The following is a 112,497-nucleotide window of genomic DNA, read 5'->3' as shown; positions in this document are numbered from 1 at the left end:
GGCGACCTGCTCACCACCGCCGGCGTACCGCTGCTGTGGCCGCTGAAGTTCCGCTCCCCGTACTGGGTGCGGCGCTACCGCGTGCTGCCGTTCGACGACGTCTGGCGCGACGGCGGCAACCTCTCCCTGCCGATCCTGGGCGACGCCGGGTCGTGGCGGGAGTGGCTCGTCATGACGCCGGTCAGCCTCTACGCCGTCGTCGGCGTGGCCTGGGCGGCCCTGGCACAGATGGGCTTCGACACCCAGCCGGTGTGGGACCGGGCCACGGCCTGGGCGGGCTCGCTCGGCGCCTGATCCCCGGCGCCGCTCATCGCGCCAGGTCGGCGCGCAGCCGGCGGTCCGCCTCCGCCGCGGCGGGCAGCCCCAGCCGCGGGTCGTCGACGGTGCGCCCGGCCAGGACGGCCTCGAGGTATCGCCGGTCGGCGGCGAGGCGGGCCACGGCGTCGGTCGAGGGCGTGCCGTGCCCCGGCACGAGGACGGCGCACCGGGCCGCGTACGGCGCGAGGCGGTCCAACCCGGCGAGATAGTCCTCGACGTCGCTCACCGCACCCTGCCCGTCGGCGCGGCCACCCTCACGGCCCCCGGTGATCTCGTCGCGCGGCAGCGGGAGCTCGACGTCGCTCAGCACGTCGCCCGCCACCAGCACGCGGCTGCGCGGAAGCCAGACGGCGCCGTGCCCGGGGGCGTGGGCGTCGTGCGCCACCACCTCGGTGGGCGGCAGCACGCCGTCCGGGTCGGGGACGCCGCGCTCCCCCGCCGGGACGGCGGTGACGAGCCCGAGGAGTTCGAGCACCTCGGCCGTGTGCGCGGCGCCGCCGTAGCGCGCCGCGTCGGCACGGGCCTCCTCGAGCAGCCGCCCGCGACAACGGTGTGCGACCTCCGCCGCCCGCGCCGTCGCCCACCGCGGCACGTCGAGCCCGAGCCGCGGGTGCCACAGCAGGTGGTCGTGGTGGGCGTGCGTGGAGAACCCGGCGACGAGCCGTGCGCGTCGCGCACGCACCTCGTCCGCGACCGCCACCAGCTCGTCGGGCTCCCACGCCGGGTCCACCAGGAACGCCGCGCGGGCGGCGTCCGACCCCGGCGCGGCGAGGACCAGGGTGGACGTGGTGCGCAGCCGCCGGGCGGTGCGGACCAGGACCTCCTCGACGCCTCGCGACCCCGCCACCACCGGCACGAACCCCATGCCAGCACCCTACGGACGACGACGTCCGGACGCCGTCGTCCGAGAGAGACGTCGAGAGAGACGTCCGGAAAGACGTCCGAAAAAGACGTGGACCCCCGCCGCGTCCGCCTGCCATGCTCCCGGCAGGCGGCACGCGATCGGCGCGGGGCCCGCACGCGAAGGAGGGCAGATCGATGGACGACGTCGTCATGCACGCCCTCCCGGAGATCCTCCGGCGGGCGGTCACCACCCGATCCTGAGGGGCCGCACCCGAGCTCCTCGACCTGAGCAGGAGTCTCGCGTGCACCAGCACACCCCCTCGTCCTTCCCCTTCTCCCCCGCCTCCTTCGAGGCAGACCTCGGGGCCGAGCTCCCCGTGGAGCCCGGCCCCGACCAGCGGTGGACCACCTGGACCTCGGTCACCAAGGGCCAGCGCGGCCCCGAGCCCCGGCCTGACTGGGTCGTCACCGCGGACGCCGCGCTCGACACCGAGCTCGGCGTCCTCAAGACCGGCAAGGAGGCGGACGTCTTCCTCGTCGAGCGCGCCGTGCCCGACGACCCCACCCGTCGCAGCTTCCTGGCCGCCAAGCGCTACCGAGGCCGCGACCACCGCCAGTTCCACCGTGACGGCGAGTACACCGACGGGCGTCGCACCCGCCGCACCCGCGACCAGCGCGCTATCGAGGACCGCAAGTCGTCGTGGGGCAAGGCGATGGCCGCCACCCAGTGGGCCGACGCCGAGTTCCTCGCGCTCTCACGCCTGTGGGACGCGGGCGCCCCGGTGCCCTACCCCGTGCAGATCGACGGCACCGAGCTCCTGCTCGAGTTCGTGGGCGCCGAGTCCGCGGACGGCACGGTCGAAGCCGCGCCTCGACTTGCCCGCACCCGCCCCGACGCCGGGGTGCTCGCGGACTGGTTCGACCAGCTCCGCGACGCGATGGGCGTCATCGCCCGGCTCGGCTGGGCGCACGGCGACCTGTCGCCGTACAACATCCTCGTCGACGGCTGGGACGCCGCCGCCGAGGACCCGGGCGACGGCGGCCGCCTCGTGATCATCGACCTGCCGCAGGTCGTGGACCTCGTGGCGAACCCGTTCGGCGCGGACCTGCTGCACCGCGACTGCCGCAACGTGTGCGCCTGGTTCGCCGCTCGCGGGCTCGATGTGGATGCCGACGAGCTGTTCGCGGACGTCTTCGCCCAGGCCTGGTGACGACGCCGACGTCCCGGGCAGGGGCCGCGGGCGTCAGCCGCCCGCGCCCACGCCGTTGTCGGGGGCGCCGTCGCCGGGCGGCAGGTCGCCGCGCTCGACCGGCGGCTGGTCACCCGGGGCCGGCGGCGCCTCCGCGAGGAGGTCCGTCAGCTCGGCCGACGTCGGCACCCGGACGTTCCCGGCGGCCTCGCGGAGCGCGTCGTGGTCGGCCGCCAGCCCGGAGACCCGCACCAGTACGTCGTCGCGCACGACGACGTACTCCTCCGCCTCGCCGGAGGTCCGGCGCAGGAGCTCGCCGTCCTCGGCGCAGGTGACGGCACCTGCCACGGAGCCGCCGCTCGCGTCGGTGATCGGCTCGCCGGTGCAGTCGTCGGCCCGCATCGCCCCGCCGACCGCGGTGAGAAGGAAGGTGCCGCCCGTCGAGGCGTCGCTGAAGATCAGCGAGAACCCGTCCGTGCCGTAGGCGCCGGCCGCCATCGGCACGGGCTCGAACCCGTCCGCCGACGTGGTCAGCACGTACTGCGGCGCCGAGCCCCAGCGAGCGGCGGCGTCGGCGACGTCCTGCGACGCGGCGGGCTCCGCGGCAGCGCAGGCGCCGACGAGCAGGAGCGCGAGGACGGCGGGCGCGCTCCGTACGCTCCGAAGGCTCATGAGCGCTGATCATGCCACGGGTCTACCGTGGGCGGATGGGGACTCCGACGGGCTCGTACGACCGCGAGGCGCTGTCCTCCTTCCTCGCAGACCTGGGCCTGGTGCTCGGCTCGGAGGACCTCGAGGCGGTCACCGACCGCTACGACCTGCCCGCCCTCTTCGTGGGTCAGGAGGCCTCGACCGTCCTCACCTCCCCCGAGGAGGTGCTCGTCCTGTCGCGGCGCAGCTCGGTCGCCACGGGGGCGCGGGACGCCGTCGCCGTGCTGCCCGAGCTCGTCTCCGTCGAGGAGGTCGGCTGGGCGCTGCTCTGGATCGAGGTCCGCTGGTCCTACCGGGACGAGCTTGCGGCCGAGACCGCCGACGAACGGTGCCGCTACCTCCTGCGGCGCGGGCGCGGGACCTTCGAGGTCTGCGTCGTCGCCCCCGTGGACTGACCCCCTCCCACCCCTTCCCCGCGGCCGGCGTTCATGATTGTATATAAGTTCCAACTTATACATACCGGAGGCTGCCATGACCATCGCCATCGATCCGGTCGCCACCGCAGGGCTCGTGGCGCGGGAGATCCGCACCGGCGAGCGGGGCGGGACGCTGACGAAGATCGCCGTCGCGCGCCGCGCCTACGCCACCGACCGCGCCGACCTGTGGGACGCCGTCACCACCGCGGAGCGCATCGCCCGCTGGTTCCTGCCCGTCAGCGGGGACCTGACCGTCGGCGGGCGTTATCAGCTCGAGGGGAACGCCGGGGGCACCGTCGAGCGCTGCGACGCCCCCGGGGCTTTCGACGTCACCTGGGAGTTCGGCGGCTCCGTCTCGTGGCTGACCGTCTCCCTGGCGGAGTCGGGCGACGGCACCGTCCTCGAGCTCGTGCACGAGGCCGTCGTACCGCAGGAGTTCTGGGACCAGTACGGCCCGGGCGCCACGGGCGTCGGCTGGGACCTCGGCCTCATGGGCCTGGGGCTGCACGTCGCGGACCCGTCCACCCCGATCGACCCGAAGGCCGCGGAGGCCTGGTCCCTCTCCCCCGACGGCGTCGCCTTCGCCCGCCTCGCCGCCACGGGATGGGCCGACGCCGCGATCGCCGACGGCGACGACCCGGACGCCGCCCGCGCGGCATCCGAGCGCACGGTCGCCTTCTACACCACGGCACCGGAAGCCTGATGCCGCGCACCAGCGCGGCGGCAGGGGGAGCCGGCGGGTCCCGGGGCGAAGGCTCGCCCACTGCCCGGCGCGGCTCCTTCGAGGCCCTGGGCGATCCCGTCCGCCGGCGCCTGGTCGAGCTGCTCGCCGCCGGCGAGCAGCCCGCCGGGGCGCTCGTCGACGCGCTGCAGGCCGAGGCCGGCATCTCGCAGCCCGCCGTCTCGCAGCACCTGCGGGTGCTGCGCGACGCGCGCCTCGTGACCGTCCGCGCCGAGGGCACACGCCGCCTCTACGCCGTCGACGCCGCCGGGCTCGACGTCGTGCGCCTGTGGCTGGCACGCTTCGCCGACCCGTTCGCCCAGCCGCTCGACGCCCTCAAGACCGAGCTCGCCCGTGGCCGGCGGGCCCGACGACGCGGCACGAGCCCTCGCGAGGAGGACGCCGCGGATCGGGCAGGCTGAGCCGGGCCGCACCCACGACCCGGGTCGCTCAGGAGACCAGCTCCCGGCGCAGGACCCACCGCGGCAGGCGGCCGCTCGTCGCGGACGTGTCGCCGACGCGGTCGAAGCCCACGGACTCGAACAGGCCCACCGTGCCCACGAACGCCGCGCCGACCGGGACGCGGCGCCCCGGCTCCGGCTCCACCGGGAAACCCTGGACGGCGTGCGCGCCGTGGTCGCGGGCGTAGTCCACGGACGCGGCCAGGAGGGCACGGGCGATACCGCGGCGGCGGTACCCGGGCCGGACGACGAAGCACATCACGGCCCACGTCGTCGACCACTCGGCAGGGTCGACTCGGGGCAGCACCCGGCTGTGCTGGAGCGACGTCGACGCAGACACCGGCGCGAGGCCCACCCATCCGACGACCGCCTCGCCCTCGCCCCGCTCCGGGTCGGGGAGGAAGGCGAGGAGCCCGGGCGCCGGGGTACGGCCGGACAGGTCGCGCAGGTGGTCGCGACGTCCGTCGACGGACGACCCGCGCGGCTGGCGCCAGTGGAGGCACCAGCACGCCTGCGGCCGGCCGCGCGGGTTGAGCATCGTCACCACGTCGTCGAACCGGCCCACCCCCGCTGGTTCGATCCGGAGCCCGGTGGTCATGCCCGCCAGGCTAGGCAACGGCCCGGCGCGCCGCCCGCGGGCGGCGTCGTCACCGGAAGTCCCGCGACCGGGTGGCCACGGGCAGCCGCAGCGGCGCGAGGTGCTCCGCAAGCAGGTTGACCGCGCCGTCGGCGCTCTCGATCCGGCCCCGGACCACCATCGCGGGGGCGCTGCGCGCCACGGTGCGGAAGCGCCGCCACAGCCCCGCGGAGCAGATCACGTTGAGCAGCCCGGTCTCGTCCTCCAGCGACAGGAACGTCACGCCGCCGGCCGTGCCGGGGCGCTGCCGGTGCGTCACGACGCCGCCCACCGCCACCCGCCGGCCGGGCTCGGTGGCGCACGCACCGGCGACGGTCAGCACCCCCGCCCGCTCCAGCCCCTCGCGCACGTGCTCCAGCGGCGACGTCGAGCCCGGCGTGATGCCGGTGGCCCAGGCGTCCGCGACGTCCACCTCGACCGGCGTCATGCCCGGCAGCGTCGGCGCGTCCACCCCGACCGACACGCCCGGCAACGTGCCCGGGCCCTCCTGGCCGAGCGCCCCCGCGGCCCACAGCGCCTCCCGGCGACCGGCGCCGAGGCCCTCCGTCGCACCCGCGGTGGCGAGCGCCTCCAGCTGGGCGGTGCTGAGCCCGACCCGGCGGGCCAGGTCGCGCAGGTCGCGGAACGGGCCGTCCTCCTCCCGCTCGGCGACCATCTGCTCGGCGAGGTCGTCGCCGATTCCCCGGACGGCGGCCAGCCCGAGCCGCACCGCCAGCGTCAGGTCCGGCTCCGGCCCGAAGCCATCACAGTCGGGGGTCGGGTCCGGCGCCCTGTCGCGCGAGAGCCGAGGGAGCGAAGCGACCGAATCATTCGAGCGAGAGGGGGCGCCGGACCCGACCCCCGCGATCCGCTCCACGCCCGCGAGCGCCCGCGAGGCGTTGACGTCCGGACGCAGCACCTGGACCCCGTGCCGCCGCGCGTCCGCGGCCAGCGACTGCGGCGAGTAGAACCCCATGGGCTGCGCGGCCAGCAGGCCCGCGTAGAACGCGGCCGGATGGTGCACCTTGAGCCAGGAGCTCGCGTACACGAGGTAGGCGAACGAGTAGGCGTGCGACTCGGGGAAGCCGAAGTCGGCGAACGCCTTGAGCTTGTCGTAGATCTCCTCGCGCACGCCGGCGTCGTCGACCCCCTTCTTCCGCATCCCCTCCAGGAGCCGGCCGCGCAGCTCCTCCATCCGCTCGACCGACCGCTTGGAGCCCATCGCCCGGCGCAGCTGGTCGGACTCCTTGGGGGAGAAGCCCGCGACGTCGATCGCCATCTGCATGAGCTGCTCCTGGAACAGCGGCACGCCCTTGGTCTTGCCGAGAGAGCTCTTCAGCAGCGGGTGCAGGAAGGTCACCGGCTCGCGTCCCCGCGCCCGCTCGATGTACGGGTGCACGGAGCCGCCCTGGATGGGCCCGGGACGGATGAGCGCGACCTCGATGACGATGTCGTAGAACGTCCGCGGCCGCAGGCGCGGCAGCGTGGCCATCTGAGCACGCGACTCCACCTGGAACACCCCGACGGTGTCGGCGGCGCACAGCAGGTCGTACACCGCGGGGTCGTCGTCGGGCAGGCCGTGCAGCGTGAGCCGCTCCCCCGTGTGCGCCTCGATCGAGTCGAACGCGTACCGGATGGCGGTGAGCATGCCCAGGCCCAGCAGGTCGAACTTCACCAGCCCCGCGTCGGCACAGTCCTCCTTGTCCCACTGCAGCACCGTGCGCCCCTCCATCCGGGCCCACTCCACGGGGCAGACCTCGATCACCGGGCGGTCGCACATGACCATCCCGCCGGAGTGGATGCCCAGGTGGCGCGGCAGGCGCAGCATCCGCTCGGCCAGGTCGAGCACCGGGCCGGGGATCTGCCCCTCCTCCTCGGCCGACGCCGGCCGCTGCGCGGGCACGACGTCGTGGGCGTCGTCGGCGCGGCGGACCTCGCCCTCGTCCGTCGCCAGCGGGTCGACGACGCGCCGGTGGCCCAGGGACGGCGTCCAGTCCCGCCGCCGCCCGGTGGTCGAGCCCGTCGAGTCCCGGGACGACGTGGTCTCGACGGGCTCGACCACCGGCGGGCCCCACAGCGCGGCCACGCGTGCGTCCTTGGCGGCGGTCCGGTTCGGCGGCGCTTCCCGCCCTGCCGACGCGGCCGGGGCCCCCGACGCCGCCCGCGCGGCCCGCACCGCGGCGTCGGCCGCCGGGCTGGACGGGTCCGGCCCCCGCAGCGACCCCCAGCGCTCGATGGACTTGCTCCACGCGTCCTGCTGCCCGACGTCGTACCCGAGGGCGCGGGCGGCGTCGCGCACGGCCGAGCGCGGCCGGTAGGAGATGACGTTCGCGACCTGCGCCGCGTGCCGGCGGCCGAACTTGGCGTAGACGTGCTGGATGACCTCTTCGCGGCGCCCGGACTCGATGTCGATGTCGATGTCCGGCGGGCCGTCGCGCTCGGGCGCGAGGAAGCGCTCGAACAGCAGCCGGTGCTTCACCGCGTCGACGGCGGTGATGCCCAGGGCGTAGCAGACGGCCGAGTTGGCGGCGCTCCCCCGCCCCTGGCACAGGATGCCCTCCCGGCGGCAGAACTCCACGAGGTCGTAGACGACGAGGAAGTACCCGGGGAAGCCCAGGTCCTCGATCACCCGCAGCTCGTGGTCGATCTGCGCCCACGCGCGGGCGCGCTCCGACGTGCCCGCCGCGACGTCCTCCCCGTCCGCGGGGCCCTCCCCCGGCCGAGGGCCGTACCGGTCGGTGGCCCCGCGCCGCACCAGGTCGCGCAGCCAGGTGGCCTCGTCGTGCCCGTCCGGCACGGGATAGGGCGGCAGGTCCGGCGCCACCAGGCGCAGGTCGAAGGCGCACTCCGCCGCGAGCGCCGCCGCGGCGGCGACGGCCTGCGGGTGCCGAGCGTGCAGCGCCCGCATCTCGGCGGCCGAGCGCAGGTGCGCCGTCGGGGCGCCGGGCAGCCAGCCGTCCAGGCCGTCCAGCGAGGAGCGCGCGCGGACCGCGGCGAGCGCCCCCGCCAGGTCGGCGTCGCGCGGGCGGGCGTAGTGCGCGTTCGTCGTGGCGACGAGCGGCAGGCCCGCGTCGTCGGCCAGCCCCGCGAGCGCCGCGTGCAGGTCGGCGTCCCGCGGGTCGCCGGTCGCGGTGATCTCGACGGCCACGGCGGCGCGGCCGAAGACGTCGACCAGCCGGTCGAGCTCGCGCCGCGCCGCCCCGACGCCACCGCCCGAGGCGGTGAGCGCCTGCCGGACGGCACCCTTGCGGCACCCGGTGAGCACGAGCCACTCGCCGCCCGCCTCGGCGCCGAGCCGTTCGAGGTCGTACCGGGCCTTGCCCTTGACCCCGGCGTCCAGGTGAGCGGTCGCGATCGCGCGGGACAGGTTCCGGTAGCCCTGGTCGCCGCGGGCCAGCACCAGCAGGTGGGTGGCCCGCGGGTCGGGGACGCCGGTGGGCGGGTCGAGCACCGGCCGGCTCCCGGCCGTGCCCGGCGCAGCGCCGGGCTCCATCGGGGCGGGCAGGTGCAGCTCGGCACCGAAGACGGTGGGTAGCCCCACCTTCCGGGCCGACTCCGCGAAGCGCACCACCCCGTACAGCCCGTCGTGGTCGGTCAGCGCCAACGCGTCGAGCCCCAGCCGGGCGCCCTCGGCCGCCAGCTCCTCCGGGTGCGACGCGCCGTCGAGGAAGCTGAACGCCGAGTGGGCGTGCAGCTCGGCGTACCCGCTAGTCATGGAGCACCTCAGTCATAGAACGCCTCCACCTGCCACACGCCGCCGGACTGCGCCAGCAGCAGCGCCCGGCCGTCGTCGAGCACCGCCTGCAGGTAGACGCGGCGGGCGCCCCCGCCCGCGGACCACCAGCGCTCGGCGAGCGGCCACGGCCCGGCCCAGCCCGTCACCGCCGCCACGTCTTGCGCCCCGCCGCCGTTCCCCGCAGGCCCGCGGCCGTCGTCACGACCACCCCCGCACGCGACGACGGCGGGCTCGCCGCTCATCGCGAGCCGGGCGTCCACGACGACGTCGCGGCCAGCAGCGTCGAGCACCCGGGCGGGCACCGGCTCGTCCGGCAGCCCGGCGGGCGCAGGGCTGGGCAGGGCGCCCGGCCAGGGCAGGCCGGGGTCGCGGCCCGCGCCGCCCTCCGTGCCGAAGGGGACGAGCCGCACCCGGTCGCGGGGCCCGCGGCCGCCCTGCAGCTCCACGGTGAGCACGGCGTGCCCGCCGAGCAGGCCCTGGACCCGCCCGAGCGCGCGCCGTGCACGCTCGCCCTCGCCGGCGTCCGCGCCCCACAGGCCGGGCTGGTGCGTGGTCGCCGGGACGACGTCCTCCGCCGCCAGCGCCAGGTACGCGATCGGCGCGACGACGGGGTCGTCCTCGCCCCCGCGCCGGGCGGACGCCGCGGTCAGCCACCCCTCGAGCTGCCAGCGCACCCGGTCGGTGATCCGCGCCGCGCTCATCCCTCCGGCGGCGGCGTCGTCCGTGCGCCACACGCGCTCCAGCACGGTGCCGGCACCGCCCCCACCGACCGCGTCCCCGCCGACGTCGTCCCCGCCCAGGTCGACGCCCGCCGTGCGCGCGGTGATCCGCAGCCGACCGCAGGCCAGCCCCCGCACGGCGAGCAGGTCGTGCAGCGCGGTGGCCAGGCGGCGCGCGGCGAAGGTCGCGACGTCGACCCGCAGCGCGGGCGGGGCGAGCTCCTCCGCGACGGCCAGGTCCTCCTCGACGCGGCGCCGCGCCGGCGGGCGCAGGTCCTCGCCGCGAGCCAGCCGCTGGGCCCAGGAGCCGAGGTCGCCGAAGCGCGCCTGCACGCTCGCCGCGGGCAGGGCGGCCAGGTCGCCGAGGGTGCGCAGCCCGAGCCGCCACCACAGCCCCACCGCCTCGCGGACGGTCGCCACCCCGGTCGGGTCGCAGACGGCGTGCACCAGCTCCCCCACGGGGCGGCCGGCGAGGAACGCGGCCGACCCGCCCGGCGGCACGACGGCGTCCTCGCGCGCGGCGAGCACCGCCGCGAGCAGCCCGTCGGCCACGCCCACCTGGCTCTCGTGCCCGGTCCGCGCCGCGACCGCCCCCACCAGCGCCTGCGCCAGCGCCAGCTCGGAGCCGTGGTAGCGCGCGGCCCCGCCCGCCGGCAGCAGGAGCAGCCCGGGGCGCGCCACCTCGAGGCCCGCCACCACCGTCTCGGCGGCGAGCGCCACCGGCTCGAACTCCCGCGCGTCACGGGCGTCGTCGGCTGCCAGCAGCGCCACCTCGGGGCACCGCTCCTGCGCCTGACGGCGGCGCATCCCCCGCCGCACCCCCTGCGCGCGGGCGACGGCGGAGACCGCCACGACGGTGTGCCCGGCGCCCGCCCCGCCGCCCGAGCGGGCGCCGAGCACCGCGGCGGGGACGTGCGCGTCCAGGCCGGCGGCCGTCAGCGCCGCCACCACCGGCCAGTCCGGGACCCACAGCACGGCCGTCCGCGTCCCGTCGCCCGCTGTCCTGCCTCGCGGTACCCGCCCGGCCGGCACCGCCCCGTCAGCACCCGCGCCGGCCATCACGCCACCCGCAGCCGGGCGCGCCCGCCGCCGCCCGCCGCCGCGCTCTCCCCGGTGGTCGCGACGGCGCCCGCCGTGACGAGGTCGCCCCCGACGACGTGCTCGACCCGCAGCGGCACGTCCACCTCGACCTCGACCGGCCGGGCGGCGGCCCCGCGCCCCGTGCGCCGCACGCGCAGGGTGCGGCGACGCAGCCAGCCCGCCCCGTGGTCGACGCCGGACCAGGTGCCGCCCCGCGCGTCGAGGGTGACGTGCGCGCCGGGCCACGCCGACTGCGCCACCAGCACCGCGCCCCGCTCCCGGGAGCGCGCGGCCAGGCGCCGCCGGTCGGCGTCCAGCAGGGTGGCGCGCGGACCGACGACCACCACGTCCATCCCGTCGAGCAGCGCGGCCACCGCCGCGGGTGCGTCCGGGCCGGGATCGGGGACGAGCACGGTCCGCCCGAGCGCGATCCCGGCGTCCGCGGCGGCGAGCATGCCGACCGTCGGCGCCCCCACGAGAGCGACCCATGCGCCGGACCGGGACGCCTCGGCCAGCAGGGCGAGCAGGAGCGTCGTCGACCCGCGCACGGCGAGCACCGTGCCGGCGGCCAGGCCGCCGCCCGGCAGGAGCGCGGCCAGCTCGGGGTGCACCGGCAGCAGGCGGCCGTCCGGCTCCGCCGCACGGGCCCGCCCGGTGCGCTGCTCGGCCGCCCGGAGCGCCGCCCGGGCGGCGGCGGCCCGGTCCCGCACGGGGTCCGGCGCCAGGTCAGGCGCAGGGTCACGCACGGGGTCGAGCACGGGGTCGACGAGCGCAGGAGCCGCGGTACGCGGAGGGGTGACGACCGTCACGCGACCTCCTCCCGGGCTCGCGGCGGGGCAGCACCCCGGGCGTACCAGACCAGCACGACGTCGGACCGACGCCAGGTTCGAACATCTGTTCGAACTCTTTCAGTAGACGTCGCGGGCGGCACCCCTGTCAACCGCGCAGGTCTCCCGGCCGGAGCGCCCTCCGTGTAGGCTCCTCTCGAACATACCGCGCAGTCGGTATGCCAGCTGATCGGCCCCCCGGCATCAGACTGGGGACCGTCGAACGACGAGGAGGTCGGACGTGCAGATCATGGGCGCCGTGCTGGACCGCACGGGGGCACCCCCGCCGTACGCCGCTTCCGGGGCGTTGCGCACCGCCCCGCTCGACCTCGACCCGCCCGGACCCGGCGAGCTCGCCGTCCGCATCGAGGCCGCCGGGCTGTGCCACTCCGACCTGAGCGTCGTGGACGGCAGCCGGCAGCGGCCCCTGCCGATGCTCCTCGGCCACGAGGCGGCCGGGATCGTGGAGTCGGTCGGCCCCGGCGTGGACGACGTCGTCCCGGGCCGCCGCGTCGTCCTGACGTTCCTGCCGCGCTGCGGGAGCTGCGCGGCCTGCGCCACCGACGGGCGCCTGCCCTGCAGCGTCGGCAGCGCCGCCAACTCCGCCGGCACGCTCGTCGGCGGCGCGGTGCGCCTGCGCCAGGGCACCACCCCCGTCCACCACCACCTGGGCGTCAGCGCCTTCGCCACCCACGCCGTCGTGCACCGCACCTCCGTGGTCCCGGTGGACCACGACGTGCCCGCCGACGTCGCCGCCCTGCTCGGCTGCGCCGTCCTCACCGGCGGTGGCGCGGTGGTCAACGCCGGCCGCCCGGCTCCGGGCGACCGCGTGGCCGTGGTCGGGCTCGGCGGGGTCGGCATGGCCGCCCTGCTGGTCGCGGTCGCCCTGGGCCACGAGGTGCTCGGCGTCGACCCCGTCCCGGCCAAGCTCGAGCTGGCGCGCACCCTCGGTGCCCGGGCCGCCACCCCCGCCCAGGCGCTGGACGCCGGCGACCGTGCCCCCGTGGTCGTCGAGGCGGCCGGGTCGGCGCGCGCGTTCGAGACCGCGCTCGCGCTCACCGCGCCCGGCGGGACCACGGTGACGACCGGGCTCCCCGGCCCCGACGCCCGCGCGTCCGTCGCCCCCCTGACCCTCACGGCCGAGGCCCGCACGATCGTGGGCTCCTACCTCGGGTCGTCCGTGCCGAGCCGGGACATCCCGCGCTACGTCGACCTCTGGCGGGCCGGACGCCTGCCGCTCGAGCGACTCGTCTCGGCCCGCATCGGGCTCGAGGACCTGCCGGCCGCCCTGGACCGGCTCGCCGCCGGCGCAGAGCTGCGCCAGCTCATCACCTTCGACGAGAGGATCACCGCATGACCGCCACCCCCCGTGTCGCCGTCGTCACCGGAGCCGCCCGCGGCATCGGGGCCGCGACCGCCCGCCGCCTGGCCGCCGACGGCCATGCCGTCGCCGTCCTCGACCTCCTGGAGGAGCAGGCCTCCGAGACCGCCGCCGGCATCGTCGCCGACGGCGGGCGCGCGATCGGCCTCGGCGTGGACGTCGCCGACGCCGCCGCGGTCGAGGCCGCCGTCGCCCGCGTCACGGACGAGCTCGGCGCGCCGACGATCCTGGTGAACAACGCCGGGATCCTGCGCGACAACCTGCTGTTCAAGATGACCGAGGACGACTGGGACGCGGTGCTGCGCGTGCACCTGCGCGGCGCGTTCGTCACGACCCGGGCGGTGCAGGCGCACATGGTCGCCGCCGGCTGGGGTCGCGTGGTCAACCTGTCCAGCACCTCCGCGCTCGGCAACCGCGGCCAGGCGAACTACTCCGCCGCCAAGGCGGGCATGCAGGGGTTCACCAAGACCCTGGCGATCGAGCTCGGCAAGTTCGGCGTCACCGCGAACGCCGTGGCGCCGGGCGTCATCGCCACCGACATGATCGCGGCCACCGCCGAGCGCGTCGGGGTGTCCCTGGAGGACTTCCTCGCCGAGGCCGCGAAGGACGTGCCGGTCGGGCGTGCCGGGCGGCCCGAGGACATCGCCGCCGCCGTGGCCTTCTTCTGCTCCGAGGAGGCCTCGTTCGTCTCGGGCCAGGTGCTCTACGTGGCCGGCGGGCCGAAGGCGTGACCGCCACGTCCACGATCCGGATCGCCTCCCCCGCCGCGCTGGCGGACGCCGTCGGGCAGCGGGCGACGGGCGCGTGGTTCACGGTCGGGCAGGAGCGCATCGACGCGTTCGCCGACGCCACCGAGGACCACCAGTGGATCCACGTCGACCCGCAGCGCGCCGCGTCCGGCCCGTTCGGCACGACGATCGCGCACGGCTTCCTCACGCTGTCGCTGCTGCCCCGGCTCGCCTCGGCGCTGGTCGAGGTGGGAGACGTCGCGATGGCGATGAACTACGGGCTGGACCGGGTGCGGTTCCTCACGCCCGTGCCCGCCGGCTCCCGGGTGCGCGCGACGACCGAGCTCACCGGCGCCCAGACCGTCGCCCAGGGGGTGCGCCTGTCCTCGACCGTCACCGTCGAGATCGACGGGGTCGACAAGCCGGCGCTCGTCGCACAGACCCTCGCGCTCTACGTCCCTGCGGTCTGAGCGTCCCTGCAGCGTGAGCAGCTCTCCTGCCCGGCCGGTCCGCGGTCGGGCAGGATGGCGCCATGACGAACCCGCAGGTCGCCCTCGGTCCGCGCACCCGTGAGCAACGCCTCGCCGACACGCTGGCGATGCTCCGCACCCCCGCGCGCGACGCCTGGGTCGCCACCGCCTCGGTGGCCGCCGACGGCACCGCCGCCCCCTACCTCGTGCCGCTGTCGCTGGCGTGGATCGACGACCGGGTCGTCCTCGCGCTCGACGCGACGTCCCGCACGGGCCGCAGCCTCCTCGCCTCGGGCACCGCCCGCCTCTCGCTCGGGGGCACGCGCGACGTCGTCATGATCGACGCCGTCCTCGAGCGGTCGGTGCGGGTCGTCGAGGCTCCGGAGGAGCTCGCCGAGGGCTACGCCGCGCAGGCCGACTGGGACCCGCGTCCCGGCGGCGAGCACGACCTCTACCTCGTGCTGCGGCCACGGCGCGTCCAGGCGTGGCGGGAGGTGGACGAGCTGGCGGGTCGCGTGCTCATGCGCGACGGCGCCTGGCTCTGAGCAGCGGCGGGCTCAGAGCCGCTCCAGCACCATCGCCATCCCCTGCCCGCCGCCGACGCACATGGCCTCCAGGCCGTAGCGGCCGCCCGACGCCTCGAGTCCGTGGATCAGCGTCGACGTGATGCGGGCGCCGGTCATGCCGAACGGGTGGCCGACGGCGATGGCCCCGCCATGGACGTTGAGCCGGTCCTCCTCGATGCCGAGCTCGAGCGCCGAAGCGATCACCTGCGCGGCGAACGCCTCGTTGATCTCGACCAGGTCCATGTCGTCGATCCCCAGACCTGCACGGGCCAGCGCCTGCCGGCTCGCCCCGACCGGACCGAGGCCCATGACCTCCGGAGACAGGCCGGTGACGCCGGTCGACACGATGCGCGCCAGCGGCGTCAGGCCCAGCTCGTCGACGACGCGGTCGGAGACCACGACGACGGCGGCGGCGCCGTCGTTGAGCGGGCACGCGTTGCCGGCGGTGACGGTGCCGTCGGGCCGGAAGACGGGCTGCAGCGCCGCGAGCCCCTCGACCGTGGTGCCGGGACGCGGCCCGTCGTCCGCGGACACCACCGTCCCGTCGTCGAGCGTGACCGGGGTGATGTCCCGAGCCCAGAACCCGTCGGCGATCGCCGCCTCGGCACGCTGCTGGCTGCGCGCGGCGAACTCGTCCTGCTCGCGGCGGGTGATGCCGCGCAGGTCCGCGACGTTCTCGGCCGTCTGCCCCATGGCGATGTACGCGTCCGGCAACGCCCCGTCGGCGCGCGGGTCGGCCCACGCCCCGGCGCCCCCGACGGCGCGCTTCGCGGTGCGCTCCAGCGCGTCGGCGAAGCGAGGGTTGGTGAGGTCCGTGCCGAGGATCTCGTCGCTGGAGCCGACGGCCATGCCGCTCACCGACTCCACGCCCGCGGACACGAAGACGTCGCCCTCCCCCGCCTTGATGGCGTGGAACGCCATGCGGGTGGTCTGCAGGCTCGACGAGCAGTAGCGCGTGACCGTGGTGCCGGGCACGGTGTCCCACCCGTTCAGCACGGCCACGACCCGGGCCATGTTCATGCCCTGCCGGCCGCCGGGCAGGCCGCAGCCCAGCATCAGGTCGTCGATGCGCGCCGGGTCCAGCCCGGGCACCTGCACGACGGCCGCGGCGGCCATCCGCGCGGCCAGGTCGTCGGCGCGGACGTCCTTCAGCGAGCCCTTGTGCGCGCGGCCGATCGGCGAGCGCGCGGTGGCGACGACGTACGCCTCGGTCATGGTGTCTCCTTCGGGTGCGGTGGTCGGACGGGGCGGGAGCTCAGACGAACGCCGCGTGGCCGGTGATCTCGCGGCCGACGATGAGGTTGTTCATGTCGCGGGTGCCCTCGAACGTGTAGACGGCCTCGGCGTCGGCGAAGAACCGCGCGACGCCCGCGTCGAGCGTGATGCCGTTGCCGCCGCACGCCTCGCGGCACAGCGCGACGGTCTCGCGCATCCGGGTGGTGACGAACGACTTGGCCATCGCCGCGTGCGCGTCCCGCTGGGTGCCGGCGTCCTGCAGCTGGGACACGCGCACGCACACGGCGAGGCTCGCGGTCACGTTGGCGAGCGCCGTGGCGAGCTTGTCCTGAATCAGCTGGTAGCGGGCGATCGGGTGGCCGAACTGCTCGCGCTGCCGGGTGTAGGCGACGGCGGCCTCGTAGGCGCCGATCATCGTGCCGAGCGACTGCCACGACACGCCGTCGCGGGTCACGCGCAGCACCTTCGCGACGTCCTTGAAGCTGTCGATCCCCTGCAGCCGGTCGGCCTCGGCGACCTCGACCCCGTCGAGCACGATGTCCGCGTTCTGCACGATCCGCAGGGACTGCTTGCGCTCGATCTTGGTGGCGGTGAAGCCGGGCGTGCCGCGGCGGACGAGGAAGCCCTTCACCTGGTCGTCGGCGGTGTCCTTGGCCCAGACGACGACGACGTCGGCGAAGGTGGCGTTGCCGATCCAGCGCTTGGCGCCGTCCAGGACCCACGTGTCGCCGTGCCGGGTCGCGGTGGTGCGCAGCCCCTTGGCGGTGTCGGACCCTGCGAGCGGCTCGGTGAGCCCGAACGCCCCGATGACGTCGCCGGCCGCCATCGGCGGCAGCCACTGCTGGCGCTGCTCGGCCGAGCCCCCGAGGCCGATCGAGCTCATGGCCAGACCGCTGGACACGCCGATGAACGTGCAGAACGACGAGTCCACCCGCGCGAGCTCCATGCCGACCCAGCCGCGGAACACCGCCGAGTTCTCGAACCTCGCGGTCTCGGCCCAGGCGGCGCCCACGGAGCCGACCTGGGCGAACGGCTTGAACAGGTGCACCGGGCACTCGGCTCGCTCCCAGTAGTCGTCCGCGATGGGCCGCACCTCGCGCTCCATGAACTCGCGCACGGCGAGCGCCACCTCCTGCTCGCGCGGGGTGAGCACGTCCTGGAAGCCGTAGAAGTCGGCGTCCAGGTGTGCCGGGAGATGTCCGGAAGACCCGCTCGGGCTCGTGGTGGATGGGCCGGTCGTGGGCGCCGTCGGCGGCGCGGGCGTGGCCGGGGAGGTGAACGTCATCGTTGCTCCGATCGTCGTCGAACGGGTTCAGCGTGCCCCACGCTGCATCACTTTTCAAGATGTTGCACGGAAGGCATCTCGTCGCACTAGGCTGGCGGTCATGCCGGACACCGACACGATCGACGGCGCGGACGCCGTCGCGCAGGCCGAGCCCGCCCCGATCGCCGTCGTCGGGCTCGACGCCGCGCCCACCGCCCTGTCCGCCCGCCTCGCGTCCGGTGCGCACCCGGACGCGCACCGGGCTTTCGACCTCGCCCGCGAGACGTTCGTCGCCGGGAACCGGATCGACATGGGCCCCTTGGCGGCGAGCCTGGGAGTCGACCGGACCTCGGTGTTCCGCTGGGTCGGCAACCGGGACGCGCTGCTCGCCGAGGTGCTCTGGTCGCTCGCCGTCCCGACGCTCGTGCAGGCCGACCGCGCGACCGCCGCCAGCGCCGGGGCCGAGCGCGTGGCGGCGCTGCTCACCCACTTCGCCACCGACCTCATCGCCGCCGAGTACTTCCGCGACTTCCTGCGCCGCGAGCCGGGCCGGGCCCTGCGCCTGCTGACCACCAAGGCGAGCCCGATCCAGCGGCGCTACACGGCCACGGCCGAATGGCTCGTGCGCACGCACCTCGGCGACGACCCCTTCGACGGCGCCATCGACCCGCCCACCCTCGCCTACCTGCTGGTGCGCGTCTCGGAGTCCTTCACGTACGCCGACCTCATCGCCGGCGAGGAGCCCAGCCCCGACGGGGCACGCACCGCCTTCCGCCACCTGCTGCGCGTCGCCTGAGGAGACCCGATGACACGCCCCGCCGGACCGGTCCCCGTCCGGGCCCGCCACCCGTTCCCGCTGCGCTGGAACGACAACGACCAGTACGGCCACGTCAACAACACCGTCTACTACGAGGCGATGGACACGGCCGTCAACGCCTGGATGATCGCGCACGGCGGGCTGGACCCGCGCGGCGGCGTGATCGGGCTGTGCGTCGCGTCGTCCTGCGAGTTCCGCGCCTCGGCGTCGTACCCCGAGGAGCTCGAGGTGGGGATCGGCGTCGAACGACTGGGCCGCACCAGCCTCACCTGGGACCTGCACGTGCTGCGCGCGGGCGGCGACGACCCCATCGCCGTCGGCCGGTTCACGCACGTCTTCGTCGACGACGCCTCCCGGCGCCCGGTCCCCGTGCCCGACGGCGTGCGCCGGGCCGTCGCCGCCCTGCAGGACTGACCCGCGGCGCGACCGCGCCGAGCCTCCCCCATGGCAGCAGACCTGTTCGCACGACATACCGACTGCGCGGTATGCTCGCTCGAGCCCCGGAACGGTCCGGGTCGACGGAAGGTGGTCATCGATGACCGACGTGCCCGGAATGGACACCGCAGGGCTGCGGGCGTGGCTGGAGCGGGAGCACCCTGAGCTCGCCGGGGGCGGGCTCACCGCGAGCGTGATCGCCGGCGGCCGGAGCAACCTGACCTACCGGGTGGACGGCGCCCGACTGCCGCTCGTCGTGCGCCGCCCGCCCCTGGGTCACGTGCTGTCCACCGCGCACGACATGCGCCGCGAGCACCGCGTCATCGCCGCCCTCGGAGACGGGCCCGTCCCGGTCCCGCGCACCGTCGACGTGGTGGACGACACCGAGCGGCGGGAGGTCACCGGCACCGTCTTCTTCGTCATGGAGCACGTGGCCGGCACGGTGCTGTCGCGCCCCGGGCAGAACACCACGTTCGCGCCCGACGGGCTGCACGCGCTCGGCCTCGAGCTCGCCGAGGTGCTCGCCGACCTGCACGGCGTGGATCCGGCCGCCGTCGGGCTGGCCGACTTCGGCCGCCCCGACGGCTACCTCGACCGCCAGATGTCCACCTGGCGGCGGCAGTACGACGCGTCGCGCAACCGCCCGCAGCCCGCCCTCGACGCCCTGGCCGAACGGCTCGCCACGACCGTCCCCCCGGCGGGCGCGCGGTCGGGCATCGTGCACGGCGACTTCCGGCTCGACAACGCGATCGTCGCCGGGCCGCCGCACGCTCCGCGGGTGGCCGCCGTCCTCGACTGGGAGATGGCCACCCTCGGCCACCCGCTGGTCGACCTCGGGATGCTCGGCCTGTACTGGGACATCCGCACCCTGACCCGGCACGACGACAGGTCCGACGACGGCGCGCTGAGCGCCGTCGTCCCGGGCGCCGGCTACCCCGAGTTCGCCGAGCTCGTGGACGCCTACGCGGCACGGTCCGGGACCGCGCCGCCCGACCTGTCCTGGTACCGCGCGTTCGCCGCGTACAAGCTCGCCGTGATCCTCGAGGGGATCCACGTCCGCTACCGGGCGGGCGAGACCGTCGGCGAGGGCTTCGACCGCATCGGCGCCCTCGTGGCCCCGCTCGCCGAGGACGGGCTCTCCCACGCGCCGGCGACCCGACCGACCTCCACGCCACGGACCACGCCCCGACCCACCCCGCGACCGGCGGCCACGACACCGACGAGGAGGCCCTGACGTGGACTTCGCCCCCGACGCCCGCACCGCAGAGCTCACCGCGCAGGTCCGCGCGTTCGTCGACGAGCACGTGCTCCCTGCGGAACCGGTCCTCGACGCGCAGCTCGCCGCCACCCCGGACGACTGGTCGCCGCGGCCGGTCGTGCGCGAGCTGCAGGCCGCCGCGCGCACGCAGGGCCTGTGGAACCTGTTCCTCCCGGGCACAGGCCCCGCGGGAGAGCGTGGCGCGGGCCTCACGAACCTGCAGTACGCCCCCCTCGCCGAGCTCACCGGGCGGAGCCCCCGGCTCGCCCCCGCGGCGTTCAACTGCGCCGCCCCCGACACGGGCAACATGGAGCTGCTCGCCCACTTCGGCACGCCGGCGCAGCGGCGCGACTGGCTCGATCCGCTGCTCGACGCCCGCATCCGCTCCGCGTTCTGCATGACCGAGCCCGGAGTCGCCTCCAGCGACGCGTCGCAGATCGGCACGCGCATCCGGCGCGACGGCGACGCTCTGGTGATCACCGGGCGCAAGTGGTGGTCCACGGGCGCGATGAACCCCGGCGCGGCGCTGCTGGTCGTCATGGGCAAGACCGACCCCGACGCGCCGCGGCACCGGCAGCAGTCGATGGTGCTCGTGCCGCGCGACACGCCCGGCGTGACGGTGGTGCGCCCCCTGACCGTCTTCGGCTACGACGACCGCGACCACGGCGGCCACGCCGAGATCGCGTTCGACGACGTCCGGGTGCCCGCCGCGAACCTGCTCGGCGGCGAGGGCGACGGCTTCGCGGTCGCCCAGGCGCGCTTGGGCCCCGGCCGCATCCACCACTGCATGCGGGCCCTCGGCATGGCCGAGCGGGCGCTGGAGCTCGCCGCCGGACGGGCGCGGGAGCGCTCCACGTTCGGCCGCCCGCTCGCCGAGCAGGGCGTCGTGCGCGAGTGGGTCGCGACGTCCCGGGTCGAGGTCGAGGCACTGCGCCTGCTGGTGCTCAAGACGGCCTGGCTCATGGACACCGTCGGCAACCGGCAGGCGATGCGCGAGATCCAGGCGATCAAGATCGCGGTGCCGCGCGCCGTCCAGGCGATCCTCGACCGGGTCATGCAGCTCTTCGGCGCCGCCGGTCTGTCCGGCGACCAGCCGCTGGCCGAGATGTTCGCCGCAGCCCGCGCGACGCGGCTCGCCGACGGGCCCGACGAGGTCCACCTCAGCTCGCTCGGCAAGGCCGAGCTGCGCCCCTGACGCACCCCCCGTCCACGATCGACGACGACGAAAGGACCGGACATGACCCCCACGCCCGACGCCCCCACCCACGACGACGCCGTCGACGGCCCCGGCTTCGGCACGCTGTCGGCGGCGTCGCTGCTCGCGGAGACCGCCCGCCGCCACCCCGCCTACCCGGCGCTGCACTTCGCCGGCACCACGACCACCTACGGCGACCTGTGGGACCAGACCCGCGCCTGCTCCGGGGCCTTGGCCGCGCGCGGCATCGGGCGCGGCTCGCGGGTCGCGATGCTCGTGCCGAACGTGCCCGACTTCGCCCGCGTCTACTACGCCGCGCTCTCGCTGGGCGCCGTCGTCGTGCCGATCCATCTGCTGTTCAAGGCCGGGGAGATCGAGTTCGTGCTGCGCGACAGCGCGGCCGACGTCGTCGTGGTCGCCGCCCCGCTGCTCGCGGAGGCCGTGCCCGCTGCCGAGCGCGCCGGCGTCCCCGTGGTCACGGTGCTCGCCCCCGCCGCCGACCAGGGCGGGCCGGCGCTCCCCCGCCTCGAGGACGAGGCCGCCGCCGCGACGCCGATCGGGCTCCACACGCCCGTGCATCCCACGGACGCCGCGACGATCCTCTACACGAGCGGCACCACCGGGCTGCCCAAGGGCGCCGTCGGCTCCCACCTCGCAGCGGTCGAGCAGGTGCACTGCTCTCTCATCGACTCGTTCGACCTGCGGCACGACGACGTCGTCTTCGGCGGCCTGCCGCTCTTCCACGCCTTCGGTCAGATGGCCGTGATGAACTGCGCGTTCCGCGTGGGCGCGTCCGTGGTGCTGCTCCCCCGCTTCGACCCCGACCAGGCGCTCGAGCTGCTGGTCGCGCACAGGGCCACCGTCTTCACCGCCGTGCCGACCATGTTCGTGGGGATGCTGGAGGCCGCGCACCGCAGCGACGCGCGGCCCCCGCTGCGGTACGCCGTCTCCGGCGGCGCCGCGCTGCCGGTCACCGTGCTCGAGGCCTTCGCCGAGGCGTACGGGGCCGAGGTGCACGAGGGCTACGGGCTCACCGAGACCTCCCCGAGCGTGTCGTTCAACACGGTGCACGAGCCGATCCGCCCCGGCACCGTGGGCCGGCCGATGTGGGGCGTGGACGTGGCGGTCGCCGACGCCGTGATCGACCACGAGGTGCACCTGCTGGCCGAGCCCGGCACGCTCGGCGAGATCGTCGTGCGGGGCCACAACCTCATGAAGGGCTACCTCGGGCGACCCGACGCGTCGGCGGCCGCCGTCGTCGACGGCTGGTTCCGCACGGGCGACCTCGGCACCCTCGACGCCGACGGGATCGTCACCGTCGTGGACCGCAAGAAGGACATGATCATCCGCAACGGCTACAACGTGTATCCCACGGAGGTGGAGGCCGTCCTCGTGGGGCACCCCGACGTCGCGATGGCGGCCGTCTTCGGCGTCCAGGACCCGGTGCACGGGCAGGAGATCCACGCGGCCGTGGTGGGCAGGGACGGCCACGCGCCGGACGCCGGCGAGCTGGTGCCCTGGGTCCGCGAGCGCGTCGCGGCGTTCAAGTACCCGCGGGTGGTGCACGTGGTGGACGAGCTGCCGCTCGGCCCGAGCGGCAAGATCCTCAAGCGCGAGCTGCCGGGCCGCTTCGCCCCGGCGCCCACCACCCCGAGATAGAGCGCGCGCCGCGCCCAGATAGAGCGCGCCGCGCCCAGATAGAGCGCGCCGCGCCGAGATAGAGCGTGGATCTCTATCTCGGCGCGGCGCGCGCTCTATCTCGGCAGGGCTCAGGAGGTCGGGACGCCGTCGTTCTCCAGCGCCACGGGCTGCGGCTCCACGGCCGTCACGGACTCGCCGTCGAGCGCGTACGTGGCGCCCACGTAGTCCTGCACGCCGTCGGCCACGACGGTGATGCCGACCCCGTCGAACGCGGAGTGGTCGTCGGCGCCGAAGGACAGCGGCAGGATGCCGTTGCCCACGAGCTCGCCCGACTCGATCGCCTGGACGAGGCTCTCGCGCGTCGGGTTCTCGCCGGCCTGCGCCAGGGCCTCCGCGAACAGGTAGCCCACGCTCATGCCGTACACGGTGTTGCCGTCGAAGGGGGCGCCGTCGTTGTACTCGTCGTTGATCTGCCGGAACAGCTCCACCCACTCGCCGTCGGGGCCGAAGGGCAGGTAGTTCGCGCTGACGAAGCCCTCCAGCAGGGTGGGCGCCACGTCCTCGCCCAGCAGCTCGACGAGGGTCGGGTAGTCGCCGCCCGAGGACGACGCCATCCACCGCGGGCTCCAGCCCATCTTCGCGGCGGTCCCGACCGCGAGTGCCGTGAACCCGTTGACGGTGGCGAGCAGCACCGTCTCGCACCCGGCGGCCTGCAGCGCCCCGATCTGCGCAGTGACGTCCTGGTTCGACGTCGAGTAGCTCTCGTGCGCGGTCACGCCGTCCGCCCCGGTGACGCGCTCGACCCCCGCGAGGAACTCCTCGCCGAAGTCGTCGTCCTGCCCGAGCACGCACACCTTCTGGTCCGGGTGCTCGTCGGTGGCGTACTGCGCGAGGGCCGCGCCCTCCACCACGTAGTCGGCGTTGAAGCCGAAGGTGCCGGGGTGGCCCTCGGGGTCGTCCCACAGGGTGCTGCCCGACGCCACGAAGAGGTCGGGCACGTCGTGCTGGTCGAGGTAGTCGAGCACCGAGGAGTGCGTCGGGGTGCCCAGCCCGTTGAGCATCGCGAACACACCGTCGGACTGCACGAGCTCGCGCACCACGGTCTGGGTGGTGGCGGGGTTGTAGCCGTCGTCCTTCACGACGTACTCGATGGTGCGGTCGTGGATGCCGCCGGAGGCGTTGACGTGGTCGAAGTACGCCTTCGTGGCCGCGGAGATCGACGAGTAGCCGGCCGCGGCCGGGCCCGTCAGCGGCTGGTGCGTGCCGACCGTGACGACGTCGTCGCTGATGCCGGGGGTCGCGGCGGCGGGCGTGCTGCAGCCGGCGAGCGCGAGGCAGGCGACGGCGGTCGCCGCGACGGCGCCGGTCGCCCTGGCGTCGACACCGGTGGTGGCGGTGCGGGGGTTCCGCATGGGGATCACCTCTCTGTGGGCGCGGGCGCGTCGGTGCGCGCGCGGGTGGGGGGACGGGAGCTGGGGTCGGGGCCGGGCACCGGGGCGCGACGTCGGGCTGTGGCACGGGCGAGCCCACCCGGCCAGGCCAGGGTCACGACGATGAGCAGGGCGCCGAAGACGAGGACGGCGAGGTTGCCGGACAGTCGCTGCTCGAGGTCGGCCGGGACGCCGACGGCGCCGGTGACGGTGTCGACGAGCCACGGCAGCAGGACGACGAGCGCCGCGCCCGCGGCCGCGCCGCCGAGGCTGCCGAGCCCGCCGACGACCGCGGCCACGACGAGCAGCAGCGAGAAGGCGAGGTCGTAGCGGCCCGGCCCGACGGACTGGGTGACCAAGCACAGGACGGCGCCGCCGAGGCCGGCGGAGAGCGAGCTCGCGACGAACGCCCCGACCTTGACCCGGGCGGGCGACACCCCGGCGAGCCGCGCGGCGGTCTCGTCGCCGTGGACGGCGCGCATGCGCAGCCCGGCGCGGCCGGAGCGCAGCACCGCGAGGGGGGTGACGGCGAGCGCGGCCACCACGATCGCGAGCCAGGCGTGCCACTGCTCCACGACGACCAGCCGCGACAACGCCTCGGGCACGGCCTCGAACGGGACGGCGAGCCCCTGGTCGCCGCCGAGCGCGGGCACCTGCGTGGCGAGCGCGGGCAGGGCGACGACCATCGCGAGCGTCAGGCCCGCCAGGTACGGCCCGCGCAGTCGTGCGCCGGCCAGGCCGAGCAGCCCGCCGACCGCGCCCGAGGCGACGAGGGCCCCGACCAGCCCGACGACGACGCGCACGAGTGCCGCGACCCCGTCGCCGTCGAGCCCCGCGCCGGCGGCGGCGTTCACCGCGAGGGCGTAGCCGTAGCCGCCCGCCGCCATGAGCACGGCGTGCCCGAGGGAGAGCTGGCCGGTCAGCCCGACGAGGAGAGTCAGGCCCGACGTCGCGCAGAAGGTCGCGGCAACGACGGCGAGCTGGTAGTTGCGGTAGGGGTCGAGCAGGAACGTCGCGGCGATCGCCAGCAGCGTCAGCAGCGCCGCCCGCACCAGGATCCGCTGGGTGCGGGTCAGGCGGCCGGCGGGGCGGAGGGCGGGCCCCGCGGGTCTCGTGGTCGTCATGCGGTCCGCACCTCCGTGGTCGCGAAGATCCCGCCGGGGCGCACCAGCAGCACGAGCGTCAGCAGCGCCAGCACGGCGAGCGGCGCGACGCCCGCGCCGAGGTAGCCCGTGACGAGGCTGACGAGCACCCCGACGGCGACGCCGCCGACGAGCGCGCCGGTCGGCGAGTCGAGCCCCCCGAGCACCGCGACGGTGAACGCGTGCACGAAGAGCAGGTCGGCGGAGTGGGCGTTGAGGCCCAGCTCCGTCGGCACGAGGAGCAGGGCCGCGAGTGCCGCGACGGCGCCGGAGAGCGCCCACCCGAGGGTGACCATGCGCGGCACGCGCACGCCGAGCAGCCGGGACACCTCGGGGGCGGCGGCCGACGCCCGCAGCTGCAGGCCCAGCGAGGTGCCGTTGAAGAGCCACGCGAGGAGCCCGACCACCGCCAGCGCCACGACCAGCACGAACAGGTCGTACGGCGAGAGCAGGGGCACGCCACCCACGACGAGCGGGCGCTCGTCGAACGGCGCGACCATCGGCCGGTGCCGCGGGCCGAAGGCGATCCCCAGGGCCGACTGCAGCACCATGACCAGCCCGATGGCGACGATCATGCCGGGCAGCGGGGTGGCCTGCGGCACCCGCCGCATCAGGCCACGCTCGACGGCCGCGCTGAGCGCTGCGCCGGCGAGGAGGGCCGCGGCCAGGCCCGCCCAGAACGACCCGGTGGCGCCCGTGACCGCGAACGCGGCGAACACCGCGGCCGTGGCGGTCGCCGCCTGCGCGAAGTTCACGAGGCGCGCGGCCCGCCAGACGATGACGAGCGACAGGGCGAAGAGCGCGACGACGAGCCCCCGGGCGAGCCCGGTGGCGAGGAGGAAGACGAGCCGGTCCATCGGAACCTCTCGGAGAACGGGTCAGAAGCCCAGGTAGGCGTGGCGGAGGGTGGGGTCGCCCGCGAGCTCGGCGGCGGGCGCGTCGGCCACCACCGCGCCGAGGCTCAGCACGACGCCGCGGTCGGCGATCGACAGCGCGCTGGTGACGTTCTGCTCGGCGAGCAGCACGGTCAGGCCGGTCTCTCGGGCGGTGGTGCGCAGCACGCCCATCAGCTGCGCGACGACGCGCGGCGCGAGGCCGAGCGAGGGCTCGTCGAGCAGCAGCACGCGCGGGCGCGCGAGCAGCGCCCGGCCGAGGGCGAGCATCTGCCGCTCCCCGCCGGAGAGCTGGTGCCCGAGGCTGGTGCGCCGGCGGGCGAGCGGCTCGAACAGGTCGTAGGTGCGCGCGACGGCGGCGCGGCGCGCGGCGCGGCCCGGGTGGCACCACAGCGCGCCGAGGTGGAGGTTCTCGTCCACGGTCAGCTCGGTGACGACGCTGCGGCCCTCCGGCACCTGGGCCAGCCCGCGCCGCGCGCGGTCCTCGACGCTCAGCGCGGTGAGGTCGGCGCCGTCCAGCAGCACCCGGCCCGCCCGGGGCGGTGTCAGCCCGGAGGCCGCGCGAAGCAGGGTGGTCTTGCCGGCGCCGTTGGCGCCGAGAAGTGCCACGACCTCGCCGGGCGCGACCTCGAGGCGGAGGTCGTCGAGCACGGGCGCTCCCGCGTAGCCCACGGTGAGCCCGTCGACGGCGAGGGCCGGCGTCATGCGGCCACCAGCCCGAGGTAGGCCGCCTCGACGGCAGGGTCGGCGCGCACCTCGTCGGGCGTGCCGCTCGCGACCACGCGGCCGAAGTCGAGCACGACGACGCGGTCGGCGACGTCCATGACGAAGTCGACGTGGTGCTCCACGAGCAGCACGGCGCACCCGTCCGCGACGACGTCGCGCACCACCCCGGCGAGCGCGGCGATGTCCTCGCTCCCGAGCCCGCCCGCGGGCTCGTCGAGCAGCAGGAGGCGCGGACGCGCCACGAGCGCGCGGGCGAGCGCCACCCGCTTGCGCACGGGGTACGGCAGGGCGTCGACCGGCGTGGCAGCGTCACCCTGGAGGTCGAGCCGCGCGAGCGCGGCCGCGGCGGTCTCCGCCGCGCCGGCGGCGCCCGCGACCGGCACCAGAACGTTCTCGAGCACCGTCAGCCCCGTGAAGAGGCCGAGGCCCTGGAGCGTGCGGGCCAGGCCGCGGTCGAGCAGGCGGGTCGGGGACGTCGGCGCGGCGAGCCCGTCGAGGAGGACGCTGCCCGTCGAGGGCCGCACGAGACCGCACACGGCGTTGAAGACGGTGGTCTTGCCGGCGCCGTTGGGCCCGATGAGGGCGACGGTCTCGGCCTCGGCGGCGGCGCCGACGGTGAGGTCCACGCCGTCGAGGGCGGTCAGGCCGCCGAACGTGACGGTGAGGCCGGAGACCTCGAGCCGGGGAGGGAGCGTTGGGGCGGGGCTGGACATCGGCACCTCTTCGTGTCGGGTGCTGCCACGCTAGCGGATAAACCGACTGGCCGGTATGCCTCCCGCGACATTCTTCCGAACGTTGCGCTCCCGTGATGTCCGACGGTGCCGGCGGGCGCTCAGACGCCCGCGGTGAGCCCCCCGTCGACGACGAGCTCCGTGCCCGTGAGGTAGGCCGACGCGTCGCTCGCGAGGAACAGCACGGCGCCCGCGACATCCCCCGGCACCGCGGCGCGGCCGATCGGGATCGGCACCGCCTCGACGTCGATGCGCGTCGTCATCTCCGTCCGCACCAGGCCGGGGTGCACGGAGTTCACCCGGATGCCGCTGCGGCCGAGCTCCACCGCGAGCGACTTGGTGAGGCCGCGCACGCCGAACTTGGACGCCACGTACCCGTGCAGCCGCTCTCCGCCCCGCAGCCCCTCGACCGACGACACGTTGACGATCGACCCGCCACCGGCGGCCCGCATGACCGGCACCACCGTGCGGCAGCCCAGGAAGGTGCCGGTGAGGTTGACCGCGATCACCGCGTCCCACTTGGCCGTGGTGTAGTGCTCGATCGGCGCCGAGTTCGCGATCCCGGCGTTGTTCACCAGCACGTCCAGGCCTCCGAACGCCTCGACCGACGCCGCGACCGCCGTCTCCCAGCCCGCCTCGTCGGTCACGTCGAGATGCACGTACCGCGCCCGCGCGCCGAGGTCGGCCGCGAGCGCGGCGCCCTCGTCGTCGAGCAGGTCGGCCACCACGACGGCGGCGCCCGCGGTGTGCAGCGCACGGACGTACGCCTCGCCCAGGCCGCGCGCTCCGCCCGTGACGAGCGCGACGCGTCCCTCCAGCGGTCGGTCCGGGGCGGGCAGGGCACGGTGAGGGGTCATGGGAGTCCTCCGGTCGGGGTGCGGGCGTCACGCCTCCCGGCACGGCCGGCGCGGGGGTGACGAGGGTCGGGTCAGGCGGCGACGCGGACGACGAGGCGGCCGGTCGTCGTGCCGCCGGCGAGTCGCTGCACGGCGGCAGGCGCGTCCTCGAAGGGCACGGCACCGACGACGACGGGCCGCACGACGCCCTCGTCGGCGAGGCGCGTCAGCTCACGGTGCGCGGCGTCGACCAGGTCAGGACGGCACTGCTGGTAGAGCGCCCAGTGCAGGCCGAGCACGTCGTAGTTCTTCACGAGCAGGTGGTTCGCCCGCACCTCGGGCACGCGCCCGCCCGCGAAGCCGACCACCACGACACGGCCCTCGAAGGCCACGCAGCGCACGGAGCTCTCGAAGGACCCGCCGCCCACCGGGTCCAGGACGACGTCCGCCCCGGTGCCGCCGGTGAGCTCCTTGACCTGCGCGGCGAGGTCGTCGCCGCGCACGAGCACGTGGTGCGCGCCCGCCGCGGTCGCGACGTCGGCCTTCGCCGCGCTGCCCACCACGCCGATCACGCGGGCACCGGCCGCGACGCCCAGCTGCACCGCGGCCGTGCCGACGCCGCCTGCGGCGGCGTGCACGAGCAGGTGCTCGCCGGGCCGGACCCGCGCCTTGCGATGCAGCCCGAACCACGCCGTCTGGTAGGCGATGGTCAGCGCGGCGGCCTCGGCGTCGCCCAGCCCGCCCGGCGCGGGGTGCACCGCGGCGGCGGGCAGCACCGCCAGCTCCGACAGCACGCCGATCGCGGAGCCCACGACCCGCACGCCCGGCGCGAGACCCCGCTCCCCGGTGGGGACGCCCTCCCCCAGCGTCACGACGTCACCGCACAGCTCGATGCCGGGCACGAACGGCGGCTCGGGCCGCACCTGGTACTCACCGCGTGCGAGCAGCACGTCGGGGAAGTTCACCGCCACGGCGCGCACCCGCACGAGCACCTCGCCCGGCCCGGGCACGGGGGCGGGCACCTCGTCGAGGCGCAGCACGTCGGCCGGCTCCCCGGGGCCGGTCACGCGCCAGGCACGCATCGTCGGCGCGGCGGCCCCGTCGCCGGGGGTACGGGCGGGAGCGCGGGTCTCGGCGGGGCCCGGAGGGGCAGGGCGGGCAGGGCGGGCAGGGCTCGGGCCGGGCAGCGTCGTCATCGTCGCTCTCGTCTCGTCGGTCTCGCGTCGCCGGCTTCCCGTCGTCCGCGGGTGCCGGGTCGGCGGCGGTCAGGTCGTGGCGGTGCGGATACCGCGCAGGAACAGCTCCGTGAGCTGCTGGGCCACCTCGGTCTTGGTCTCGGGACCGTCCGGCGAGTACCAGTGCGACAGGTAGTGCACGTCGCTGAAGAAGTGCGCGACGAGCACGGACCGCGGCACGTCGGTGCGGAAGACGCCCTCGTCCTGCCCTCGCCGCAGCAGCGCCGCGAACTCGTCGTGGTACTCACGGCGCCGCTGCGTCACCTCCTTGAGCCGCGGCTCGGCGAGCATGTGCATGCTGCGGAAGAACACGGTGCCCTCCGGCAGGAAGTCGATCGACGTCTCGACGACGTCGACGCACACGTCCCGCACGACGTCCTCGACCGCCCCGCCCACGGCGACGATCTGGTCGAGGTGGGACTTCTGCAGCGCCAGCATCCGGTCGTAGATGGCGAACAGCAGGTCGTCCTTGGACTGGAAGTAGTGGTACATGGCGCCCTTGGTGACGCCCGCGGCCTCGACGATCTGCTGCACGCTGGTCGTGGCGTACCCCTGCGTGGCGAACAGGTCCAGGGCGGCCGCGGTGACCCGGTCGGCGACGTGGGTGCTCCTCATGGCTCCCATCCTTCACCCCACCGGCCCGATGCTCGCGCCACCGTCGATCCGGAGCGTCTGCCCCGTCACCCAGGCCGCGTCGTCGGACAGCAGGAACGCGATCGCGCCCGCGACGTCGTCGGGCTGCCCGAGGCGCCCGAGCGGGTACCGCGCGACCGCCTCGTCCTCGTGCCCCTCGTAGAGCGCGCGGGAGAAGCGCGTCTTCACGACGGCCGGAGCCACGGCGTTGACACGGAGGGCGGGCGCCAGCTCGTACGCGAGCTGTTGCGTGAGGTTGATCAGGGCCGCCTTGGAGGCGCCGTAGAAGGCGATGCTCGGGCTGGACGACGTCCCGGAGATCGACGCGACGTTCACGATCGACCGGTGCAGCCCACCGGCGACGGCGTCCCGCGTCCACTCGAGCGCGGCCACGACGTTGACCTCGAGGATCTTGCGGGCGACGCCGGGGTCGACCTCGAGCGCCGGGCCCCAGGCCGGGTTGATGCCGGCGTTGTTCACCAGGTGGTCGAGGCGGCCGTGCCGCTCGGCGACGTGGGCGAGGGTCGCGGCACGGTGCTCGGGGTCGTCGACCCGGCCCGCGACACCCGAGGCCCGGTCGGCGCCGAGGGCGGCGACGGCCTCGTCGAGGGCCTCCTGCCGGCGCCCGGTGAGCACGACCGCGGCGCCCTCGTCCACGAGCCGTCGCGCCACGGCCAGCCCGATCCCCCGGGTGCCGCCCGTCACGAGCGCCACCCTGTCCGCGAACCTGAGCACCATCGCCTCCTCGCACCGCCCCGGCGGGCGTACCGTCTGGTCGGTTTGTGCGAGCACGGTATCACGACGCGCCCGCGCCCCGTCCTGGCCAGCACCGTCGACGGTCGGGCACCATGACACGCATGACGACCGGCACCGACTTCGAGCGCCCGCTTCCCCCCGACCCGTACTCCCTGCTCCCCGTCCCCACCACGTTCGCACTGAAGAGCGCGGACGTCGCCGAGGGCGAGCCCCTCGCCGCCGACTTCAGCGTCGACGGCGCGGACGTGTCTCCCCACCTCCGGTGGTCCGGCGCACCGGAGGGCACCCGCTCCTACGCGGTCAGCTGCTTCGACCCCGACGCGCCGACGCCGTCCGGGTACTGGCACTGGACCGTCGTCGACCTGCCCGCCGAGGTGACGTCGCTGGAGCGCGACGCCGGGGCCGTCGGCGGATCGGGGCTGCCGGCCGGCGCGTTCCACGTCGCCAGCGACGGCGGGCGCCTCGGCTTCGAGGGCGCCGGCCCGCCGCCCGGTGACCGCCCGCACCGCTACGTCTTCGCGGTGCACGCGCTCGACGTCCCGACGCTGGGCCTGTCGGAGAGCAACAGCCCGGTGCACGTCGCCTTCAACGTCTACTTCCACGTCCTCGCGCGCGCCACGCTCACGGCGACGTACCGCCGATGAGCGGCGCGACCACCCCCGGCCTCCCGAGGCTCGGCGACCTGGCGTGGGCACCCGCCCTCGACCACCCGGAGCTGCTCGCCCCGACCGTGGCCGAGGCCCTGCGCGCGTGGGCCGGCCGGGACGACCGGGTCCGCGACCTCGTGGCCGTCACCGAGATCGACCCGGACCACGCCGACACGGCCACGCTGAACGACATGCACGGGCTGCCGCCCGAGGCGTCCGCCAACTGCGTGGTGGTCGCGGGGCGTCGGGGCGACGTCGAGCAGGTCGCCGCCTGCGTCGTCACGGCCGCCACGTTCGCCGACGTGAACACCCGGGTGCGCAAGCTGCTCGACGCCCGCAAGGCGTCGTTCCTGCCCATGGACCGCGCGACGGCGGAGTCCGGGATGGAGTACGGCGGCATCACCCCCGTAGGCCTGCCCGCAGGGTGGCGCGTGCTCGTGGACTCACGGTTCGCCGCGCCCGACGTGCTCGCGCTCATGGGCTCCGGCGTGCGGCGGTCCAAGCTGCTGATGCCCGGCGAGCTGCTCTGCGCCATGCCAGGGGTCGAGGTCGTCGAGGGCCTCGGCGTCGCGCGCTGACCCGCACGCACGACGCCCCGCCTCCCGGCCTCGGCGGTCGGGGGCGGGGCGTCGTCGGTCAGCCTCGAGGGGAGGTCAGCACTCCGCGCGGCCGCGGCGCCAGTAGCCCATGAAGGCGACGGCCTTGCGGTCCACGCCCTTCTCGGAGACGAGGTACCGGCGCAGCGTCTTGATCGAGCCGGCCTCGCCGGCGAACCAGGCGTACAGCACCGTGTCCTGCGCGAGCGGCTGGCCGGTCGCGTCGACGGGGACCTCCCAGAGGATCTCCGCGTCGATGTCGACGTCGGGCAGCTCGCCGTCCAGGTCGACGCCCGCGGCGGTCGGCACCGGGGCGTCCGCCTCGGCGGCGAGCAGCTCGGGCGCCGCCGGGGCGTCCGCCGACGGGCGCACGCCCATGGCGAGCAGCCGGTCCGCGGCCTCCTTCACGGCGGGCACCAGGACGTCGCCGTGCTCGCGGTCCTCGCGCGGCAGCCAGGAGATCCGCACGCCGGCGGGCGCGGCCAGCGTCCAGCGGTCCTCGCGGTGCGGCACCTCGAGGAAGACCTCGCCGACGGCGTCGTCGGGCAGGGACTCGCAGATCGCGGCGATCGCCGGGACGGCGGTCTCGTCGCCGGCGAGCAGCAGTGCGTGGCTGCGTGCGGGCGGGTTGAACTCGAGCCCGCCGTGCGGGCCGTCGGTGTACGCGGCGTTGGGCCCCATGATGACGAGCGGGGCGCCCGGCTTCGCGCCGTTGGCCCAGCGCGAGGCCGGGCCCGTGTCGCCGTGCAGCACGATGTCGACGTCCACCTCGCGCCGGTCCTGGCGGACGGCGCGCACGGTGTAGGTGCGCAGCGGGTTGCGACGCTCCTCGGGCAGCGCCCGCCAGGAGGTGAACCAGTCGGGGTTCTGCCGGTCGAGGTACTCCCAGCCGCCGCACGGCGCCGGGAGCAGGAACTTGATGCGCTGGTCACGACCGTTGTCGGCGAACTGGTCGAGGTCGTCGCCGGTGAACGTGATGCGGATGAACGACGGACAGAGCCGGGTGACCCGGGAGACGACGACGTCGAACATGCGGTACGGCTGCGCGGGGGCGGCGTCCGGTGCGGTGCGGTCGGCGCGCTCGGTCGCCTCGACGGTCTCGGTCACGGTGGTAAGCCTAACCTCACCTGGCCGGTCGTCCGCAAGGGCTGGTGACCGTCGTCACACGGTCAGCCCGGGTCGGCCATGCCGGGCGCCCGCACCACCACGACCGGGCAGACCGCCGTCCGCACCAGCGTGTGCGTCGCGGAGCCCAGCAGCAGGGACGCGAACCCGCCGCGCCCACGGGTGCCCAGCAGCAGCCGCTCGGCACCCTCCGCCTCGCGGTGCAGCACCCGCGCCACGTGGCCCTCCCGGGTCTCCCCGACCACCTCGAGCGCACCGTCGCTCGCACCACGCTCGCGCAGCCGGTCCTCCACCCGGGCCAGCCCCTTCTGCAGCACCGGGCCGGCGTCCGCCTCGGTGATGTCGTGCCCCTCGTGCTCGGTCGGGCCTCGCGAGGTGACCCATTCGGCGACCCCAGGACGCCACACCACGACGACGCGCAACGTGCGCCCGAGCTCCCAGGCCGTCGCGGTGGCGGCGTCGAGAGCGAGGCCGGAGGGCTCCGAGCCGTCGTAGCCGACGACCACGGGGGCATCGGGGGGCAGGTCGGCCCGTGCGGCGTCGGCGGGCACCACGACCACGGGACAGAGCGCGTGCGCGGTGACCTGCAGCACCACGCTGCCCCGGACGGCCTCGTACAGGCCGCCGTGCCCGGTCGCGCCCAGCACGAGGGCACCCGCGTCGTGGGACACGCCCACGAGCGCGGCCGCGGGCGACGCATACTCGACGTACGTCTCGGTCTCCACGCCCGGCGCGACGTCGCGGGCCCGGGCCGCCGCCTCCTCGACGACGGGCCAGGGGCCCTCGTGGCCGCGGTCGCCCAGGTCGTCGCCGTGGGGGCGGGCCGCGACGCCCGTGTCGTGGGCGTCGCGCACGTACACCACGCGCAGGACGGCGCCCCGCATGCGGGCCTCGCGCGCCGCCCAGGCGAGGGCGACGTCGGCGGGCTCCGACGCGTCGTACCCGACCACCACCGGGGCGGTCCTGTGCTCGCTCACCTCACCATCCTCCCTCGCCACGGCCGCGCTCGAAAGGCGACTCAGGCCGTCGCGCGCCCTCGCGAGCGCCACAGCAGGTAGACGAAGTACGGCGCCCCCAGCAGCGCGGTGCCGAGGCCCGCCGGGATCTGCCCCGGCGCGATGACGACCCGGCCGACGGTGTCGGCGGCGGAGACCAGGACGGCGCCGATCAGGACCGCCACCGGCAGCACGCGCGCGTGCTTGGCCCCCACGAGCGCGCGGGCGGCGTGCGGTGCGACGAGCCCCACGAACCCGATGACGCCGACCGCGCACACGGCTGCGGCCGTCGTCAGCGCCGCGGCGCCGAGCAGCAGCAGGCGCGAGCGGTCCACGGGCAGGCCGAGCACGCGCGGGGTGTCCTCGTCGAGCGACAGCACGTCGAGCTCACGGCGGTACATGGCGGCGAGCGGCACCACGACGAGCAGCGCCAGCGCGACCGGCAGCAGCTGCTCGAGCGTGCGCCCGTACGTCGAGCCGGACAGCCACGTGAGCGCCAGGTTGACGTCCCAGGGGGCGATGACCAGGACGACCAGCGTGATGAGCGCCGTCGTGCCCGCCTGCGCCCCGATGCCCACCAGCACCAGCCGCTCGGAGGCGAGGCCGCCGCGCGCGGACAGCAGGTAGACGAGGGCGAAGACGGCGAGCGCGCAGCCGCCGGCCGCGGCCGACATCGACCAGATCCCCACGCCGGGCACCAGCAGGATCATCAGCACCGCCCCGAGCCCGGCGCCCGACGTGACGCCGAGCAGGCTCGGTTCGGCGAGGGGGTTGCGGCACACGGCCTGCACGATGGTGCCCGCGAGGGCCAGCGCGGCGCCGGCGAGCACCGCGGCGAGCACGCGCGGCACGCGCTGGTCGAGCACGAAGCTCACCTGCCGCCCGGCCGCGCCCTGCACCCAGTGGGAGACGTCGCCCAGCAGCACGAGCCGGTCGCCGAGCAGCAGGCCCGCGACCACGGCCACGACGAGCGCGACGCCGAGCAGCACGAGGACCACCACGACCCGGGCGCGCGAGCGGGGACGGCCGAGCGCCCCGCGGGCACCCCGCGCGCCCGCGCCCGCGTCGCGCAGCCGGCGCGCCATCCACACGAGGATGCCCGCACCGAGCAAGGTCGTGACGACGCCGGTCGGCACCACGACCGACGCCTGGCCGGGCAGCAGGGCCCGCAGGAGCACGTCGGCCCCGAGCACGACGACGACGCCCACGAGGGCGGAGAAGGGCAGGAGCAGCACGTGCCTGCCCAGGCCCGGGACGTGCCGCCCGACGAGCCGTGCGATGACGGGCGCGGCGAGTCCGACGAAGCCGATGGGCCCGGCCACGGTGACGGCGATCGCGGCGAGCAGCACGGCGGCCAGGACCGACAGGACCCGGGTGCGCCGCACGTCGATGCCGAGCACTCGCGCGGCGTCGTCCCCGAGCCCGAGCAGGTCGAGCCGGCGGGCCAGCAGCAGGGCCCCGGCGACGCCGACCAGGACGACGGGGGCCGCCATGCTCACCGTGCGCGTGCCGGACTGCACGATGCTGCCGCTCCCCCAGGCGAAGAGCCCGGTGGTCTCCTGCTCGAAGAGGACGAGCAGCACCATCGTGAGCGAGTGCAGCGCGAGCATGATGGCCGAGCCGGCCAGCACCAGCCGGGTGGGCCCGTCCGCGCCGCCGCGGGCGAGCGCGAGCACGAGGGCGGCGGCGCCCAGCCCGCCGAGGAAAGCCATGCCGCCCTGCAGGTAGAACGGCACCGACAGGCCGAGCGCGGCGGCCGCGACGACCGTGACGTACGCGCCCGCGTTGACCGCCAGCGTGTCGGGCGACGCGAGCGGGTTGCGCGCCACCGACTGGAGGACGGCGCCGGCCACACCGAGCGCGACGCCCACGAGCAGCCCGGCCAGCAGGCGGGGCAGCCGCGACGACACGAGCACCGCGACGGTGCCGTCGGTGTCGGCCCCGACGGCCGCGCGCAGCACGTCGAGCGCCCCGACGTCGGCGGTGCCCTGCGTGAGGTGCACGGCGCCCAGCACGAGCACGGCGACGAGGGCGAGGGCGAACGCCGCGACGACGCGGACGGGCGCCGCCCGCCGCACCGGCGCGGTGGCAGGGGCGGCGGACGGCGAGGAGGCGGTCACGGACATGCGGAGGCGGACGGTCAGGCGAGCGCGTCGACGAGCGCGTCGATGTACGCCGCGCCCGACAGGGGCCCGCCGAACATCCAGATGCCGTCGGGGATGCGGTGCACGTCGCCCGCGGTGACGAACGGCAGCTGCTCCCAGACCTTGTTGCCCTTCAGGCCGTCGGCGAACGGGTCCGCCTCGGCGTCGTTGGCCGCGTACACGAACTGCACGTCCCCGAGCTTCGTCAGGCCCTCGACGTCGGTCTGCGCGAGGCCGTAGTCGGGGTCGCCGCCCTCGGTCCACGCGTCCTTGAGGCCGACGGCCTCGCCGAGCGCGCCGAAGAAGGACCCCGGCGTGTACATGCGCACGGAGACGGTCCCGTTGGCGATCCAGCCGTCCGCCATCGCGAACTCGGCGCCGCCGAGCCCGGCGTCCTCGAGCGCGGCCTTGCCCTCGTCGACCTTGGCGTCGAAGTCCGCCAGCGCCTGGGTGGCCTCGTCCTGCGTGCCGGTGACCTCGCCGAGGGTCGTCACCGTCTCCTTCATGTACCCGAGCGGGTCGGTGCCGTCGGAGCCGCGCAGCGTCAGGACGGGCGCGACCTCCTCGATCTGCGCGATGACGTTCTCGGGCAGGTCGGTGGTGGTGACCACGAGGTCCGGCTCGAGCGCGGAGATCGCGTCGAGGCTGGGCTCCCCGCGCGTGCCGACGTCGGGCGTGCCCTCGTCGATCGGCGCCACGGTGTCCCAGGTGTTGTAGCCGGCCACGTCGGCCTGGCCGGCGGGCTCGACGCCGAGCGCCACGAGGTTCTCGGTGAGGCCCCACTCGAGCGAGACGACCTCGGTCGCGGGGGCGTCGAGGGTGTGCTCGCCGCGCTCGTCGGTGTAAGTGACCGGGCCGGTCGCGGCCGACGGCTCCGCGACCGCCTCCGCCGCGGGGTCCTCGGTGGTGCCGCACGCGGCGAGGGCGAGCGCGGCCACGGCGGCGGTGGCGCCGGCGAGCAGCGGGCGGGTGGGGATGCGCATGGGTGTCTCGGTGTCCTTCGAGTCGGTGCGCCGCGGGTGCGGGCGCGACGGTGCCGGGCGACGGGCGCCGGCGTGAGGTCGGTGGGGGTCGGGGAGGGGGCCGGTGGGCCGTCAGGCGCGGGCGTCGTGACGGCCGACGGCCTCGCAGCGCGTCCGGCCGGTGTCCGGGTGGGTGGTCACGTCGACGCGGATGCCGTAGACGTCGGTGAGCAGCTCGCTGGTGAGCACCCGGGCGGCGGGGCCGGACGCCCGCACCTCTCCCCGGTCCAGCACCACGACGTGGTCCGCGACGGCGGCGGCCTGGTTGAGGTCGTGCAGCACCACGCCGACGGCGACGCCGTGCTCGGTGGCGAGGTCGCGGACCAGGTCGAGCAGCTCGACCTGGTAGCGCAGGTCGAGGTAGGTCGTGGGCTCGTCGAGCAGCAGCACGCCCGTGTCCTGCGCGAGGCAGGTCGCGAGCCAGACGCGCTGCAGCTCGCCGCCGGAGAGCTCGTCGACGCCGCGCTCGGCCATCTCGGCGACGCCGGTGACGTCCATGGCGTGCGCGACGGCGCGGGGTCCGTCGGCGTCGGCGGAGCGGAACCGCCCGCGGTAGGGGTGGCGGCCGTAGGCGACGACGTCGCGGACGGTCACGCCGCTGGGCGTGGGGTGGCTCTGCGACAGCAGCGTGACGCGGCGGGCGAAGTCCTTCGGGTGCAGCGCGAGCGCGTCGGTGGCGGCATCACCGTCCGCGGCGCCGCCGTCGGCGATCGAGACGGTGCCGGCGTCGGGCCGGTGCAGCCGTGCGAGCGAGCGCAGCAGCGTCGACTTGCCGGAGCCGTTGGGCCCGAGCAGCGCCGTGACCGCGCCGGGCCGCAGCTCGATCTCCGCGCCGTGCACGACGGTGCGCTTGTCGTACGACAGCCGCAGGCCTCGCCCGGCCATCGCGACGGCGGGACGGGACTCGACCACGGGGGGCGCCGAGGGCGCCAGGGTCTGGCTCACGTAGGTGAGGCTAACCTTCACCAACGGGTTACGTCATCCCCCTGTTGCGTAATTCCCTGTGACGCGGGTCACCGCCGACGGTCTCCCATGGCGCCCGCGGCCCCGGTTGACAGGAGCACCGACCTTCGTCAGGGTAGTCGAACTGGTCTAGACCAATGGAGGTTCTCATGACCACTGTTCGACGACGGCTCGCCGCCGGGACGCTCACCGTCGCGACGCTCCTGGCCACGGGCGCGACCGGCGCCACCGCCGCGAGCGCCTCGCCCGCCCACGACGACCTTCCCACCGTCAGCCCCGCTCCGCAGGAGATGCGTCGCACGGGCCACGACCTCCGTCTTTCCCGGACCGTGGAGGTCGTCGTCGACGACGACACCGACGCCGCGGCCCAGGACGCGCTCACCGAGACGCTGCGCGAGCACGGGGTCCGCGCGGTCGCCCGTGACGCGGACGACCGAGCCCGGGCAGGCGGGCAGGTCCGGGTCCTGCTCGGCGACGGCGCCCGGTCCGACATCCGCGCCGCCCTCGGCCGCGTCGCGGTGCCCGACCACGACGAGGCCTACGCGCTGCGGGTCGACACGGAGCGCGGCCGCGGCACGGTGACGCTCGCGGGCCACGACACGGCCGGGCAGTTCTACGCGGTCCAGACGCTCGAGCAGCTGCTGGTCGACGGGCGGGGCGGAACCGGCGTCGCGGGCGCCACGGTGCAGGACTTCCCGGCGATGCCCCTGCGGGGCACGATCGAGGGGTTCTACGGGGAGCCCTGGACGCACGACGAGCGCCTCGACCAGCTGGCCTTCTACGGCGACGTCAAGGCGAACACGTACGTGTACGCGCCCAAGGACGACCCGTACCACCGCGAGAAGTGGCGCGAGGACTACCCGGCGGACAAGCTCGCCGAGCTCGCGGAGCTGGTCGAGGCCGCCACGGCCAACCACGTGCGCTTCACCTTCGCGCTCTCGCCGGGCAACAGCATCTGCTACTCGAGCGAGGACGACATGGCGGCCCTGGAGCGGAAGTTCCAGGCGCTGTACGACGTCGGTGTGCGCGCCTTCAGCGTCCCCCTGGACGACATCGACTACTCACGCTGGGCGTGCGAGTCCGACCGGGCGGCCTACGGCGACCCCTCGCCGGGCAGCGCGGGCAAGGCGCAGGCGGACTTCCTCACCCGCGTGCAGCAGGGCTGGATCGAGGAGCACGACGGCGCCCGGCCGCTGCAGATGGTGCCGACCGAGTACTACAACACCACCGAGTCGCCCTACAAGGCCGCGCTGCGCGAGATGGACGACGACGTCGTGGTCATGTGGACGGGCAACGACGTCGTGCCCCAGTCGATCTCCGTGGACCAGGCGATCGAGGCCGACACCGTCTTCGGCGGGCCGACGTTCCTGTGGGACAACTACCCCGTCAACGACTACGGGCAGACGAGCGGGCGGCTGCTGCTCGCCCCCTACGACAAGCGCGAGCCGGGGCTGTCCGACCACCTGGCCGGCATCGTGTCGAACCCGATGAACCAGGCCGCGGCGAGCAAGGTCGCCGTCTTCGGGATCGCCGACTTCGCGTGGAACGACCGCGGCTACGACCGGGACCGGAGCTGGGTCGAGGCGATGCGCTACCTGGCCGGCGACGACCGGGCCGCGACCCGGGCGCTCCTCGCGTTCGGGGACCTCAACCACCTGGCGCCGAGCTTCGGCGACCCGTGGCAGCCGCAGGCCCCCGCGCTCGCCGCGGACGTCGACGCCTTCTGGCGGCAGTGGGAGGCCGGGCACGGGCGGGCGGCGGTCGACGGGCTGCGCGACCGCGCCGACCTGATCGCCGCGGTCCCCGAGACGCTCCGCCGGGCCGGCGTCGACCCGGCGTTCGTCTCGGACGCGGCGCCCTGGCTCGACGCGACGGATCTGTGGGGCGACGCGCTCCTCGCGACCCTCGATGCCGCCGAGGCCGACCTGGACGGCGACACGGACGCGCGCGACGCGCTCCTCGCCGAGGCCCGCGCCTCCGCCGAGGCGGCCGCCCAGGTGATCGTCGACCCGCCGGACAACCGGTGGGGCGCCGCACCCGTGCAGCTGGGCGACGGCGTGCTCGACACGTTCCTCACGAGCCTGGGCAGCGACCTGAGCTCCTGACCCGGAAGGCCCGGGGGGCGAGGGGTCGGCGTGCGCCGGCCCCTCGCCCGTGTCCCGGAGGCTCCGGTTCAGGACTCCTCGGCCCCCTCGGGTCCTTGGAGCCACATCACCCCGAGCCGGTGCAGCATCGCCGCGGCGCCCGCGCCGTGCATGACGGCGCGCTCCCCCAGCGCCGAGTAGCGGGGGCGGCGCACGTCGCTCGGCGGCAGCCGCCGGGCGAGGGCCGCCTCGATCGTATCGAGGAGCCGCGGACCCGCCCGGCGCACCGGGCCGTCGACGACCACGTCCGCGACGTCCAGGATCGCGACCTGGGCGCAGATCAACGCCGCGAGCCCCTCCGCGGCGCGGTCCACGCGCGCGACCAGAGCCGCGAGCTCCGCCGGCACAGGGTCCGGCGCGCGGCCCGGCCGGAGGGACGCGACGTCGTCCAGCCGCTCGAGCGGCAATCCCTCGAGCACCGCGGGCAGGCCCGCGACCGTCTCCAGGCAGCCGCGCCGTCCGCACGCGCAGAGGCGGTCGCTCACGCCGAGGTCGATGTGGCCGACCTCCCCGGCGCGCTGCCGGTCCCCGAGGTGGACCCGCCCGTCGAGCAGCACCGCCGACCCGACGCCCGTGTCGACGTGCAGGACGACGACGCCCGCGCCCGGGGCGCCCTGGTGGGAGACCTCCGAGAGCGCGACGGCCGTCGCGTCGTTCACGAGGACCACGTCGTGCCCGAGGGCGGCGGACAGCGGGCCGGCCAGGTCCACACCCTCCCAGCCGAGCTGCAGGGCCTCGGTGACCCGGCCCTCCGGGGAGACGATGCCCGGCACGGCGACGCCGGCGGCGAGCACCTCGCGGCCGTCCCGCGCGGCCAGCCCGGCAAGCAGCGAGGCCAGGACGTCGACCACGTCTCCCGCCGTCGGGCCCGCCGGGAAGGTCGCCTGCGCCGTCGGGCCGATCGTCCCGTCGAGCCCGCCGACCCCGGCGCGCACGCCGGCCGGCGTCACGTCCGCCATCAGCAGGCCGTAGTGCTGCGTGTCGACCTGTAGCGGCGTCGCCGGCTTGCCGCGACCCTGCGGACGGCCCGTGCCCTCGGCGACCAGGTGACGAGCCACCAGGTCCTGCACGATCTCGGACACCACCGCCCGGGCCAGACCGACCGACCGGGCGATGTCGGCCCGGGAGACCTCTCCGGCGCCGCTGAGCACGCTCTGCAGCACCAGCCGGGTGTTGCGTTCGCGCAGCTCGGCGGGGGTCGCCTTCTGCGCGACGCGCACCGGTCCCGACGTCATCGACCCTCCCCGCCCCTGCGTCCGGCTCTCGCCCTGCGGGCCTGATCACCCGGCCCCGTAGACCGCCAGCTCCTGCAGGTGGAGGCTATAGCCGTTGCTGGTGTTCCCGAACCCGGTCACCCGCACGTACCGGTAGCGGCCGGAGACCGCGTACCGGTCTCCCGCGTCCGTCTGCGGGGCGTGCGCCGTCTTCTCGGCCAGCAACGTCCAGGCCTGCCCGTCGGCGCTGCCCTCCACGCGGTAGAGGTACGACCGGCGGTCGGCGTAGTACGGCGTGACCCGGACCGCGGTGAGGTCGTGGGCCGCGCCCAGGTCGGCCTGGAGCGACGACGGCGTCCCGTCGCACGCCGCCGGGTCGCAGAACCACCCCGTGCTCAGGTCGGCGTCGACCGCCTTGGCGGGCCCGCGGCCCGTCTCCGCGCTCGTGGCCGTCGCCCCCGCGCTGAGCGGGGTGGGCGGCGGGGCGCCGCAGGCCAGCGTCGGCACGCCGAAGGACAGCGCGTCGAAGTACCGGTTGGCGTCCGACTGGTCCACCTGCAGGCGCAGCTGGCTCACTCCCGTGACGTCGACGTCGAGGCGGACCGCCGCGGTGCCGGGGCCGGAAGGGCCGCTGCGGAGCACGTCGGTCTGGCGCAGCAGCAGGCCGTCGCCGTACACGCGGACCACCACGTCGCCGTCCGCCGCGTGGTTCATCGCGTCGTCGATGCCGACCATGGTCGTGAGGCGCTGGCAGGTGCCGCCGAGCTCGAACCGCACGTCCGCGTTCGAGTTGGTGCCCAGCCCCTTGCCGTACGCCACGCCGTCGAGCCGGATCGGCGCGCCGTTGCCGGCCGGGGTCGCGTCGGTGACCGTGTCCCGCTTCACCGGGTGCAGCCCGTCGTGGTTGCGCGACGACGAGAACGGGAGGTCGCTGAGCTGGTAGCGCCCCGGCGACGCGACGGGCAGGACGGCGGACGCCATCCTGACCTGGGACCCGTCCGCCCGATCGAAGCGGACTGTCACGTCGACCGTCACCTCGTCGGTGCCCTCCGGCAGCGCCGCCGTGCGGCGGACCGTCCAGGTCCGCTCGGCCGTCTCGCCGGGGGCGATCTCGTCCGGCTGCTCCCCGGTCGGGACGACCTCGACCCCGGCGGGCGCCGTGACCTCGACGCGCACGCCGGTGGCCGCGGCGAAGTAGTTGGTGTTGGTCACCGACGCGGTGACCAGCGCGGCGTCCGGCCCGGTCCCCGACGCCGTGACCGAGCCCGTCGGCCGCAGGGTCAGGGGCACGTCGTAGCGGTCGTCCTGCAGCCGCAGGAGGGTCCGCGACGCCTCGGCGTAGGCGCTGCCCGAGGGCCTGGCCGGATATGCCTTCCAGCCCGCGATCCAGTCCTCCGCCATCGCGTCGTAGTCGATGTCGGGCACGGCCGCGCCGGTCTCCAGGTGCGCGCGCAGCGCGTCGAACAGGCGCTCCCACCTCGGCAGGTAGTAGTCGTCCAGCAGGCCGGATCGCTCGCGGTAGGCGTAGTCGTGCAGGTCGGTGGTCGCGGGCCCCCAGGAGGTGATCAGCCGGCGCGCGTCCTGCTCGAGGTCCATCGCCTCCTGCGGGTCGCCCGCCGCGGCGCGGGCCTGCGCGGTCCACGGGCCCAGGAGGAAGTGCTCGTCGGTGCCGAGGAGGTCGTCCAGACCGCGGATGTGGTCGGTCCAGGACCGCGTGAGCCGGGTGAGCTCGTCGAGGTCACCGGCCTGGTACGCCGCCTGGATCTGGGGCAGCAGGGTGCGGGACCGGTCGGCCACCGACTGCCGCGCGACGTCCACCAGGTCGTACCGGTAGGCCTCGCTGTCGCGCAGCGCCGGGGCGACGTCGAGCAGCGCCGGCAGCGCCGCCGCGAACGCCGCCGGGTCGTAGGCGAAGGCGGCCTGTGCGTAGGTGTGCGGCCGCGTCGCGGACAGACTGGGCGTCGCCGCGAACAGCCCGCCGTGGCCCGAGGAGCGGCCCCCGGTGGGCGGGATGGCGTACGCCGTGTCCGCGAGCACCTGCCACGCACGGCGGGCGGCGGGGTCGACCCTGCCGTAGCGCGCGTCGGCGTAGCCGGCGAACCAGCGGTCGACGTCGACCGGGCCGTCGTGCCACGGCAGCTCGGCGAGGAACTCCATCGCGACGGGGTTGTTGCCGCTCGCCTCCGGCAGGATCGCCACGCCGTCCAGCGCGCTGCCCGGGCGCTCCAGCCAGGCCCAGAAGCGCTCGTTCCAGGCCCTCACCGGCGCGCCGATCGTCGAGTTGCCGCCGAAGTTCCAGATGGAGCCGAAGGCGTACGGCGTGCCCTTCCAGTCGACGTCCCGGTCGGGCTTCAGCGCGCGGTCCGAGAGCCCGTCGACCACGAGCATCCGGCTCTTGTCGATTGCCGCGACGGTCTCGGGCCGGGGATTGCTCTGCCAGCCGAGGATGACCCAGATCGCGCCGGGGTGCGCCACCTCGAGGGCGTCCTGCACCGCGAGGGACGCGTCTCCCACAGGGATGTCGCCCGCGCGCCCGCCCTCGTGCAGCAGGTCCATCTTGAACATCGTCGACGGCCCGAGGATCCGCTCCTGCACGGCGTAGAACCGCGCGGCGACGCGGTCGAACGTCGGGTCGGTGGGTGCCAGCCAGTCCGGCCGCGTGAACCCGCTCCACGTGCCCTGCGGCACGGTCTTCGCGCCCGGGTTGCGCTCCTCGAAGTCGGTCGGCACGGTGCCGAAGTACCCCGGCAGCACCGGGGTGATGCCGAGCGAGCGCATCCGGTCGGCGATCCGGCGGCCGAGGTCCGCGCGCTCCTGGAGCAGGTGCTCGGTGACGGGCGCCGTGAAGCCGGACATGTTCTGCAGGAGCCACCACGGCTGGTAGCCGGGGCTCGGGACCCACCGCCGCATCTCCTGCGCCGAGTAGCCGAACGACTGCAGCGTCTCGGAGTAGGCGGCGTCGGCACCGACGGGCATGAACATCTCGTTCACGCCGTGCATCGCCGCCACGTCGATCTCCCGCTCCCAGTCCTCGAAGGTCCGGTAGGGGCCGGAGTACCCGTCCTCGGTGTCGTTCCCGGAGAACCGATGCGCCACGAGCGACGTCTGCGTGATCGGCTCGCGCGGCAGGGGCAGCCGGGGCGGCAGGTCCAGCTGGTCACCCGTCCAGGAGACGTCCGCCTTCGCGACGTCCTTGAGGTACCAGTTGACACCCATGAGCAGCGCCGACGTGCTGCTGCCCTCGACGACCAGGCGGCCGCCGCGCGCCGCGACCCGGAAGGTCTCGCGCCCGTCGTCGGCCGCCACGGCGCTCAGGGCCACCTGGCCCGCGTACCGCGGACCGAGCACGCGCCGCAGGACGTCGCGCGCGGGCCGCGTGTCGAACGACCCCGGGCCGGTCACGGTCTCGACCGTGGCGTCCGCGGACGTCGGTGGCGCGGCGGCGCCGGCCGCGCCCACCCCCGTCACCGCGAGCATCGCCACGCCCATCAGCGTGGCGATCACCTTCGTGGAGAACTGCCGCAGCGTCGTGCTCCCGACCATGGTCTGCCCCTTTGCAGTGATTATGATCGCGGCCCAACCTAAACCCGGGTCGCGGGTCGGTCAAGGGTCGTGGCGCCTGCCGCGGGCCGTCGCCCGGGTCCCGGTCGCCCGCGCTTCGAAGGGTGCCGCCGTGACGGGCGACGCGGGGCGAGCAGTCATCGCCGACCTGAGCGCGGACCTCGACGTCGACGACCTCAGTTGATCGCCTGGCTGCAGGACGAGCTCGGCGTCGAGCGCGTCAGCCTCCTCGGCCACAGCTGAGGCTCGATCCTCGGCGTCCTTCTCGCCAGGCGCCGGCCCGACCTGCTCTGGGCGTACGTCGGCGTCGGCCAGGTGACCTCGGGCCCGGACGAGGAGGCCGAGGCCTTCGCACACGCGGTGCGCAACGCCACCGCCGACGGCAACTCCAAGGCGCTCGCGGAGCTGCGCGCCCTCGGTGACTACCCCGGTGACGAGCCCCTCACCGTCGAGCGCATCATCGTGTACCGGCGGTGGGCACAGCACCACGGGAGCTGATCGGGAAGGGTCAGTCGATCACCCTCCCCCGGGTCCTGTCCGGCGTCCTCGGCTTCGACGCGAGCGACCAGATCGAGTTCGACGTGCCGATGATCCAGTTTCTCGGCCGCCACGACTGCACCACGCCCACCGCGCCCGTGGAGCGGTGCTTCGAGCGCGTCTCCGCGCCGTCGAAGGACGTCCTGTGGTTCGAGCACTCGGCGCACCTGTGCATGCACGAGGAGCCCGGCCGGTACGTCGTCGTCGAGCCCGCCGACCCCCGGGGCGAGCGTCCGGTGATGGGGCGTGACGCCCCGGTCAGTCGGCCGACGCCAGCTCCCTGAGCCTCGCCTGCTGGTCACGCAGCTCGGCCAGCCTGGCCTCGAGGCGCTCGCCGATCGCCACGAGCTCCGCGCTCAGCCCCGGGCACAGCTCCAGCGACGTGCCGTGCTCGCCGGTGCGCGCACAGCCCAAGTAGCGCCCGACGGTCGCCGTGTTCAGGCCGGCGCTGATCATCGCCGTGATCTGCGCGACCCGCGCCACGTCGGTGTCGGCGTACTCGCGATACCCACCGCCGGTCCGCCCCGGGACCAGGAGTCCCCGGTCCTCGTAGTGGCGCAACGCTCGTGCGCTCACACCCGCCAGCCTCGCGAGCTCGCCGATCCGCACGCGTCGTCCCTCCTGCTCGACTTGACCTTCTCGCCGACGTGAACCCTTACCGTCCCGAGGCATGACATCGACGACAACCCGGCAGCGCGCCTTCGTCTTCCACGGGTATGGCGCCACCCCCGAGGACCATTGGTTCGGGTGGCTCGCCGAACGGCTCGGCGCCGAAGGAATCCCGACCACGGTCCCCGCCCTGCCCGCCCCGCTCGACCCGCGGCGCGGGCCGTGGGAGGACTCCGTCCGGACCGCGCTCGGCCGGCCGGACGAGCACACGATCGTGGTGGCGCACAGCCTGGGGTGCCTGGCGGTCCTGCGCCATCTGCGATCTCTCCCCGGCCCTTGGCGACTGCGCACCCTGGTGCTCGTCGCCGGCTTCACCGACCCCCTCCCGGCTCTCCCGGAGCTGGACGCCTTCGTCGGCGACGGTTGCGACATGAGCGAGCTGCGGTCCCACATCGTTCGGCCGGTGGTGATCCGCTCGGACAACGACCCCCTGGTGCCGCCCGCGCACACTGACCGTCTCGCCGAACGACTCGGGGCGCCCGTGCAGGTCGCGCCCGGCGCGGGGCACTTCCTCGACGCAGAGGGAATCACCGAGCTGCCGGTCGTCTACGAGGCGATCTCACCGTCGTCGACGACGAGACGCCCTCCCGTCGGCTTCCATCGGCCCTGAAGGACTTGCTGATCCGTCGCGGTGCTCTGGTCACGACCCACGCGGTACCGCTCGATCAGCAAAGGCCGCAGCAGCCGGCCGCGGTCGGTGGTGCGGGACCCCGTCCGCGGCGGAACCCGCCCACGACGTGCGTTCGACCGGCGGTCCCGCCTGCCTAGGCTGTCGGTCATGCTGCCCACACCGTCCGGGACGATCGACGACGATCCCTCCGACCCGGCCCGCGACGGCTTCGAGCCGGTGCGGGTGCTCCACCGCACCGGCCAGTGGTGCCACGGCATCCGCCGCGGGGAGGCGCTCGCCTACGAGGTGACCGTGCTTCCCGAGTACCGGATCGACGGCGGCGGCACCGTCGACCGGTGCTACCTCCTGCTCGACGAGGGGGTCCAGCTGACCCGCCCCGTCACGTTCGGTGGCGAGCTCGCCGGCGGCTGGTACGTGGACCTGGTCGAGCTCGAGGAGGATGCGGACGGCGGTCTGGTCGTCCACGACCTGTACGTCGACATCCTCGTGCCGCCGCGGGGGCGGCGCTACGAGATCCTGGACCTGCACGACCTGGCCGACGCGCTGGAGTCGGGCACCGTGGACGGCCGCACGGCGTCCCGCGTCCTCCGACAGACCCAGCAGTTCGTCGACGCCCACCTCTTCGACCCGGCGGCCCGGCCAGGCGACCCGTGGCCGGACTTCCCTCCGGCGGCGATCGCGCCGCTCCTGACCGCCCCGATCGGCGAGGTCTGAACCGCTCCTCGCCGACGGGAGCCGGGGACTACGCGCCCGGCCGGTCCCGCGTCGCCCAGAACGCCACGGCGGACGCCGCGGCGACGTTGAGCGAGTCCACTCCCCCGGCCATCGGGATCCGCACGACGACGTCGGCCGCCGCGACCGCCCCGCGGGAGAGCCCGTCCCCCTCGGTGCCCAGCACCATCGCGAGCCGCTCGGGCGGGTCGGCCACCAGGTCGTCGAGGGAGACGGAGTCGTCGCACAGCGCCAGCGCGGCGACGGTGAAGCCGTCGTCCTGCAGCGCGTGCAGGCCGCCCGGCCAGGACTCCAGCCGCGTCCACGGCACCTGGAACACGGTGCCCATCGAGACCCGGACCGACCGGCGGTAGAGCGGGTCGGAGCAGCTCGGGGAGACGAGCACGGCGTCCACGCCGAGGGCGGCGGCCGAGCGGAAGACCGCCCCGACGTTCGTGTGGTCGACGAGGTCCTCCAGCACCGCGACGCGGCGCGCGCCCGCGCCGCCGCGGGCACCGGCGAGCAGCTCGTGCACGCTCGGCAGCACCGGCCGGTGCATGGCCGCGAGCGCCCCGCGGTGCAGGTGGAAGCCCGTGATCTGCCGCACCACGTCGTCCGCGCCGACGTACACGGGCGCGTCGGGATGGGCGGCGAGCACGTCGGCCATGGAGTCGAGCCACTTGTCGGCCATGAGGAACGACCGCGGCCGGTGCCCGGCCTCGAGGGCGCGGCGGATCACCGAGGACGACTCCGCCATGTAGAGCCCCTCGGCGGGCTCGCGCACGGAGCGGAGCTTCACGTCCTTGAGGTCCGTGTAGTCGTGCAGGCGCGGGTCGGCGGGATCGGTGACGCGGGTGACGCGGGCGTCGTCGACGGCGGCGCCGGGCTCGGGGGTGCTCACCGGGGCATTCTCCCCCGCCCCTCCTCCTGCCCGGGCACCTCAGCGCTCGAGCACTTCCGCCAGGGTGCGCGCCGGGCCGGTCGCGCGCCATGCCCCCGGCGTCGCACCGTGCCTGCGCACGAACGCGCGATGGAACCCCGGCACGGAGTCGTAGCCGACCTGCCGGGCCACGCGTTCGACACTCACGTCCGGGTCGCGCAGCAGCCGCGCGGCGGCGTCCATCCGGCACCCGGCGACGTAGGCCATGGGCGGCTCCCCCACGGTGCGTGCGAACCGTGCGGCGAACACGGTCCGGGACAGGCGCGCGACGGCGGCGAGCGACTCCAGCGTCCACGGGTCCTGCGGCGCCGCGTGCACGGCGCGCAGCACGGGGCCGAGCGCCGGGTCGCGCAGGGCGGCGACCCAGCCCGACGCGGGTTCCTCGGCCTCCAGCCAGCCGCGTACCACGTGCACCAGGAGCACGTCGGCCAGCCTGGCCGTGACGACGTCGGTGCCGGGCCGCGGGTGGCGCACCTCGTGGTCGATGGCGGCGACGACGGCGCGCAGCCAGTCGCCGTCCGGCCCGTCGCCCCCCGCGCCGGGCTCGTCCTCGGCCCCCGGCGCCCGCAGCACCGGCGGTAGGCTCGCCAGCAGTCGGCCGACGCCGGGGTCGGTGAACCCGACCGCCCCGCACACGAGGGTCGCCGGCCGCCCGCCGCCGTCGATCCGCAGCTGCTCGTACCGGTCCGCGACCACCGTGCGGTCGACGTCCCACAGCCCGGTCGCGGGGTCGTCGGCGGCACCGGTGACGGCGTGCCCGGCGCCGTGCGGCACCAGCACGAGGTCGCCGGGGCCGAGGTCGTGCCGCTGGCCCTCGACGTCGACGACGGCGCGACCGTCGAGCAGCAGGTGGAACATCAGGATGCCCGGCAGCGCGGGCATCGCGATGCCCCACGGCTCGGAGAGCCGGCCCGTGGAGCAGAAGACGGCGTCCATCTCCAGGGTGCCGAGCACGTCGGCCCAGGGATCCTCCTGCGGCCTCCCGGCACCGGGGACCGGGAGCAGCGGCGGAGCGTCGGTCATCCCGCCATCCTCCGGCCGCTCCGGACGAACGGTCAAGACTTTCGGATGTCACCACATGGTTCGTCCGGCTCGTCGGCGGAAGTCTGGAGCCAGAGGCCGGGGCCGCACGGGACCCGGCAGGACGAGGAGGATTCCCATGGACGTGCTGGTGGTCGGAGCGACGCGGGGCAGCGGCCTCGCCATCACCCGCGAGCTCGTGGCCGCGGGACACCGCGTGACCGCGTTCGGCCGGACGGCGAGCACCGCGTTCGCCGCGCCGGTCCCCGGGCCGGGGAGCCTGCGGCCCGTCGACGGCGACGCCCTCGACCCCGAGGCGGTGGCCAAGGCCGTCGCGGGGCAGGACGCCGTCGTCGTCACGCTCGGCATCTCGGACAACCCGCTCACCGTGCAGTGGCTGCGCCGATCGAGCACCGCGCCGGACGTGCGCTCGCGCGGCACCGCGAACGTCGTGCGGGCGATGCGAGAGACCGGCGCACGCCGGCTCGTCGTGCAGAGCACGTACGGTCTCGGCGACTCCTGGGCGCACCTGGACCTCACCTGGAAGCTGGTCTTCCGCTTCGTCATCGGCCGCCAGTTCACGGACTCGGGACGCCAGGAGGCGGTGGTGCGCGCGAGCGGGCTCGACTGGACGCTCGTGCGGCCCGTCTCGCTCACCGACGACGCCGTGACCGGGGAGCCCGCGCACGTCACGACCGACGACACCCGGCGCGGGCTCAAGGTCTCCCGCGCCCAGCTCGCACAGGTGCACGCGGCCTCGCTCGCCGACCCCGCGGCCGTCGGCGCCACGCTCAGCGTCTCGGCCTGACGTCCCCAGGACGGCCCGGGCGCCCCTCGCCGGGGCGTCCGGGCCGCGTGCGCACGCCCCACCAGATGCACGGATCGTCCAGCGCGCGGCTCGTCGGCGAGCGTGTCGGGGCGCCGTGCCAGGATCGCGGGGTGACCTCCGACGCGACCCCTCGCCCGGCCTCCGCCGTCGTCGTCCGCGACCGCACGAGCGCCGACCTGCCCGCCCTCGCCGAGGTGCTCGCCGCCCAGCAACCGGCGTCGGGCTACCCGCACCGGTGGCCGCTGCCGTTCCCGGTCGAGGAGTTCGTGGTCCGCCCCGACGAGGAGCGCGCGTGGGTCGCGGAGATCGACGGGGCGGTCGTCGGGCACGTGAGCGTCACCGCCGTGCCGGACGACCGGTTCGGCGCGATCTGGTCGGCCGGGGCGGGACGGCCGGTCCACGAGCTGAGCTGCGTGTCCGTCCTCTTCGTCGGGCCGGAGGCGCAAGGGCGCGGGGTCGGCGGCGCGCTGCTCGACGTCGCCGTGGCGCACGCGCACACCCGGGGCCGCACCCCCGTGCTCGACGTCGACGACCGCGACGGCGTGGCGCACGCCGTGTACCTGCACCGCGGGTGGCGCGTGGTCGGCGAGGCCCGGTTCGACTGGCAGCGCGAAGGGGCGCCGCCCGCCCGGCTGCTCGTGCTGCCCTGACCTGGGTCTCCAGGGCGGCACGTGCGGCCGGGGGACGACGCCCCCTGCACCGGGTGCAGGGTCAGACCCCGGCGGGCCCGGCCACCGCGTCCGCCTCGTCCACGACGGGGGCGCTGAACTGCGACTCGTACAGCCGCGCGTACGCCCCGCCCGCGGCGAGCAGTGTGTCGTGGTCCCCCTGCTCCACGATCTGCCCGTGCTCCATGACGACGATGGCGTCGGCGTCACGGATCGTGGACAGCCGGTGCGCGATGACGAACGACGTGCGGTTCGCCCGCAGCGCGTTCATCGCCTGCTGCACCAGCACCTCGGTGCGCGTGTCCACCGAGCTCGTCGCCTCGTCGAGCACGAGGATCTCCGGGTCGGCGAGGAACGCGCGGGCGATGGTCAGCAGCTGCTTCTCGCCCGCGGACAGCGCCGTCGCCTCGTCGTCCAGCACGGTGGCGTACCCGTCGGGCAGCGTGCGCACGAACGGGTCCACGTGGGTGGCCTCCGTGGCGGCGAGGAAATCCTCCTCGCCCACCGTGGCGTCGTCGCGGACCCCGTACCGCAGGTTCTCCTCGATGGTGCCCTTGAACAGCCACGTGTCCTGCAGCACCATGCCGATCCGCGAGCGCAGGTCGTCCCGCGTCATCTCCCGGGTGTCGACGCCGTCCAACGTGATCCGGCCCGAGCTGACCTCGTAGAACCGCATCAGCAGGTTGACCAGCGTCGTCTTGCCGGCGCCCGTCGGCCCGACGATCGCGATCGTCTGGCCGGGCTCCGCGACGAGGTCGAGGTGCTCGATGAGCGGCGTCTCTGGCTCGTAGGAGAACGAGACGTCCTCGAACGCGACCCGACCCTGCACGTGCCCCAGCCGGCGGGGGTCCGCCGGGTCCGGGTCCTGCTCCGGGGCGTCGAGCAGCTCGAACACCCGCTCGGCCGACGCGACGCCCGACTGCAGCAGGTTCATCATCGACGCGATCTGCGTGAGCGGCTGCGTGAACTGCCGCGAGTACTGGATGAACGCCTGCACGTCGCCCAGCGAGAGCTGGCCGGACGCCACGCGCAGGCCGCCGATCACGGCCACGATCACGTAGTTGAGGTTCGCGAGGAAGCCCATCGACGGCTGCATCGTGCCGGAGATGAACTGCGACTTGCGGGACGCGTCGTACAGCGCCTCGTTCTCCGTGCCGAACGTCGCGGCGGCCGCCTCCTGGCGCCCGTAGACCTTCACCAGGGAGTGCCCGGTGAACATCTCCTCGACGTGCGCGTTGAGCCGGCCCGTGGCCGCCCACTGCGCCACGAACTGGGGCTGCGACCGCTTCGCGATCTGCATGGTGAGGACCACGGACAGCGGCACCGTCACCAGCGCGACGAGCGCCAGCACCCACGAGATCCAGAACATCATCCCGAGCACACCGATCACCGTGAGCACGGAGGTCACGAGCTGCGCGAGCGTCTGCGTCGTCGTCTGCGCCACGTTGTCGATGTCGTTGGTGACGCGCGAGAGGATCTCGCCCTTGGCCTGCTTGTCCACGTAGCTCAGGGGGATGCGGTGCAGCTTGGCCTCGACGTCGTCGCGCAGGCGCCGCATCGTGTTCTGCACCGCGATCGTCATGATCCGCGCCTGCAGCCACCCGAAGAGGAACGCGCCCAGGTAGATGACGAGCACCCACATCAGGATCTGCGCGAGCCGCTCGAAGTCGACGCCCTGCCCGGGCACGAGGCCGGGCATGGACGCCAGCAGGTCGGCCTGGGTGTCGTTGCCCGACTCGCGGAGCCCCGCGACCACCTGGTCCACGGTGGCCCCCTCGGGGAGCGCGCCCCCGACGGCCCCGGCGAAGATGACGTTGGTCGCGTCGCCGAGAATCTTGGGGCCGACGACGGTGAGTGCCACGGACACGATGCCGCACAGGGTGAGCAGGACGACACGCGCCCGCTCGGGTCGCATGACCCCTGCGAACCGGACGAGCGAACCCTTGAAGTTCATCGGCTTGGCGCCGGGGGCGCCGCCCATGCCGCCCATAGGACCGCCGCCTCGGGGACCGCCAGGTCGTGCGCCCGCCGTCGGGGCCTTCCGTTCGGTGCTCATGCCGCCTCCTCGAGGGACATCTGGGAGGAGACGATCTCCTGGTAGGTCTCGTTGTCCGCGAGCAGCCCGGCATGCGTGCCGCGCCCGACGATGCGCCCGTGGTCGAGCACGAGGATCTGGTCCGCGTCACGGATGGTCGCCACCCGCTGGGCGACGACGAGGACGGTCGCGTCCTGCGTGCGGGGCCGCAGCGCGGCGCGGAGCCGCGCGTCGGTGCTGTAGTCGAGCGCAGAGAACGAGTCGTCGAACAGGTACACCCGCGGCCGGCGCACGACGGCGCGCGCGATGGCCAGCCGCTGCCGCTGGCCGCCGGAGAACGTGGCGCCGCCCTGCGCGACGGGCGCCTCGAGCCCCTCGGGGAGCGCCTCGACGAAGTCGCGCGCCTGCGCGATCTCCAGGGCCTGCCACATCTCGTCCTCGGTGGCGTCGCCCTTGCCGTAGCGCAGGTTGTCCGCGACGGTGCCGCTGAACAGGAACGCCTTCTGCGGCACCAGGCCGAGCTGGGACCCGAGGTCCGCCGTCGACAGGTCCCGCACGTCCACGCCGTCCAGCAGCACGCGGCCGCCGGTGACGTCGAAGAGCCGCGGCACGAGATTGAGCAGCGTCGTCTTGCCGGCGCCGGTGGAACCGATGATCGCCGTCACCCGGCCGGGCGAGGCGGTGAACGTCAGGTCGTGGAGCACGGCCTCGTCCGCGCCCGGGTACCGGAACTCGACGCCCTCGAACGTCAGCTCCCCACGCGGGCCCTCGCCGTCCGCCAGGGAGGTGAGGGACACCGGCGCGGCCGGCTCGGTGACCGAGGTCTCGGTCTCGAGCACCTCGGTGATGCGGCCCGCCGCGACGGAGGCGCGCGGCACCATCATCACCATCATCGTCGACATCATGACCGCCATGAGGATGTACATGATGTAGCTGAGGAACGCCATGAGCGCCCCCACCTCCATTTGACCGTTGTCGATGCGCTGGGCGCCGAACCACAGCACGGCGACGCTGGCCGCGTTCATGATGAGCATGACCATCGGGAAGGCCAGCGCCATGAGCTTGCCGGCGTTGAGCGAGGTGTCGTACAGCGCCTCGTTCGTGGCGCCGAAGCGCTCCAGCTCGCGCCGCTCGCGAACGAAGGCGCGCACCACCCGCAGGCCGGTGATCTGCTCGCGCAGGACGCCGTTGATGGCGTCGATCCGCTTCTGCATCGCCTTGAAGTAGGGCACCATCCGCCACATCAGCAGACCCATCGCGATGCCCAGGACGGGCACCACGACGAGCAGCAGCCCGGACAGCTCGACGTCCTCCTGCAGCGCCATGATGACGCCGCCGACCAGCATGATCGGCGCCATCACCATGATGGTGAAGGTCATCAGCACGACCATCATGACCTGCTGGACGTCGTTGGTCGTGCGGGTGATGAGCGACGGGGCGCCGAACTGGCCGAGCTCGCGGGCAGAGAACCCCTGCACGGAGTCGAACAGGTCGCGACGCACGTCGCGGCCCAGCGCGGTGGCGGCACGCGCGCCCAGGAACACCGCGCCGACGGCGCAGACGACCTGGACGAGGCTCACGACGAGCATCCAGCCGCCCACCCGCATGATGTAGGCGGTGTCGCCCGAGACCACGCCGTTGTCGACGATGTCGGCGTTGAGGGAGGGCAGGTAGAGGGAGGCGAGCGTCGCGAGCAGCTGGAGCACCAGCAGCAGGCCGACGGCGCCGGCGTACGGGCGCAGATATCTCCGCGCCAGGGAGACGAGCATCAGGGCTCCTGGGGGTGGGGGGGACGGGGACGCGCCCCGCGGGGAATCTCGGACGCAGTGTTCTCCGGCGCCGTGGCCTCGGGCACGTGTTTATTTCCCTGATCCTCGGCGATACCGTGCACGAGCGCATCGGCGACGACGCGGGGCGACGGGGCGGGAAGCAGCTGGTCGACCCGCGCGTGCGTGCCGGCGATGCTGGCCTCGACCAGGGCCACCGCGACCTCGATCGGCACCCGCAGCCGGTGCTCGTCCGGCTGCAGCACGCCGATCAGGCCCGCGACCGTCGCCTCGCGCTGCTGCTCGCGCTGCTGCGCCAGCTGCGTGCGGAAGTCCTGCACGTGCGTGGGCTCGACCTGGTCGCGGGCCCCGGTGCGGTGGTGCAGCGCGCGCAGCACGCCCATCCAGCGCATGACGTCGGACATGCGCCGGCGGCCGAGCTCGATGACGCGCTCGAGCCGCTCCTCGAGCGGTGCCTCCCGGTCGATGGCCGCCAGCTCGGCACGGGTCTCGACCGGGCCGGAGGCGCGGTGCAGCCCTTCGACCGCCACCGCCCCGATGAGCGTGAGCTTGTCGCCGAACGCCCGGAACAGGGTGCCCTCGGCGATGCCGGCGGCGTCGGCGAGCTCCCGGCTCGTCACGTCGACACCGAACTCGCCGACGAGCGGCAGGACGGCGTCGATGATCGCCGAGCGGCGGTCGTCCGGCGCCATGGGTGCGGCGCGGGCGCCTGACACGGGTGACATGACCGCGAGCCTAAATGAGTGAGCACTCACTCCGCAATTCGTCCGACCCGAGGCCCGCCGTGTCCCACGGCCGAGCCCGCCCCTCTCCCGACACGGCGAGAGGGCCGCCATCCCGGGGATGACGACCCTCTCGCCTGCGATGTGCCGGATCAGCGCCTGATCAGTGCCCGGTCACCTCTGGACCGACTACGGCCGCGGCTCGTCCTCGCCCGGCTCGCCGCCCAGCGTGCGCGGCTGCGCCCCGGGCGCGGGCGGTGCCGTCGGGCCGTCGGCGGGGCGCTGGCCCCGCTCGGCCGACGGGTCGAACGGGGCGCCCGAGCGGGTGCCCGCGCTCGTCGCGTCCGCGGTCGCCGCCTCCGCCTGGCGGCGCGCCTCCGCGAGGGCCTCGCCCGGGTCGGTGAGGGCCGGCTCGCCCAACGACGACGGACGGTGCCGCGGCTCGGCCGCGCCCTCCTGGCCGGAGGGCGGGGTCGGGATGCCCGGCGTGCCGGGCACGCCGCCGAAGCCCTGGGCGATCGATCCGAGGGCAGCGGTGAACTCGGTCGGCACGACCCACAGCTTGGAGGCGGTGCCGTTCGCGATCTGGGGCAGCATCTGCAGGTACTGATAGGCCAGCAGCTTGGGGTCCGCGTCGCCCTGGTGGATGGCGTCGAAGACCTGCAGGATGGCGCGGGCCTCACCCTCGGCCGTGAGGATCGCCGCCTGGGCGTTGCCCTCCGCGCGCAGGATCTGGGACTGCTTCTCACCCTCGGCGGTGAGGATCTGCGACTGCTTGACGCCCTCCGCCGTGAGGATCGTGGCGCGGCGGTCGCGCTCGGCGCGCATCTGCTGCTCCATCGCGCCCTGCACGGAGGCTGGCGGCTCGATCGACTTCAGCTCGACGCGGTTGACGCGCACGCCCCAGCGGCCGGTGGCCTCGTCGAGGACGCCGCGCAGCTGACCGTTGATCTGGTCACGGCTGGTCAGCGTCTGCTCGAGGTCCATCGACCCGACCACGTTGCGCAGCGTGGTGACGGTGAGCTGCTCGATACCGGTGATGTAGTTCGCGATCTCGTAGACCGCGGACTTGGGCTCCGTCACCTGGAAGTAGATGACCGTGTCGATGCTCACCACGAGGTTGTCGCTCGTGATCACGGGCTGCGGCGGGAAGGAGACGACCTGCTCGCGCAGGTCCACGCCCGCGCGGATGCGGTCGACGAACGGCACCAGCAGGTGCAGCCCGGGCTCGAAGGTCTTGTTGTAGCGGCCCAGGCGCTCGACGATCAGCGCCGTCGCCTGGGGAACGATGCGCACGGCCTTGACCAGCGCGACGATCAGCACGATCGCCAGGATGAGGAGCACCACGTAGAGCACGATGGTGCCGGGCTCGGTATCGGACACGTCGGTCCTTTCTGTCGACACTGTCGACACTGTCGACATCGGACGGTTCCGCCGGTCGCCCGGCGGGTCGTGCAGGATCGGCCCGGGCGGACGTGCCGTCGGACCGTCGGGCGTCAGGCCGAGTGCTCGGGCTGCTCGTGCGTCGTCGCCACCGGCGCGACCACCGCGGTGGCCCCTTCGATCCGCACCACGCGCACCTCCGCGCCGACCGGGACGCGCCCGGTGGAGTTCGGGATGCCGTCGTCCTCGAGGCGGGCGCTCCAGACCTCGCCCTGCAGCTTGACGCGGCCACCGGTCTCGGTGACCTCGGCCAGGACGACCGCCATCCGGCCGACCTGGCCCGCCGCGTTCGTCTCGACCAGCGGCATGCGCTGGCGCAGGTGGCGCAACAGCCACGGACGGAGCGTGAAGAGCAGCAGCGCGGACACGACGCACGCGACCACGATCTGGAGCCAGAGCTCGCCGCCGGCGGCGGCCGTGACGGCCCCGCCGAGGGCGCCGCCCGCGAGCATGATGAGCACCAGGTCGAGCGAGAGCATCTCGATCGCGGCGAGCAGCAGCGCGCCTCCGACCCACCACAGCCAGGAGTCCATGGCAACCTCTCCCCCGGGTCCCTCACGGGACCGTTCCTCAACCGGGACGCCGATTCCGGGACTGCTCCGGGAACCGACTTCCCGCCACGACGTTTTGCACAGACTTTACCAAGTCCTCGCCGGTGCGGGAAGCCGTTTCAGCGACCGGCGGGTCGCGCCGCGCGGGCCAGCCAGCGGCCCCCGCCGTGGGCCACCATGAGGGGCGTCCCGAAGGCCTGGGAGAGGTTGTCCGCGGTGAGCACCTCGTGGATCGGGCCCGCAGCCTGGATGCCACCACGGTTCATGAGCATCAGGTGCGTGAACCCGGGCGGGATCTCCTCGACGTGGTGCGTGACGAGCACCAGGACCGGCGACGCCGGGTCCGCCGCGAGCTCGGACAGCGCGCCGACCAGCTCCTCGCGCCCGGCGAGGTCGAGGCCAGCGGCGGGCTCGTCCAGCAGCAGGATCTCCGGGTCGGTCATGAGCGAGCGGGCGATCTGCACGCGCTTGCGCTCCCCCTCGGACAGGGTGCCGTAGTAGCGGTCCACCAGGTCCGCCACGTCGAACGCCGCGAGCAGGTCCTTGGCGCGCTGCTCGTCGAACTCCTCGTACGTCTCCTGCCAGCGCCCCGTCACCCCGTAGGCGGCCGTGAGCACGACGTCGCGCACGGTCTCGTGGCCCGGGATGCGGTCGGCGAGCGCCGCGGAGGCGAAGCCGATCCGCGGGCGCAGCTCGAAGACGTCGACCCGGCCCAGCCGCTCCCCCAGGAGCTCGGCCGTGCCCGCGGTCGGGTGCGAGCGCGCGGCGAGGATCTGCAGCAAGGTCGTCTTGCCGGCCCCGTTGGGGCCCAGGACCACCCAGCGCTCGCCCTCGTTCACCTGCCAGTGCACGCCGTCGAGGATGGTGGTGGTGCCGCGTCGTACGGTGACGCCCTGCAGGTCGAGAACCGCGCTCATGAGGCCCGACCCTACCCGAGCCGGACAGTCGGACCGGCCTGCGTCCGGGCCGGTCGGGCGTCTACCCTGAGGCCCGTGGAGACCGACCCGACCGCGCTGCCCCGCAGCGTCGTGCTGGCGCTCTGGCTCGCCACCGACGGCGCCGCCCCCGGCGTCGTGGTGCGCAGCGTGCAGGGCGACGACGAGCCGCACGGCGTCGTCGGGCTGCCCGGCCGCGTCGACGACGAGGCCGACGCCGGCCTGCGCGACCTCGTCGGCACGTGGCTCGACGGCCCGCGCGAGGTCTGCGCCCTGCTGCCGGCCCCCGGCGACCTCGGCGGCGTGCCCGCCGAGGTGAGCGCCGGGGCGACCGACGCCGGAGAGTGCGTCGTCGTCACCACGCCCGCCGGCTCGTGGGCCGCGGTGCCCGCCGTCACGGCGTTCGGCAGCGCGCTGGAGCCGGGCCACCTCGTGGCCTGGCAGGTGCGGCCGGTGCCGGCGTGGTCGACGCACGTCGTCGGCACTCTCGGCTCGCTCGCCGACGCCGAGCGGGAGCTGCGCACCAGCCTCGTCACCGCGACCGACGCGCTCGACGCGCTCGACGTCGCCCGGTGGCGCGACGACGCCTCCGACGCGATCGAGCGCCTGCGCGGCGGCAGCACGGACGCCTGGCCGGTGCCCGCGCTGGACGGGCGCCGGGCTCGCGTGCTGCAGCTCGCGACCCGCCTGCTGGCGATCGTCGGCCTCGCGACCGTCGACGAGGGCGGCGCCGTGAACCTGTGGCAGTCCGACCAGCGGGCGACCGCCCTGCGCGAGGTGGAGCGCACGGCACGGCACGCGCTCAGCGCGGCCACGTACGGCACCGTCCGCTGACGGACCGCGCCGCCGGGCGCCGACGGCTCAGCCCGCGAGCACCTCGCGGTACACGTCGAGCGTGCGCTCGGCCACGGCGTCCCAGGAGAACAGGTCCTCGGCCCGGCGACGGCCCGCCTCGCCCATCGCCGCCGCTCTCGCGGAGTCGTCGAGCGCCCGGCCGAGGGCGTCCGCCAGGTCCGTCTCGAAGCGCTCCGGGTCCAGGGGCGTGCCGGTGCCGTCGTCCGCCTGCTCGATCGGCACCAGGGCGCCCGTGACACCGTCGTCGACCACCTCCGGGATCCCGCCGGTCGCCGTGCCGACCACGGGCAGCCCCACGGCCATCGCCTCGAGGTTGACGATCCCCAGCGGCTCGTACACCGAGGGGCACACGAAGACCGTGCTCGCCGCGAGCACGGCCACCAGGTGCGGGCGCGGCAGCATCTGCTCGATCCACACCACGCCCGCCTCGGCGCCGGTGCCGCCGGGACCCGCGTCGCCCGTGCCGCCCCGCGCGCGGCGCAGGTCGGCGACCAGGCCACGCACCTCCGCCAGGAGCTCGTCCGTGTCGGGGGCGCCCGCGCACAGCACGACCTGCACCTCGCGCGGCAGCCGGGCCGCGGCCCGCAGGAGGAAGGGCAGCCCCTTCTGCCGGGTGATCCGCCCGACGAACACCACGGCCGGGCGCTCCGGGTCGATCCCGAGGTCGCGGACCACGCGCTCGGACGCAGGGTCCCCGGCCGCCGGGCGGCGCCAGCCGGCGAGGTCGATCCCGTTGTGCACCACGTGCACCCGCGCCGGGTCGAGCTCCGGGTAGACGCGCAGGATGTCGGCCCGCATGCCCGCCGACACGGCGATCACGCCCGCCGCGCCCAGGTACGCCGTGCGCTCCGCCCACGACGAGAGCGCGTACCCGCCGCCGAGCTGCTCGGCCTTCCAGGGGCGCAGCGGCTCGAGCGAGTGCGCCGTCACGACGTGCGGCACGTCGTGGAGCAGCCCGCCGAGGTGCCCGGCCAGGTTGGCGTACCAGGTGTGCGAGTGCAGGACGTCGGCCCCACCGACGTCCTGCGCCATCGCCAGGTCCACACCGAACGTGCCGAGCGCGGCGTTGGCGCCGGCGAGCTCGCCGGGCACGCCGTAGCCCGCGACCCCCGTCTCCGCGACGTCGCCCGGGCGCGGTCCGTCGAAGCAGCGCACCCGCACGTCGACGTGCCGGCGCAGCACGGCCGACAGCTCCTCCACGTGCACGCCCGCACCCCCGTAGACGTGGGGCGGGTACTCGCGGGTCAGCAGGTCGACCCTCGTCGGGACGGGTCCGGTCGGGGTGCCCTGCGCAGGGCTCTCGGGCGTGCTCACGCGGCCAACCTAGCCGCGACGGGGCACGGCCGGGGGCCGAGGCGCGGACCGCGCGGAAACTCCCGGGGCGGGTCGCGGGCGCGGGCCGCCACGACGCCCTAGGGTCGTGGCATGGCGTCGACCCATCCCCGCGTGCTCGCGATCGTCCTCGCCGGGGGCGAGGGCAAACGCCTCATGCCGCTCACCGCGCACCGCGCCAAGCCGGCCGTCCCGTTCGGGGGCATCTACCGGCTCGTCGACTTCGCGCTGTCCAACATCATCAACTCCCACTACCTGCACGTCGTCGTGCTGACCCAGTACAAGTCGCACTCGCTGGACCGGCACATCTCGAAGACGTGGCGGATGTCGTCGTTGCTCGGCAACTACGTGTCGTCCGTGCCCGCGCAGCAGCGGGTGGGCAAGCACTGGTACCTCGGGTCCGCGGACGCCATCTACCAGTGCCTCAACATCATCGACGACGAGCGGCCCGACATCGTCGTCGTGGTCGGCGCCGACCACGTGTACCGGATGGACTTCTCCCAGATGGTCGAGTCGCACGTCGCCTCGGGCGCCCGCGCCACGGTGGCGGCCATCCGGCAGCCGATCGCCATGGCCGACCAGTTCGGGGTCATCGAGGTGGACCGCGAGGACCCGACGCGGATCAGCGAGTTCCTCGAGAAGCCCGAGAGCCCCGTGGGGCTGCCGGACTCCCCCACCGAGGTGCTCGCGTCCATGGGCAACTACGTGTTCGACGCCGACGCGCTCGTCGAGGCGGTCACGCAGGACTCGGCCGACCCGGACTCCCGGCACGACATGGGCGGCGACATCATCCCGGCGTTCGTCGCCGACGGCACCGCGGGCGTGTACGACTTCATCCGCAACGAGATCCCCGGCTCCACCGACCGCGACCGGGACTACTGGCGCGACGTCGGCACCATCGACGCCTACTTCGAGGCCAACACCGACCTCATCGCCGTGCAGCCGGTGTTCAACCTCTACAACCAGGACTGGCCGCTGCTCACGGGGTACACCGGCCTGCCGCCCGCCAAGTTCGTGCACGCCGGGCCGGGGCGCCTGGGTCACGCGGCCGACTCGATCGTCTCGCCTGGTGTCCTCATCTCCGGCGCGACCGTCGCAGGGTCCATCCTGTCCCCGGGCGCGCACCTGCACTCCTGGGCCACCGTCACGGACGCCGTCGTGATGGACAACGTCCAGGTGGAGCGGCACGCCCAGGTCCACCGCGCCATCCTCGACAAGAACGTGGTGGTGAGCGAACGGGCTCGGGTCGGCGTCGACCACGACGAGGACCGGGCCCGCGGCTTCACCGTCTCCGAGTCGGGGATCACCGTCGTCCCGAAGGGCACCGTCGTTGCTTGAACCCGCCCCCCGCACCGCCCCCGACCTCGTCGAGGGCGCCGAGGCCCCGCACCGTCGCCTCGTCGTCACCGACGTCGACTCGACGTTCATCACCGCCGAGGTGATCGAGCTGCTCGCCGACCACTCCGGCACCCGCGCGCAGGTCGCCGAGGTGACCGAGCGTGCGATGCGCGGCGAGCTGGACTTCGCCGGCTCCCTGCGCGAGCGCGTCGCCACCCTGCGCGGCGTCCCGGTCGAGGCCCTGACCGCGGTGCGCGAGGCCGTCGTCCTCACGCCCGGCGCGGCCGACCTCGTCAGCGAGGTGCAGCGGCGCGGCTGGGAGTTCGGGCTCGTCTCGGGCGGCTTCGCGGAGATCCTCGGCCCGATCGCGGGCGCGCTCGGCATCGGGCGCTGGCGCGCCAACCGCCTCGAGATCGCCGACGGCGTGCTCACCGGCCGCACCGTGGGCACGGTCGTCGACCGCGCCGACAAGGCCGCCACCCTGCGCCGCTGGGCGGCCGAGTGCGGGCTCGAGATGGTCGACACGGTCGCCGTCGGGGACGGCGCGAACGACCTCGACATGATCGACGCCGCCGGCATCGGCATCGCCTTCGCGGCCAAGCCGCTCGTGCGCGCGCAGGCGCCGTTCAGCGTGGACGGCCCCCGGCTCGACGACGTCCTCGACGTCATCGACGCGGTGGACGCCGCCGCCGGCCGCACGTCCACGACGCGGCGCCCGTAGCCCCGACGCCGTCCAGGCGTAGCGCCGAGCGCCGCGGAGGGCCAGGATCGGTCCCATGGCGACGACGGTCGAGACCAACGCCCTCAACGTGATCGACGAGTCCGAGCGGCACGGACGCCCGCGGGACCTGTTCTGGCCGTGGTTCGCGGCCAACGTCTCCGTGCTCGGCCTGGGCTACGGCGCGTACCTGCTGGCGTTCGGCGTGTCGTTCTGGCAGGCCGTGATGGTGGGCACGATCGGCATCGTGGCGTCGTTCCTGGCCTGCGGGTTCATCTCGCTCGCGGGCCGACGCGGCTCGGCTCCCACCATGGTGCTCAGCCGGGCGGCCTTCGGCGTCGACGGCAACCGGCTGCCGTCCCTGCTGTCCTGGATCCTCACGGTGGGCTGGGAGACGGTGCTGGTCGCCCTCGCGACGCTCGCCACCGCGACGGTGCTCGGAACCCTCGGCTGGGGCGGCGGCACCGTGACGCAGGTCGTGACGCTCGCCGTCGTCGCGCTGGTCGTGGTGGCCGCGGGGGTCTTCGGCTTCCAGCTCGTGATGCGGCTGCAGCGGGTCATCACCGTCCTGACGGCGGTGCTCACGGTGATCTACGTCGTCCTGGTCGCGGGGCACGTGGACTGGGCGACGGTCGCGGCGATCCCGCCCGGGCAGGCGCCGCAGGTGATCGGCGGGCTGGTCTTCATGATGACCGGCTTCGGCCTCGGCTGGGTGAACATGGCCGCCGACTACTCGCGCTACCTGCCGCGCACCGCCTCCGGGCCGGGCGTCGTCGGCTGGACGACGTTCGGCGCGTCCCTGCCGCCCGTGCTGCTGCTGATCGCGGGGCTCCTGCTCGCCGGCTCGGACCCCGCGCTCGCCGACGCGATCGGCGCCGACCCGATCGGCGCGCTGGCCGTGCTGCTGCCGGAGTGGTTCCTGATCCCCTTCATGGTGGTGGCTCTCGCCGGGCTGATCGGCGGGGCCGCGCTCGACATCTACTCCTCCGGCCTCGCGCTGCTGTCGCTGGGCCTGCCGGCCCCGCGCTGGGTGGCCGCGGCGATCGACGGGGTCCTCATGGTGCTCGGCGCGACCTACGTCGTCTTCGTCGCCGACGACTTCTTCGGCCCGTTCCAGGGCTTCCTCATCACGCTCGGCGTGCCGATCGCCGCCTGGTGCGGGGTGCTGCTCGCGGACATCGCGCTGCGCCGCCGGGACTACGCGGACGCCGAGCTCGCCGACCGGCGAGGGCGCTACGGCAGCGTGCGGTGGTCGGCAGTGCTGCTCGTCGTGGCCGGCACGGCGATCGGCTGGGGGCTCGTCACCAACACGTACGCCGGGTGGTTGTCCTGGCAGGGCTACCTGCTGGGGCCGCTCGGCCTCGGCGGGCGCGACGGGCAGTGGGCCGGAGCGAACCTCGGGGTGCTGGTGGCGCTCGCGCTGGGGCTGCTGGGCACGTTCGTCCTGTCCGCGCGGGCCGTGCGCCGCCAGGAGGCGGCGTGAGCGCCGGGGCGCCGGCGGCGGGCGGCGCCGCGCTGGTCGTCGTCGACATGCAGGTCGTCTTCGCGCAGCCCGGCAGCCCGTGGGCCGCCCCGGGCTTCGCGGCGGCCGCCGCGAAGCTGCGCCGGCTGCTGCCCGCGTTCGCGGGCCGGACCGTCTGGACGCGCTACGTGGCACCCGCGACCCCGCAGGGCGCGTGGCGGGAGTACTTCGCGCAGTGGCCGTTCGCCCTGGTGCCCGCCGACGACCCGCTCTACGGCTTCGCGGACGGGCTGGACCCTGCCGGTGCCCCGGTCGTCGCGGCGACGACGTTCGGCAAGTGGGGGGCCGAGCTCGACGCGGCGACCGGACACGCCGCAGAGCTGGTGGTGGCCGGCGTCTCGACCGACTGCTGCGTGCTGTCCACCGTGCTCCCGGCCGCCGACGCCGGGCGGCGGGTGCGGGTGGTGGCGGACGCGTGCGCCGGGGCGAGCGAGGCCGACCACGCGCGGGCGCTCGACGCGATGCGGCTCTACGCGCCGCTGGTGGAGGTCACCTCGGTCGACGAGGTGCTCGCCACGGCCTGACGGCCGGCAGAACGCTCAGGACGGACGGCCGACGTGCACGAGCCGGGCACCGTCCCGGCCCCACGCGGCCCACGGCTCCGCCGACTCCAGCACCGAGTAGGTGGCCGTCGGGACGCCGACGCGCACCTGGGCGACGGCCGCGGCGTCGGACCCGTCGCCCGCGAGGTAGGCCGCCGTCGCCGCCATGGTCGGTTCGTGCCCGACGACGAGGACGGTGCGCGCCGACGCGTCGACCTCCCGCAGGAGGCCCAGGACGTCGCGCACGCTCGCCTCGTAGAGCTCGTCGCGCACCTCGAGGGCGGTGTCGGCGGCGCCGTCGAGGTGCGCCGAGGCCAGGTCCCAGGTCTGCCGGGTGCGCAGCGCGGACGACACCAGCGCGACCGCGGGCCGCAGGCCGGCGGCGGTCAGCGCCATCCCGACCCGGCTCGCCTGCTTGCGCCCGTTCAGCGCCAGGGGGCGCCGGTCGTCGGAGAGGGCGCCCTTGCCGGGCTCGGCCTTGGCATGACGCAACAGCACGAGCCGCCAGGTCGGCGTGTCGCCCTCGTCCTGCGTTACCGCTCTCATGCGCTCCGTCCCACAGGTCCGTCCGGGGGCCCGATCCGGGCCCCGGCCCGTCACTGACCCATCGCGTGCACACCACCGTCGACGTGGACGATCTCACCGGTCGTGGCGGGGAACCAGTCCGAGAGGAGCGCCACGACGGCGCGCGCAGCCGGCTCCGCCGTCGTCTGGTCCCAGCCCAGCGGGGCCCGCTGCGGCCAGGCGTCCTCCATGGTCGCGAAACCCGGGATGGACTTCGCGGCCGTGGTACGGATGGGCCCGGCGGAGACGAGGTTACACCGGATGCCGTGCGGGCCGAGGTCGCGGGCCAGGTACCGGTTGGCCGACTCCAGGCCGGCCTTCGCCACGCCCATCCAGTCGTAGACCGGCCACGCGAACGTGGCGTCGAAGGTGAGCCCCACGTAGGCGCCGCCGGACATCAGCGGGCGTGCCGCCTCGATGAGCGACTTGTACGAGAACGTGGAGACCTGCAGGGCCGTCGCGACGTCGTCCCACTCGGCGCCCAGGAAGTTGCCGCCCATCACGGACTGCGGGGCGAAGCCGATCGAGTGCACGACGCCGTCGATACCGTCCACGTGCTCCTTGACCCGCTCCGGGAGGGCGGCGAGGTCCTCCTCGCTGGTCACGTCCAGCTCGACCACCGGCGCCGCGACCGGCAGGCGCTTGGCGAAGGCCTGCGTCAGCTTCATCTGGCGGCCGAAGGAGGTGAGGACGACCTCGGCACCCTCCTCCTGGGCGAGGCGGGCGGCGTGGAACGCGATCGAGCTGTCCGTGAGGACGCCGGTGATGAGGAGCTTCTTGCCGTCGAGCAGAGCCATGATGACCTTCCGGTTGTGCTGAGAGTGGGCGTAGCGAGGGTGGCGACGGGGCAGGCCGCTCAGTGGCCCATGCCGAGGCCGCCGTCGACGGGGATGACGGCGCCGGAGACGTACGCCGCGGCGTCCGAGGCGAGGAACTCGACGACGCCCGCGACCTCGTCGGTCGAGGCGAACCGGCCCGCGGGGATGGACGCCTTGTACTGCTTCTGCGTCGCCTCGGGCAGGGCAGCGGTCATGTCGGTCTCGACGAAGCCCGGCGCCACGACGTTCGCCGTGATGCCCCGGCCGCCGAGCTCGCGGGTGATCGACCGCGCCATGCCGACGAGGGCCGCCTTGGAGGACGAGTAGTTGACCTGCCCGGGGCCGCCGTACAGGCCGACGACCGACCCGACGAGCACGATGCGGCCCCTGCGCGCCCGGATCATGCCCTTCGACGCGCGGCGCACACAGCGGAACGTGCCCGTGAGGTTGACGTCGAGCACCGTCTCGAACTCCTCGTCGCTCATGCGCATGAGGAGCTGGTCGCGCGTGACGCCCGCGTTGGCGACGAGCACCTCGACCGGGCCGAGGTCGGACTCGATGCCGGCGAACGCGGCGTCGACGGCCGCGCTGTCGGTGACGTCCGCGACGTAGCCGTGCACCCCGGTGGGCAGGTCGCCGCCCCGGTAGAGCGTAGCGACGGTGTCACCGGAGGCGACGAAGCGCTCGGCGATGGTGCGGCCGATGCCGCGCGCCGCGCCGGTCACGACGACGACCCGGCCCGTGGGGGCGGTACCGGCGGCGGGCTGGGGGGCGGGGACGTCGGTCACGTGTTCTCCTCGGCGGGCGTGGGTGGCGGTCGTGGGTGGCGCTGGCGGGGTCGGCGGTCATGCCGCGGTGGTGCAGGGCGCGCAGGCGCTCGGGCGGCGGCCGACGCCCTGGTGACGGTACCCCGACCCGGCGGCCACGCAGGGTCGCGGCGCCTCACACGTGCACCCGGCGGTTTGTCGGATACCTACAAGGCGAGGTCCGCGACGGCCGGGTCCCGGGGGCTCCGTACGCCGCCTTAGACTGGCCGGGTGAGCAACGCCCGCGCGGCCTCGCCCGGTCCGCGCCCCTCCGGGAACCACCGTCACGGCGGCGACCGCGGTACCGAGGTCCCCTCGATCACCAGCGCCCCGGAGCCGCTGGAGGAGGACCAGGCGCGCCGCACGCACCGCTACCTCCTGCAGATGGGCATCCGGGTGATCTGCTTCCTCGGTGCGATCGCCGTCGGCGACACGTGGGTGCGGTGGGTCCTGGTCGTCGCCGCCGTCGTCCTGCCGTACTCCGCGGTCCTGTTCGCCAACGCGGGGCGCGACCGCGTCACCTACGACACGTCGCCCATGGTCGACGTCGCGCCCACCGCGCTCCCCGCCCCCGACCCGGGCCCGGGCCCGCACGACCAGGAGCACCCCGAGAAGTCCGGGCCCGCGACGTCCGGGCCCGAGACCTACGACGGCCCGCACCGCGTGGTGGAGCACCAGGACGACCCTGCCGACGAGAACCGTGGAGGAGACCGCTGATGGACGTGCTCGGCACGAACGCCGACCCGGTGGCGGGCGAGCTGATCTGCTCCGCCAAGGGCTGCCGCGCCGAGGCCGCGTGGGGTCTGCTGTGGAACAACCCGCGGCTGCACACCCCGGAGCGGCGCAAGGTGTGGCTCGCGTGCGACGACCACCGCGAGCATCTCGAGCAGTTCCTCGGCGCGCGCTCGTTCTGGAAGCAGACCGTCCCCGTCGCGGAGCTCGATCGCGCGTGACCGCCGACCACCCCGCTCCGCGCTCCCCCGAGGGCCCCGCCGCGTCGCGCACCCGCCGGCAGTGGATCACCCTCGGCCTGGGCGCCGTGCTCCTGGCGGCGCTGTGCGTCCTGGCCGCCGTGTGGCAGTGGCACCGCTACACCTGGCGCGAGGCGCAGATCGCGCTCGTGGAGACCAACTACACCGCTACGCCCGACGCCCTCGACGAGCTCCTGCCGGAGCCCGGGGCCGTGCTGCCCGCCGACGCCGAGTGGCGACCGGCGGTGGCCACCGGCACGTACCGGCCGCAGGACACGGCGCTGCTGCGCAACCGTCCCGTCGGGGGCCAGCCCGGCTTCCACGTGCTGGTGCCGTTCGAGACCACCGGCGCCGACGGGCAGCCGATCGTCCTCGTCGTCGACCGGGGGTTCGTGCCGCTCGGCGAGGACGCCAGCGGCCCGTCCTCCGTGCCCGACCCACCGGCCGGTGAGGTCGAGGTGACGATGACGATGCGCCCCGACGAGCCCGCGTCGTCCCGCGGCACGCCGGCGGGCCAGGTGCAGGCCATCAACACCGCCCAGGTGCTCGCCGCCGGCGCGGACGGCACGGCGTGGGCCGAGGGCGCCACGGTCGGCGGGTACGGGCAGCTGCGCAGCGAGGACCCGGCGGCCGCGACGACCCCGGGCGCGCTCCCGGAGCCGGACACCGACCCGGGGTCGCACCTCAGCTACGCGGTGCAGTGGTGCATCTTCGCGCTCGGTGCGTTGGGCGGCTACATCGTGCTGTGGCGGCGCGAGACCCGGCCGGTGCAGGTCACGGCCGGCGAGCTGCTCGCCGCGCACGAGGGCCCCGACCCCGACGGCTCCGGGCCGGGCCGTCCGGGCGCCGCCGTGCGCCCCCAGCGTCCCCGCCGGCAGCGGGTGGACGAGGACTACGAGGACGCCCTGCTCGACGCGGCCGAGCACGACCGCTGACCGCCCCCGAGGCCGGCGCCCGCCGGTCGCGGGCGAGGCGCCTCAGGCGAGGGTCACCAGCTCCGCGTACTCCGCGGACCACAGGTCCTCGTCGCCGTCGGGCAGCAGCAGTACCCGCTCCGGGTTGAGCGCCTCGACGGCGCCGTCGTCGTGGGTGACCATCACGACCGCGCCCTCGTAGGTGTCCAGCGCGCCGAGGATCTCGGCGCGCGACGCGGGGTCGAGGTTGTTCGTCGGCTCGTCGAGCAGCAGCACGTTCGCGCTGGACACGACGAGCGTCGCGAGGGCCAGGCGGGTCTTCTCCCCGCCGGACAGCACGCTCGCCGGCTTCTCGGCGTCGTCCCCGCTGAACAGGAACGAGCCGAGGACCGAGCGCACCTGGGTGTCGGTGAGGTCGGGCGCGGAGTGCCGCAGGTTCTCGACGACGGTGGCGTCCATGTCCAGGGTGTCGTGCTCCTGGGCGTAGTAGCCGATCTTCAGCCCGTGCCCCGGCACGACGCGGCCGGTGTCCGGCTCCTCCACGCCGCCGAGGATGCGCAGCAGCGTCGTCTTGCCGGCACCGTTGAGGCCGAGGATGACCACCCGGGAGCCGCGGTCGATCGCCAGGTCGACACCCGCGAACACCTCCTGGGACCCGTAGCTCTTCGACAGCTCGGTGGCCGTGAGCGGCGTGCGGCCGCACGGGGCCGGCTTCGGGAACCGCAGGTGCGCCACCTTGTCCGCGCGCCGCTCCCCCTCCAGGCCGGACAGCATGCGCTCCGCGCGCTTCATCATGTTCTGCGCGGCCGTGGCCTTGGTGGCCTTCGCGCGCATCTTGTCCGCCTGGGCGAGCAGCACGCCGGCCTTCTTCTCGGCGTTCGCCCGCTCGCGGCGCCGCCGGCGCTCGTCCTGCTCGCGCTGCTCGAGGTAGGCGTCCCAACCGAGGTTGTACTGGTCCAGCTCGCCCCGGTTGGCGTCCAGGTGGAACACCTTGTTCACCGTCGCGCGCAGCAGGTCGACGTCGTGGCTGATCACGACGAACCCGCCGCTGTAGGACTTGAGGTAGTCGCGCAGCCAGACGATCGAGTCGGCGTCGAGGTGGTTGGTCGGCTCGTCGAGGAGCAGGGTGTCGACGCCGGAGAAGAGGATCCGGGCCAGCTCGATGCGGCGGCGCTGGCCGCCGGACAGCGTGTTCAGGGGCTGCGCCAGGACGCGGTCGTCGAGCCCGAGGTTGCTGGTGATGCGGTGCGCCTCCGACTCGGCGGCGTACCCGCCGGCCGCGAGGAAGCGCGACTCGAGCTTGGGGTAGCGCTCGAGGGCGGCGGCCTGCGTGTCGGCGTCGGCCGAGGCCATGAGGCCCTCGGTCTCGCGCATCTGCGTGACGATGTGGTCCAGCCCGCGGGCGCTGAGCACGCGGTCCATCGCCACGACGTCGAGGTCGCCCGTGCGCGGGTCCTGCGGCAGGTAGCCGATGTCGGTACCCCGCGTGATCTGCCCGGCAGCGGGCAGCGTCTCGCCCGCGAGCGTCTTGGTGAGGGTCGTCTTGCCCGCGCCGTTGCGTCCGACGAGACCGATGCGGTCGCCCGGGGCGATGCGGAACGTGGCCTCGTGCAGCAGGGTGCGGGCGCCGAAGCGCAGCTCGACGCCGTGGGCGGTGATCAAGGCAGGGGTGTCCTTCGACAAAGGGGGTGGGATTCCTCGGCGAGTCTAGTGCTCCGGGCCCGATCCCACGACGACATAGGTCACACCCCGGTCGGTAAGGTTCCCGCGTGACACGCGCCCCCCGCCCGGTGACGGCGGCCCTCGCCGTCGTCGTGGTCCTCGCCGGCCTCGGTGGCCGGGCCCTGCTCCCGGCCACGATCGGCGCCCCGCTCGGGGACGCCCTCTACGCGACCCTCGTCGTGCTGCTCGTCGCGCTGGTCGTCCCGCGCACCCGCCCCGTCGTGGCCGCCGCGGTCGGGCTCGTCGTCTGCGGGGCGATCGAGGCGGCGCAGCTCACCGACGTCCCCGCCCAGGTGGTCGAGCGGTTCCCGCTCGCGCGGTACGTGCTCGGCACGACGTTCGTGCCCGAGGACCTGGCCTGGTACGCCGCCGGGGCCGTGGCCGGCGGGGTGCTGCTCACGCTCGTCCGCCCCCGCGCCCGGGGGGTGGACCTCTCGCTGCGGCACGTGCGGGCCGACGCCCGGCCCCGACGGCGCGGCGCGCGGGTGGCGGTCCCCGTCGTCCTCGTCGTCACGCTGGTCGCGGCCGGCGGCACCCTCGCCTGGGTGCTGCGCTCGGAGACCCAGGACCTGTCCGCGCGGCTCGTCGTCGCGCAGGACGCGCTGGACAACTCCGCAGACCGGGTGGCCGACGCCGACGTCCGCACCGACCTCGCGGCGACGATCGACGACGCCCGCGCGCTGCTCGACGCGACCCCGGTCCTGGACCGGCTTCCCGGCGACGCCCCAGCCCTCGGCACGCGGCTCGACGGCGACGTCGCCGCCGTGCAGGCCTCGCGCCTCGTCTTCGCCCGCGCGCAGGCCGCCGAGTCGCGCGACGCGCTCGCCCCGGTGGCACGCCGCGCGGGTCGGGTGCTGGCCGCGACCGACGAGCTCGCCGAGAGCGGGCAGGACGCCGGCGAGACGTTGCGCGCCTCGTCGCGCGACGCCCTCGGGACCGCCGACGAGCTGACCTCCGAGACCCAGGACGACCAGCTCGCCGCGGCGTCCCTCACGGACCTCGAGGCCACCGCGTCGGACCTGTCCACGCTGCGCGACGACCTGGCGGACGCGACCCAGGCCCTCATGACCGCGCAGGACGCCGTCGTCTGCCCGGAACCCGACCAGGTGTGGTTCCCGGAGGCCGGGAAGATCGCGGCGAAGAAGCTCGCGCCGATCCCGTGGGCGCCGCAGTACTCCGTGCGCGCGGACGTCCTGGACGGGTTGGTGGCGCTCGACGCCGCCTACCGGGCAGAGTTCGGCCAGCACCTCACCGTGAACTCCGCCTACCGGAGCTACGACCAGCAGGTCGAGGTGTACAACCCGGACGACCCGAACCCGCTGGCCGCCCCGCCCGGCTGCTCCAACCACGGCCTGGGCACCGCGGTCGACATCTCCATGGGCCCCGAAGGGTTCGACGGCGCGCGCTACGCCTGGCTGAAGGAGCGCGCCGAGCGGCACGGCTGGACCCACCCCGACTGGGCGGAGCCGGACGGGCGCCTGCCGGAGCCGTGGCACTGGCAGGCGGTCGAGACGCCGACGGAGTACTGACCGCGCCGGCCTACGTCACGACCCGGTGAGCCGGCGCACGTCGAGCGGGACCTCCCGCGCGCCGTCGCCGTCCCGCTCGACGCGCAGGACGGGGCGGCCGGGGCGCTCGCACACGGCCTCGACGGGCACGCCGTCGACGAACCGCAGCGCCGCGTACTCGTCGACCGCGTGCCCCTCCGGGAGCGCCCCGGAGGCCACCCAGCCGAGATAGGCCTCGCGCCGCTCGGCCTCGCCCAGGTAGTGCGGGCAGGCGCTGCCGGGCAGGAAGCCCAGGCCGTCGTCGAGGGGCGCGAGCGGGCCGAACGAGTCCGTCGACGAGGCGTCGAACCAGCAGTTCATCCCCGCGCTGATGCCCGCGAGGACCGTGCCGTTCGCCGCGGCCTCCGCGAGGATGCCGGGCAGCCCGTGGCGGCGCCACACGACGAGCAGGTTGGCCGTCGAACCGCCGCCGACGTACACGACGTCCTGCTCGAGCAGCACCCGCGGGTCGGCGTAGCCCCAGGGCTCGCGGCAGAACAGCGACAGCACCGAGGTCTCGGCGCGGCCGGCGAACGCCTCGGTGAACCGCTGGGAGTACCCGCCGTCGTCTCCGCTGGCGGTCGGGACGAAGCACACCTTCGGCACGTCCTTGCCGGTGAGGTCGAGCAGATGGTCGTCGATCGCCGACGAGCCGTCGTCCGACATGGAGAAGCCGCCGCCGCCGAGGGTGAGCACCGTTCCGGTCATCGTCGTGAACATGGCCGCACCCTAGGCAACCGGCCGCGCCGAGCACCCGCTTTTTCGCGCGACGAGCCCCGCCCGGCCCTACCGTGAGGGCGTGACCTTCAGCGAGGGCGGGCAGTTCGAGGGCGGCCGCGTCCGCAAGGGCGGCGGCGGGCGGCGGGGCGCCGTCGTCGGCGGCGGCATCGGCGCCATCGTCGTCGCGCTCCTGGCGGTGTTCCTCGGCGGGGGCGACCTGGGCCAGCTCACGGGGGCGCTCGGCGGCGCGGTGCAGGACGCCGGGGCGCCCGCCGGCGACGGGCAGGAGCAGTACGTCGACGACTGCACGGCGCAGCAGGCCAACGACGACCGCGAGTGCCGGCTGTCCGCGACCGTGCAGTCGCTCGACGCCTACTGGGGGCGCGTCCTGCCCGAGCAGGCAGGCGTGGAGTACGCGTTGCCGCCCGTCGAGAGCTTCTCCGGGTCGACGACGACCGGCTGCGGCGCGGCGACGAGCGCGACGGGACCCTTTTACTGCCCGCCCGACCGGACCGTCTACGTCGACGTGTCCTTCTTCGACGAGCTGAGCACCCAGTTCGGTGCCCAGGGGGGACCGCTCGCGGAGGAGTACGTCGTCGCGCACGAGGTGGGCCACCACGTCGAGCAGCTCGTCGGTGCGATGGACGCCGCGGACCGCGGTGGCACCGGGCCCGAGTCCGACTCCGTGCGCATCGAGCTCATGGCCGACTGCCTGGCCGGCATGTGGGCGGGCTCCGCGGCGACCGAGGTCGACCCCGACACCGGGCTGACGTTCCTCGAGCCGATCTCGCCGGCTCAGCTGCGCCAGGCGCTCGACGCCGCCGCGACGGTCGGCGACGACCACATCCAGCAGCAGGCCACCGGCCGGATCAGCCCGGAGAGCTTCACGCACGGCACGTCCGAGCAGCGGGTGCGCTGGTTCACCGTCGGGTACGAGGGCGGCACCATGGACGACTGCGACGCCCTGTCCGCGAGGACGCTCTGAGAACGGTCCCGGCTGCATCCACGCAGGCCGGACCCTACGATCCGAGCATGGGTGACGCACGGGGACAGCACACGATCGTCGTGACCGGCGCGGCCGGCCCGGCGGGCAGGGCCCTCGGCCCGCAGCTCGCCCGCCGCGCCGACGCGGCCCGCCGGCGGGTCGTGGGGGTCGATCTCGCGCCGTCCCCGGTGACCGGTTACGACGTCGTCGAGGCCGTGCCCGCGGCCGCCGACCCCGCCTACGACGCCGTGACGCTCGAGCTGCTGCGCCGCCACCGCCCCCGCCTCGTCGTCCCGACCGTCTCCGACGAGCTGCCCCGGCTCGCGGTGCTCGCCGCGGCGGCCGGGCTCGGGGACTCCGTCGTGCTGTCGGCCCCGGGCCCCACCGCCGTCGCCGCCGACAAGCTCCTCACCATGTGGGCCCTGGAGCGCCGGGGCGTCTCGGTCCCGCGGCACCTGCCCGCCGACGCGCTGGGCTCCGCCGCCGAGGCCCTGGCGTGGGCCGAGGGACCGGTCGTCGTCAAGCCGCGGGTCGCGCGGGGCGGACGGGGAGTGCACGTCGTCGAGGACGCCCACGACCCCGTGTGGGCGGGCACCGACGCGTCCTGGGTGGTCCAGGCCTTCGCCCCCGGCACGGAGTACAGCCCCCAGGTGTACCGCTCCCCCGCCGACGGGCGCTGCGTCGTGGTCGTGCTCGAGAAGACCGGCCGCAAGGAGGGCCGCGTCGGGAACGCGACCGCGGTGGAGCGCCTGTCCGCCGGGGCGGCGGACGACGTCGCGAAGCTCGCGGCCCGCACCGCGGAGGCGCTCGACCTCGTGGGTCCGCTCGACATGGACGTCCGCCGCCTCGCCGACGGCACCCCTGTGGTCCTGGAGGTCAACGCCCGGTTCGGCGCGGTCTCCGCCGGGGCGCCCGAGCTGCTGGACGCCGTCCTCGACGACTGGCCGGGCCGGTCATGACGTCCGTCCTCGATGCGCTCGTCCTGGTGCTCGGCCTGTCGCTCCTGGTCGTCGGCCTGGTCCGCCTCGCGTTCGTCCCGGCCGCGCTCGTCTTCGAGGCCCGGCGCCGGCGCGACGATCCCGGGCCGGCCGGCTGCGGCCCGATGTTCCCCGAGGCTCCCCTGGTGAGCGTCGTCGTCCCCGCGTACGAGGAGTCCGTGGTGATCGAGAACTGCGTGCGCTCCGTGCTGCGCAGCGAGCACCCGGCGCTCGAGGTGGTCTGCGTCGACGACGGCTCCTCGGACGACACCTTCGAACGGATGCAGCGCCTCGCCGCCGCCCACCCGCAGGTGCGCGCGCTGCGCCAGGAGAACGCCGGGAAGGGCGCCGCGCTCAACACCGGGATCGCCGCGGCACGGGGCGACGTCCTCGTGCTCGTCGACGCCGACGGCCTGTTCCGCCCGGACACCGTCACGCGCCTGCTGCGCGGCTTCCGGGACACGCGGGTCGGGTCGGTCTGCGGCAACGACCGCCCGGTCAACCTCGACCGGGTGCAGACCAGGCTGCTGTCCCTCATCAGTCACGTCGGCACCGGGCTCATGCGGCGTGCCCTCGACGTGCTGGGGTGCCTGCCGGTCGTGTCGGGGAACATCGGCGCGTTCCGGCGGGAGGTGCTCGAGCGCGTCGGCCCACTGCACACCGACACCCTGGGCGAGGACCTGGAGCTGACCTGGCGGGTGCACCGCGCGGGCTATCGGGTGACGTTCGCGCCCGACGCCCTCGTGTACGCCGAGTCGCCGTCCACGGTCCGCGGCCTCTGGCGCCAGCGGGTCCGGTGGGCACGTGGCCTGCTCCAGGTGACGGCCATGCACCGGTCGATGGTGGGCAACCCGCGGTACGGGCCGTTCGGGGTGTACCTGATCTACAACACCCTGTCGCAGATCGTGGCGCCCTTCGTCCAGGTGCTGGCCATGGTGGCGCTCGCCGTCCTGGTGCTCGTCGACGGGCCCGTCTGGGTACCGTCGTCCTGGTGGGCGTGGATCCTCCTGCTGGGCGTGCCCCTCTCGCTCGCGCTGCTGCTGCTGGCAGTGCTCCTCGACCGCGCGCCGGGCGACCTGCGGCAGCTGTGGACGCTGCCCCTGTGGCCCGTCTACTCGACGATGATGACGTTCGTGCTGCTCGACGCCGCGCGGCTCGAGCTGGGGAACGCGGAGAACCGATGGAACAAGCTGGACCGCAGCGGGACGGTGTCGGTGAGCGGGCTCGTCGACGACGATGGCCCTGGCTCCTGACGGTGGCCGTGGCCCTCCTCGCGGCGGCCGCCGCGGCCGTCCTGGTCGCCCGTCCGTGGCAGGACGTCCCCCCGGTGATGCGCCCGGCCGAGCCGCCGCAGGAGGAGCGCTCGGTCAGCGTCGACTTCGGCATCGTGACCGACCCCGAGACGGACTGGGCAGCGGTGGACCGGCACCTCGACGACGCGGGCGCGAACGGGGTGGACCTCAACGCGGGCCGCGTCGAGTTCACGGCCTTCGACTGGCCCGCCCATCCCGAGGTCGCGGCCGAGCCCGGCACGGACCACCTCGCCCGTGCGGCCCGTGCCCTGCACGAGTCCGCCGACGGCACGACGCGGCAGGTCGGCCTGATCGTCGACGCGTACGTCCCCGCGTGGATCACCGCCGACCCGTCCGTCGCCGGCGTCTCCGCCGACGGCACCCGCGCGAAGTACCAGGCGTCGGCCTCCCAGCTCGCCCACGGCCCCGTGGGCGACCGGCTCGTGGAGTACGTGGCGGCGCTCGGTGAGCGGTACGACCCGAGCCAGATCGCCGTCACGGAACTCTTCCTCAACCGGTACAGCTTCGGCGACGACGACCTCGACCTGTACCGCGAGATGACGGGCGCCGACGACTGGCCGCGCGAGGCCGACGGCGCGATCGACGAGGACGCCCCCGAGCTCGGGGTGTGGCGCTCGGAGGTGCTGGCGGGACTCCTCGGCCGGATGCGGTCAGCGCTCGACGAGGTACGGGGAGGCGACGGCGCGCAGATCCAGCTCGCGATGGACGTCCGCGTCGACTGGGACGACCCGGCGGCCGGAGCCGCGTCGAGCGGGCACGACTACGCGATCCTGCTCGGCGCCGCCGACCGGCTCGTGGTGTGGGCCTACGTCGGCCGCCGGGACCGCACGCCCGCGGACGTCGAACGGGTCACGGCGGCGCTCGAGGACGGCGGGTTCGACATGAGCCGGTTCACGATGTCGGTCGGGCTGTGGGCCGGGTCGGCGGACGCCGACCCGCCACGGGCGATCTCGCCCGAGCTCATGGCCGAGACGGTCGCGGCGGCCACGACGCACGGGGTCGAGGACGTCAACGTCACGCCGCTCTCGCACCTGTCCGACGCCCATTGGGCGGCGCTGGACCAGGTCTGGGGGCCCGCCGACACCCCGTGACGCGGCCCGGGGCGGCCGCCGGTCGCCCCGGGCCTCAGTGCACGTCCTGCGCGTCCCCGGCGGCCGGGGCCCCGGGACCGGGGAGGTCCGGCAGCGCGACGTCCACCTCCGTGCCATCCCCCGGCTCGCTGCGGATCGACATTACGCCACCGTGGTCGTGCACGAGCCGGTCCACGAGCGCGAGGCCGAGCCCGACACCCCGCACGCGCCGTCTCCGTGTCTCGCGCGAGCGGTAGAACCGCTGGGTGACCCGCTCGATCTCGTCGGCCGAGATACCGAACCCCCTGTCCGCCACCTGCAGCCGCACGAGGTTCGACCCGACCGGGGTGGACCCCGCCGTGACGGTCACCCGGACCAGGCCCCCGGAGCTGCTGTACTTCACGGCGTTGCTCACCAGGTTGCTGACCACGTGCCCCAGCCGGTCCGGGTCGGAGACGAGGGGCACCACCGGATCGCCGTCCACCACGACCTCGACCCCCGCGGCCTGCGCGGCCGGGCGCGAGTTCTCGACGACCTCGCGCACCACCTGCGCGACGTCGACGTCCCGCCCCGCGAGCACGGGCCGGCCCGCGGCGATCTGCGCGCTGGTGAGCAGGTCGTCGACCAGCGAGCCGAGCCGTCGGGCGTTGCGCTCGACGACCGCCAGGTACCCCCGCTGCTCGTCGTCGAGCCGATCCCCCCCGAGCCGCAGCAGGTCGACGTAGCCCAGGATCGACGCAAGGGGGGTGCGCAGCTCGTGGCTCACGAGCCCGATGAACTCGTCCTGGATGCGCTCCTCCTCGTGGCGGGCGGTGACGTCGGTGACGACGACGAGGTACCCCGCCGGGAGCTCGTCCTCGCTGCCCGACGGCGCTGGTCGCTCCGTCACCGTGAACTCGAGGTGGCGGCGCTCGCCGTCGGGGAGCGTGACCGACCAGTCGTCCACGTGGGAGTCACCCGCGGTCGCGGTGCCGAGCACCACCCGGTTCGCCGCGCCCTCCGCCTCGGGCTCCGGGTGCTCGGCCAGCCGTACGGCGAGCGTGGCCGCGTCGACGAGCTGCGACACGTCGAGGCCGACGAGCTCGCGGTCAGGGCGACCGAAGACCTGCACCGCGCCCGGGCTGGCCCACCCGACCCGCCCGGCGGAGTCCGTCGCGAGGAAGCCCACCTCCGTGGCGGCGACCATGATCCCCCGCAACGTGTCCCGCGAGGCGCGCAGCTGCTGCGCCCCGGCCGCGAGGTCGTCGCGCGCCCGTCCCAGCTGCGCGGCCTGCCGGCGCACCAGCCCCACGATGCCGTGCGTCCCCACCGCCACGAGCCCGAGCACTAGCAGCACCACCAACGAGTGCATCACGGGGTGCACCCGCTCCACCGCGGTGAGCGGCAGGAGCTTCGGCACGAACAGCGCCGCCACCGCGCCGCACAGCCCGACGACCAGCCCCCAGGGGCCTGGCTGGAGGGCGAGGCTTACGACGGGCAGGAACAGCAGTGCGAAGAAGCTCGCGAGGATCAGGCCCGAGCCGAGCTCCAGGACGCCGATCGCCAGCATCTGCACCAGGGGTAGCACGAAGCGCCACGCCTGGGGCCATCGGTCCCAACGGCCGAGGCTGCCCACCAGCTGGACGGCGACGACGAGGAGCACCGCCAGCGCGAGCACCGGCGGGTTCCCCTCGACCCCGCTGACGCGGAGGATGACCAGGACCACGAAGAACGACACCGTGAGCGGCAGCTGCCGCAGGCCCACGGCGTCGTCGGCGAACCATGCCGTCCAGACGCTCTCGTACGTCTCCCGGAGGCGTCGGCCGCCGTCGCGCGACATCAGGGGGCCGCCCCCGGCCGCCCGCGCCCGACGGGGAGGTGCGGGGCGGGCGTGGTCGACGGTGCCTCGGGTGCCGACGGCGCGTCCCCGTCGTCCTCGTCGACGCCGGGCACGACCCGGACCGCCGAGGCCCGGGCGACCGTCTCGCTGGCGCGCACCGTCTCCAGGGGCTCCACCTCGCTCGCCGGGCTGAACCGCGCCCAGTAGCGGGCCGTGGCGCGCACCATGTCGGGCTGCATGTAGTCCCGGTGGGCCTGCGACACGTACGCAGCCAGCATCCGCAGCTTGGTCTCGACGAAGCCGTCGACGTCGACGAACCTGTTCGGCGCGAAGGACACCGTCGCGGACGGGCTCTGGAAGCACAGCAGGCTCGGCACCTGGCGGGCCGCGATCTGCACCGCGCCGTTGACCGCCCGGTGGTCCTGGTGCCGGTCGTTCGCGCTGTGCGTGTAGACCCGGTGCGGTGCCACCTCCGCGACGACGTCCTCGATCGCGCCGATCACGCCCTCCGCCGGGTCGAGGTGGGTGTCGGGGAAGTCGAGGTGCACGAGCCGCGCCCCCACCACCTCCGCGGCCGCGAGCGCCTCCTCGTGCCGCGCCGCGGCCAGCCCGCCCACCGAGCCGCCCGACAGCGTGAGGATCACGAGCTCGTTCCCCGCGGCGGCGTGCGCCGCCAGGGTGGCTCCCACGCCGATCTCGACGTCGTCCGGGTGGGCCCCGACCGCGAGGACACGCTGCCGCGACGAGTCCCGCTCCCGGCGGGCGCGCTGGGCGAGCTCGGTGGCGCGCTCCACCACCGTGGACGCGGTGACGGGCTTGACCAGGAAGTCGTCGGCGGCCTCTCGCAGCGCGGTGACCGCATGGGTCACCGTCGGGAAGGCGGTGACGATCATGATCGGCAGCGTCGGGTCGATCTCCCGCACCTCCGGCAGGATCTCGAGCCCCGACCGACCCGGGAGCTGGATGTCGCTCACCAGCACGTCGTAGATCGAGCGCCGCAGCGCGGCCAGCGCCTCGTCGGCGTCGGAGGCGAGGTCCACCTGCATCCCCCCGTACCGCGCCAGCGCGATCCGGACGAACTCCGCCGAGTCGGGGTCGTCCTCGAGCACGAGCGCCCGGAAACCGTCGTCCGACACCGGCCCTCCCCTCAGGGTTCCGTCTGGCTCGTACCGTACGCGGCGCGCCGCCGGCACGCGCGACGACGACGCCTCCGACCTGCGCCGAGGGGTGGACGTCAGCTGGGCTCGGGCGCCGCACACCGGGTCGGTCAGGGCCAGCACGGCGAAGAGCGGACATGGAGACGGAGGTACCAGCGCCACACCGCACCTGCCTCGCGCGACGCCGGCCGCACCCGCTCGCACGACTCACCCAGGTGACGCAAAGGCCCCGCCCCGAGGGGCAGGGCCTTCGTGTCTCGGATAGTTCTGGCTTCTCGATCAGACGTTGAAGCCCAGCATCCGCAGCTGCTCGCGGCCTTCGTCGGTGATCTTCTCCGGGCCCCACGGCGGCATCCAGACCCAGTTGACGCGGAACCCGTCGACCAGTCCCTCGAGCGCCTGGCCCGACTGGTCCTCGATGACGTCGGTCAGCGGGCAGGCCGCGGAAGTGAGCGTCATGTCGATGGTCGCCATGTTGTTCTGGTCCACCTGGATGCCGTAGACGAGGCCCAGGTCGACGACGTTGATGCCCAGCTCGGGGTCGATGACGTCGCGCATGGCCTCCTCGACGTCGGCGGCCGTGGTGGGCGTCGGTGCCGCGACGGGCGCGTCGACGGGGCGGGCGCCCGCGTCGGTGGTGTTCTCGGTCATCGTCTCCTCCGGTGTCCGGTGGTCCGGTACGTCATCCTGCCAGCGCGCCGCTGCGTGCCAGCGAGTCCTTGAGCGCCGCCCAGCCGAGCAGCGCGCACTTGATACGGGCGGGGTACTGCGAGACGCCGGTGAACGCGCTCGCGTCGCCGAGGGTGTCGAGCGCGTCCTCGTCGTCCAGCCCCTTGCCGCGCGACCCCATGAGGTCGTGGAACACAGCGTCCAGCCGTGCGACGTCCGCGAGGTCGTGGCCCGTGACGAGCTCGGTCAGCACGGAGGCGGAGGCCTGCGAGATGGAGCACCCCTGCCCCTCCCAGGAGACGCCGACCACGGTCGCGCCGTCGACGTCCACGCGCAGCGTGATCTCGTCGCCGCAGGTCGGGTTCACCTGGTGCGACTCCCCCGACCGGTGGTCGGCGGGTGCGTCCACGAGCCCCCGACCGTGCGGGCGCTTCGCGTGGTCCAGGATCACCTGCTGATACATCTGCTCGAGCGAGCTCACGTGCCTACCTTCTGCCTCGTCGTACCGACCCGCGGGTCGTCCTCAGTCCACACCGAAGAACGCGCGCACGCCCGCCAATGCTTCCCGGAACGCCGCGATCTCCTCGGTGGTGGTGTACACGGACGCCGAAGCGCGGGCGGTCGCGGCGACGCCGAACCGGCGGTGCAGCGGCTGCGCGCAGTGGTGGCCCACCCGCACGGCGATGCCCTTGTCGTCGAGCACCTGCCCGACGTCGTGGGCGTGCACGCCGTCGACGACGAACGAGACCACCGCGAGCCGGTCGCGCGCGTCGGCCGGGCCGACGATCCGGACCCCGGGGATCTCGCCGATGCGGACGAGCTCGGCCGCGAGCTCGCGCTCGTGCTCGGCGACGCGATCCATGCCCAGCTCGCCCAGCCATCGCGCCGCCACGCCCATGCCGACGGCCTGGGCGACCATCTGCGTGCCGGCCTCGAACCGCTGCGGCGGCGGGGCGAACGTGGTCTCGGCCATGGTCACGACCTCGACCATCGACCCGCCCGTGGTCACCGGCGGCATCGCCTCGAGCAGCTCGCGCCGCCCGTACAGGGCGCCGACACCCGTGGGGCCGAGCATCTTGTGCGCGCTGAAGGCGGCGAGGTCGACGTCCAGGGCGTGCAGGTCGACCGGCAGGTGCGGCACGGACTGGCACGCGTCGAGCACGGTGAGCGCCCCGACTCGCTTCGCGGCGGCGACCAGCTCGGCCACGGGGGCGATCGCCCCGCTCACGTTCGACACGTGCCCGAACGCCACCACCCGGGTGCGCTCGGTGATCACCTGGTCGACGTGCGACAGGTCGATACGGCCCTCGTCGTCGACCCCGAACCAGCGCAGGACGGCGCCGGTGCGGGCGCACAGCTCCTGCCACGGCACGAGGTTGGCGTGATGCTCGGCCTCGGTGACGACGATCTCGTCGCCCGGGGCGAGGCGGAACCGCTCGGCCGCCGCTCCCCCGCGACCGGCGGTGGCGTTCGAGAACGCGTACGCGACGAGGTTGATCGCCGCCGTCGCGCCCGGCGTCCAGACGATCTCGTCGGCGTCCGCCCCGACGAAGGCCGCGACGGCTTCCCGCGCGTCCTCGAACGCCTCGGTCGCCTCCTCGGCGAGCTGGTGCGCGCCCCGGTGCACGGCCGCGTTGCGCTGCTCGTAGAAGTCGACCTCGGCCTCGAGCACCACGTTCGGCTTCTGCGAGGTCGCGGCCGAGTCCAGGTAGACGAGCGGGCGGCCTCCCCGCACCGTGCGCCCGAGCAGCGGAAAGTCCGCGCGCACGGCGGCGAGCTCCGCCGCGGTGAGCGACGGGCGCACGGTGTCGGTGGTGGTCATGTCGTCCTCCTGGTGACGGCTCCTGATCGAGACTTCTCGACGAGGAGGTCAGGCCATCGTCGCGCCGGTGCCGACGTACTTGTCGTAGCCGTTCTCCTCGAGCTGCTCCGCCAGCTCGGGGCCGCCCTCCTCAGCGATCTTGCCGTCGACGAAGACGTGCACGAAGTCCGGCTTGATGTAGCGCAGGATGCGCGTGTAGTGCGTGATGAGCAGCACGCCGACGTCGGTGTTCGTCTTGGCGCGGTTCACGCCCTCCGACACGACGCGCAGCGCGTCGACGTCGAGGCCCGAGTCGGTCTCGTCGAGGATCGCGAAGTGGGGCTTGAAGAGCTCCATCTGCAGGATCTCGTGGCGCTTCTTCTCGCCGCCCGAGAAGCCCTCGTTGACGGAGCGCTCGGCGAAGGTCGAGTCGATGCGCAGGTTCTCCATCGCACCCTTGACCTCCTTGCCCCACGTGCGCAGGGCGGGGGCCTCGCCGTCGATGGCGGTCTTGGCGGTGCGCAGGAAGTTCGCCACCGACACGCCGGGCACCTCGACCGGGTACTGCATGGCGAGGAACAGGCCGGCGCGGGCGCGCTCGTCGACGGTCATCGCGAGGAGGTCCTCGCCGTCGAGCGTCGCGGTGCCGGAGGTCACCGTGTACTTCGGGTGGCCGGCGAGGGCCGAGGCGAGCGTGGACTTGCCGGAGCCGTTCGGCCCCATGATGGCGTGCGTCTCGCCCGAGTTGATGGTCAGGTCGACGCCGCGCAGGATCGGCTTGGCGCCTTCCTTGGTCTCGACACTGACGTGCAGGTCGCGGATCTCCAGGGTGGGCATGCTTCGTGTCTCCAGGTCTGTGTTGCGAAGAGTGGGGGTCAGGACGCGACGGCGAGCGTCTCGTCGACGTCCACGAGGATGCGGTCGCCGTCCACGGTCACCGGGTACACCGGCACGGGCTGCGTCGCGGGGAGCTGGACCGGCTTGCCGGTGCGCAGGTCGAACTGCGACCCGTGCAGCCAGCACTCGACCAGGCAGCCCTCGACCTCCCCGTCGGACAGGGAGACCTGCCCGTGCGAGCAGATGTCCGAGAGGGCGTGCCAGCCGCCGTCGGCGTCACGGACGACCGCGACCGGGACCGGGGCCCCGTTCGCGCCGTCGAGCTCCACGAGCATGGCCTCCTCGGGGGCGAGGTCGTCGGCCATGCAGGCCAGCTGGGAGGTCATCGGGAGCTCACTCCGCGACCGGCGCGACGCCGGTGATGACGCTCATCGACTTCTCCAGCTCGGCCTCGATCGAGGCGAGGAGGCGGTCCTCGACCGACGCGACGCCGATCTGCTCGATGAGCTCCGCGAAGAAGCCGCGCACGACGAGGCGACGCGCGTCGACCTCGGGGATGCCGCGGGCCATGAGGTAGAAGAGCTGCTCGTCGTCGAAGCGGCCGGTCGCCGACGCGTGCCCCGCGCCCTCGATCTCTCCGGTCTCGATCTCCAGGTTCGGCACCGAGTCGGCGCGCGCGCCGTCGGTGAGGACCAGGTTGCGGTTGAGCTCGTACGTGTCGGTGCCCTCGGCCTCGGCCTGGATCAGCACGTCGCCGACCCACACCACGTGGGCGCCGGCGCCCTGCAGGGCGCCCTTGTAGGTGACCCGCGACTTGCACCGCGGCACGGCGTGGTCCACGAACAGGCGGTGCTCCTGGTGCTGGTCCGCGTCCGCGAAGTACAGGCCGACCATCTCGACCTCGCCGCCCTCGCCCGTGAACGTCGCGTCCGGCGTGATCCGCACGACGTCGCCGCCGAAGGTCACGACGACGTGCTTGAGCTTGGCGTCGCGGCCGATGCTGGCGCGGTGGCTGGAGGCGTGCACGGCACCGTCCGCCCAGTCCTGCACGGAGACGAGCGTGAGGTGCGCGCCCTCGTCGACGACGATCTCGACCGTCTGGTTGAGCGTCGCATCCCCGCGGTGGTCGATGACGACGACGGCCTCGGCGTGGTGCTCGGCGTGCACCAGCAGGTGCTGCGCGGTCGCGTCCTTGGTGGCGCCCTCGACCCGCACGGAGGTGACTTCGCTGGCGACAGCCTCGGCAGGGATGGTGATGATGGTCGCCTCGGCGGCCGCGTTCCACGCGGTCACGGCGGTGCGGTCCCCCGGCTTGCCGGTGGTGCCCAGGCGCGGGTCGCCCTTGCCGACGATCTCGACCTTGGCCTCCGGAGCCTCGACGACGGTCGTCAGCACGCCGCCGGCGCCCAGGTCCTCGCCGAACAGCGGCTGGAGCCGCGCGACGGGCGAGAAGCGCCACTCCTCCTCGCGCCCGGTGGGCACGGGGATGTCGGCGAGGTCGAACGACGTCTTGCGCTCCGCGCGCGAGCCCGCCGGGACCACGCCGTGGGAGTGGGCACCGTCGGCCACGGCGCGGGAGTGATCGGTAGTCATGGTCTGCGCAGTCATTTAGCCGACGGACCCTTCCATCTGCAGCTCGATGAGGCGGTTGAGCTCGAGCGCGTACTCCATGGGCAGCTCGCGCGCGATGGGCTCGACGAACCCGCGCACGATCATGGCCATCGCCTCGGTCTCCTCCATGCCTCGGGACATGAGGTAGAACAGCTGGTCCTCGCTCACCCGCGAGACCGTCGCCTCGTGCCCCATGGACACGTCGTCCTCGCGGACGTCGACGTACGGGTAGGTGTCGGACCGGGAGATCTGGTCGACGAGCAGCGCGTCGCACAGCACCGTCGAGGCGGAGTGCTTGGCGCCCTCGAGCACCTGCACCAGGCCGCGGTACGACGTGCGGCCGCCGCCGCGGGCGACGGACTTGCTCACGATCGACGACGACGTGCGGGGCGCGGCGTGCACCATCTTGCAGCCGGCGTCCTGGTGCTGGCCCTCGCCCGCGAAGGCGATGGACAGCGTCTCGCCGCGGGCGTGCTCGCCCAGCAGGTAGATCGCCGGGTACTTCATCGTCACCTTGGAGCCGATGTTGCCGTCGACCCACTCCATGGTGGCGCCCTCGGCGGCCGTGGCGCGCTTGGTCACCAGGTTGTACACGTTGTTCGACCAGTTCTGGATGGTCGTGTACCGCACGCGGGCGTTCTTCTTCACGACGATCTCGACGACCGCGGAGTGCAGCGAGTCGCTCGAGTAGATCGGCGCGGTGCAGCCCTCGACGTAGTGCACGTAGGAGCCCTCGTCCGCGATGATCAGCGTCCGCTCGAACTGGCCCATGTTCTCCGTGTTGATGCGGAAGTAGGCCTGCAGCGGGATCTCGACGTGCACGCCCGGCGGCACGTAGACGAACGACCCGCCCGACCACACGGCGGAGTTCAGCGCCGCGAACTTGTTGTCGCCCGACGGGATGACGGTGCCGAAGTACTCCTGGAACAGCTCGGGGTGCTCGCGCAGCGCGGTATCGGTGTCGAGGAAGATGACACCCTGCTTCTCGAGCTCCTCGTTGATCTGGTGGTAGACGACCTCGGACTCGTACTGCGCGGCGACGCCGGCCACGAGGCGCTGCTTCTCCGCCTCGGGGATGCCGAGCTTGTCGTAGGTCTCCTTGATGTCCTCGGGCAGGTCCTCCCAGCTGGCGGCCTGCTTCTCCGTGGAGCGCACGAAGTACTTGATCCGGTCGAAGTCGATCCCCGTGAGGTCGGCGCCCCAGTTCGGCATCGGCTTCTTCCCGAACAGCCGCAGCGCCTTGAGACGGAACTTCGCCATCCACTCGGGCTCGTCCTTCAGCGCCGAGATGTTCTTGACGACGTCCTCGTTCAGACCGCGCTTGGCGGCCTCGCCGGCGGCGTCGCTGTCGCGCCAGCCGAACTGGTACGCGCCGATCGAGTCGATGATCTCGTCATCGGACCGCTTCTCGGTGCCCTGTGCCGAAGCCGCCTGGGCGGCGTCCTGGGTGGGAGCGCTCATCGTGTTCCTTCCTGCGTGCCGCGGGTGCGGTGGGCCGGGGTGGGGAGGTTCGTGGAGGGGGTCTGCGAGGCCGGCGTCGCGACGATCGGGACGTTCGTGACGCAGGCGTGCGCGCCGCCCGCGATCGTGGCCAGGCGTTGGACGTGGGTGCCGAGCAGCTCGGAGAACGCGCGGGCCTCGGCCTCGCACAGCTCGCCGAACTCCTCGGCGACGTGCTGCACCGGGCAGTGGCCCTGACACAGCTGGACGGTGGGCAGGAGCGGGCCGGAGACCGGGCGGACCGAGGCGGCGTAGCCGTCGGCCGAGAGCAGGCCGGCGAGCTGCTGCGCGCGCTCCTGGGGGTCGGTGGCCGTGAGTCGCGGGGCGAACCGCGCGACCACGGCGTCGTACCGGTCGGCCGCGAACCGCGCCACGGCGTCGCTGCCGCCCGTCTCGCGCAGGTATCGCATGACCTGCGCCGCGAGCTCGGAGTACCCGCCCGCGAGGTCGGACTGGCCGTGCGCGCTGACGACGTAGCGGCGTGCAGGGCGGCCCCGACGGCCGGACGACGGGCCGGCGTCGTGCACCGCGATGGTGCCGTCCTCCTCGAGGCAGGCCAGGTGACGGCGCACGGCGGCGGAGGTGAGGCCGAGCCGGTCGGCGAGCTCGCCGGCGGTCACCGGCCCCTCGCCCGCCACCAGCTCGAGGACGCGGCGGCGGGTAGTGCCGTCGGCCTCGGGGGCGTCGTCCAGGACGCGGGGGTCGATGCGTGCGGCCGTGCGGTCGGTCGTGCTCGTCGGCATGCGCTCATCCCCCCATACGGCTCGTGGACCACCCGGGAGAGGCCTCAGCTGCAGACCTCAACCACGGGCGACGACGTCGATATAGGTAACATCCTTGTTGCGTAATCCAGGATGTCAAGCAAGGCATGCCTCACCGGAGGGTGGTCGGGCCCCGGATGTCGCGAACGTCACTCGTCGGCGACGATCCGCCCCTCGATGACCTCGCCCGGGCCGCCGACCGCTCCTCCGCCCGGGGTCTGCTGCCCGAGCTGCCGCAGCTTGATCCCTAGGGCGATCATCACGATCCCGATGATCACCGCGAACACGCCGATCACGATGGACAGGCCCACGATCGCGTCGGAGGGGTTGACGAAGCACACCACCGCGAGCGCTACCAGCAGCAGGCCCGCGAGCAGGTTCCACACCCACGACGCCCCGCCGCGCCGGCGCATCGCCGGGACGACGAACAGCTGCAGCAGACCGAAGATCAGAGCCCAGATGGCCACGAGGATCAGCACGACGCCGAGGAACACCTTCGGCAGGAGCAGCAGGAGGGCCCCGAACACCAGCGCGACGATCCCGACGCCGGTGTTCACGGACCCTGCAGAGGTGCCGCGTCGACGGACCCCGTCGATGATGCTCACCAGGCCGTCGACCAGCACGAACACCCCGAAGACCTGGACGAGCAGGGTCGGCGTCTTGTCCGGCAGGAAGACGGCCAGCAGGCCGAAGAGGACCGCCAGCACGCCGCGAATCACCGGCCAGTACCACAGGCGCCGGGCCAGGGCGGCGACGTCCTGCGGCGGGGTGAACGCGTAGAAGGTCATGTCCGTCGTGCTCCTCCGGTCGTGCGAACCGTGCGCCGCCCGGTCGGGCGACTTCCGTAGAATCTTCCGGTGCCCACCTCGATCGCGCCATCGGGCGCGGACGGCGCCGCCGCGCCCCTCCGTCCCGCCGAGGCCGCCCGCGCCGCCGTCCACGTGCAGGGCCTGGTCAAACGCTACGACGGACGCGACGTCGTCGCAGGCCTCGACCTCGTCGCCGACGCCGGGGCGGTGACCGCCGTCCTCGGGCCGAACGGGGCGGGCAAGACCACCACCGTGGAGTGCTGCGAGGGCCTGCGCACCCCCGACGGCGGGACGGTGCGTGTCCTCGGTCTCGACCCCGTGGCCGACGCGCGAGCCCTCCGCCCCCGGGTCGGCGTCATGCTGCAGGACGGCGGGCTGCCCACCGGCGCCCGCGCGGGCGAGGTGCTGCGCCACGTCGCCGCCATGTATGCGGCGCCGCGCGACCTCGGCGAGCTCGGCGAGCGCCTCGGCATCGGCTCCTTCGCACGGACCACGGTGCGCCGCCTGTCGGGCGGCCAGCGTCAGCGGCTGTCCCTCGCGGCGGCCGTCGTGGGGCGGCCCGAGGTGGTCTTCCTCGACGAGCCGAGCGCGGGGATGGACCCGCAGAGCCGGCACGCCGTGTGGGACCTCGTGCGCGAGCTGCGGGACGAGGGCGCCGCCGTCGTCCTGACCACGCACCTCATGGACGAGGCGGAGGACCTGGCCGACCGGGTGCACGTCGTCGACCACGGCCGGGTCATCGCCAGCGGCAGCGTCCCCGACCTCCTCTTCCCCGACGCGCAGGACGACCGCACGCTGCGCTTCGACGCCGCCGCCGGCCTCGACGTCACCGCCGTGGCCGCCGCGCTCGACGCCGCGACGCCGGGCACCACCGGCGCGTGGCTGGTGACCGAGCCGCAGCGTGGCTCGTACGTCGGCACGGGCCCCGCCGGCCCGCGCGCCCTGGCCGCGCTCACCGCGTGGCTCGCCGACCACGACGTCCTCGCCAGCCGCCTCACCGTGGGGCGGCGCACGCTGGAGGACGTCTTCCTCGACCTGACGGGACGGCACCTGCGATGACCACGACGACCCCTCCCGCGCCAAGCGCCCCGGGCACCGCCGCGCCCGCGTGGCGGCGCGTGCTGGCCCAGACCGGCTTCGAGACGCGGGCCGTGCTGCGCAACGGCGAGCAGCTGCTCGTCACGATCGTGCTCCCGGTGCTGGTGCTGATCGGCCTGACGCGCACCAGCGTGGTCGAGATCGACACCGGCGGCCTGGCGCGCATCGACTTCGTGACCCCGGGCGTGCTCGCGCTCGCCTGCGTCTCCACGGCGTTCACCTCCCAGGCGATCGCCACGGCCTTCGACCGCCGCAACGGCGTGCTGCGGCTGCTGGCGACGACGCCGCTCGGCCGCGGCGGGCTGCTCGCCGGCAAGCTGCTGGGCGTCCTGGCGGTCGAGCTGGTGCAGGTCGTCGTCATCGGCGCGGTGGCCCTCGCGCTGGGCTGGCAGCCCGCGCCGGGCGGGGTCCTCGCGGCCGCGGGCGTGGGGCTGCTCGGCACGGCCTGCTTCACCGCGCTCGCGCTCCTGCTGGCGGGGACGCTGCGCGCCGAAGGCGTGCTCGCGCTCGCCAACCTCGTGCTGGTGCTCCTGGTCGTGGGCGGCGGGCTGCTGGTGCCGCCGGAGCAGCTGCCGGGACCGCTCGAGCACCTCGCGACGTTCCTGCCGTCGGGCGCGCTCGGCGAGGCGATGCGCGGGGCCCTGCTGGGCACCGGGGTCCCCCCGCTCGCGCTCGCGGTGCTCGCCGCGTGGACCGCGCTGCTCGCGTGGGCCGCGGCCCGCTTCTTCCGCTGGCAGTGACCGGCGCGGGACCGGACCCCACCCGGGTCAAGGTCACACCGCGGAGGCCTCGGAGGCGCCCGGAGCGCCCGCGCCGGGGCGATAGCGTGGACCCGTGACCTCGTCGAGCCCTGCCGTGCGCCCTGCCTCCGAGGCCGGGTCGGGCGCCACGTCCGACCGCGCCGGATCTCCCGACCGCCTTGCCCGGTTCCGTTCCTGGACCCGCGGCGTGCTGCTCGCGAACGTCATCGGCCAGATCCTCATCATCGGCACCGGCGGCGCGGTGCGCCTGACCGACTCCGGCCTCGGCTGCTCGACCTGGCCGAACTGCGAGCCCGGACAGTTCACGCCAGCGTTCCACCAGGCGTCGACCATCCACCCGTACATCGAGTTCGGCAACCGCACCCTGGCGTTCGTGCTCGGCATCGTCGGCCTGCTGGTCCTCCTGCTCGTCGTGACCGACCGGAGGCGGCCCCGGTCGTACCGGGCCCTCGGCGTCGTGCCCCTGGCGGGCGTGATCGCGCAGGCGGTCATCGGGGGCGTCGTGGTGCTGCTGCACCTGAGCCCGGGCTGGGTCTCGCTGCACTTCGGCGTCTCCGCCGCGCTCGTGTGGTTCAGCGCCTACCTGCTGCACCGGCACGGCGAGGGCGACGCGCCCCCGGAGCGGATCGCCGGGCGCGGCGTCGCCACCGTGGGCGCCCTCCTCGGGCTGCTCCTGATCCCCGTCGTCACGCTCGGCGTGCTCGTCACGGGCTCCGGCCCGCACTCCGGCGACACCGAGGTCGGCTACCGGCTGGCCCTCGACCCGCTGACGGTCACGCGCGCCCACTCCGGCACCGTCTGGCTGTTCACGATCACCCTCGTGGTGCTGCTCGTGCTGCTGCACCGTGCGTCGGCCGGCCCGCTGGTGGCGACGGCGCGCAAGGCGGCGTGGCTGCTGCTCGCGGTGACGCTGGCGCAGGGGCTCATCGGGTACGTCCAGTACTTCACGGGCCTCCCCGAGCTCCTCGTGGGCATCCACCTGGTGGGCGCCGGCTGCCTCACCTGGGCCACGGCGAACGCCGTCCTGCGGCTGCGCACCCGCGCCTGAGGCCCCCGGTGCGCATCGAGGTCGACGGACGCCCGGCCACGGCCGCGCAGGTCGCCTCCACGGACGGTCACTTCACCGCCATGCAGGTGCGCGGCGGCGGGGTGCAGGGCCTGGCGCACCACCTGGGACGGCTGGACGCCGCCCACCGCGAGATCTTCGGCGTGCCGCTCGACGGCGACCGCGTCCGCCGGCTCGTGCGGCACGCGCTCGCCGGGCAGACCGACGCCTCCGTCCGCGTCGTCCTGCGCGACGCCGATCACGTCGCCGTCCAGGTCGCCGAGCCCCGCCAGCCGCCCACCCGCCCTCAGCGCCTGCGCTCCGTGCCGTACCTGCGCCCGTTCGCGCACCTCAAGCACCTGGGCGGCTTCGCGCAGGCGCAATGGGCGCGCGTCGCGGCCCGCGAGGGCTACGACGACGCGCTGCTCACCGGCCCCGGCGGGATCGTCGCCGAGTCGTCGATCGCCAACATCGGCTTCGTCGAGCCTGACGGCCAGGTGATCTGGCCGGCCGCACCGCACCTGCGCGGCACCGGCCTCGCGCTGGTCGCGGAGACGACGCCGTCGCGGGCCGCCTCGGTGCGCCTCGACGACCTGGGCGGCTTCGTCGGGACGTTCCTGGTCAACTCCCTCGGGATCGTCGCCGTCGCGTCCGTCGACGACACGGTCCTCCCCGCCGCGACCGCGCACGTCGAGGCGGTCAGGCGGCGGGTGGCCGCCCTGCCCCGGGACGTCCCGTAGGCCGCTGACTGCGGTGCGCGAGCGCGTGACAGCGGCGTGACAGCAGGCTGCGAGCGCCGCCGCGCAGGGTGGGTGCCATGACCACCACCGCGATCGAGGCCGAGGGCCTCGTCAAGATCTTCGGCGACAACCGCGCCGTGGACGGCGTCGACCTCCAGGTCGCCACCGGCACGGTCTACGGGGTCCTCGGCCCGAACGGGGCGGGCAAGACCACCACGATCCGCATGCTGGCGACCCTCCTGCGCCCCGACGCCGGGCGCGCCTCCGTCTTCGGCCACGACGTGGCGCGCGAGCCGTTCGTCGTGCGGCAGCTCATCGGCGTCACGGGACAGTACGCGTCTGTCGACGAGACGCTCAGCGCCACCGAGAACCTGCTGCTGTTCTGCCGCCTCAACGGCCTCAAGGGCGCCGCGGCGACGCGCCGCACCCGTGACCTGCTCGAGGAGTTCCACCTCACCGACGCCGCCGCGCGCCCGCTGAAGAACTTCTCGGGCGGCATGCGCCGTCGACTCGACCTCGCCGCGAGCCTCATCGCCCAGCCGCCGCTCCTCTTCCTCGACGAGCCCACCACGGGCCTCGACCCGCGCACCCGCGCGCAGATGTGGGAGACCATCCGCCGCCTGGTCGAGACGGGCTCCACCGTGCTGCTCACCACGCAGTACCTCGACGAGGCCGACCAGCTCGCCGACCGCATCGCGGTCATCGACCGCGGGCAGGTCGTCGCGGAGGGCACCGGCGACGAGCTCAAGTCGTCCGTGGGCCAGCAGTCCCTGCAGCTCACCCTGCTGCAGCCCGAGCACCTGCCGGCCGCGCTCGAGACCGTGCAGGAGGTGCTCGGCGTCGCCGCCACCCCGTCCCCCGAGGCCCGCCGGCTCACCGTGCCCGTCGCCGACCCGGCCCGCGTCACGGACGTCCTGGTCCGCCTGCGCGGCGCCGGCGTCGACCTGGACGGGCTGTCGATGGACAAGCCGACCCTCGACGAGGTGTTCCTGACCCTGACCGGCCACGACGCGACCGACCAGGCCGCCACCGCTGCCGGCTCACCCGAGCTCGAGGAGATCTCCGCATGACCACGCTCACCACCGCCCCCAGCGCGCGTCCGGCGCCGGGCACGCGCATCGTCCCCGGTGCCGAACGCACCCTGCGCAACCGCGTCACCCTCCGCCAGGGCGTCGCCGACTCGCTGGCCATGGCCCGCCGCGGCCTGATCAAGATCCGCCGGACGCCGGAGCAGCTCATCGACGTCACCGTGCAGCCGATCATCTTCACGCTGATGTTCACGTACATCTTCGGCGGCGCGATCGCCGGGAGCGTCGAGGCCTACCTCCCGCTCATCATCCCCGGCATCCTCGTGCAGACCGTCATCACGACGTCGGCGGTCACCGGCACCCAGCTGCGCGAGGACATGGACAAGGGCGTGTTCGACCGGTTCCGGTCCCTGCCCATCGCCCGCATCGCGCCGCTGGCCGGCGCCCTCGTGGCGGACACCGTCCGCTACCTCATCGCGACGACCCTCACCATCGTCATGGGCCTGATCATGGGCTGGCGCCCGGGCGGCGGCGTGAGCGGCGTGCTCCTCGCGGGGCTGCTCGTCATCGTCTGCGCCTGGTCGCTCAGCTGGATCTTCGCGTTCCTCGGCGTCGTCGCCCGGTCCGCGTCGTCGGTGCAGGGCATCTCGTTCCTGGTGCTCTTCCCGCTGACGTTCCTGTCCAACGCGTTCGTCAGCGTGGACACCATGCCCGGGTGGCTGCAGGGCTTCGTCAACGTCAACCCGGTGTCGCACCTCGTGACCGCGGTGCGCGACCTCGCCGGCACCGGCAGCGTGACCGGCCAGGTCGGCATCGCGCTGCTGAGCTGCGCCGTGGTCGTCGCGATCTTCGCCCCGCTCGCCGTGCGGAGCTACATGAAGAAGGCCTGAGCGGGACCACCCCCGAGCTCCTGGCCCGCCTCGCCCGCGAGGCGGGCCAGGAGCTCTTCCGCGCGCGGCACCAGCTCGTCGCGGGCCAGCGCGCCGGCCCGCTCCTCGGCCGCCCGCACCACGGCCGCGTCCGTGCCACCGAGGGAATCGGCCACGGAGCCCCGCAGGTCGATCAGCCGGAGGGCGGGCAGGTCCTGGCGCGCGCCCAGCCGGCCCGCGAGCGCCAGCAGCTCCGCGCCCGCGGCCACCCGGTCGGGGTCCCGTCGCCCGGCGCGCCCGTCGCCGAGGCAGGCCCAGTACGCGACGCCGACCGACGACGTCGCGAGCACCGGCCGGTCGACGAACCCGCGGCCCGCGCCCCGCACCCGGCGCCCCACCTCGACGATGCGCTGCACCAGGCCGCCGTCGTCCGCCGCGCCCGCCTGGACCCGCCGCACCAGCGTGGCCGACGCCGCCATGAGGAACCACGGGGCGGCGTCCCCCGGTGGCTGGCCCGCGCCGAAGGTCGCGACCGACCGCGAGAAGTGCTCCAGCGCCGCGTCGCGGTCCCCGCGCAGCCACGCCACCTCGCCCCGCCCGAGCTCGAGCACCGCGACGGACTCCGTCGCCTGCGCACCCCGGCTCCCCTCGAGCGCGTCGGCCATGCCCGCGACCGTCGACTCTGCCGCCGAGAGATCCTCGAGCGTCAGCGCCGCACTGAGCTCGATCCACTGGACCTGGCGCTGCATCTCGTCGGCGCCGATCGCCACCAGCCCGTCCCGCGCCGCGGCGACCCAGCCCGCGACCGCGGCGGCGTCGCCCTGCTCCGTCATGAAGGAGGCCACCACCATCGCCGTCATGGCGGTGGCCGCGGGGTCCTCCAGGCGGCGGGCGACCTCGTGGGCCGTCCCGGCGAGCTCCACCGCGCGCGCCAGCTCGCCGTCGTTCTCCCGCTGCTGCGCCTCGAACATGTGCGCCAGCAGCGACGTGTACCCGTCGTCGGACCGCTGCAGCCGTGCGAGCACCTCGGCGATCTCCTCCGGCGACCGGGCCAGGACCAGGCCGGCCAGGTCGCGGGTGCGCGATCCCACGGACCGGCTGGTGCGCAGCAGCCGTCGCAGGCGTGCCAGCGGCCGCGCCGCCCGCTCGGGCGCCCCGAAGACCGACGCCCCGGCGATCACCACGAGGGCGATCGCCGTGGCGTCCGCGTGGTCCTCCGGCACCTGCCAGCCGGCGAGCGAGTCGAGCACGACGGGCGCGAGGCCGACGACGCGCTCCTCGGCGCCCCGCGAGGTCCAGCTGCCGAGCAGCGCGACGAAGCCGTGCACGACGGCGTCCGGCCGCCCCCGGTCCACCGCGCGGCGCACCGCGAACAGGAGGTTCTCCTGCTCGCGGGCGAGCTCGGCCACCGCCTCGCGCTGCCCGGGCGTCAGCAGGTGCGAGGCGCAGCGGCGGGCGACCGTCGTCGACCACCCGAGCACGGCGTCGTCCGTCGCCACCTCCTCCCGGGAGGCGGCGAGCCGCAGCAGCCCGAACTCCCGCACGGTCTCGACCATGCGGTACCGGGCCGCCCCGTCCGCCTCCTCGACCCGCACCAGCGACTGCAGCACGAGCGCGGCGACGTCGTCGTCCACCTGCCACCCGGACGCGGCCGGCACCAGCGCCCGCGCCGCCTCCGCGGAGAAGCCGTCCGGGAGGACGGCGGCGCGCCGCCACAGCGCCTGCTGGCCGGCCGAGAGCAGGTTCCAGCTCCAGTCCAGCACCGCCTCGAGCGTGCGGTGGCGGTCCGGGACAGAGCGGTCGCGCACCCGGAGCAGGGCGAACCGCTCGTCGAGCCTGGCGTCCACCTCCGCGACGCTCAGGGTGCGGACGCGCGCCGCCGCCAGCTCGATCGCCAGCGGCAGCCCGTCCAGACGCTCGCAGAGGCGGGCCACCGCCTGGTGATCGAGGAGGGCGTCGGGGCGCACGGCGCGGGCCCGCTCGACGAACAGCCGCACGGCGGGGCCGCCGTCGGCCTCCGCGGGGTCGGAGCCCAGCGGCGCCGGCGCGTATGCGACCTCGCCCTCGAGCAGCAGCGGGGTCCGGCTGGTGGCGAGCACCCGCAGCCGCGGGGACGCGTCGAGCAGCGTCGCGGCCCACCGGGCCGCGCCCTCCACCACGTGCTCGCAGTTGTCGAGGACCACGAGGGCGTCGGCGTCGCGCAGCCGGGCCGCGACCTGGCTCGCCAGGTCGCCGGCCTGGAGCCGCTCCGCCAGACGCAGCGAGCCGGCCCCCGGCACGATCCCAAGAGCGTCCGCGAGCGCCAGCACGACGTCGTCGTCGTCGCGCACGCCCACCAGCTCGACGACGACCACGAACGGCGTGCGCGCGGCGGCCCGGCGGGCGACCTCCTGCGCGAGCCGGGTCTTGCCCAGCCCGCCCGGCCCCAGCACGGTGACCAGCCGGGCCATGTCCAGCGCGTCCCGTACCGCGGCGACGTCCGCGTCGCGCCCGAGCAGCGGCGTCGCGTAGGTCCGCAGGCCGCGGGTGGTCCCCGCGGCCGGCACGCCGTCGGCGGGGACGACGGCGTCCGACCCCGGCCACGCGACGGGCACCCCGTGGCCGTCGGGGCCGGGGGCGCCGACGGCGGCGAGCTCGTCGTAGAGCGCGACGGTCGCGGGCCCGGGCTCGCTGCCCAGCTCCCGCACCAGCACGGACCGCAGCCGCGTGAACACTCGGAGGGCCTCCGCCGGCCGGCCGAGCCCGCCGAGGGCGCCCATGAGCGCGCGGGCCGCGTCCTCGTCCGTCGGGTCCGCGGCGAGGTCGGCCACGGCGATCTCGGCGACGACGGCGTGCTGCCCCGTCGCCTCGGCGGCGTCCCGGCGCACCACGCGCAGCCCGTCACGCCAGCGCTCTGCCGCCGCGGCCAGCTCGCGCGCGACGGCGGCGAACCCGCCGCCGTCGAGGTCACCGCCGGGAGCGCCATCCCACAGCCCGAGGATCCGCTCCGTGGTCGCCGACGCCGCGCCCGGGTCCCCCGACACGAGCTCGTGGCGGGCCGCCGTCAGGCCCTCGCGCACCAGGTCGAGGTCGGAGACGACACCCAGCGCGTAGCCGGTCTCGGTGGCGCGCACGACGTGTCGCCCTGCCACGGCCCGCAGGCGCGAGACCAGGTTCTGCAGCGCGGCACGCGGGTCGGCGGGCAGCGACTCCTGCCAGAGCCGGTCGACGATCGCGGTCGACGAGACCCCGCGGGGGCCGCCCAGGGCGAGGAGCACGACCAGTGCCGCGGCACGCGCGCCCCGCGGCGGCCGGAGCTCGCCGCCCGGCCCGGCCACGCGCACCGGCCCGAGGACGCGCACCGCGGGTGCCCCCGCCGGCCCCGGGGAGTCGTCGGCGCCGGCAGCGAGGTCGAGGGCGTCACGCACGCCTGTGGAGCCTACCGGCCGCTCAGGCCCGCGGCCGGGACGGCCAGGGCGCGTCCGCCGGCCGCAGCGAGGCCCATCCGCCCGCGCGGCTCGCCGCCGCGGCGAGGACGCCCACCACCGCCGACGGGTTGTGCAGGCTGCCGTCCAGCACCCGTGCCACGGCCTCGTCCAGCGGCACCCAGCGCACCTCGATGCCGGCCTCCTCGCCCGTGCGGGTGTGGCGCTCCGTGGCCGACACCTCGCCCAGGTCGCGGGCCAGGAAGACCCGGACGGCCTCGTCGCTGCTGCCGGGCGACGACGCGAAGTCCGCCAGCACCTGCCACCGCCGCGCCGTGACGTCCGCCTCCTCCGCGAGCTCGCGCGCCGCGGCGTCCACCGCAGGCTCGCCGTCGACGTCGAGCAGACCGGCCGGCACCTCCCACAGCCGCGCGCGCACCGGGTGCCGGTACTGGCGCAGCAGCAGCACGCGATCGGCGTCGTCGAGGGCGACGATCGCGACCGCGCCCGGGTGCACCACGTACTCGCGGGTCACGGTGCCCGCATCACCGAGGTCGACGTCGTCGCGCACCAGGTCCGCGATCCGTCCCCTGTGCAGCACCTCGCTGCGCACGACCGGGCGCGGGGCGGCCTCGTCGACGAGCGGGCCGCCCTCGCCTGTGGCCCCGGGCACGCCCGTCACGCCTGGTTGCCCTGCCGCTCGAGCGCGGCCGCGACCAGCCCGGAGAACAGCGGGTGCGAGCGCGTCGGGCGCGACTTGAACTCCGGGTGCGCCTGGGTGCTCACGTAGTAGGGGTGCACGTCGGCGGGCAGCTCGACGAACTCCACGAGCTTGGCGTCGGGCGACGTCCCGGAGAAGACCAGGCCCGCGTCCTCGAGCTGCGCGCGGTACGCGTTGTTGACCTCGTACCGGTGGCGGTGGCGCTCCGAGACCCGCTCGCTGCCGTAGGCCTTCGCGACGACGGACCCGGCGCCCAGGTGGGCGTCGTAGGCGCCCAGGCGCATGGTGCCGCCCAGGTCGCCGTCGCCGCCCACGATCGCGAGCTGCTCGGCCATCGTCGCGATCACGGGGTGGGTGCTGTTCGGGTCGAACTCGGTGGACGACGCGTCGTCGAGCCCGAGCACGTGACGCGCGTACTCGATGACCATCGACTGCAGCCCCAGGCAGATGCCGAGCGTCGGCACCAGGTTCTCGCGCGCCCAGCGCAGGGCGCCGACCTTGCCGTCGATCCCGCGCACGCCGAAGCCGCCGGGCACGAGCACCGCGTCGACGCCGTCGAGCGAGTCCTGGGCGCCCTCCGGGGTACGGCAGTCGTCGGCGGCGACCCAACGGATCGCGACCTTGGTGTCGTTGTCGAAGCCGCCCGCGCGCAGCGCCTCGGTCACCGACAGGTACGCGTCGGGCAGGTCGATGTACTTGCCGACGAGAGCGATCTCGACGTTGTGCTCCGGCTCGTGCACCCGCTCGAGCAGGCGGTTCCAGCCGTCCCACTCGACGTCGTGGAACGGCAGGTCCAGGCGGCGCACCACGTAGGCGTCGAGGCCCTCGGTGTGGATCACCCGCGGGATGTCGTAGATCGACGGCGCATCGGCGCAGTTGATCACGGCCTCGTTGTCGACGTCGCACATGAGGGCGATCTTGCGCTTGATGCCGTCCGGCACCACGCGGTCCGAGCGCAGCACGATCGCGTCCGGCTGGATACCGATGGAGCGCAGCGCCGCCACCGAGTGCTGGGTGGGCTTGGTCTTGAGCTCGCCCGACGGTCCGATGTAGGGCACGAGCGAGACGTGCAGGAAGAAGCAGTCGTCCCGACCCAGCTCGTGCCGCACCTGGCGCGCGGCCTCGAGGAAGGGCTGCGACTCGATGTCGCCGACGGTGCCGCCGATCTCCGTGATGATCACGTCGACGTCAGGGCCCGCCTGGTCCCGCATGCGCGACTTGATCTCGTCGGTGATGTGCGGGATGACCTGGACGGTGTCGCCGAGGTACTCGCCGCGACGCTCCTTCGCGATGACGCGGGAGTACACCTGGCCGGTGGTCACATTGGACGAGGCGGGCAGCTCGATGTCGAGGAACCGCTCGTAGTGCCCGATGTCGAGGTCGGTCTCGGCGCCGTCCTCGGTGACGAAGACCTCGCCGTGCTGGAACGGGTTCATCGTGCCCGGGTCCACGTTGAGGTACGGGTCGAGCTTCTGCATCGTGACCCGCAGGCCCCGCGAGCGCAGGAGCCGTCCGAGCGAAGAGGCTGTGAGTCCCTTGCCGAGCGACGAGGCCACACCGCCCGTCACGAAGATGTGCCGTGTCTGGTGCGTCGCACCCGTACGGCTGGAGGAGCGGGGCTGGAGTCTGTTCGCGGTGTCGGCCACGGAACTCCATCCTAACAGTGGGTGGGGCGGCGGCACGCGGGCCGTGCGGTGCGTCGCGTCACTCCTCGGCGGCGCCGCGCCCACGTCGCACGATCCCCGTCACCGCGGACCGGTCGGCGAGCAGGAACCCGCCCACGACGACGCCGCCCCCGACCAGGGCGGCGAGCACCCCGACGCCGATCGCCGGGAGGATGGCGGCGTCCGCCGGCAGCAGCGCACCGGAGAGCAGCGATCCGGCCCATGCGCCGAGCGCGGTCGTCACCACGAGCACGACCAGGGTCCGCGGGATCCCCCGCAGCGCCTCCCGACCGGCGTACCGGCCCACGGCGACGAGCAGCCCGGCTCCTGCCACCGTCATGCCCAGCGCGGTGGCCAGACCGAGCTGGGCGAGCACGCCCACCTGGTCCCGGACCCCGGTCGCGGCGGGCAGCGCGAACGCCGCCACGGCCACGACCAACCAGCCCGCCGCGGTCACGACGACCGCCACACGCTGGCGGTCGATCGCGTACAGCGCGCGGGACAGGTGCAGGATGAGCGCAAAGCCCACGATTCCCGGCGCCATCCACGCGACGGCGTCCCCGAGGCCCGCGACCGAGCCCGAGGCGATCCGGGCGAACACGGCCTCCACAGCCTGCGACGCACCGATGAGCGCCCCGACGCCGAGGCCGGAGACGACGAGCAGGGTGCGGGTGGTCGTGGCCAGCAGGCCGCGGAACCGGTCCAGGTGCCCGTGCGCCACGTGCTCCGCGAGGCGCGGGAACGCGCTCGTGGCGAGCGGGAACGCCAGCACGGCGTACGGCAGCAGGTACACCTGCTGGGCGAACGTGTACGTGGGGAAGGTCTGCTGGGGGCCGAACTGGAACGCCGCCCCCATGACGGCCAGCACGGACAGCTGCTGGGCGACGAGGGCGCCGATGCCCGCCAGGGCGAGGTTGCGTGCCCGCGTGCCCTCGCCGCCCGGGAACCGCAGCGTGGGGCGCAGCCGGGTACCCGTGCGCCGGACCGGGAGCACGAGCGGCAGCGCGAGGAAGGCGACGCCCGCCGTCGTGCCCCAGCCGAGCCAGGCGATCGCCGACGTGGACAGCGCCGCGACGTCGCCCTGGTTCCCGTCCGCCAGCGCCACGAAGGCGAGGTACACGCCGATGACGGCCAGGCTCGACAGCAGCGGCGCGAAGGCCTGCCAGAAGAACCGCTTGTGCGCCTGCAGGATGCCGCCGAGCACCACCGCCAGCCCGTACAGCGGCACCTGGAGGGCGAACGTCCGCAAGAACGTGGCGGTGACGTCGACCAGCTCGGGGTGCTCCCGGACGATCAGGCCGGCGATCGGCCCGGCCAGCAGCGCGAGCAGGGCACCGAGCGGCACGAGGACGACGAGCGTCCAGCCGAGCAGCGCGGACGCGATGCGCGACGCCTCCTCGGGCGCGCGCCGAGCGATCGGACCGGCGAGGAGCGGGACCACCGCGCCCGCGAGAGCGCCGCCCGCCGCCACCTCGAAGAGGACGTTCGGCAGCAGGTTTGCGGCGCTGTACGCCGGGCCGACCCCCTCGGTGCCCACGGCCCACGACAGCACCAGCGACCGGGCGAACCCGACCAGCCGGCTCGCCACGGTCACGACGGTGATCATGACGGCGGCGCCGGCGAGCGTCTGGGTCGCCGCCCGCAGCCCGCCCGGGCGCGACGTCATGGGTTCACTCCCCCGTCGGGGCGTCCTGGGTCACCGCGCCCGGGTCCGCCGCGTCCCGGCGCCGACCCCACCCGTCGACTCCGCGAAGCCACGGGGTGCGCTCGATGACGGCCGAGAAGCTCACGCGCTCGGAGGCGAACGTCAGCCCGACGACGGACGCCAACGCGGCGAGCCGGACGGCGCGCGGGGCGCCGAACGCCCACTGCGACCCCACCAGGGCGCCGAGGGCGTTCGCGCCGCCGTCGCCCAGCATGTCGCGCTCGGCGAGGTCGCCGGGCGCCGCGACGACGGCCGACCCGAGGACGACGCCGGTCGCCGCGCCCGCGGCGCCGCCGGCCACCGGCAGGCTCAGGGCCGCGGACGCCTTGAGGGCGCGCCCCGGCCGCAGGTCGAGCAGGTTGAGGAGGTTGGCCGTACCGGCCACCAGCGCGCCGTTCACCGCGACGTCCAGCAGGTGGCCCGCGGCGCCTCCCGACCGTCGGGTCCCGACCGCCGCCCCGACCATCGCCGTCGCGCCGATGCCCAGCACCTTGAGCCCGCCCGTCGTGAGCCGGCCCTGGGCGAGCGCGCCCAGGTGACCGCGCAGGCCCTTGACGCGCGTGCTGGTGTCCTCGGCGAGGTCGTCCACGAGCCCGAACACGGCCGCGCCGGCCGTCGCGATCGCGGTGCCCGCCCCCTGGCGGCCGCCCCCGGCCGCGAGCGTCCCGGCGACGAGCCCGGCAGCCACGGCGGGTCCCTCGAGCATGCTCACCGCCTCGCCGCGGTGGTTGGTCCGCGTCCAGCGCGCGGCGCCGCCGGGCGGGTCGGTGTCCAGCGCCCGCCGTGCGAGCGCTGTCCCCGCCGCCGCCACGGCCGCGCCGCGCAGCAGCGCGCCCGCACCGGCCAGGCCGGGCATCAGCCGTTCCCCTGCGTCTCGCCCTGCTCGACCACCGGCGGGAGGACGGACGCACCGTCCTCGAAGCCGTACTGGTCGACGGCGCCGGCGTCCTGGGCGGCGATGGCGAGCGGCACGACGATCTGGCCGGTCGTCTGCTCCACCCCGCTGACCGTGCTCACGAGCTCGGCGAGCTGGTCGTCGGCGCGGACCGTGGCCACGAGGTCGCCGTCCTGCGTCGTCGGCCCGGCCACCACCGAGGTGCCCGCGATCTCGGCGGACGTCCCGGCGAGCGCCGCGAGCGCGCCCATGCCGGTCTGCTCCGGATCGGCGTCCTGCGTCTGCGCGTCCTCGTCGATCACCGTGCCGCCCCCCGACAGCAGCAGGATCGCGTCCGCGGGCGCGCTCGGCTCGGCGACCTGCTCCACCAGGCCCACCTGCTCCAGCAGGTGCTGCTGCTCGAGCGCGGCGTCGCTGAACGTGCTCGACTGCGCGGCGGTCGCGTCCGTCAGCGCGACGGTGAGCGACGCGGCCAGCAGCTGCGCCGGGCCGGACTCGTCGTCGATCGTGCCCTCGACGGCGTCCGACGGCAGCTTCTCGCGCAACCCGTCGGCGACCGTCTCCCGCATGGTCAGCTCGTCCGCGGAGGTCCAGGACGCGGTGAGGCGCTCCTGCGCGACGACGGTCCCGTCCGCGGCCTCCAGCTCGTCCAGGACGGCCTGACGGCTCGCGTCGCTCACGTCGTCCACCTCGACCACGGCGACGTTCTTTCCTGCGAGCGACCCGGCGACGAGCTGGTCGCCGGAGCTCTCGATGAAGCGGCGCTGGTCCTGTGCGGCGGCCTGCGCCTCGCCGAGCTCCTCCCGCAGGGTGTTGCGCTCCGTGCGCAGCGCGTCGACCTGCTCGGTGAGCTGGTCCCCGAGCGCGCCCTGCAGCGGGCCGGCACCCAGGATGATGCCCACCGCGAGGGCGAGGAAGACGGAGATCAGCGAGACGAGGTGGTACCTGAAGTCGATCACGGTCGGCAGAGGTTCCTTCGGGTCGGTTCGGGTCGGGCGTGGTGGCGGAGGGGCGCGCAGCGGCGTCACCCGCCGAAGAGGCTACCCACCCAGGAGACGAGGTCGTCGATCCGGGCACCGATCAACCCGAAGAGCGTCTGCCCCGCGGCGGTGGACCAGAGCGCCGCGACCACCGCGGCGACGCCCGCCAGGGACAACAGCGTGAGCTGCAGGTTCGAGATCCGGGTGCGGTACAGCCGGGAGACACCCTTGGCGTCGACGAGCTTGCCGCCGACCCGCAGCCGCGTGAGGAAGGTGCTGGCCATGCCCGCCCGGCCCTTGTCGAGGAACTCGACCAGGGTGGCGTGCGTCCCCACCGCGACGATGAGCTCGGCGCCCTTGTCGTCGGCGAGCAGCATCGCGATGTCCTCGCTGGTCCCCGTCGCGGGGAACACCACGGGCTGGACGCCGAGCGCCTCCACGCGGTCGAGCCCGGGCGCGTTGCCGTCGCGGTACGCGTGCACCACGATCTCCGCGCCCGAGGACAGCGCACGGTCGGACACCGAGTCCATGTCGCCGACGATCATGTCCGGCTTCCAGCCCGCGTCGATGATCGCGTCGGCGCCGCCGTCCACGCCGACCAGCACCGGCCGGTTCTCCGTGATGTAGGACCGCAGCATCGCCAGGTCCTCGCGGTAGTGGTAGCCGCGCACCACGATCAGCACGTGCCGGCCGTCGAACTGCGTCCGCACGTCCGGGACGCCGACGCCGTCGAGCAGCAGGTCCCGCTCGCGGCGCAGGTAGGTCATCGTGTTCTCGGCGAAGTTCTCGATCTCCTCCGACAGGCCCTCGCGCGCCGCGATCAAGTCGGCCGCGACCGTCTCCGGGCTCTGGCGGATGCCCTCGGCCACGGTGGTCCCGCCGACCCGCACGGTACCGCCGTCGATCCGCACGGCCGCCCCCTCGGGCAGCGACATGACCGCGGGGCCGAGGTCGTCCACCAGCGTGATGCCCGCCTCGATCAGGATCCCCGGGCCCGCGTTCGGGTACCGGCCCGACGTCGAGCGCGCGGCGTTCAGCACCGCCGCAGGGCCGACCGCCACCAGGGCGTCGGCCGCGACCCGGTCGATGTCGACGTGGTCGATGACGGCGACGTCACCGGGGCGCAGGCGCTTGGTCAGGTCCTTCGTCCGCGTCCCGACCCTGGCGGGTCCCGTCACGTCGGTGCCGTCGTCCCCGGCGTCAGGCGCACGCTCGGACTTGCGCAGGATCATTTTCATCGCCCCTATCGTCCCACGGTGGAGGACTCCAGGAGCTCGACGGCGTGCTGGCGCGCGGTCGCGGACTCCTCCTGCCCCGAGAGCATCCGCGCGAGCTCGCGGACCCGGTCGTCGTCCGTGACCTCGCGCACGCCGGTCACGGTGACGCCCGCCGCTCCGTCGGGACCTGCCCCGTCGTCGCCCGGGGTGGACTTCGTCACGACCAGGTGCGAGTCGGCGAACGCCGCCACCTGGGCGAGGTGCGTCACGACGACGACCTGCGTGCTGCGCGCGAGCGTCGCCAGCCGACGGCCCACCTCGACGGCGGCGCGACCGCCGACGCCGGCGTCCACCTCGTCGAAGACGAACGTGGGCAGCGGCGCGGTCGTCCGGCCGGAGGCGGCCCCCGCGTCGACGCGCGCGGTGGCGAGCGCGACCTCGACCGCCAGCATCACGCGGGACAGCTCGCCCCCGGACGCGCCCTTGCCGAGCGGCCGCGCAGGCGCTCCCGGGTGCGGCTCGAGCAGGAACGCCACCTGGTCGGCGCCCCACGGCCCCGGCTCGTCCGCCGGGGCGACGTCGACCGCCAGCCGGGCACCCCTCATGGCCAGCCCGGACAGCTCCAGCGTGACGGCCTCCGCGAGCGCCTCGGCGGCCGTGCGCCGGCCCGCGGTCAATCGGTCGGCGGCGGCGGCCAGCTCGGCGTCCAGGTCGGCCGCGCGCTCGCGCATGAAGGCCACGCGCTCGCCGCCGTCGTCGAGGTCGAGCAGCCGGAGCCCGGCGTCGCTCGCCCACCGCAGCACGTCGTCGATCGTCTCGCCGTAGCTGCGGGTGAGCGTCGTCAGCTCTGCGAGCCGCGCGTGCGCGGTCTCGAGCCCCGCCGGGTCGGCCTGCAGGTCGTTCACGTACGACGACAGGTCGGTCGCGACGTCGGCGAGCAGGTACCCCGCCTCCGCGAGGCGGGTCGCGTGGCCGCCCAGCACCGGGTCGTCGGCGGCGGCCGCCTCGAGGGCGCGCCGCGCCCGCTCGACCGCCTCCACCGCGCTGCCGGCGGTCTCCAGGTCGTCGCCCGCGACGACGTCGTGCGCCTCCTGCGCCGCGACGCGCAGCTGCTCGGCGTTGCCGAGGCGCCCGACGAGCGCCGTGAGCTCGGCGTCCTCCCCCGGCCGCGGGTCGACGCGCTCCACCTCGGCGAGGCCGAGGCGCAGCAGCTCGGCCTCGCGGGCGCGCTCGGCCGCCCGCGCGGTGAGGTCGTCGATCTCGGCCAGCAGGCCGGCGCGCTCCGCCCATGCCGCGCGATAGGCGTCGAGACCGTCCTGGTGCTCGGGCCCTGCGAAAGCGTCCAGCGCCTCGCGCTGCTTGGCCGCCGTGCGCAGGCGCAGCTGGTCGGCCTGGCCGTGCACCGTGACGAGCTCGTCGGCGATCTCCGCGAGCACGGCCTGCGGCACCCCGCGCCCGCCCAGGTGGGCGCGCGAGCGGCCGGCCGCCGCGACCGTCCGCAGCACGACGACGGTCCCGTCGTCGTCCACCTCGCCGCCGGCCTCGTCGACCCTGCCGACGACCCCGGCGTGGGCGGCCACGCGCAGGCGGCCCTCGACGACGGCACCGTCCGCGCCGGGACGCACCGCGGCGGGGTCGGCCTTGCCGCCCATGAGCAGGCCCAGGCCGGTGAGCACCATGGTCTTGCCCGCGCCGGTCTCACCCGTGATGACGGTCAGGCCGTCGGCGAGGGGCACCCGGGCGGCGCGGATCACGCCCAGGTTCTCGATCGCGATCTCTTCGAGCACCTCAGGCCTCCTTCTCGTCCTCGGCGTCGTGTTCGGCATCGTGCTCGGCGTCGTGTCCCGGTGCCCGGTGCTCGGGCCGTTTCGCGGCCAGCTCCCGCCAGCCGACGACCGGCAGGGAGAACTTCGACACCAGCCGGTCGGTGAACGGCGCGGGCGAGAGCCGCGCGAACCGCAGCGGCAGCGCACCCCGCCGCACCTCCACCCACGAGCCCACGGGCAGGTCGATGCGCCGCCGGCCGTCGCAGGTCAGCACCGCCGGCACCGGGCTGCGCTCGAGCACCTTCACCGTGTATGTCGAGCGCGGGCCGATCACCAGGGGGCGCGCGAACAGCGCGTGCGCCGACAGCGGCACCAGCAGCACGCCGTCGACCTCCGGCCACATCACGGGCCCGCCCGCCGAGAACGCGTGCGCCGTCGAGCCGGTCGCGGTCGACATCACCACGCCGTCGCAGCCGAACGACGACAGCGGTCTGCCGTCGACGGCGATGCCGACCTCGACCATGCGTTCGCGCCGCGCCTTCTCGACCGTGGCCTCGTTGAGCGCCCACCCGGTCCGCGGCGTCTCCTCTCCGGGCAGGTGCACGGCGACGTCGGCGACCGCGCGCTCCTCGACCTCGTAGTCGCGCGCGGCGAGCCGCCGCACCGCGTGCCGCAGGTCGTCGCGCTCGCTCTCGGCGAGGAAGCCCACGTGCCCGAGGTTGACCCCCAGGAGCGGTACCCCGGTGCCGTGCGTCAGTTCGGCGGCGCGCAGGATCGTCCCGTCGCCGCCCAGCACCATGACGGCCTCGGACTCGGTGACGCCCTCGCGCGCGCGGGCCGCCGCCATGTGGTCGCCGAACGACTCGGCCAGGTCGTCGTCGTGCAGCGCGACCTCGAAGCCCGCCTCGGTGAGCTCGCGGACAGCCTCCGACAGCGCCGCCACCGCCTCCGGTCGGCCGCCATGGGTGACGATGAGGACTCGGCGGCTCACGGTGCTCCTCCGATCGGCAGGACGGGTGGGACGGACGGCGGCGCTTCGGGGGCGCCGGGACGCCAGGCGACCGCCGCGGCGACGGCGGCGTCGGTCACCGCCTCGGCGGGGCCCGGTGACGCCCCCTCGGCGTGTTGGAACCAGCAGAAGAACTCGCGGTTGCCGCTGGGCCCGGGCAGGGGGCTGGGGACCACCGCCGCCGCCCGCAGACCGTGGGCGGCCGCCGCGCGCACGACGGCGCGCACGGCCTCGGCGTGCAGGGCCGGGTCGCGAACGACACCGCCGCTGCCCAGCCGCTCGCGCCCCACCTCGAACTGCGGCTTCACCAGCAGCAAGGCGTGCCCCTGCGGGCCGAGCACTGCCGCGAGCGGGCCCAGCACGAGCGACAGGGAGATGAAGGACAGGTCGCCCACCACGACGTCCGGGGCGCGCTCGAGGTCGGGCGGCGTGAGATCGCGCAGGTTGAACCCCTCGACGACCGTGACACGCGGGTCGTCGCGCAGGGTCGGCACGAGCTGGTCGTGACCGACGTCGAGCGCGACGACGTGCCGTGCGCCGCGGCGCAGAAGAACGTCCGTGAAGCCGCCGGTCGACGCGCCGGCGTCCAGGCACCACCCCTCGTCGACCGCCCGCAGCAGGGTCTGCCCGGCGGGGTCGGCGGCGAGCGCGTCGAGCGCCCCGGCGAGCTTGCCGCCCGCGCGCGAGGCGTATCCCGGGTCGTCGGGGTCGGGGCGCACGGTGACGGGCGCGCCCTCGGGCACGGGCGTCGACGGCTTCGTCACGACGCGACCGTCGAGGAGCACCCGTCCGGCGTCGACGAGCTCCACCGCCTGGCGTCGCGACCGGGCCAGGCCGCGACGGACGAGCTCGGCGTCCGTCCTGGAGTCGGTGCGTGCCTCCGGCATCAACGTCCCGGTCCCGCGTCCGGACCGTCGCCGTGCGCACCCTCCGGTGCGCCGTCGAGCCGCGCGCGCAGGGCGTCGTGCACCTGGGTGAAGCGCTCCACGTGCTCGCCGACGGGGAGGTCGTCCAGGCCCTCGAGCCCGTCGAGGTCCCCGGACGTGGCAGCGGACATCGCCGTGACGGGCGCGTCCCCCGCACGAGGGCCGGGGACGGTCACGGGACCGGTCGTGGCTCCAGGCGTCGCGTGCTCCTCCGTCATGATCCCTCCCTGCCGCTCACGGTCGTGGTCTCGTCGCCGGCACCCTCCGGGGTACGCACGGACCACCGGGCCGAGGGCTGCTGGTTGCACGGGATGCCGCCGTCCGAGGTCCGGGTCCACGCTACCTGCTGGCGCTGACGCGCCGTGCACGACGCACAGCCCTCGTCCGGGTCCGTGGGTGCCGGCCGCCGGGCCCGGACGCCGCTGTCGCGGTCAGGCCTGCAGCTCGGGCACCGTCGTCGGGTCGACCGGAGAGCCCCCGTCGGCGGCGTCCCACGCGGCGGCGCAGGCGGCCCGGGCGACGTCGATCCCGCGCGGCCCCTGGCCGTCGAGCTCGAGCGCGCCGTCGACGACGCGTGCCGCGCGGCCCTCGCAGGTCCACCAACCTTCCGGGCCGGACTCCGGGCGGGGGTGCGGCTCGAGCAGGGCCCGCAGGTCGCCGCCGAGGTAGTCCGGCCGCAGCCCCGGCGCCGCGAGAACGGCGTCCCTGGCCGAGGACACGCCGGTGAGCACGTGCAGGCCGGGGTACCCGCCGGCGCGTGCGCCGGCAAGGTCCGTGTCGAGCCGGTCGCCGATGACCAGCGGGCGCTCGGCACCCGCCCGGTCGACCGCCAGGCGGTACATCGTGGGTGACGGCTTGCCGGCGCTGTCCGGCTCGACCCCGGTCGCGGCCACGACCGCACCCACGAGCGCGCCGTTGCCCGGCGCGAACCCGCGCGCCGTCGGCAGCGAGAGGTCGAGATTGCTCGCCACGTGCCAGGCCCCGCCCGCGACCGCGTAGGCCGCCTCGGCGAGGTCGCTCCAACCCAGCCCGGCGGCGTACCCCTGTGCCACCGCCTCAGGAGCGTCGTCCGCGGAGTCGACGACGGTCAAACCCGCGTCCGCGACGGCCGTCCGCAGCCCGGGCCCGCCGACGACGAGGACGCCCGCGCCCGGGTCGAGCCGCGTGCGCAGCAGGGCCGCGCACGCCTGCGCGGCGGTCATGACCTCGTCCGCGCCCGTAGGGATGCCCAGCCCCGTGAGCTGGCCGGCTACCTCCTCGGGCTCGCGCGACGCGTTGTTGGTCACGAAGACCAGCCGCAGGCCCGCGGTCCGCGCCGCGGTCAGGCTGTCCGCGGCGTGCGGGATCGGCAGATGACCCTGGTAGGCGACACCGTCGAGATCGACGAGCGCCAGGTCGTGCGCCGCGGCGAGCGGGACGTCACTGCCCGACAGCGTCGCTGTCACGCCGTTCCCTCGCCCTGCTCGGGCTTCTCCTCCACGCCCTCGTTCTCGGGTTCCGTGTCGCCCTGCGCGTCCGTCCGGGACGAGACCGCCTCGTCGTCCGAGTCGACGGACTCGTCGGCTGTCTCTTCGGCGCCGCCCTCGGTGGTCTCCGCGCCATCGTCTCGCGACCCCTCGGCCGCGCCGCCCTCGATCACACCGTCAGCGTCCTCGTCAGCGTCCTCGTCAGCGTCCTCGTCAGCGTCCTCGTCATAGGTGTCGTAAACGACGACATCGTCCGTCTCCTGAGACACGCCCGACGCACGCTCGAGCGCTACCGGGTCGACCCCGGCCAGGATCTGCGCGGCGTCGGCGGTCCGGCCGGCCGCCTCGAGCGCCGCTGCCCGCGCCTGCAGCACTCGCAGCCCGAGGTCGCCCCGTCGCTCCGCGGCGGGGATCCGGTCGAGCACGGCGAGCGCGGCATCGTGCTCGCCGAGGTCGCTGCGTGCGCCGCTCGCGACGATCGCGAGCTCCGTGCGGCCCTCGGCGTCGAGGGTGCGCGCCTCCTCGCTCGCGGCGAGGGCGAGGGCGCGTTCGGGTCGGCCGAGGCCGCGCTCGGCGTCCGCCATGAGCGGCAGGTGCTCCGACGAGCCGTTGAGGCGGCGCACGGTGCGCAACTCGCGCAGCGCTTCGGCGAACCGTCCGGTGCGGTAGGCGGCGATCCCGGCGGCCTCTCGCACGACGTCCACGCGGCCGCCCCGCCGCACCGCTGCCTGCGTGTGCTCGTAGGCACGCTCCGGGTCGACGTCCAGGAGCCGACCCGCCATCACCAGATGGAGGCCGATGCGCTCGGCGTTCTCCTTCGTCAGACCACGGAGGCGGCCACGCACCTCGCGGCCGAGCTGCCCCATCGTCGCGTCCTCAGCGATCTCCGGCTCGACGGTGCGCGGCCGTCGCTCGGCCCCCGCGGCAGGCCGGGCCGGACGCGAGGGTCCGCCGGGACGTCCCTGGCCGGCCGGCCGGCCCGTCCGTGCGCCGTCGCGCTGACCCGCCGCCGGTCGCCGGGACGCGTCACCACGGAAGCCAGAACGGTCGTCACCGCGATCCCGCGGGGGCCGACGGTCATCCGCACGTCCACGGTTGTCGCTGCGCCCGTCCCTCTGCTCCGGACGACGCTCGGGACGCTGGCGGTCCTGCCTGTCCCCACCCCGGGAATCGCCTGACCGCTCGTCCCGAGAGCCGTAGCCGCCACGATCGCGACGGTTGTCCGCGTCCCGCGCCGGCGCCGAACGTCGCGCGTCACCGCCACGCGAGCCCTCGGGACGACGCCCCGACCACTCCCGCTCGTCCCGAGAGCCGTAGCCGCCACGATCGCGACGGTTGTCCGTGTCCCGCGCCGGCGCCGAACGTCGCGCGTCACCGCCACGCGAGCCCTCGGGACGACGCCCCGACCACTCCCGCTCACCGCGCTGGCTGTCGTCCGCACGGCCGCGCCGAGGTGTGCCCGCCGCACGGTCCTGCCGCTCCCGACCACGGACATCGCCCTGGACGTCCCGGGAGGAAACGCCGCGCGTGGGGCGTCCCTCGCCCCGGGAGCGCTCCGAGCTCCCGCCACGCTGGGGACGCTCACCGCGGCCGCCGGTCGACGGACGCGTGCCGCGTCCCCCGTCACGAACTCCCCCGCGGGGACCCCCGTCACGGGACGACGACGCGCGACCGCCAGCACCACCCTTGTTCTCGTCCCGCGGTGAATCGTTCACGGTCTTCCTTCCCGACGCCGACACGAGCCGTATTCTCCCACGCCACACTGCACGCCAAGCGGCTTCAAGGCCCCTTCCTGGTGTGACGGCAGGCACGAGCACGGGTGTCACCATCCATGCCACCACGTGCTCGGCACCGCTGCCATTCACCGCCCCAGGCAGCACCGGGCACGGCGCAACCACCAGGACACCGACGAGCGTCGACCGGCATCGTCAAGCAACACGTTGGCCCACGTCAGGGCGCAGCAACGATCGCTAGCCCGGGTCTTGGATATCCGGAGCGCTGCCGCAGGCCGCGTCGCGGCCGGAATGCCTCGTAGCAGTCGAAGACCTGCGGCCTCCGACCAGCATCCGCTCCCTCACGGGCCGAAGACGCCGGCCACACGCCGGCCGCATGAACGCCCGCCCACCTCGACGGGCTGGGGCGTGCCCACGAGCGCGGGGCGACGCCTACCGCCGGCATCGGGCGGTGGGGTCGAGGGTTGGTCGCTGGGTTCGACTCCCGCGTGGGGGGTGTCGGGTGACTCGTGTGGGGTCTGTGCGGGGCTTGTTCTGGGTATTGGGGTCTGTGCGGGGCTTGTTCTGGGTATGCGAAAGGCCCACCCCGGGGGGGTGGGCCTTTCGTGAATGGGTGTCCGGCGGCGTCCTACTCTCCCACCCCCTCTCGAGGGCAGTACCATCGGCGCTGAAGGGCTAAGCTTCCGGGTTCGGAATGGGACCGGGCGTTTCCCCCACGCTATGACCGCCGTAACAGTATCGAGTTTTCGGGTTGGTCCCCCTGGTTTGCCCGCGCACTGGTGGTGCGCGGGGGTGGGGGTGGTGCCCGTTTCTCGGGAACCGCACAGTGGACGCGTAGCATGTATTGATCAACAGTGTTGATGTGTGTGTGAAGTTGTTGGCTTATTAGTAC

The 112,497-nt window shown here is 74.8% G+C and carries 105 protein-coding genes and 1 rRNA gene (1 of these 106 only partly in view); 42 read left to right on the top strand and 64 right to left on the bottom strand.

From position 1 onward, the window contains the following. Window positions 1-294, top strand: partial view of a metal-dependent hydrolase gene (locus B5Y66_RS22060; RefSeq protein ID WP_079576787.1) — the final stretch only. It extends 531 nt beyond the left edge of the window; only the last 294 of its 825 coding nucleotides appear in the window; its start codon lies off the left edge, out of view; the stop codon is at window positions 292-294. Window positions 295-307: 13 nt separating this feature from the next. Here the strand turns inward: B5Y66_RS22060 and B5Y66_RS22055 are convergent, their stop codons facing one another. Further along, window positions 308-1,183 carry an MBL fold metallo-hydrolase gene (locus B5Y66_RS22055; RefSeq protein ID WP_079576786.1) on the bottom strand — a complete coding sequence of 292 codons (876 nt, stop codon included), beginning with the start codon at window positions 1,181-1,183 and terminating at the stop codon, window positions 308-310. A 280-nt stretch (window positions 1,184-1,463) separates the two neighbouring features. Between B5Y66_RS22055 and B5Y66_RS22050 the strand changes: the two genes are divergently transcribed. Further along, window positions 1,464-2,372, top strand: coding sequence for a serine protein kinase RIO (locus B5Y66_RS22050; protein WP_079576785.1), 909 nt, complete (start codon window positions 1,464-1,466; stop codon window positions 2,370-2,372). Between the two features lie 33 nt (window positions 2,373-2,405). Here the strand turns inward: B5Y66_RS22050 and B5Y66_RS22045 are convergent, their stop codons facing one another. Continuing rightward, window positions 2,406-3,023, bottom strand: a complete 618-nt coding sequence (locus B5Y66_RS22045) for a hypothetical protein (protein ID WP_079576784.1) — start codon at window positions 3,021-3,023, stop codon at window positions 2,406-2,408. A gap of 35 nt (window positions 3,024-3,058) precedes the next feature. On the opposite strand from B5Y66_RS22045, the gene B5Y66_RS22040 reads away from it, so the two are divergent. The 3 genes from B5Y66_RS22040 to B5Y66_RS22030 all read left to right on the top strand — a co-directional run bounded on the left by B5Y66_RS22040 (window position 3,059) and on the right by B5Y66_RS22030 (window position 4,621). Beyond that, window positions 3,059-3,457: a hypothetical protein gene (locus tag B5Y66_RS22040; protein ID WP_079576783.1), complete on the top strand. Its 399-nt coding sequence runs from the start codon at window positions 3,059-3,061 to the stop codon at window positions 3,455-3,457. Between the two features lie 76 nt (window positions 3,458-3,533). Next, window positions 3,534-4,181, top strand: coding sequence for an SRPBCC family protein (locus B5Y66_RS22035; protein ID WP_079576782.1), 648 nt, complete (start codon window positions 3,534-3,536; stop codon window positions 4,179-4,181). Continuing rightward, the gene (locus tag B5Y66_RS22030) at window positions 4,181-4,621 is read left to right on the top strand and encodes an ArsR/SmtB family transcription factor (protein ID WP_079576781.1); all 441 of its coding nucleotides are present in this window, start codon (window positions 4,181-4,183) and stop codon (window positions 4,619-4,621) included. The genes B5Y66_RS22035 and B5Y66_RS22030 overlap by 1 nt, the downstream gene beginning before the upstream one ends. A 28-nt stretch (window positions 4,622-4,649) precedes the next feature. Here B5Y66_RS22030 and B5Y66_RS22025 read toward each other — a convergent pair whose 3' ends face one another. The 4 genes from B5Y66_RS22025 to B5Y66_RS22010 are packed head-to-tail and all read right to left on the bottom strand — an operon-like array spanning window position 4,650 to window position 11,620. After that, on the bottom strand, window positions 4,650-5,258 hold the full coding sequence (locus tag B5Y66_RS22025) for a GNAT family N-acetyltransferase (RefSeq protein ID WP_079576780.1): 609 nt from the start codon (window positions 5,256-5,258) through the stop codon (window positions 4,650-4,652). Window positions 5,259-5,307: 49 nt separating this feature from the next. Beyond that, window positions 5,308-8,991, bottom strand: coding sequence for a PHP domain-containing protein (locus tag B5Y66_RS22020; RefSeq protein WP_079576779.1), 3,684 nt, complete (start codon window positions 8,989-8,991; stop codon window positions 5,308-5,310). Window positions 8,992-8,999: 8 nt separating this feature from the next. Continuing rightward, window positions 9,000-10,790: a DNA polymerase Y family protein gene (locus B5Y66_RS22015; protein ID WP_079576778.1), complete on the bottom strand. Its 1,791-nt coding sequence runs from the start codon at window positions 10,788-10,790 to the stop codon at window positions 9,000-9,002. Further along, complete coding sequence (locus B5Y66_RS22010) at window positions 10,790-11,620, bottom strand: hypothetical protein (RefSeq protein ID WP_245807288.1); 831 nt, start codon at window positions 11,618-11,620, stop codon at window positions 10,790-10,792. The genes B5Y66_RS22015 and B5Y66_RS22010 overlap by 1 nt, the downstream gene beginning before the upstream one ends. A 259-nt stretch (window positions 11,621-11,879) precedes the next feature. Between B5Y66_RS22010 and B5Y66_RS22005 the strand changes: the two genes are divergently transcribed. The 4 genes from B5Y66_RS22005 to B5Y66_RS21990 all read left to right on the top strand — a co-directional run bounded on the left by B5Y66_RS22005 (window position 11,880) and on the right by B5Y66_RS21990 (window position 14,762). Continuing rightward, a complete protein-coding gene (locus tag B5Y66_RS22005) occupies window positions 11,880-12,995 on the top strand; it encodes an alcohol dehydrogenase catalytic domain-containing protein (protein ID WP_079576777.1) in 1,116 nt (371 codons plus the stop codon). After that, window positions 12,992-13,750, top strand: a complete 759-nt coding sequence (gene fabG / locus B5Y66_RS22000) for a 3-oxoacyl-ACP reductase FabG (RefSeq protein ID WP_079576776.1) — start codon at window positions 12,992-12,994, stop codon at window positions 13,748-13,750. The genes B5Y66_RS22005 and fabG (B5Y66_RS22000) overlap by 4 nt, the downstream gene beginning before the upstream one ends. Next, on the top strand, window positions 13,747-14,217 hold the full coding sequence (locus B5Y66_RS21995) for a MaoC family dehydratase (protein WP_217700873.1): 471 nt from the start codon (window positions 13,747-13,749) through the stop codon (window positions 14,215-14,217). The genes fabG (B5Y66_RS22000) and B5Y66_RS21995 overlap by 4 nt, the downstream gene beginning before the upstream one ends. 62 nt (window positions 14,218-14,279) lie before the next feature. Next, entirely contained in the window at window positions 14,280-14,762 is a 483-nt protein-coding gene (locus B5Y66_RS21990) for a hypothetical protein (RefSeq protein ID WP_079576775.1), read from the top strand. A 12-nt stretch (window positions 14,763-14,774) separates the two neighbouring features. On the opposite strand, the gene B5Y66_RS21985 is transcribed toward B5Y66_RS21990, so the two are convergent. Beyond that, window positions 14,775-15,998 carry an acetyl-CoA C-acetyltransferase gene (locus B5Y66_RS21985; RefSeq protein WP_079576774.1) on the bottom strand — a complete coding sequence of 408 codons (1,224 nt, stop codon included), beginning with the start codon at window positions 15,996-15,998 and terminating at the stop codon, window positions 14,775-14,777. Between the two features lie 40 nt (window positions 15,999-16,038). Beyond that, entirely contained in the window at window positions 16,039-17,304 is a 1,266-nt protein-coding gene (locus tag B5Y66_RS21980) for an acyl-CoA dehydrogenase family protein (RefSeq protein WP_079576773.1), read from the bottom strand. 100 nt (window positions 17,305-17,404) lie between these two features. Between B5Y66_RS21980 and B5Y66_RS21975 the strand changes: the two genes are divergently transcribed. From B5Y66_RS21975 to B5Y66_RS21955, 5 genes are all read left to right on the top strand, one after another. Then, on the top strand, window positions 17,405-18,079 hold the full coding sequence (locus B5Y66_RS21975) for a QsdR family transcriptional regulator (protein WP_079576772.1): 675 nt from the start codon (window positions 17,405-17,407) through the stop codon (window positions 18,077-18,079). A 9-nt stretch (window positions 18,080-18,088) separates the two neighbouring features. Beyond that, entirely contained in the window at window positions 18,089-18,514 is a 426-nt protein-coding gene (locus B5Y66_RS21970) for an acyl-CoA thioesterase (protein WP_079576771.1), read from the top strand. A gap of 121 nt (window positions 18,515-18,635) precedes the next feature. Next, window positions 18,636-19,769 carry a phosphotransferase family protein gene (locus tag B5Y66_RS21965; protein WP_079576770.1) on the top strand — a complete coding sequence of 378 codons (1,134 nt, stop codon included), beginning with the start codon at window positions 18,636-18,638 and terminating at the stop codon, window positions 19,767-19,769. Between the two features lies 1 nt (window position 19,770). Beyond that, window positions 19,771-20,988: an acyl-CoA dehydrogenase family protein gene (locus B5Y66_RS21960; protein WP_079576769.1), complete on the top strand. Its 1,218-nt coding sequence runs from the start codon at window positions 19,771-19,773 to the stop codon at window positions 20,986-20,988. Between the two features lie 42 nt (window positions 20,989-21,030). Then, entirely contained in the window at window positions 21,031-22,647 is a 1,617-nt protein-coding gene (locus tag B5Y66_RS21955) for an AMP-binding protein (RefSeq protein WP_079576768.1), read from the top strand. Between the two features lie 110 nt (window positions 22,648-22,757). Here the strand turns inward: B5Y66_RS21955 and B5Y66_RS21950 are convergent, their stop codons facing one another. The 9 genes from B5Y66_RS21950 to B5Y66_RS21910 all read right to left on the bottom strand — a co-directional run bounded on the left by B5Y66_RS21950 (window position 22,758) and on the right by B5Y66_RS21910 (window position 30,993). Beyond that, the gene (locus tag B5Y66_RS21950; protein ID WP_079576767.1) at window positions 22,758-24,041 is read right to left on the bottom strand and encodes an ABC transporter substrate-binding protein; all 1,284 of its coding nucleotides are present in this window, start codon (window positions 24,039-24,041) and stop codon (window positions 22,758-22,760) included. 5 nt (window positions 24,042-24,046) lie between these two features. After that, the gene (locus tag B5Y66_RS21945) at window positions 24,047-25,183 is read right to left on the bottom strand and encodes a branched-chain amino acid ABC transporter permease (RefSeq protein ID WP_079576766.1); all 1,137 of its coding nucleotides are present in this window, start codon (window positions 25,181-25,183) and stop codon (window positions 24,047-24,049) included. Beyond that, window positions 25,180-26,058, bottom strand: coding sequence for an ABC transporter permease subunit (locus tag B5Y66_RS21940; protein ID WP_079576765.1), 879 nt, complete (start codon window positions 26,056-26,058; stop codon window positions 25,180-25,182). Before B5Y66_RS21940 ends, B5Y66_RS21945 begins: the two co-directional genes overlap by 4 nt. A gap of 21 nt (window positions 26,059-26,079) precedes the next feature. Beyond that, window positions 26,080-26,799 carry an ABC transporter ATP-binding protein gene (locus B5Y66_RS21935; protein ID WP_079576764.1) on the bottom strand — a complete coding sequence of 240 codons (720 nt, stop codon included), beginning with the start codon at window positions 26,797-26,799 and terminating at the stop codon, window positions 26,080-26,082. After that, window positions 26,796-27,533, bottom strand: a complete 738-nt coding sequence (locus B5Y66_RS21930; protein ID WP_079576763.1) for an ABC transporter ATP-binding protein — start codon at window positions 27,531-27,533, stop codon at window positions 26,796-26,798. Before B5Y66_RS21930 ends, B5Y66_RS21935 begins: the two co-directional genes overlap by 4 nt. A gap of 119 nt (window positions 27,534-27,652) precedes the next feature. Beyond that, complete coding sequence (locus B5Y66_RS21925) at window positions 27,653-28,408, bottom strand: glucose 1-dehydrogenase (RefSeq protein ID WP_079576762.1); 756 nt, start codon at window positions 28,406-28,408, stop codon at window positions 27,653-27,655. Window positions 28,409-28,479: 71 nt separating this feature from the next. Beyond that, a complete protein-coding gene (locus B5Y66_RS21920) occupies window positions 28,480-29,583 on the bottom strand; it encodes an NADPH:quinone oxidoreductase family protein (protein ID WP_245807287.1) in 1,104 nt (367 codons plus the stop codon). A gap of 69 nt (window positions 29,584-29,652) precedes the next feature. Then, window positions 29,653-30,237 (bottom strand): TetR/AcrR family transcriptional regulator, encoded by a 585-nt coding sequence (locus tag B5Y66_RS21915; RefSeq protein WP_079576760.1) that lies wholly within the window; start codon window positions 30,235-30,237, stop codon window positions 29,653-29,655. Window positions 30,238-30,249: 12 nt separating this feature from the next. Further along, window positions 30,250-30,993, bottom strand: coding sequence for an SDR family oxidoreductase (locus tag B5Y66_RS21910; RefSeq protein WP_079576759.1), 744 nt, complete (start codon window positions 30,991-30,993; stop codon window positions 30,250-30,252). 119 nt (window positions 30,994-31,112) lie between these two features. Here B5Y66_RS21910 and B5Y66_RS21905 point away from each other — a divergent pair, with 119 nt between their 5' ends. Beyond that, entirely contained in the window at window positions 31,113-31,655 is a 543-nt protein-coding gene (locus tag B5Y66_RS21905) for a YbhB/YbcL family Raf kinase inhibitor-like protein (protein ID WP_139821044.1), read from the top strand. Continuing rightward, window positions 31,652-32,236, top strand: coding sequence for a YbaK/EbsC family protein (locus tag B5Y66_RS21900; RefSeq protein WP_079576757.1), 585 nt, complete (start codon window positions 31,652-31,654; stop codon window positions 32,234-32,236). Before B5Y66_RS21905 ends, B5Y66_RS21900 begins: the two co-directional genes overlap by 4 nt. A gap of 75 nt (window positions 32,237-32,311) precedes the next feature. On the opposite strand, the gene B5Y66_RS21895 is transcribed toward B5Y66_RS21900, so the two are convergent. The 5 genes from B5Y66_RS21895 to B5Y66_RS21875 all read right to left on the bottom strand — a co-directional run bounded on the left by B5Y66_RS21895 (window position 32,312) and on the right by B5Y66_RS21875 (window position 38,425). Then, entirely contained in the window at window positions 32,312-33,361 is a 1,050-nt protein-coding gene (locus B5Y66_RS21895) for a siderophore-interacting protein (RefSeq protein ID WP_079576756.1), read from the bottom strand. Between the two features lie 62 nt (window positions 33,362-33,423). Further along, entirely contained in the window at window positions 33,424-34,356 is a 933-nt protein-coding gene (locus B5Y66_RS21890; RefSeq protein ID WP_176168961.1) for a universal stress protein, read from the bottom strand. Window positions 34,357-34,397: 41 nt separating this feature from the next. Continuing rightward, window positions 34,398-36,500, bottom strand: coding sequence for an iron ABC transporter permease (locus B5Y66_RS21885; protein ID WP_176168960.1), 2,103 nt, complete (start codon window positions 36,498-36,500; stop codon window positions 34,398-34,400). A gap of 14 nt (window positions 36,501-36,514) precedes the next feature. Beyond that, window positions 36,515-37,501: an ABC transporter substrate-binding protein gene (locus B5Y66_RS21880; protein WP_079576754.1), complete on the bottom strand. Its 987-nt coding sequence runs from the start codon at window positions 37,499-37,501 to the stop codon at window positions 36,515-36,517. Between the two features lie 111 nt (window positions 37,502-37,612). Then, the gene (locus B5Y66_RS21875) at window positions 37,613-38,425 is read right to left on the bottom strand and encodes an ABC transporter ATP-binding protein (RefSeq protein ID WP_079576798.1); all 813 of its coding nucleotides are present in this window, start codon (window positions 38,423-38,425) and stop codon (window positions 37,613-37,615) included. Window positions 38,426-38,652: 227 nt separating this feature from the next. Here B5Y66_RS21875 and B5Y66_RS21870 point away from each other — a divergent pair, with 227 nt between their 5' ends. Then, complete coding sequence (locus tag B5Y66_RS21870; protein WP_079576753.1) at window positions 38,653-40,608, top strand: beta-N-acetylhexosaminidase family protein; 1,956 nt, start codon at window positions 38,653-38,655, stop codon at window positions 40,606-40,608. 68 nt (window positions 40,609-40,676) lie between these two features. Here the strand turns inward: B5Y66_RS21870 and B5Y66_RS21865 are convergent, their stop codons facing one another. Both B5Y66_RS21865 and B5Y66_RS21860 read right to left on the bottom strand, forming a co-directional pair. After that, entirely contained in the window at window positions 40,677-41,882 is a 1,206-nt protein-coding gene (locus B5Y66_RS21865; RefSeq protein WP_139821043.1) for an ROK family protein, read from the bottom strand. Window positions 41,883-41,927: 45 nt separating this feature from the next. After that, entirely contained in the window at window positions 41,928-45,404 is a 3,477-nt protein-coding gene (locus tag B5Y66_RS21860) for an alpha-N-acetylglucosaminidase TIM-barrel domain-containing protein (protein ID WP_079576751.1), read from the bottom strand. Window positions 45,405-45,737: 333 nt separating this feature from the next. Here B5Y66_RS21860 and B5Y66_RS21850 point away from each other — a divergent pair, with 333 nt between their 5' ends. Both B5Y66_RS21850 and B5Y66_RS21845 read left to right on the top strand, forming a co-directional pair. After that, a complete protein-coding gene (locus B5Y66_RS21850; RefSeq protein WP_079576749.1) occupies window positions 45,738-45,920 on the top strand; it encodes a hypothetical protein in 183 nt (60 codons plus the stop codon). Next, window positions 45,896-46,243 carry a hypothetical protein gene (locus tag B5Y66_RS21845; protein WP_079576748.1) on the top strand — a complete coding sequence of 116 codons (348 nt, stop codon included), beginning with the start codon at window positions 45,896-45,898 and terminating at the stop codon, window positions 46,241-46,243. Before B5Y66_RS21850 ends, B5Y66_RS21845 begins: the two co-directional genes overlap by 25 nt. On the opposite strand, the gene B5Y66_RS21840 is transcribed toward B5Y66_RS21845, so the two are convergent. Then, the gene (locus B5Y66_RS21840) at window positions 46,218-46,535 is read right to left on the bottom strand and encodes a MerR family transcriptional regulator (protein ID WP_217700872.1); all 318 of its coding nucleotides are present in this window, start codon (window positions 46,533-46,535) and stop codon (window positions 46,218-46,220) included. The two genes, B5Y66_RS21845 and B5Y66_RS21840, sit on opposite strands and share 26 nt — an antisense overlap. Before the next feature lie 94 nt (window positions 46,536-46,629). Here B5Y66_RS21840 and B5Y66_RS21835 point away from each other — a divergent pair, with 94 nt between their 5' ends. Beyond that, window positions 46,630-47,238, top strand: coding sequence for an RBBP9/YdeN family alpha/beta hydrolase (locus tag B5Y66_RS21835; RefSeq protein WP_079576746.1), 609 nt, complete (start codon window positions 46,630-46,632; stop codon window positions 47,236-47,238). Window positions 47,239-47,406: 168 nt separating this feature from the next. After that, on the top strand, window positions 47,407-47,973 hold the full coding sequence (locus B5Y66_RS21830; protein ID WP_079576745.1) for a DUF402 domain-containing protein: 567 nt from the start codon (window positions 47,407-47,409) through the stop codon (window positions 47,971-47,973). Window positions 47,974-48,001: 28 nt separating this feature from the next. On the opposite strand, the gene B5Y66_RS21825 is transcribed toward B5Y66_RS21830, so the two are convergent. Both B5Y66_RS21825 and B5Y66_RS21820 read right to left on the bottom strand, forming a co-directional pair. Continuing rightward, window positions 48,002-48,871 carry a TrmH family RNA methyltransferase gene (locus tag B5Y66_RS21825; protein WP_079576744.1) on the bottom strand — a complete coding sequence of 290 codons (870 nt, stop codon included), beginning with the start codon at window positions 48,869-48,871 and terminating at the stop codon, window positions 48,002-48,004. 39 nt (window positions 48,872-48,910) lie between these two features. Beyond that, window positions 48,911-49,933 carry an AraC family transcriptional regulator gene (locus B5Y66_RS21820; RefSeq protein ID WP_079576743.1) on the bottom strand — a complete coding sequence of 341 codons (1,023 nt, stop codon included), beginning with the start codon at window positions 49,931-49,933 and terminating at the stop codon, window positions 48,911-48,913. A 136-nt stretch (window positions 49,934-50,069) separates the two neighbouring features. On the opposite strand from B5Y66_RS21820, the gene B5Y66_RS21815 reads away from it, so the two are divergent. Beyond that, window positions 50,070-50,738 carry an NAD(P)-dependent oxidoreductase gene (locus B5Y66_RS21815; protein ID WP_079576742.1) on the top strand — a complete coding sequence of 223 codons (669 nt, stop codon included), beginning with the start codon at window positions 50,070-50,072 and terminating at the stop codon, window positions 50,736-50,738. A gap of 131 nt (window positions 50,739-50,869) precedes the next feature. Beyond that, window positions 50,870-51,409: a GNAT family N-acetyltransferase gene (locus tag B5Y66_RS21810; RefSeq protein ID WP_245807286.1), complete on the top strand. Its 540-nt coding sequence runs from the start codon at window positions 50,870-50,872 to the stop codon at window positions 51,407-51,409. Between the two features lie 61 nt (window positions 51,410-51,470). On the opposite strand, the gene B5Y66_RS21805 is transcribed toward B5Y66_RS21810, so the two are convergent. The 6 genes from B5Y66_RS21805 to B5Y66_RS21780 form a co-directional block, all read right to left on the bottom strand. Continuing rightward, window positions 51,471-53,483 carry an ABC transporter ATP-binding protein gene (locus B5Y66_RS21805; RefSeq protein WP_079576741.1) on the bottom strand — a complete coding sequence of 671 codons (2,013 nt, stop codon included), beginning with the start codon at window positions 53,481-53,483 and terminating at the stop codon, window positions 51,471-51,473. Further along, window positions 53,480-55,231, bottom strand: a complete 1,752-nt coding sequence (locus tag B5Y66_RS21800) for an ABC transporter ATP-binding protein (RefSeq protein WP_079576740.1) — start codon at window positions 55,229-55,231, stop codon at window positions 53,480-53,482. The genes B5Y66_RS21805 and B5Y66_RS21800 overlap by 4 nt, the downstream gene beginning before the upstream one ends. Further along, window positions 55,231-55,974, bottom strand: coding sequence for a TetR/AcrR family transcriptional regulator (locus tag B5Y66_RS21795; protein ID WP_079576739.1), 744 nt, complete (start codon window positions 55,972-55,974; stop codon window positions 55,231-55,233). The genes B5Y66_RS21800 and B5Y66_RS21795 overlap by 1 nt, the downstream gene beginning before the upstream one ends. 186 nt (window positions 55,975-56,160) lie before the next feature. Further along, window positions 56,161-57,354, bottom strand: coding sequence for an SPFH domain-containing protein (locus tag B5Y66_RS21790; RefSeq protein ID WP_245807285.1), 1,194 nt, complete (start codon window positions 57,352-57,354; stop codon window positions 56,161-56,163). 113 nt (window positions 57,355-57,467) lie between these two features. Next, window positions 57,468-57,947, bottom strand: coding sequence for an NfeD family protein (locus B5Y66_RS21785; RefSeq protein WP_079576737.1), 480 nt, complete (start codon window positions 57,945-57,947; stop codon window positions 57,468-57,470). A gap of 137 nt (window positions 57,948-58,084) precedes the next feature. Beyond that, on the bottom strand, window positions 58,085-58,882 hold the full coding sequence (locus B5Y66_RS21780) for an ABC transporter ATP-binding protein (protein WP_079576736.1): 798 nt from the start codon (window positions 58,880-58,882) through the stop codon (window positions 58,085-58,087). Between the two features lie 75 nt (window positions 58,883-58,957). Between B5Y66_RS21780 and B5Y66_RS21775 the strand changes: the two genes are divergently transcribed. Continuing rightward, on the top strand, window positions 58,958-59,734 hold the full coding sequence (locus B5Y66_RS21775) for a hypothetical protein (protein WP_079576735.1): 777 nt from the start codon (window positions 58,958-58,960) through the stop codon (window positions 59,732-59,734). Between the two features lie 27 nt (window positions 59,735-59,761). On the opposite strand, the gene glgA is transcribed toward B5Y66_RS21775, so the two are convergent. Then, window positions 59,762-61,069, bottom strand: a complete 1,308-nt coding sequence (gene glgA / locus B5Y66_RS21770) for a glycogen synthase (protein ID WP_217700871.1) — start codon at window positions 61,067-61,069, stop codon at window positions 59,762-59,764. A gap of 111 nt (window positions 61,070-61,180) precedes the next feature. Here glgA and glgC point away from each other — a divergent pair, with 111 nt between their 5' ends. Genes glgC through B5Y66_RS21750 form a run of 4 tightly spaced genes read left to right on the top strand, consistent with a single transcriptional unit; the run spans window position 61,181 to window position 65,189 of the window. Further along, window positions 61,181-62,425 carry a glucose-1-phosphate adenylyltransferase gene (gene glgC / locus B5Y66_RS21765; RefSeq protein WP_079576734.1) on the top strand — a complete coding sequence of 415 codons (1,245 nt, stop codon included), beginning with the start codon at window positions 61,181-61,183 and terminating at the stop codon, window positions 62,423-62,425. Then, window positions 62,418-63,146 carry a phosphoserine phosphatase SerB gene (serB, locus tag B5Y66_RS21760; RefSeq protein ID WP_079576733.1) on the top strand — a complete coding sequence of 243 codons (729 nt, stop codon included), beginning with the start codon at window positions 62,418-62,420 and terminating at the stop codon, window positions 63,144-63,146. Before glgC ends, serB begins: the two co-directional genes overlap by 8 nt. Window positions 63,147-63,201: 55 nt before the next feature. Next, the gene (locus tag B5Y66_RS21755; RefSeq protein WP_079576732.1) at window positions 63,202-64,626 is read left to right on the top strand and encodes a purine-cytosine permease family protein; all 1,425 of its coding nucleotides are present in this window, start codon (window positions 63,202-63,204) and stop codon (window positions 64,624-64,626) included. Next, window positions 64,623-65,189, top strand: a complete 567-nt coding sequence (locus B5Y66_RS21750) for a cysteine hydrolase family protein (RefSeq protein WP_079576731.1) — start codon at window positions 64,623-64,625, stop codon at window positions 65,187-65,189. Before B5Y66_RS21755 ends, B5Y66_RS21750 begins: the two co-directional genes overlap by 4 nt. Window positions 65,190-65,204: 15 nt before the next feature. Here the strand turns inward: B5Y66_RS21750 and B5Y66_RS21745 are convergent, their stop codons facing one another. The 3 genes from B5Y66_RS21745 to fabG (B5Y66_RS21735) are packed head-to-tail and all read right to left on the bottom strand — an operon-like array spanning window position 65,205 to window position 67,377. After that, the gene (locus B5Y66_RS21745) at window positions 65,205-65,753 is read right to left on the bottom strand and encodes a SixA phosphatase family protein (RefSeq protein ID WP_079576730.1); all 549 of its coding nucleotides are present in this window, start codon (window positions 65,751-65,753) and stop codon (window positions 65,205-65,207) included. Between the two features lie 50 nt (window positions 65,754-65,803). Beyond that, entirely contained in the window at window positions 65,804-66,568 is a 765-nt protein-coding gene (fabI, locus tag B5Y66_RS21740) for an enoyl-ACP reductase FabI (RefSeq protein ID WP_079576729.1), read from the bottom strand. 59 nt (window positions 66,569-66,627) lie between these two features. Further along, complete coding sequence (fabG, locus tag B5Y66_RS21735; protein ID WP_079576728.1) at window positions 66,628-67,377, bottom strand: 3-oxoacyl-ACP reductase FabG; 750 nt, start codon at window positions 67,375-67,377, stop codon at window positions 66,628-66,630. Between the two features lie 249 nt (window positions 67,378-67,626). On the opposite strand from fabG (B5Y66_RS21735), the gene B5Y66_RS21730 reads away from it, so the two are divergent. From B5Y66_RS21730 to B5Y66_RS21720, 3 genes are read left to right on the top strand one after another with little or no spacing between them, the layout of a single operon-like run. After that, complete coding sequence (locus B5Y66_RS21730) at window positions 67,627-68,112, top strand: DUF3099 domain-containing protein (RefSeq protein WP_079576727.1); 486 nt, start codon at window positions 67,627-67,629, stop codon at window positions 68,110-68,112. After that, entirely contained in the window at window positions 68,112-68,348 is a 237-nt protein-coding gene (locus tag B5Y66_RS21725) for a hypothetical protein (protein WP_079576726.1), read from the top strand. Before B5Y66_RS21730 ends, B5Y66_RS21725 begins: the two co-directional genes overlap by 1 nt. Further along, window positions 68,345-69,301, top strand: a complete 957-nt coding sequence (locus B5Y66_RS21720) for an SURF1 family cytochrome oxidase biogenesis protein (RefSeq protein ID WP_079576725.1) — start codon at window positions 68,345-68,347, stop codon at window positions 69,299-69,301. The genes B5Y66_RS21725 and B5Y66_RS21720 overlap by 4 nt, the downstream gene beginning before the upstream one ends. 42 nt (window positions 69,302-69,343) lie before the next feature. Here the strand turns inward: B5Y66_RS21720 and B5Y66_RS21715 are convergent, their stop codons facing one another. After that, the gene (locus B5Y66_RS21715; RefSeq protein WP_079576724.1) at window positions 69,344-70,942 is read right to left on the bottom strand and encodes an ABC-F family ATP-binding cassette domain-containing protein; all 1,599 of its coding nucleotides are present in this window, start codon (window positions 70,940-70,942) and stop codon (window positions 69,344-69,346) included. A 107-nt stretch (window positions 70,943-71,049) separates the two neighbouring features. Here B5Y66_RS21715 and B5Y66_RS21710 point away from each other — a divergent pair, with 107 nt between their 5' ends. After that, window positions 71,050-72,531 (top strand): DUF2809 domain-containing protein, encoded by a 1,482-nt coding sequence (locus B5Y66_RS21710; protein WP_139821042.1) that lies wholly within the window; start codon window positions 71,050-71,052, stop codon window positions 72,529-72,531. A 15-nt stretch (window positions 72,532-72,546) separates the two neighbouring features. Here B5Y66_RS21710 and B5Y66_RS21705 read toward each other — a convergent pair whose 3' ends face one another. Continuing rightward, window positions 72,547-73,269 carry a Type 1 glutamine amidotransferase-like domain-containing protein gene (locus B5Y66_RS21705; RefSeq protein WP_245807284.1) on the bottom strand — a complete coding sequence of 241 codons (723 nt, stop codon included), beginning with the start codon at window positions 73,267-73,269 and terminating at the stop codon, window positions 72,547-72,549. Between the two features lie 79 nt (window positions 73,270-73,348). Between B5Y66_RS21705 and ypfJ the strand changes: the two genes are divergently transcribed. The 4 genes from ypfJ to B5Y66_RS21685 are packed head-to-tail and all read left to right on the top strand — an operon-like array spanning window position 73,349 to window position 77,635. After that, a complete protein-coding gene (gene ypfJ / locus B5Y66_RS21700) occupies window positions 73,349-74,254 on the top strand; it encodes a KPN_02809 family neutral zinc metallopeptidase (protein ID WP_079576722.1) in 906 nt (301 codons plus the stop codon). A 47-nt stretch (window positions 74,255-74,301) separates the two neighbouring features. Beyond that, on the top strand, window positions 74,302-75,213 hold the full coding sequence (locus B5Y66_RS21695) for an ATP-grasp domain-containing protein (RefSeq protein WP_079576721.1): 912 nt from the start codon (window positions 74,302-74,304) through the stop codon (window positions 75,211-75,213). Continuing rightward, window positions 75,210-76,484: a glycosyltransferase gene (locus B5Y66_RS21690; protein WP_079576720.1), complete on the top strand. Its 1,275-nt coding sequence runs from the start codon at window positions 75,210-75,212 to the stop codon at window positions 76,482-76,484. Before B5Y66_RS21695 ends, B5Y66_RS21690 begins: the two co-directional genes overlap by 4 nt. 2 nt (window positions 76,485-76,486) lie before the next feature. After that, complete coding sequence (locus tag B5Y66_RS21685) at window positions 76,487-77,635, top strand: hypothetical protein (protein WP_245807283.1); 1,149 nt, start codon at window positions 76,487-76,489, stop codon at window positions 77,633-77,635. 34 nt (window positions 77,636-77,669) lie between these two features. Here the strand turns inward: B5Y66_RS21685 and B5Y66_RS21680 are convergent, their stop codons facing one another. From B5Y66_RS21680 to B5Y66_RS21630, 11 genes are all read right to left on the bottom strand, one after another. Beyond that, window positions 77,670-79,433: a sensor histidine kinase gene (locus B5Y66_RS21680; protein ID WP_079576719.1), complete on the bottom strand. Its 1,764-nt coding sequence runs from the start codon at window positions 79,431-79,433 to the stop codon at window positions 77,670-77,672. Then, window positions 79,433-80,569, bottom strand: coding sequence for a PIG-L family deacetylase (locus tag B5Y66_RS21675; protein WP_079576718.1), 1,137 nt, complete (start codon window positions 80,567-80,569; stop codon window positions 79,433-79,435). The genes B5Y66_RS21680 and B5Y66_RS21675 overlap by 1 nt, the downstream gene beginning before the upstream one ends. 300 nt (window positions 80,570-80,869) lie before the next feature. Then, a complete protein-coding gene (locus tag B5Y66_RS21670; RefSeq protein ID WP_079576717.1) occupies window positions 80,870-81,241 on the bottom strand; it encodes a metal-sulfur cluster assembly factor in 372 nt (123 codons plus the stop codon). A gap of 31 nt (window positions 81,242-81,272) precedes the next feature. Beyond that, window positions 81,273-81,740, bottom strand: a complete 468-nt coding sequence (sufU, locus tag B5Y66_RS21665) for a Fe-S cluster assembly sulfur transfer protein SufU (protein WP_079576716.1) — start codon at window positions 81,738-81,740, stop codon at window positions 81,273-81,275. A 42-nt stretch (window positions 81,741-81,782) separates the two neighbouring features. Beyond that, complete coding sequence (locus B5Y66_RS21660) at window positions 81,783-83,081, bottom strand: cysteine desulfurase (RefSeq protein WP_079576715.1); 1,299 nt, start codon at window positions 83,079-83,081, stop codon at window positions 81,783-81,785. A gap of 48 nt (window positions 83,082-83,129) precedes the next feature. After that, window positions 83,130-83,897, bottom strand: coding sequence for a Fe-S cluster assembly ATPase SufC (gene sufC / locus B5Y66_RS21655; protein ID WP_079576714.1), 768 nt, complete (start codon window positions 83,895-83,897; stop codon window positions 83,130-83,132). Between the two features lie 38 nt (window positions 83,898-83,935). After that, complete coding sequence (locus B5Y66_RS21650; protein WP_079576713.1) at window positions 83,936-84,283, bottom strand: non-heme iron oxygenase ferredoxin subunit; 348 nt, start codon at window positions 84,281-84,283, stop codon at window positions 83,936-83,938. A 7-nt stretch (window positions 84,284-84,290) separates the two neighbouring features. Further along, on the bottom strand, window positions 84,291-85,505 hold the full coding sequence (gene sufD / locus B5Y66_RS21645) for a Fe-S cluster assembly protein SufD (protein WP_079576712.1): 1,215 nt from the start codon (window positions 85,503-85,505) through the stop codon (window positions 84,291-84,293). Next, the gene (sufB, locus tag B5Y66_RS21640; protein ID WP_079576711.1) at window positions 85,506-86,969 is read right to left on the bottom strand and encodes a Fe-S cluster assembly protein SufB; all 1,464 of its coding nucleotides are present in this window, start codon (window positions 86,967-86,969) and stop codon (window positions 85,506-85,508) included. It lies immediately after the preceding gene. Continuing rightward, entirely contained in the window at window positions 86,966-87,751 is a 786-nt protein-coding gene (locus B5Y66_RS21635; RefSeq protein WP_079576710.1) for a helix-turn-helix transcriptional regulator, read from the bottom strand. Before B5Y66_RS21635 ends, sufB begins: the two co-directional genes overlap by 4 nt. A gap of 167 nt (window positions 87,752-87,918) precedes the next feature. Beyond that, window positions 87,919-88,557 (bottom strand): HdeD family acid-resistance protein, encoded by a 639-nt coding sequence (locus B5Y66_RS21630; RefSeq protein ID WP_139821041.1) that lies wholly within the window; start codon window positions 88,555-88,557, stop codon window positions 87,919-87,921. 69 nt (window positions 88,558-88,626) lie between these two features. Here B5Y66_RS21630 and B5Y66_RS21625 point away from each other — a divergent pair, with 69 nt between their 5' ends. The 6 genes from B5Y66_RS21625 to B5Y66_RS21600 all read left to right on the top strand — a co-directional run bounded on the left by B5Y66_RS21625 (window position 88,627) and on the right by B5Y66_RS21600 (window position 94,140). Beyond that, window positions 88,627-89,637: an ABC transporter ATP-binding protein gene (locus tag B5Y66_RS21625; RefSeq protein ID WP_079576708.1), complete on the top strand. Its 1,011-nt coding sequence runs from the start codon at window positions 88,627-88,629 to the stop codon at window positions 89,635-89,637. After that, window positions 89,634-90,416, top strand: a complete 783-nt coding sequence (locus B5Y66_RS21620) for an ABC transporter permease (RefSeq protein ID WP_079576707.1) — start codon at window positions 89,634-89,636, stop codon at window positions 90,414-90,416. Before B5Y66_RS21625 ends, B5Y66_RS21620 begins: the two co-directional genes overlap by 4 nt. Window positions 90,417-90,510: 94 nt before the next feature. Beyond that, window positions 90,511-91,485, top strand: a complete 975-nt coding sequence (locus tag B5Y66_RS21615) for a COX15/CtaA family protein (protein ID WP_322788706.1) — start codon at window positions 90,511-90,513, stop codon at window positions 91,483-91,485. A gap of 8 nt (window positions 91,486-91,493) precedes the next feature. Beyond that, on the top strand, window positions 91,494-92,222 hold the full coding sequence (locus tag B5Y66_RS21610) for an aminotransferase class IV (protein ID WP_176168959.1): 729 nt from the start codon (window positions 91,494-91,496) through the stop codon (window positions 92,220-92,222). 77 nt (window positions 92,223-92,299) lie between these two features. Continuing rightward, window positions 92,300-93,292, top strand: a complete 993-nt coding sequence (locus tag B5Y66_RS21605; protein WP_079576706.1) for an ATP-binding cassette domain-containing protein — start codon at window positions 92,300-92,302, stop codon at window positions 93,290-93,292. Further along, window positions 93,289-94,140: an ABC transporter permease gene (locus tag B5Y66_RS21600; protein ID WP_079576705.1), complete on the top strand. Its 852-nt coding sequence runs from the start codon at window positions 93,289-93,291 to the stop codon at window positions 94,138-94,140. Before B5Y66_RS21605 ends, B5Y66_RS21600 begins: the two co-directional genes overlap by 4 nt. On the opposite strand, the gene B5Y66_RS21595 is transcribed toward B5Y66_RS21600, so the two are convergent. The 14 genes from B5Y66_RS21595 to rrf all read right to left on the bottom strand — a co-directional run bounded on the left by B5Y66_RS21595 (window position 94,122) and on the right by rrf (window position 112,337). After that, a complete protein-coding gene (locus tag B5Y66_RS21595) occupies window positions 94,122-97,526 on the bottom strand; it encodes an AfsR/SARP family transcriptional regulator (protein WP_079576704.1) in 3,405 nt (1,134 codons plus the stop codon). The two genes, B5Y66_RS21600 and B5Y66_RS21595, sit on opposite strands and share 19 nt — an antisense overlap. A 22-nt stretch (window positions 97,527-97,548) precedes the next feature. Further along, a complete protein-coding gene (locus B5Y66_RS21590; RefSeq protein WP_407656418.1) occupies window positions 97,549-98,205 on the bottom strand; it encodes an NUDIX domain-containing protein in 657 nt (218 codons plus the stop codon). Beyond that, window positions 98,202-99,890: a CTP synthase gene (locus B5Y66_RS21585; protein ID WP_079576703.1), complete on the bottom strand. Its 1,689-nt coding sequence runs from the start codon at window positions 99,888-99,890 to the stop codon at window positions 98,202-98,204. Before B5Y66_RS21585 ends, B5Y66_RS21590 begins: the two co-directional genes overlap by 4 nt. A 58-nt stretch (window positions 99,891-99,948) precedes the next feature. Continuing rightward, window positions 99,949-101,574: a murein biosynthesis integral membrane protein MurJ gene (murJ, locus tag B5Y66_RS21580; protein ID WP_079576702.1), complete on the bottom strand. Its 1,626-nt coding sequence runs from the start codon at window positions 101,572-101,574 to the stop codon at window positions 99,949-99,951. Window positions 101,575-101,578: 4 nt separating this feature from the next. Continuing rightward, window positions 101,579-102,469, bottom strand: coding sequence for a hypothetical protein (locus tag B5Y66_RS21575; protein ID WP_079576701.1), 891 nt, complete (start codon window positions 102,467-102,469; stop codon window positions 101,579-101,581). Then, window positions 102,469-103,467 carry a copper transporter gene (locus B5Y66_RS21570; RefSeq protein WP_176168958.1) on the bottom strand — a complete coding sequence of 333 codons (999 nt, stop codon included), beginning with the start codon at window positions 103,465-103,467 and terminating at the stop codon, window positions 102,469-102,471. Before B5Y66_RS21570 ends, B5Y66_RS21575 begins: the two co-directional genes overlap by 1 nt. Before the next feature lie 65 nt (window positions 103,468-103,532). Next, a complete protein-coding gene (steA, locus tag B5Y66_RS21565; RefSeq protein WP_079576699.1) occupies window positions 103,533-104,726 on the bottom strand; it encodes a putative cytokinetic ring protein SteA in 1,194 nt (397 codons plus the stop codon). Between the two features lie 5 nt (window positions 104,727-104,731). Further along, window positions 104,732-106,492 carry a DNA repair protein RecN gene (gene recN, locus B5Y66_RS21560; protein ID WP_079576698.1) on the bottom strand — a complete coding sequence of 587 codons (1,761 nt, stop codon included), beginning with the start codon at window positions 106,490-106,492 and terminating at the stop codon, window positions 104,732-104,734. 1 nt (window position 106,493) lies between these two features. Continuing rightward, window positions 106,494-107,462: an NAD kinase gene (locus B5Y66_RS21555; protein ID WP_079576697.1), complete on the bottom strand. Its 969-nt coding sequence runs from the start codon at window positions 107,460-107,462 to the stop codon at window positions 106,494-106,496. Further along, a complete protein-coding gene (locus B5Y66_RS21550) occupies window positions 107,459-108,367 on the bottom strand; it encodes a TlyA family RNA methyltransferase (RefSeq protein ID WP_079576696.1) in 909 nt (302 codons plus the stop codon). Before B5Y66_RS21550 ends, B5Y66_RS21555 begins: the two co-directional genes overlap by 4 nt. Next, on the bottom strand, window positions 108,367-108,624 hold the full coding sequence (locus B5Y66_RS21545) for a hypothetical protein (protein ID WP_079576695.1): 258 nt from the start codon (window positions 108,622-108,624) through the stop codon (window positions 108,367-108,369). The genes B5Y66_RS21550 and B5Y66_RS21545 overlap by 1 nt, the downstream gene beginning before the upstream one ends. Before the next feature lie 213 nt (window positions 108,625-108,837). Next, window positions 108,838-109,851, bottom strand: coding sequence for an HAD-IIA family hydrolase (locus B5Y66_RS21540; protein WP_079576694.1), 1,014 nt, complete (start codon window positions 109,849-109,851; stop codon window positions 108,838-108,840). Continuing rightward, a complete protein-coding gene (locus B5Y66_RS21535) occupies window positions 109,848-110,738 on the bottom strand; it encodes a hypothetical protein (RefSeq protein WP_176168957.1) in 891 nt (296 codons plus the stop codon). The genes B5Y66_RS21540 and B5Y66_RS21535 overlap by 4 nt, the downstream gene beginning before the upstream one ends. A gap of 1,482 nt (window positions 110,739-112,220) precedes the next feature. After that, a 5S ribosomal RNA gene (rrf, locus tag B5Y66_RS21525) occupies window positions 112,221-112,337 on the bottom strand. Between the last annotated feature and the right edge of the window lie 160 nt (window positions 112,338-112,497).

This window comes from Krasilnikoviella flava (assembly GCF_900167525.1).
Taxonomy (GTDB): Bacteria; Actinomycetota; Actinomycetes; order Actinomycetales; family Cellulomonadaceae; genus Isoptericola; species Isoptericola flavus.
This window is presented reverse-complemented; position numbering and strand designations above follow the sequence as displayed.

Excerpts from the sequence above, each read along its gene's own strand:
- B5Y66_RS22055 (WP_079576786.1), bottom strand. The coding sequence starts at position 1,183 with ATGGGGTTCGTGCCGGTGGTGGCGGGGTCGCGAGGCGTCGAGGAGGTC.
- B5Y66_RS22045 (WP_079576784.1), bottom strand. The coding sequence starts at position 3,023 with ATGAGCCTTCGGAGCGTACGGAGCGCGCCCGCCGTCCTCGCGCTCCTG.
- B5Y66_RS22040 (WP_079576783.1), top strand. The coding sequence starts at position 3,059 with ATGGGGACTCCGACGGGCTCGTACGACCGCGAGGCGCTGTCCTCCTTC.
- B5Y66_RS22035 (WP_079576782.1), top strand. The coding sequence starts at position 3,534 with ATGACCATCGCCATCGATCCGGTCGCCACCGCAGGGCTCGTGGCGCGG.
- B5Y66_RS22030 (WP_079576781.1), top strand. The coding sequence starts at position 4,181 with ATGCCGCGCACCAGCGCGGCGGCAGGGGGAGCCGGCGGGTCCCGGGGC.
- B5Y66_RS22025 (WP_079576780.1), bottom strand. The coding sequence starts at position 5,258 with ATGACCACCGGGCTCCGGATCGAACCAGCGGGGGTGGGCCGGTTCGAC.
- B5Y66_RS22020 (WP_079576779.1), bottom strand. The coding sequence starts at position 8,991 with ATGACTAGCGGGTACGCCGAGCTGCACGCCCACTCGGCGTTCAGCTTC.
- B5Y66_RS22015 (WP_079576778.1), bottom strand. The coding sequence starts at position 10,790 with ATGGCCGGCGCGGGTGCTGACGGGGCGGTGCCGGCCGGGCGGGTACCG.
- fabG (WP_079576776.1), top strand. The coding sequence starts at position 12,992 with ATGACCGCCACCCCCCGTGTCGCCGTCGTCACCGGAGCCGCCCGCGGC.
- B5Y66_RS21990 (WP_079576775.1), top strand. The coding sequence starts at position 14,280 with ATGACGAACCCGCAGGTCGCCCTCGGTCCGCGCACCCGTGAGCAACGC.
- B5Y66_RS21985 (WP_079576774.1), bottom strand. The coding sequence starts at position 15,998 with ATGACCGAGGCGTACGTCGTCGCCACCGCGCGCTCGCCGATCGGCCGC.
- B5Y66_RS21980 (WP_079576773.1), bottom strand. The coding sequence starts at position 17,304 with ATGACGTTCACCTCCCCGGCCACGCCCGCGCCGCCGACGGCGCCCACG.
- B5Y66_RS21975 (WP_079576772.1), top strand. The coding sequence starts at position 17,405 with ATGCCGGACACCGACACGATCGACGGCGCGGACGCCGTCGCGCAGGCC.
- B5Y66_RS21970 (WP_079576771.1), top strand. The coding sequence starts at position 18,089 with ATGACACGCCCCGCCGGACCGGTCCCCGTCCGGGCCCGCCACCCGTTC.
- B5Y66_RS21965 (WP_079576770.1), top strand. The coding sequence starts at position 18,636 with ATGACCGACGTGCCCGGAATGGACACCGCAGGGCTGCGGGCGTGGCTG.
- B5Y66_RS21955 (WP_079576768.1), top strand. The coding sequence starts at position 21,031 with ATGACCCCCACGCCCGACGCCCCCACCCACGACGACGCCGTCGACGGC.
- B5Y66_RS21950 (WP_079576767.1), bottom strand. The coding sequence starts at position 24,041 with ATGCGGAACCCCCGCACCGCCACCACCGGTGTCGACGCCAGGGCGACC.
- B5Y66_RS21945 (WP_079576766.1), bottom strand. The coding sequence starts at position 25,183 with ATGACGACCACGAGACCCGCGGGGCCCGCCCTCCGCCCCGCCGGCCGC.
- B5Y66_RS21940 (WP_079576765.1), bottom strand. The coding sequence starts at position 26,058 with ATGGACCGGCTCGTCTTCCTCCTCGCCACCGGGCTCGCCCGGGGGCTC.
- B5Y66_RS21935 (WP_079576764.1), bottom strand. The coding sequence starts at position 26,799 with ATGACGCCGGCCCTCGCCGTCGACGGGCTCACCGTGGGCTACGCGGGA.
- B5Y66_RS21930 (WP_079576763.1), bottom strand. The coding sequence starts at position 27,533 with ATGTCCAGCCCCGCCCCAACGCTCCCTCCCCGGCTCGAGGTCTCCGGC.
- B5Y66_RS21925 (WP_079576762.1), bottom strand. The coding sequence starts at position 28,408 with ATGACCCCTCACCGTGCCCTGCCCGCCCCGGACCGACCGCTGGAGGGA.
- B5Y66_RS21920 (WP_245807287.1), bottom strand. The coding sequence starts at position 29,583 with ATGACGACGCTGCCCGGCCCGAGCCCTGCCCGCCCTGCCCGCCCTGCC.
- B5Y66_RS21915 (WP_079576760.1), bottom strand. The coding sequence starts at position 30,237 with ATGAGGAGCACCCACGTCGCCGACCGGGTCACCGCGGCCGCCCTGGAC.
- B5Y66_RS21910 (WP_079576759.1), bottom strand. The coding sequence starts at position 30,993 with ATGGTGCTCAGGTTCGCGGACAGGGTGGCGCTCGTGACGGGCGGCACC.
- B5Y66_RS21905 (WP_139821044.1), top strand. The coding sequence starts at position 31,113 with ATGACGACCGGCACCGACTTCGAGCGCCCGCTTCCCCCCGACCCGTAC.
- B5Y66_RS21900 (WP_079576757.1), top strand. The coding sequence starts at position 31,652 with ATGAGCGGCGCGACCACCCCCGGCCTCCCGAGGCTCGGCGACCTGGCG.
- B5Y66_RS21885 (WP_176168960.1), bottom strand. The coding sequence starts at position 36,500 with ATGTCCGTGACCGCCTCCTCGCCGTCCGCCGCCCCTGCCACCGCGCCG.
- B5Y66_RS21880 (WP_079576754.1), bottom strand. The coding sequence starts at position 37,501 with ATGCGCATCCCCACCCGCCCGCTGCTCGCCGGCGCCACCGCCGCCGTG.
- B5Y66_RS21875 (WP_079576798.1), bottom strand. The coding sequence starts at position 38,425 with ATGGCCGGGCGAGGCCTGCGGCTGTCGTACGACAAGCGCACCGTCGTG.
- B5Y66_RS21870 (WP_079576753.1), top strand. The coding sequence starts at position 38,653 with ATGACCACTGTTCGACGACGGCTCGCCGCCGGGACGCTCACCGTCGCG.
- B5Y66_RS21865 (WP_139821043.1), bottom strand. The coding sequence starts at position 41,882 with ATGACGTCGGGACCGGTGCGCGTCGCGCAGAAGGCGACCCCCGCCGAG.
- B5Y66_RS21860 (WP_079576751.1), bottom strand. The coding sequence starts at position 45,404 with ATGGTCGGGAGCACGACGCTGCGGCAGTTCTCCACGAAGGTGATCGCC.
- B5Y66_RS21835 (WP_079576746.1), top strand. The coding sequence starts at position 46,630 with ATGACATCGACGACAACCCGGCAGCGCGCCTTCGTCTTCCACGGGTAT.
- B5Y66_RS21830 (WP_079576745.1), top strand. The coding sequence starts at position 47,407 with ATGCTGCCCACACCGTCCGGGACGATCGACGACGATCCCTCCGACCCG.
- B5Y66_RS21820 (WP_079576743.1), bottom strand. The coding sequence starts at position 49,933 with ATGACCGACGCTCCGCCGCTGCTCCCGGTCCCCGGTGCCGGGAGGCCG.
- B5Y66_RS21815 (WP_079576742.1), top strand. The coding sequence starts at position 50,070 with ATGGACGTGCTGGTGGTCGGAGCGACGCGGGGCAGCGGCCTCGCCATC.
- B5Y66_RS21805 (WP_079576741.1), bottom strand. The coding sequence starts at position 53,483 with ATGAGCACCGAACGGAAGGCCCCGACGGCGGGCGCACGACCTGGCGGT.
- B5Y66_RS21800 (WP_079576740.1), bottom strand. The coding sequence starts at position 55,231 with ATGCTCGTCTCCCTGGCGCGGAGATATCTGCGCCCGTACGCCGGCGCC.
- B5Y66_RS21795 (WP_079576739.1), bottom strand. The coding sequence starts at position 55,974 with ATGTCACCCGTGTCAGGCGCCCGCGCCGCACCCATGGCGCCGGACGAC.
- B5Y66_RS21785 (WP_079576737.1), bottom strand. The coding sequence starts at position 57,947 with ATGGACTCCTGGCTGTGGTGGGTCGGAGGCGCGCTGCTGCTCGCCGCG.
- B5Y66_RS21780 (WP_079576736.1), bottom strand. The coding sequence starts at position 58,882 with ATGAGCGCGGTTCTCGACCTGCAGGGCGTCACCGTACGACGCGGCACC.
- glgC (WP_079576734.1), top strand. The coding sequence starts at position 61,181 with ATGGCGTCGACCCATCCCCGCGTGCTCGCGATCGTCCTCGCCGGGGGC.
- B5Y66_RS21755 (WP_079576732.1), top strand. The coding sequence starts at position 63,202 with ATGGCGACGACGGTCGAGACCAACGCCCTCAACGTGATCGACGAGTCC.
- B5Y66_RS21745 (WP_079576730.1), bottom strand. The coding sequence starts at position 65,753 with ATGAGAGCGGTAACGCAGGACGAGGGCGACACGCCGACCTGGCGGCTC.
- fabI (WP_079576729.1), bottom strand. The coding sequence starts at position 66,568 with ATGGCTCTGCTCGACGGCAAGAAGCTCCTCATCACCGGCGTCCTCACG.
- B5Y66_RS21725 (WP_079576726.1), top strand. The coding sequence starts at position 68,112 with ATGGACGTGCTCGGCACGAACGCCGACCCGGTGGCGGGCGAGCTGATC.
- B5Y66_RS21705 (WP_245807284.1), bottom strand. The coding sequence starts at position 73,269 with ATGTTCACGACGATGACCGGAACGGTGCTCACCCTCGGCGGCGGCGGC.
- B5Y66_RS21695 (WP_079576721.1), top strand. The coding sequence starts at position 74,302 with ATGGGTGACGCACGGGGACAGCACACGATCGTCGTGACCGGCGCGGCC.
- B5Y66_RS21690 (WP_079576720.1), top strand. The coding sequence starts at position 75,210 with ATGACGTCCGTCCTCGATGCGCTCGTCCTGGTGCTCGGCCTGTCGCTC.
- B5Y66_RS21680 (WP_079576719.1), bottom strand. The coding sequence starts at position 79,433 with ATGTCGCGCGACGGCGGCCGACGCCTCCGGGAGACGTACGAGAGCGTC.
- B5Y66_RS21670 (WP_079576717.1), bottom strand. The coding sequence starts at position 81,241 with ATGACCGAGAACACCACCGACGCGGGCGCCCGCCCCGTCGACGCGCCC.
- B5Y66_RS21660 (WP_079576715.1), bottom strand. The coding sequence starts at position 83,081 with ATGACCACCACCGACACCGTGCGCCCGTCGCTCACCGCGGCGGAGCTC.
- sufC (WP_079576714.1), bottom strand. The coding sequence starts at position 83,897 with ATGCCCACCCTGGAGATCCGCGACCTGCACGTCAGTGTCGAGACCAAG.
- B5Y66_RS21650 (WP_079576713.1), bottom strand. The coding sequence starts at position 84,283 with ATGACCTCCCAGCTGGCCTGCATGGCCGACGACCTCGCCCCCGAGGAG.
- sufD (WP_079576712.1), bottom strand. The coding sequence starts at position 85,505 with ATGACTGCGCAGACCATGACTACCGATCACTCCCGCGCCGTGGCCGAC.
- sufB (WP_079576711.1), bottom strand. The coding sequence starts at position 86,969 with ATGAGCGCTCCCACCCAGGACGCCGCCCAGGCGGCTTCGGCACAGGGC.
- B5Y66_RS21635 (WP_079576710.1), bottom strand. The coding sequence starts at position 87,751 with ATGCCGACGAGCACGACCGACCGCACGGCCGCACGCATCGACCCCCGC.
- B5Y66_RS21630 (WP_139821041.1), bottom strand. The coding sequence starts at position 88,557 with ATGACCTTCTACGCGTTCACCCCGCCGCAGGACGTCGCCGCCCTGGCC.
- B5Y66_RS21620 (WP_079576707.1), top strand. The coding sequence starts at position 89,634 with ATGACCACGACGACCCCTCCCGCGCCAAGCGCCCCGGGCACCGCCGCG.
- B5Y66_RS21605 (WP_079576706.1), top strand. The coding sequence starts at position 92,300 with ATGACCACCACCGCGATCGAGGCCGAGGGCCTCGTCAAGATCTTCGGC.
- B5Y66_RS21600 (WP_079576705.1), top strand. The coding sequence starts at position 93,289 with ATGACCACGCTCACCACCGCCCCCAGCGCGCGTCCGGCGCCGGGCACG.
- murJ (WP_079576702.1), bottom strand. The coding sequence starts at position 101,574 with ATGACGTCGCGCCCGGGCGGGCTGCGGGCGGCGACCCAGACGCTCGCC.
- B5Y66_RS21575 (WP_079576701.1), bottom strand. The coding sequence starts at position 102,469 with ATGCCCGGCCTGGCCGGTGCGGGCGCGCTGCTGCGCGGCGCGGCCGTG.
- steA (WP_079576699.1), bottom strand. The coding sequence starts at position 104,726 with ATGAAAATGATCCTGCGCAAGTCCGAGCGTGCGCCTGACGCCGGGGAC.
- B5Y66_RS21550 (WP_079576696.1), bottom strand. The coding sequence starts at position 108,367 with ATGCCGGAGGCACGCACCGACTCCAGGACGGACGCCGAGCTCGTCCGT.
- B5Y66_RS21545 (WP_079576695.1), bottom strand. The coding sequence starts at position 108,624 with ATGACGGAGGAGCACGCGACGCCTGGAGCCACGACCGGTCCCGTGACC.
- B5Y66_RS21535 (WP_176168957.1), bottom strand. The coding sequence starts at position 110,738 with ATGGGGCAGCTCGGCCGCGAGGTGCGTGGCCGCCTCCGTGGTCTGACG.